We start from the raw sequence: 93,935 nt of genomic DNA on the forward strand, positions 1-93,935 counted from the left end.
CGCAAACATGTCAGAAACGGGATGCTGTCACCCGTCGACTTCGAAAACACACAGCGCAACGTGAACCAGGAAGGCGTCTAGGAAACTAGGGGCTATTCAGGCCGATGTGCGACAAGCTCATCTCCGCCAGCTCGCGCGGCGCGTTTGCGACCTCGCTGGCCCAGTCGCGGAAAGTGAAGCGGAAGCCGTGGACGGTAACGCCGTCCACTCCCACCCGGCGTAGAAGCATCGACATGGACATGTTGGAGAGGGGCGTATGGCGCTTCTGCCCTTCGAACACGACCTCCGACTGGAGCGCCTGCAACGGCTCGAGGATCTCCAGCATCGCGTCTGTCAGCGGAACACGATTATCGTCGCCCGTCTTCATCCGTGCCGCCGGGCAGGTCTACGTCCGGGTCTCGAAGCTCAGTTCTTCCCAGCGCATCCCCAAGACTTCGCCTGTTCGTGCCCCCGACAAACAGGTAAACATCAGTGCCTTGGCCGCCTTGGCATTGCGATCCTGAAGATTCGCAAAAAACGCGGGTACATCCTGCCAGTGCATCGCATTGTGGTGCTTCGCCTTCGCTTTCACCTTCGGCAAGAAATGATCGTCGCGGATCGCAGTCACCGGGTTCTCTCCGTCGCGGAAGCCTTTCGAACGCGCAACATCCAGAGCGGTCTTGATCCGTTGGGACAACCGCCGCGCGGTTTCATGCTTTTCCGTCCAGATCGGTGACAGGCACATCAGCACCTCGGGCTGACCGATGCTGTCGACCTGCATTCGCCCGACCTTGGGAAACGCGTAGTCTCGCAGTGTATTTATCCATTGCTGGCCGTGCTTGGCGTTCTTCCAGGTCTGCATTCTGTCAATGTGGACCTGCTGGGCGATTTCTTGAAAAGTTGGGACCTCGCGCGCGGAGTTGAAGCGCGGGTTCTGTCCTTGCTTGGCCATGCGGCGATATTCCAGTGCCCGGTCTCGGGCTTGCGGCAACGGTACGATGTCGGCACCGCCCAATCCAAAGTCGGTCCGAAGCGGCGCGCCCTTCGCGTTGATCTGACCCTTGACTGTCACGCGGACGATCCAGCGCCGCGCCCCGGACGGGTCAACGACCAGATAGAACCAGTTGCCGTCCCCATGCTGACCCGGACCGAGATTTTCGACCAGCTTCCGCGTTAGCTTGCCGCCTAACGTCGTCGTATTTCGTACCCCATTTCATACCGCACAGTGAACAGATACGAGGCATATCGAAACAAATCCAGATCGACTAAAAAATCCGGTATGAGCCATGTAAAAAGGAAAAAGGGCGGACTAGGAGATCCGGCACCACTGACGAAAAAGATAGGCTGGCGGAGAGACAGTCCGAAAGTCATTGCGAGTAAGCAGCTTAGATATATGAAATTAATAGATTTAGCCGGTTTTAGTGCTGCGTTTTGTGCAGCAAAATGTGCAGCAAACTGCATGTTCAACACCTCGACCTTACGGCTCTGATTTGGCTAAGAACTGTGGTCTCTTGTGGCGTCGAATACGGTCAGCAACGCCTCGAGATATGCAATTGAATCGTTGGTCGCGTCTTCGAGTTCCTCCGCTGCCGCTGGGGATACCGCAAGGCGTCCGTCTGCGTCCCGTGTAACCCAACCCTTGGTCTGCAACACGCTGACCTTTCGGCGGACGGTCTCCCGTGGGATCCCTGAATATTCGGAAACCGACTGGATGTTTATCGGATACTGACGATGTTCGTCACTGCCACCCTGCGTCATTTGTCGATAGGTCAGAAGCTCGGGTGTCCAGTTTTCGGGCCTGGTTCGGTCCCCGATCACGGCCAGCACGAGCAAGAGGTCGAGATCGCCATCGAACCGATCGCGTAGCTTTACGAGCAGTCGGGTGAAGCCGGCGAGATGAGTGGGCCAGATGGACTGAAAGTTGGCCCTGATGAATTCGCCCGGTTCTGTGTTCTTAGTCGGCATGTATGCCGCCTTCCCAATAAACCTCGCCCATTTTGGGTATGTATCCTATTGATCAACACCAAGCGCGAGTTAAGATAAATAAATTAGTGAATTTGGGGGTCGTCGCGCAACATGAACATTGACTGTGGCAAGCGGCATTTCGGTCCGCGACGAACCTCTGGCCGCAACCGCCACCTCATCAACACATGGAGCCAGGCATATAAGGCCTTCGCAGGCGCGTTGGTTGTCGCGTCCGCCGGCGCAGTCGCAGCGGAGGCGCAGGACAGCGACCCCATGCTGTTCTACGACCAGAATGGCTTGACCGTGCGCGGGCACTTGCAGTTCGGATTGAACGCCGTTGCCGAGCGCAATCTGTTTTGGGACCTAGCTGCGACGACCGCTCCTGGCAGCGGGTTCGACCCCGATACCAACTGGCTGGAAGGGTACATCAAGCCCGGCGTCAGTTTTGAGTATCAACTCGACACCGGCGCGGTTTTCTACGGCAAACTTTCCGCGGTGTCCTCCTACACCTGGGGTACGGACGCGTTCGACACGGGCGACACCGGAGCCACCACGCTCGAAGAGGCCTATCTCGCGATCCGGGGCGATCTGGGGACAGGCCTGTCGTATGACCTGTCGCTGGGGCCGCGTGAACTAACGCTCGGCACAGGCATGCTGATTGCGAACGGCGCTACCAGCGGGTTCGAGCGGGGTGCATTGAAGTTCGGCCCCCGCAAGGCATGGGAGATGGCTGTAATCGGGCGTCTTTCCTTCGGCAACGTGACCGGGACCGCATTCTATCTCGACCCGAACGAACTGCCCTCCACGGACGGGAACAACGAACTCGCCGGGTTCGATCTGCGGTTCGATGACCCCGCGGGCGGCTTTTTGGGCGCGACATTCGTGAACGTGCTGAATTCGGACTCGCCATATCCGCAAGCCGCCCCGGGCGGGGTCGGAGCTCCGAGCGTGACGCCCGGCGCGCGCGAGGACACGAAAACGCTCGGTCTTTACGCCAAGACCAGCCCGTTCAGCGGTGCTTTGGAGAACTGGACCTTTACCGGCGATTTCGCCTACCAGTGGAACGACAGGATCGACCTCGAAGCCTGGGCGGGTCGCGTGACGGCCGGATACACTTTCGCCAGCCTGCCCTGGTCGCCAAACCTGACCCTGGGATATCAGACCTTTTCCGGCGACGATCCGGACACGGCAAAGCTCGAGCGTTTCGATCCCCTCTACTATCAAGGCAGCCCAAGCGCCTGGGCCACCGGATCGAAATCCGCCTCGACCTTCATCAATTCCAACGTGAACGCCTTGACGCTCGCGCTTCGGGTTCAGCCGACGCGGCAAGACACGTGGACCCTGCGCTACGCGCATATCAGGGCAAACGAGTTGAACAGCCCTGTCCAATTCGGCCAGGCAACGCGGGTCGATGTGAATGGGAACGTGGTTTCGGGTGTCACGGACGCACACCTGGCCGACGATCTGTTCTTCGAATACAGCCGCATCATCAATCGCAATACGTTCCTGACGGCAGGTGTCTCGGTGTCCTTTCCCGGGGCCGGGCTCGACAACGTCGTCGGCGGGAGCGCAGACCCATGGACAGGAGGCTTCGTGAATGTCGTCGTCAACTTCTAAACTCATCGCAACGGTCGCGGGGGTTGTCATGTCACTCGGCGCAGCAACCGGCGCTGAGGCGCAATCGGTGCCTTTGTCGGCCGAAGAGTCCGACCCAAATGTCATGGGCTGGATGCAGGGGTTCCCGCCCCCCGAGGACAAGCTGATCACCCAGCCAGACAGCAATTATTTCAGCTTCCCCAAGTTGCGCTGGTCGGTCTGCCACTTGCGGGAATTTCTGCCCACCGAGGAGATCAGCAGCGGCCTCGGGGCGCCGACGCCGCTCAGCTACCCGTCACCTGCGGAGTTCGCCGACCTGCGGTCGGAAATAGATGCGCTGACGTTCATGCCGATGAACGGCACCGAGCCGATGACGTGGGAGCGGTCGCTCTACGAGAACTACACCGACGGCATGCTGATCCTGCACCGCGGTGAGGTCGTCTACGAACGCTATTTCGGCTGCCTCGAAGAAGACGGCAAGCACGCCATCATGTCGATGACCAAGTCGATCACCGGGCTGCTGGGCGAGATCCTCGTGGCCGAGGGCGTTTTGGACGACACCCTTCTCGTGCGCGACGTGATCCCCGAGATCGGCGACAGTGCCTTTGCCACCGCAACGGTGCGTGAGGTCATGGATATGACTACGGGTGTCCAGTATTCCGAGGATTACTCGAATCCGAACGCCGACATCTGGCTATATTCCGCCGCCGCAAGCCCACTGCCGAAGCCCGAGGGCTACGACGGGCCAAACGGCTACTGGGAGTACCTCCAACAGGTGCCGCCCGATGGCGAGCATGGGGCGGAGTTCCATTACAAGACCATCAACTCAGACATGCTTGGCTGGATGATTTCGCGTGTCACCGGAAAGGCCGTGACCGATCTGGCCTCCGAGCGGCTCTGGAGCCGGATGGGTGCCGAGCAGGATGCCTACCAGACGGTCGACGGCAAGGGCGTGCCTTTCGCGGGTGGCGGCGTCACCGCGGGTTTGCGCGATCTTGGGCGGCTGGGGCAGCTCTTGCTGGATGGCGGTGTCGCGGCCGATGGCACGCGCCTGTTTCCTGCGGAGGTCGTCGAGACGATCGCGGCCGGTGGCGACCAGAGTAAGTTCGGTGGGTTCCCCACCATCCCGAACGGCAGCTACACCAGCCAGTTTTGGGTCTTCCACAACGACAACAGTGCCTATGCGGCGCGGGGTGTGCACGGCCAGACGATCTATGTAGACCCCACGGCAGAGATGGTGCTGGTCCGGCTGGCATCGTTCCCGCGGGCTCAGAACGGCTTCATCGACCCCACCTCGTTGCCCGCTTACCAGGCTGTCGCAGACTACCTGATGACACGCGACTGATGACAGGCACTGCAAGCGAAACACCACATAAGTCTGCTGCCTGGTATACGTCTGCTGCCTGGTGTTTCGTCATGGTCTTGTTCGTCCTATGTGGTTTCTCCGGCCCGGCGCTTTCCCAGGACGCCGGAGGCGGAGACACGGACGCCGCCATCCCGGTCGAGCTAGTTGCGCCCGGCATCTCGACCGACGAACTCGCCTACCGTCTTATCCCGCTGACCAAGAGCGAACTGGACCCGTTGTCGACCGCTTGGCTGGGAATCGTCCGCGACAAGACGGCAGAGATTTCCGAAAGCCAAGTTGCTCTGCTGAATGATCCGTCGCAAGCGACCGACGCATCCTATCAGGCACTTGCACGAATGGTCGAAGAACGTGCGGCGCTATTCGAGCGGTTCTCCATGGTCGTGGACGCGTTCGAAAGCAAAGGCGGAGACGAAGCGCTGGTTGCCGATCTGCGCGCTTATCGGGACTCCGTTATCTTCAACGAGACCATTCTTGCGAGTCCCAGAGCCATTGCGCTGGCCTTTCTGTCCTGGCTCACGAGGTCCGACGGCGGCGTGGCGATCGCAATGGACATTGGCGTGGTAATCCTGGCCTTTGTCGCCCTTCTGATCGTCTCGCGATCCGCGCGCGGGCTGGCGCGGCGCTGGATCGGACGTGTACCCAACATCTCCAAGCTACTTGAGGCATTTCTCGTGGCAGCCGTCTTCTGGCTGGTGATCGCCGTAGGTCTGCTGTTCGTCCTGGCGGCGCTGGGCGTCAACGTTACGCCTCTATTCGCGATGATCGGTGGTGCGTCCTTCATCCTTGCATTTGCCTTTCAGGATACGCTGGGCAACCTCGCAAGCGGGCTGATGATCATGATCAACCGGCCGTTTGATGAGGGAGACTACGTCCTCGTTGGGGGCGTAGGTGGTTCGGTTAAATCCGTTAGCATCGTCGCAACGACGGTCATCACGCCAGACAACCAGGTCATTGTCATCCCGAACAAGAACGTGTGGGGCAATGTCATCACCAATGTTACCGCCAGCGATACCCGGCGTGTCGATCTGGTCTTTGGCATCTCGTATGATGATTCGATCCCCGATGCGCTCCGCGTCATAGAGGAAACCGTCCGGTCACACCCTTTGGTTCTGCGCGATCCCGAACCGACCATTCGGGTCCATGAGTTGGCGGAGAGTTCTGTTAACTTCATCTGCCGTCCATGGACGAAAACCTCGGACTACTGGACAGTCTATTGGGATTTAACGCACCGCATGAAAGAGGCGCTGACAGAAGCGGGTCTCTCCATCCCATATCCACAGCGGGACGTACATATCAGGACCGGAGAGGTATGACCGATAGCGCTCGCAGAGGCAGTATCCCAAGCTTTAAAGACCATGCGAAACGTGCTCCGAAAGAGGATGGGCGAGTGGAGCGCGGAACATGAGCGACGGCACGGCTGACGGCTGGCAGAGCTTGGACAAGGCTGCTTTCGGCATCATCTACGGCTCGATCATGGTGCTGAGTATCTTGCTTGCACAGGGCGGCCACCCGGCACCGCCGCTGGAGACGGCCGTGGTCTTGTTCGGTTCGGTGCTGGCGATCACGCTCGCGAAGGCCTTTGCCGAGTTTCTGGGTCATGCGCTGGAGGCGCGGAAACGCATGACCCGGTACAGCTGGCGGGCGGCGTGGCACCACAGCACACCGACGCTGGCGGTTGCCAATGTGCCCACGGCGCTTTTTCTGGTGGCTTGGATGGGCTGGTTCGCGCCGCAGACCGCGCTTATTGTGTCGCAGGTGTTATGCGTGGCTCTGTTGGCCTTGCTCGGTGCGCGGGCGGGCTGGGTGCTGGATCACCGCGCCATCCCGGCAATCCTTGGTGCGCTTTTCGTCGGCGGCGTCGGTTTGCTTCTGTCGATTGTGAAATACGTCATCCACTGATCTAGACGTTCTCAATCGCTCTCTGGTGATCGGAGGTGCCACAGATTCGAGCCTTGCGCCACAAGGCCGGAACGCATCGAAGTCCGCCTGCCCTCGTTCAGAAGCTGGCGCAGGTCGTAGCCGACCGTGGGGCTGTAGATATGGTAAAGGTGCCCGGTAGGACCTTCACTCGGCAGGTCGCTCAGGTCGATCACCTCGACACTGGTGAATCCGGACACGTCGTTGCCGGCCTCGCGAAGCCTCGGATAGCCATGGAGTTGCGCAGAGAGCGCCAGCGGCCTGTCCCCGGTCGTCACGTAGACGGTCATGCTTTCCGCGACGGGCACAATACGGGGCAGGAAGCGCTCGAAGATCCCGAAATCCATGTCCGGCACCAGCAGAACGACATGGCCCAGCCGGATCTATGGATGCCGGTTCGCCACTTCGGCCAAGGCCAGCACGACACCGCGCGCGCCCAGGCTGTGCCCGATGACATCGACGGTCCCGGGCCCGAAGCGCCGTTCCAATTCAATGATGGTGTCTGCGATGTCGGGCAGGCTCCAGTAGAGATCGGCCTCGTCATGGGTGTAGTAGGCCGCAGCACCATCAGTTGGCCAACTAAACCACAAGAACCGTCCGATTAGGTTTGCATTCTGCTGCACAAGTGCCGCCCGGCGACACCCTTTTCGAAGCCGATGTAGCAGCCATGCACGTAGAGTGCCGAACCCCGCGCGCCGGCTGTTTCTTCGAGCCCATCCAGAAGCGCGGTCGGATTGATCTCCCGCACGCTTTCCACTCGGAGAAGCTCCTCGCGCAAGAAATTCGGCGCGACATCCGCCAGCGGCGCGAGAACGCCAAGATCAACTTCTCCGACATTGCAGACTCCTGCCTTCAGTTCGCTCCGCTCGCCGCCATAGAACTCTGCTGGTGCCTCGGAACCTGTCCTGTTGCGCAGCTTGAAATACGAAAACTCCAAGGTTTCAATCTCCGTCTGGGCCGCCGACCGCACGGGCGTCATGCAAACCGGAACGCTCGCCAAAAGGACCATGCCCGTGACCCGGGCAAACTGGAAAACGACGGATTTCATCATGAATTCATAGACGTAGCATGGCTGGCAGGTTGAGGATAATGTTATAATACTTAAGCGCTTTCGGGCCAGATGGCACGAGGACCAAAAAAATCTGTACGATCATTGTATCAATATGCCCGCGCCGCAGCGAGAAGACTAAGGGCCCGCGGCGACGCTTCCCGTTTAGCCCCGTGGTGCCTAGAAAGGACTCGCAAAGAAGGTCGACAGCAGGGCCTTTTGCATGCGCGGAAAAGGGGGACCAATGAGTAATCGGCGTTTGGCCAGACTGATCGGACCTCTGTCCGTGCCCTGCCTTCTCCTGGGCCTTCTTTTTTTCGCGGCATCTCTGACGCCCTCGCTCATTCCACGCGGGCCTGCCGTACAGGGGATTCTCGGGGGTCTGGTCATGGCGGTCGGCTACCTGATCGGCCGGATCGTCGCTCTGTTATGGAGCGCCGCGGATCTGCCACGCCTCTCGGGCAATCGCGCGCTCATCCTGACCGCTCTCATAGCTCTCCCGCTGGTCGCGTTCTTCCTCTGGGTTCTGGACTCGAGCCTGACGTGGCAGAACGATATCCGGCAGAAGATGGGCATGGAGGAAGCCGAGGCACTTGGCCTCGCAACAATCCTGCTCTTGGGTCTCGTCACATTCGCTTTCGCCTATGCCGTCGGTCGGCTGACCGCGGGGTTCTTTCGTCTGGTCCGCGGATGGCTCTATCGCGTGATGCCACCCCGACGCGCGAACGTGCTGGGCTTCGTCACTGTGGTCCTGATCCTCTTTGTGGTGACTCGGGACGGCATCCTGGACCGGGTGGTGACCGGGCTCGACGAAAGCTACGAGGCCGCGCAGCAGTTGTTCCAGAACGCCGCGCCCCCGCCCGACGATCCCCGGATGACCGGCAGTGCCGCGTCCCTGATCGATTGGGCGGCTATGGGGATATACGGACGCGAATTCATAACCAGCGGCCCCGATGCAGAGGATATCGCCGCCTTCACCGGCCGACCCGCTCTGGACCCGATCCGGGTCTATGTCGGGCGCGCCAATGGCGAAACCCCCGAGGAGCGCGCCGAGCTTGCTCTGGCCGAACTGATCCGCCAGGGGGCGTTCGATCGCAAGGTGCTGATCATCACCAGCCCCACGGGAACAGGCTGGATGGACCCCGGATCGCATGATCCGGTCGAATACATGCATGGCGGCGATATCGCGACGGTCGCGGCGCAGTATTCCTACCTGCAATCCCCACTTGCGTTGATACTCGAGACCAACACCGGGCTGCAGCAGGCGACCGCACTGCAGGATGTCGTGCACGGCTATTGGAAGACCCTGCCAGCGGATGCCCGACCGCGCCTCTACGTTCACGGACTCAGCCTCGGGGCATGGTCGTCGATGCACGCGACCAATCTCTTCCGTTTGCTCGACGATCCAATCGATGGCGCGTTCTGGGCCGGGCCGCCGTTCCCGTCGACCTTCTGGAACTACGTGCAGAACCAGCGCGCTCCCGGCTCACCCTGGGTGCTGCCGACAATCGGCGACGGATCGCTTGTGCGCTATGCCTCACATACCGCCGATGCGTCCGAGGCCCCGGCCGAGTGGGGCGGAATGCGGATCGTGTTCCTCCAGTATTCTAGTGATCCCGTGGTCTTCTACGAACCGCGGTCGCTGTGGCGGGCACCGCCTTGGATGAGGGACCCACCGGCCGAGGACATGTCGGAGCATTTCGTTTTCATGCCCGTCGTCACCCAGTTCCAATTGGCGCTCGACATGGCTTTGTCGTTCGGCGCGCCGCCCGGGCATGGCCATGCCTACTACGCTCGGGACTATCTAGGCCCCTGGATACAGATGACAGCGCCCGATGGGTGGTCGGCCGAAGACACTGCGCGGCTGAAGGCCCATTGCGACACCGGCTTCCAGAAGGGTTGTCTTAACGGCATGCGCTAGGCTCTGAGCTTTAACAAGGTCGGGGTCGGACGGCTCCAATCACTCCGGCGTCTCAACGAAATGTAAGATCGCATTCCCTTGCGCATCTGTCATGACCAAACCGGCTCCGTAGCGCACATACCCTTTGACCAACTTCAACGCGGCGATAAAGCGCCGCTCGAGCACCTCGACCTCATCGGGGCAGGCCATCATGGTCCCGGCAAGGTTCTCGGGAAAGGCAAGCCCGCCGACCGGGTGTTGCAACTGACCCCGAAACCGATTGCATCCGCCAAAAAGCGAGACACCTCCGTCAGCTTCAATCGTCATGGTTGCAGGATCGTCGGTAGCCCAGGGCGCGCCGAAGGTCTCCGTCACGGTCCACATCACACCCGAAATCGCGCCCGGTGCCATTTTCACGTCGTTATCGGGCAGCATCGTCAGGGTTAGCTCCACCGGAGCCGCGGCTTGCTCGAAACGTACTTCGATAGGTGCAGTGCTACGAAACATCTCCTGCCCATGCTGCGTGAAGATAGATGCAACGACCCCGTAGTCCGACCCGGAAGTCAGAACGGCGGGATCGTAGGACAGGGCGACGGTCAATGGCACGGTGGACATGGCATATCGCTGAGAGGAAATGGTCCTCGTCGCAATGCCGGTGCTTGAGAGATCGACCAGACGGACGTCGAGTTCAGCACCCGGTGGTAGTGCAATGCGTTCCCGGTAGGTGACGCTAACTTCTATCGAACCTGTGTCAGCCCTCGCAGTAGCGACTGCAGCACTGAAAGAAATGATCAGTGAGAGGAAAAGAAAAATGCTTCTCAAGTAGTTTCTCCTGGTCTTTGCCAACCGGCGCAACCGGTTGCGATGGCCAATGGCTCGCGGCAAGGTCAATTGCAATATTTCGCCATCTCCATTCTATCCTCAAGAAGCAACACGACCCAAAAGCTCTGATCAATTGTGGAACAGGGGTGTGTCGCGGATCAATCACAATCCCAACCCCCGCTTCCGCCCGAACGTCCAATCCACACCCCCACCTGGCAAACCAACTCCCGCAATCTGCCGGCCCATACGTCGTTCCAGTGCGTCGTTCCAAGGGACGAGGCTGAAACCCAATCCGTTGTCGGTCATGGCGAAGCGGCCGCTCGGGAGTTGGGTGCAGCCGACCAGTTCGCCGCCGAAGTGGCTGCCAGGCTTGACGGGTGTTCAGTCTCGACCGCGGTCCGTTGCCATGGTGCGGCCGACGCGGTCGATCTCGCGGGCTTCCAGGCGTTGGAGTAGGTCGCGCGGGGCGCGGGCACGGCCTTCACCGAGGTCTTGCGCGTCGCCGCGTTGGACGAGGACCTGCTTGCGACTTCCCATGGCAAGCTTCATTTCCAAGCCGAAGCCTGCCTCTCGCAGGTTCGGCGCGCCCTGTTTCATCAGCTCTTTGTCGAGCCAGGTTGCGACATCGTGGGCGACTTGCTTGTCCAGCCCAATGGGTGACAGGAGTTCCATCCGCGCGCCGGAGCCGTGCGATTTCCGGTCATGGGCAAGACTGCGCTCAGGCAGATCCTGCGGCACTTTCCAGTGGTCTTCGATCCAGCGCTCCACGACCCCGGCGCGGCGAAGGGCCTCGAGGCGGCGGACATGGGCGGCGACGAAGCGGTCCGGATCGGGGATGATCTTCTCCTCCCTGGCGATCCCGATGTGCCGGGACGGGTGGTAGGTGCCGTCACTGCCCGTCGCGGCGAGGATGTTCCGGTCTGCGGCGCGAGGTTCGGTTCGCGGCGGCACGGCGGCCACGATCATGCCGCAGCTTATGCCATCGCAGCGCTCGGCGGGCAGCTCGATCTGGTGCGCGCGCCCATCCGCGCCGTCGATGACCAACTGCACCCGGTCACCATTTCCGTCGCCCGCGAGGTCGCGCGCCAGCACCCGACCGGTGATCCGCTCCCGCAGCTTGTCGCGGTGAACCGCCAGTTGGGCGATACCACGCGCGTCGTTGAGGTTGTTGCCTTCCAACGCCCGGTGCATCGACTTGATGATGTCTTCGCGCTCGCCCAATGCGCGCAAGGTGCCTTCGGCACGGTCGGAGATGTGCCATTCGCCGGGCCGCACTTCCGTCGCCATGCCCATCTTCTCGAGCCGCCTGGCGCGGGCGATCAGCAGCGCACGGTTGCGCATCATGGTCGCCAGTGTGTCGTGATCCGGCCGCAGATCGGCGAACTCGTTGGCCGCCTCTTGTTCCGCAATCAGCATCCGGTCAAGCCGCGTGAAGCGGTCGGCTTGCACCTCGCGGCGCAGCTGGTCCGTTACCTCCAGCTCGGTCTGGCGGCCCAATTCCAGCGTCACGATCTCGCTCGCGCGTTCGCGGATTCCGTGCGCGATGTGGTCGCCCGCGATGTTCAGGATCTTCCCCTGGTCGGTCACACCACGGACAAGGATGTGGCTGTGCGGATGTCCGGTGTTGTAGTGATCCACGGCGATCCAATCGAGGCGCGTCTGCAGGTCGGCCTCCATCTGGGCCATGAGATCGCGCGTGGTCTGGCGCAGGTCGGAGAGATCGACGCCGTCTTCGGCAGACACGATGAAACGGAACTGGTGACGGTCGTCGCGGCCGCGGTCGAGGAAGTCTCGACCGTCCGCCGCATCCTCGGTCGCGGAATAGACCTGACCACGCTCGCTGTCGCGCGTGACACCGTCGCGCTCGAGGTAGCGCAGATGAGCGTCGATTGCCTTGGCACTGACGAAGGACCGCCCGCGGGCCGCTCCCCGCTGCGGGTTCAGCTTCACGATCCGCGCCTTCACGGTCACCCGCCGGGCACGCGTCCGGCTGCCATCCGGGCCGCGGGACCACGGATTCCGGCCCTTCAACTCGGCCACCACTTTCGCACCACGGCCGCGCGCATTGAACCGTCCACTCGCCTTTTCCGTTCCGGCCAGCTTGTTCGGATCACCGCCCGCGCGTCGCACGGCCTGGTGCACTTCGGCGAGGAAGCCCTGCGGCTTGCGACGCACCCTCGGCAGCCGCGGCTGGTGGTCCCGGGGCTTGCCGGGGCGAATGTGGAACTCGATCTCGTCGCGGGTCATGGGCTGACGATTGGGGGTCGTATCGGGACGTATCAAGGGCCGTCCGAGGGCCATCGCAGCGTGGCGTGCAAAGACAGGCCATGGCGCAGATTGCCCTCCGGTTGCGGCGTGGCGTGGCAGGGAAGAGTCTGGAATTCATTGAGGAAAGTGTCGGAACGTGCCGCACACTATCCGCGCACCGACCACGACAGAGCCAAAAAACCAATGTGCAGACAACAGCTTAGGGCCAGGGGCCCGGCCGGCGAGGAACTCGCTTTATCTTGCCATCCCCTCTGTCGTCTCCTGTGGCCCTCCCAAGTGAACGATCAAGGCACTTCCAGAACTCATTCGGGCATCCGCATCGGCGCTTTTCCCGACGAGGCGCGCCTCCCACGCCTCGATCATCTGGCTCCACGCGCGATCCGCCTTGCTGCGGGCCACGGTCTCGGAATCGGTATGAAGGCTGATCCAGACAGTTTCGCGCAGCTCGATCCCCCGGTGCCGCGGTAATCCCCCCATTCTTAATGGGGTCCAGCCGTAGAATTCAGGCGGCTGTCTTCAGTTTCATGGCAGGTGTTATGCCGCCGATGACCATGTTGGGTCGCTCGTTGTTGTAAGTCCAGAGCCATACCGTGGCCTGATCCTGTGCCTCCTCAATCGTTTCAAAGATGTATTGGCTGAGCCATTCGCCACGAACTGTGCGATTGTTGCGTTCGATATAGGCGTTCTGTTGGGGCTTTCCGGGTTGGATGTATTCCAGCCTAACGCCTTGTTTTTCAGCCCACTCCATGAGCTTTCCACTGACATATTCGGGTCCATTATCGATACGAATAGCCTTGGGCTTTCCACGCCATTCGATGATCTGGTTTAGGCTCCGCACCACGCGCTCGGCAGGCAATGAGAAGTCGATCTCGATGCAAAGGCCCTCGCGATTGAAGTCATCCAGGACGTTCAATGTCCGGATCGACCGGCCGTCAGAGAGCTGATCGGCCATAAAATCCATCGACCACGTCTCTTTGGGCCTGTCAGGCACAGCCAGCGGTTCTGGCTTGTCACGCTTCAGCCGTTTCTTGGGTTTGATCCGTAGATTCAGCTCCAGTTCGCAGTAGATCCGGTAGACGCGTTTGTGGTTCCAGCCATAGCCTTGCACATTGCGCAGATACAGAAAGCAAAGGCCAAAGCCCCAGCTGCGCTTGTTCGCTGTCAAACGTTCCAGCCAATCAGCGTTTTCCTCGTTCTCGTCGCTCAGCGTTGGCCTATAACGATAGCAGGTCTCACTGATCTGGAACGTGCGGCACGCCAGCGCGACACTGACACCACGCACCGCAACCACCTTCATGGCCATCTCTCGTCGATGAGACGGCCTCAAGACTTTTTTCCGAGGGCTTCCTTGAGCAACTCATTCTGCATGCTCATCTCCGCATACATCTTCTTGAGGCGGCGGTTCTGCTCGGCCATGTCCTTCATCTCTGCGATGAGCGACGCGTCCATACCGCCAAATTTGGCCCGCCATTTGTAAAAGCTGGCACTGCTCATCCCGTGCTCCCGGCACAGCTGAGAGACCGGCACACCGCCCTCTGCCTGCTTCAACACAGCCATGATCTGCGCATCGCTAAATCGTCCGTTCTTCATCGTAAATCTCCTCAGATATCTTGCCGAGAAAATTCCACTTTTGAACACCACTAATTTTAGGGGGGATTACCCCGCCGCGGGACGCGGCGGCGGAGGTGGTAGAGACGGCCTCGTTGCGCGACGCTGCATAGCGGAGAAATCCCCCATGTGTGCAGCAAATCAAGCGGACCGATAACCGCCGAAAGCGCGAAAACGCCGAATGAAACCCTGCTATCAGATGGTTATGGGATACCCATCTTGAGGAAAATGGCGGAGAGACAGGGATTCGAACCCTGGGTAGACGTTAATCCACAACGGTTTTCGAAACCGTCCCGTTCGACCACTCCGGCACCTCTCCGCACCAAGTGGTGGCGCGTCTGTATGCAACCCGCGCCGGGGTCGCAAGTCCATGCCGGAGCTTTTTGGTGAGAATGTGCGGACGGCGCTCTGCATCGGCCGTTTTTGCCGTTTCGGGCGGGGTGGAACAGTGGGTTTCGGCGGGTAGGGGGTGCGCTTGACAGGGGGCGTCGCCCGTGGGATAGGCCGCCGGTGATCGCTCGGGGTTCCCGCGGTCCGCTGATTTTTACGTATGCCTCATACGGGGCACGCTGTCCGAGGTGGCTGGCTTTCCACGGAATGCCAATCGCGAACGCCCCGAAAGGGGGACCACAGGACGCGAGAAACATGAAGGAGAGAACGGATGTTTGCCGTTCTGAAAACCGGTGGGAAGCAGTACCGGGTCGCCGAAGGCGACGTGCTTCGCGTCGAGCGACTGGCTGCCGAAGCTGGCGAAACGATTCAATTCAACGACGTTCTGATGCTCGGCGGTGACAAGGTCACTGTCGGTGCTCCGCTGGTCAATGGTGCCGCGGTTCAGGCCGATGTGATCGATCAGATCAAGGGCGAGAAGCTGATTCACTTCGTAAAGCGCCGTCGTAAGCACTCGTCGCAGCGCACCAAGGGCCACCGTCAGAAACTGACTCTGCTGCGGATTACGTCGATCCTTGCATCGGGTGGCGAAAAGTCCGGTGTGAAGGCCGCACAAGGTGCCGGTTCCATGACCGTCGCCGAGCGCGCGGCTGCAACACCCGCGTCGAACAAGCCGAAGCGTGCGGAAGCGCCCAAGCAGGTCGCCAAGCCGCAGAAGACGGCTTCCAAGCCTGCCGCGAAGAAGTCTGCTCCGAAAAAGGCCGCCGACACTGAGGTTGCCGCTGCCGAAGTCATAGGTGCCAAGCCTGCGAACCTCCTCACGGAAGCGCGCGACGGCAAGGCCGACGACCTTAAGAAGATCTCGGGCGTTGGTCCCAAGCTGGAGGGTGTTCTGAACGAGAACGGTGTCTTCCACTTTGACCAGATCGCCGCTTGGGGATCGGACGAAATCGCCTACATGGACGACCTTCTGTCGTTCAAGGGCAGGATCGAGCGTGACGGCTGGATTGATCAGTCGAAGCAATTCGCTGCAGAACAGGAGTAAGGACAAATGGCACACAAAAAAGCCGGTGGTTCCTCCCGCAACGGACGCGACTCTGCGGGGCGGCGTCTTGGCGTTAAACTATTCGGTGGTCAGAAGGCCATCGCGGGCAACATTATCGTGCGCCAGCGCGGCACCAAGTGGTGGCCGGGTGAGGGCGTCGGCCTGGGCAAGGATCACACGATCTTCGCCACGGTTGATGGTGCTGTCACCTTCCGCAAGGGGTTCAAGGGGCGCACATTCATCAGCGTTCTTCCCGTCGCCGAGGCCGCTGAGTAAGCCGAACCTTAAGGTTTAGAAATTAAGGGGATCGGCACCGCCGGTCCCTTTTTTCGTTTTCCAAGTCTTCCGTCGCACCTGCTATAAAGCGAGGCTCCGATGCCCCATTCTTCCCCGATTCCGGTCGGAACAGAGCCCCTGACGATGGCCGGTCCGCGGGTTCACCTGCGTGCGCCGACCGATCGCGATGCGGCGGCGCGGATGGAACTTGGCTACGACCCTACGATACTGCGTGCCTACGGTGTGCAGATGGCCGAAAAAGCGGCCTACACGCCGGAACGGGCCCAATCCTGGCTCAAGGAGCAGCGGGAGGCCTGTGCATGGATGATCACCGTCGCGGGGGAGCTTATCGGGACCGTCAGGCTGCATAGTCATGTCGTGGCCGACCGCCGCGCCCAGATCGCCATTGGTCTTCTGGACAGTGAGCGCTTGGGGCAGGGGCTGGGAACCGAGGCGTTACGCCTTGTCATCGATCACGGCTTCGATGGCCTGGGGCTGCACCGTCTGTCGCTTCGGGTGCTGGCCGACAATAATCGTGCGATCCGCTGCTACACCAAGCTCGGCTTCGTGGAGGAGGGGCGGGAGCGTCAATCAGCACGGGTACCGGGCGGTTGGCAGGACGACCTGATCATGGGCCTTCTGGCCGATGACTGGACCGCAGCGGGACAGGAGGGATGAGCGTCGCGGCCCTCAGCTTTGCGATCTTCGCCGCAAGCCAGGTTGGAACGCCCGGACCTGCGAACATGGCGCTGATGACGACGGGCGCGGCCCACGGGCTGCGCGCGGCCTTGCCTTTCGTCGCGGGTGTCGCACTCGGCAAGCAGCTTATCATCTGGCCCGCCGGATTCGGCCTCATGGAGCTTGCTGTCCGTTATCCTTGGGCGTTCGAAGCATTGAAGTGGGTTTCGGCGGGATACATAATCTGGTTGGCTTGGCGCGTGGCGAACATGCGGCTGGCCCTAAAGGGGCGGGCAAAGGCCCCCGGGTTTCTGGCCGGGCTGATCGTGCATCCGCTGAACCCCAAGGCCTGGGCCATGATCACTGGCGGGTTCACCGCCTTCACCGCGCCCGGCACGCCAGCGTTGCAGGCGACGGTGACAATTGCCGCGATCCTGTTGGCGACGCAGATCGTCTTGCATCCGCTTTATACTTGGGGCGGCAGCCTCCTCGCACAACACGTTTCGGGCACAGCAGCCGAACGTTACCTGATGTGGACGCTGGCCGCTCTTACAGTGGCCAGCGTCCTGTTCGTGCTGTTCGGAGGAGGAACGACATGACGCCACAACGCGCGCCCCATCGGCAGGACCAGGTGACGACGCAGCATCAGGCCATCCTGCGGTCGAAGCGGCTGTTTCTGCGTCCCTTGCGCCGCAGCGACATGGGCCTGATAGAGCTTTACGCTTCGGACAAGCGAGTGGCGCTGAATACGCCATCAATCCCGCACCCGCTGCCGCCCGGCGCGACCGACGCATTCGTAACCCGTGTGATGGCCGGTCAGGGTGAAGATATGGTTTGGGCCATGGACGCAAGCGATGCAGGTATGGACGAACTGGTTGGTGTCGTCAGCCTCAAACGTATGGATCGTGCGCAGTCGGAGGTCGGCTATTGGGTCGCTCCCTTCGTGTGGAACACCGGCCTCGCCTCCGAGGCGGTGAGCACCTTGCTCGATGCGAACCCATTGGCCGCGCGTCAGATATTCGGCTCCATCTTTCAGGATAATCCAGCATCGGCCCGCGTTCTGACGAATGCCGGATTCGACTATATCGGCGATGCTGAAACGTTCTGCGTCTCTCGGAACGCGGTTGTTCCGACCTGGACCTACATCCGCCAGATGGACTGAGAGCCTCTGTCCGACATCTGCTTGCTTGAGGCTCGCGCGAAAGGCGGTTATCGCACGACCCTGCGCCCCAATCGGAAACCTGTGCCATGAAATTTCTGGATCTTGCTCGCGTGCATATACGCTCCGGCGGCGGTGGCTCGGGTGCCGTTTCGTTTCGGCGCGAGAAATATATCGAATACGGTGGCCCTGACGGCGGCAACGGCGGTCGCGGCGGCGACGTGATCGTGGAGACGGTCGAGGGCCTGAACACCCTGATCGACTTCCGTTACCAACAGCATTTCTTTGCCAAGTCCGGGCAGGGTGGCATGGGCAAACAGCGCACGGGCAAAGACGGCGACAGCATCACGCTTCGCGTGCCCGTCGGCACCGAAATTCTGGACGAAGACCAGGAGACTGTGATCGCCGACCTGACCGAACCGGGACAGCGCATCATCCTGGCAAAGGGTGGCAACGGCGGCTTTGGCAACATGCATTTCAAGTCGGCCACCAACCAGGCCCCGCGCCGCGCGAACCCCGGTCAACCGGGCGTGGAGCGCGAAATCTGGCTGCGCCTGAAGTTGATCGCTGACGTGGGCCTGCTTGGCCTGCCCAATGCGGGCAAGTCGACTTTCCTTGCGGCAACATCGAATGCACGGCCCAAGATCGCGGATTACCCCTTTACCACGTTAGTGCCCAATCTGGGCGTTGTCGGTGTGGACGGTGTCGAATTCGTAGTGGCCGACATTCCCGGCCTGATCGCAGGTGCCCACGAGGGGCGCGGGATCGGTGATCGGTTTCTGGGACACGTCGAACGGTCCGGCGCGCTGCTGCATCTGGTAGACGGAACCGCGGAGGATGTTGTCGAGGACTATCAGACTATCATCACGGAGCTTGAGATGTATGGTGAGGGACTTGTCGACAAGCCGCGCCTGACCGTCCTGAACAAGATCGATGCGCTGGCACCGGATGATCTGGAAATTCGCCGCAAGGCCTTGTCCCAAGTGGCAGGCTCCGACGTGTTGGCCATGTCAGGCGTTGCGGGCATCGGCACGACCGAGGTTCTGCGCGCTTTGCGGGACATGATTGGCCTCAAGTCCCCGGAAGAGCTTGCCGCTCAGGAAGAGGACGAAGGAGACAAACCTTGGTCGCCTGTCTGAACGACGCCAAACGCATCGTTATCAAGATCGGGTCGGCCTTGTTGGTTGATGCGGTGACCGGAGCACCCCGGGTGGACTGGCTGAAGGGCCTGACCGAAGACGTCGCCATGCTGCGCGCCGAGGGCAAGGAGGTGATCCTGGTCTCATCCGGCTCGATCGCGCTCGGGCGGCGCATGCTTGGCATCACCGGCCCGCTCAGCCTCGAACAGTCGCAGGCGGCCGCCGCAGTGGGCCAGATCCGGCTGTCTGCCGCCTACGAGGCTGCGCTGCAACCGCTGCCATGCGCCCAGGTCCTGCTGACCCTGCACGACAGCGAGAACCGCCGCCGTTACCTGAATTTACGAAATACGTTCAAAGCGTTGCTTGATCTGGGTGTCGTGCCGATTGTAAATGAAAACGACACCGTCGCCACAGACGAAATCCGCTATGGCGATAACGACCGCCTTGCCGCGCAGGTTGCAGCCATGGCCGGGGCAGACGTTTGCATCCTGCTTTCGGATGTCGACGGGCTCTATACCGCGAACCCGAACCTTGACCCTGAAGCCAGGCACCTGCCCGTGGTTCGAGAAATCACCGACGAGATTGCCGCCATGGCCGGCGAGGGAGTGTCGGGCGTGTCCAAGGGCGGCATGATCACCAAGATCCTTGCCGCGCGGACAGCGACGGCGGCGGGCTGCGCGCTCGTCATCGCGTTGGGGCATCAGTCGCCGATCAGGGCGCTTCGCTCGGGCGCGCGCTCAACATGGTTCATGCCCAAAGACGACCCGCACAGCGCGCGCAAACGCTGGATCAACGCGATGAAACCCCGCGGTGTCATCACGATTGACGATGGCGCGGCGCGCGCGCTTGGACGGGGCAGTTCCTTGCTGCCCGCCGGCGTGACGGCCATCAGCGGGGAGTTCGGGCGCGGGGAGCCGGTGCGGGTCGAGGATCAGCGCGGCAACCTTGTTACCTACGGCCTGACCAATTACGCAGCGACGGAAGCAACCTTGATCATGGGGCTCCAGTCCGACGAAGTGGCTGGCACCCTCGGCTATGCCGGTCGCACCGCCTTGGTGCACCGCGATGACATGGCCATGTAAGACATGGGAGACGACACGATGAAAGATCAGATCGAAGACATTCCCCGCATGATGCACACCATCGGCGAGGCCGCGCGCGCCGCGACCGCCGAACTGGCCAGTGCGTCTGCGGATCGCAAGCAGGCCGCCCTGACTGGTGCCGCCGATGCCCTTTGGGCCGCGCGCGCCGATGTGCTTGCAGCAAACGAAAAGGACATGGACTTTGGGCGAGACAAGGGCCTGTCGGATGCGATGATGGACAGGCTGAAGCTGGACGAGGGGCGCATTCAGGCGATCGTGGACAGCCTTCGCTCCATCGCAGGTCAGGCAGACCCGGTGGGACGTGTTCTGGCCGAGTGGGACCGCCCCAACGGCTTGCATATTCAGCGCGTCGCGACACCCTTGGGTGTCATCGGTGTGATCTACGAGAGCCGCCCGAACGTGACCGCTGACGCCGGGGCCCTGTGCCTCAAGGCGGGTAACGCAGTAATCCTGCGGGGCGGCTCCGAGAGCTTCCACTCCAGCCGCGCGATCCACGCCGCGATGATCGAGGGGTTGCGCGGTGCCGGACTGCCCGAAGCGGCGATCCAACTGGTGCCGACGCGCGACCGCGCCGCCGTGACCGAGATGCTGACCGCCACGGACCATATTGACGTGATCGTACCACGCGGCGGCAAGGGCCTTGTCGGTCTGGTACAGCGCGAAGCCCGCGTCCCGGTCTTTGCCCACCTTGAAGGCATCGTGCATGTCTATGTCGACAAATCCGCCGACCCTGAGATGGCGCGCAAGATCATCCTGAACGCCAAAACGCGGCGCACCGGCATTTGCGGGGCCGCTGAATGCCTGCTGATCCACCGCGATATTGCCAACACCCTGGGGGCCGAAATGGTGGCCGACCTGATGCGCGAGGGTGTAGAGGTTCATGCGGGTGAGGGGCTGACGGGCACAATCGTCGCGACCGAGGATGACTGGGGCACGGAATACCTGGACATGAAGATCGCCGCCAAGATCGTGGACGGCGTCGATGGGGCCATCGCGCATATCCGCAAGTACAGTTCCAGTCACACCGAATGCGTTATCGCCGAGGATCCTGACGTCGTGGCGCAGTTCTTCGGACGGATCGACTCTGCGATCCTGATGCACAACGCCTCGACCCAGTTCGCCGATGGTGGTGAATTCGGGATGGGGGCTGAAATCGGGATCGCCACGGGCAAGATGCACGCGCGCGGACCGGTCGGAGCGGAACAGTTGACGAGTTTCAAATATCTCGTCACTGGAAAGGGTGCGATCCGCTCATAATCAACAGCTTGGAAGGCGAAATTCATGTCAGATCCTGAATTCGGGGGCCACCCCAACCTTGTGCGCCGGACGGCGTTTCCCGCATCCGTCAGCCGGGCTGTCGTTACGCCATTGCAGCCTTCGGTCGTCTATTCCTCACCCGACCCGGATGCGCTTGACGATCAGTATGAAGGTCGGGCGGCTGGGTATACCTACGGCCGCGAGGGGCATCCGAACGCCGACGTCCTGGCGAAGATGATCGACAGTCTGGAGGGTGGCCCGACCGAGGCGGGGCAGGGTGGCATTATCACCGGGTCGGGGATGTCGGCCGTGACGGCGACACTGCTGGGTCTGCTGTCGTCGGGCGACCACATCGTCGGCGGCAATCAGCTTTACGGTCGCAGCCTGCGGATGATGACCCAAGATTTGCCGCGTTGGGGCATCACTTCGACATTGGCCGACCCCACCGACGTGGCCGCGATGGAGGCGGCGATCACGCCTGCGACCAAGCTGCTTCTGGTCGAGGTCGTGTCCAACCCGACCCTGCGCATCGCCGACATGGACGGGATCGAGAAACTGGCGCGCGACCGGGGCCTGATCCTCGTGGTCGACAACACCTTCACCACACCCTACGGCTTCCCCGCCTTCACGCGCGGGGCGGATGTTGTGATCCATTCGGTCACCAAATTACTGGCCGGGCATTCTGATGTGACGCTGGGCTATGTCCGCGCGCGCGATCCGGCGCAGCGCAATGCGATCTACGACACGAACGTCACGCTGGGCCTGACACCAAGCCCGTGGGATTGCTGGATGGCGGAACGGGGGCTTTACACCTTCGATATGCGGTTTCAGCGGGCGCAGGAGAATGCTGGCACCCTCGCGCAACTTTTCGCGGATCACCCGGCGGTGGACGCCGTACTCTATCCGGGGCGCTCTGACCATCCCGATCACAACCGGGCCGGCGCGCTTTTGGACGGCAACTGGGGCAACATGTTGAGCATTCGTCTTAAGGGCGGGCGGGCGCAAGCCAACGCCCTGACGCGCGCGGCACCGCAAGTGGCCTTCGCGCCGACGCTGGGCGACGTGGGCACGACGCTGTCGCATCCCGCGTCGAGCAGCCACCGCGCCCTGACGCCGGACGGACGTGCCGCGCTTGGGATCACCGAAGGGTTCTTCCGCGTATCCGTCGGCTGTGAACCGATTTCGCTTCTGGAGCAGGACTTTCGTTTTGCATTGGATGCCGCTGCCGCTGTGACCTAGGGCTTCGTCAGTCGGGCGCGGCCCCAACGAGGGTCGCGCCCAGTGTCATCAACCAGCAAATAGTTGACAGAGAACGGGCGACCGCGCAGGCGGCAAGGATCACGGAGGCAGGAATCGCAATGATTGAGTCCGTTCTCGACGCACTTCTGGAGCCCGCGATGCTCCTTGACGGCTCTGGCCGGGTCTCCGTTGCCAACCTTGCCGCGCAGGAACGCCTGGGTGTCTGGGTGATTGGACGATCCTACGTCAGCGTCCTGCGGCAGCCGGCGCTTCTGGGGCCAGTCGAAGACGCTTATTCCGAAGGCACCAGTGGCATCGCCCGGTTCGTGCACAGCTCCGGACAGGTTGAGACCCTGTTCGAAGTAAGTATTTCTGCGTTGACCGAAGCCGGGGAGGGGACGCGCCACGTCCTTCTGGTTTTCAGGGATGTATCGGATGCACATGCCGGCGAATCCATGCGACGGGATTTTGTCGCGAATGTCAGTCATGAATTGAAAACGCCGCTGACCGCCGTTTCTGGCTTTATAGAAACATTGCAGGGTCCGGCCCGCAATGACGCGCCCGCCCGCGATCGGTTTCTGGGAATGATGGCGCAGGAGACGGCGCGCATGAACCGTCTGGTGTCCGACCTTCTGTCGCTAAGCCGGTTGGAGGGGCAGTCGCGCAGACGACCGACCGAAGTCGTGGATCTTGTCGGTGTTATATCCGAAACGATGGGTACATTGCGCCCCGGGGCCGACACCAACGAGGTTCAAATCGTGACCGATCTGCCCGATAGCGCTGCGATGCCGGCCGACCGCGATCAGATCATTCAGGTCATCACCAATCTGGTGGAAAATGCCATCAAGTATGGACGTCAGCCCGGCGTGGTCACGCTCTCGCTGGCCCACGTCGCGCGGGAGCCGGTGATCAAGGGGCCGGCCTGGCAATTGTCGGTGCGTGATGCGGGGGCCGGAATCGCACCTGAGCATATCCACCGCCTGACCGAGCGGTTCTACCGTGTCGACACCGACCGTTCGCGGGCGAAGGGCGGCACGGGTTTGGGCCTCGCAATCGTCAAGCACATCGTGAACCGACACCGCGGCCGGTTGCGCATCGAAAGCGTCGTGGGGCAGGGGACCGAGGTTTTGGTGACCCTGCCGGCGGCCTGATCGCAAGGGTTTGAGAAGCTCCGGCTGTGGGGCCGTCCTTTAGGGCGGCGGCTACCACCGTCATCAAACTGTTACACGGGCGTCACAAAAGGCCAACATCGCGCCCCTAGCTGCTGCAATGAGCGGGTCCCGAGGCGGGAGCCGTCAGACGCTCAACGAAATTCAGGAGCATGCCATGTCCATCAATAAGGCCACCGTTTCGGCGCTTGCCATCGTCGCTGTCTCGGCCACCGCCGCCGCTGCCCGCGATCAGGTTCAGATTGCCGGGTCTTCGACCGTTCTGCCTTACGCATCAATCGTCGCCGAAGCCTTTGGCGAGAACTTTGACTTCCCGACCCCTGTCGTAGAGTCGGGCGGCTCATCGGCCGGTCTCAAGCGTTTTTGCGAAGGTGTGGGTGAGAATACGATCGATATCGCCAATGCATCGCGCAAGATCCGTGACGGCGAAATTGCCGCCTGCGCCGACGCCGGCGTGACCGATATCATCGAAGTCCGCATCGGCTATGACGGCATCGTCTTTGCCAGTCAGCAGTCAGGCCCTGCCTTCACCGAGTTTACACCTTCGCAGTGGTACCTCGCGCTCGCCGCCCAAATTCCGGGCGAGGATGGGAACTTGGTCGATAACGCCAACAGCAGTTGGTCAGACATTGACGAGGCGCTGCCTGACGTGGGCATCCTGGCGTTCATCCCGGGTACCAAGCACGGCACGCGCGAAGTGTTCGAAGAGAAGGTCATTCTTCAGGGATGTGAAGACACGGGCGCGATGGAACGTATGATGTCCGCCGGGATGGACGAGGACGCGACCGAAGAGGCCTGCATGTCGATCCGCGCCGACGGGGCATCGGTCGATATCGATGGCGACTACACCGAAACTCTGGCCCGCATCGAAAGCGACGGCAACGGCGTCGGCGTCTTCGGTCTGTCCTTCTATGAAAACAACACGGACAAGCTAAAAGTGGCCAAGATGGGCGGCGTTGTTCCGTCGACCGAGACGATTTCGACCGGCGAATACCCTGTGTCGCGGCCGCTGTACTTCTACATCAAGAAAGCACACCTGGCCGCGATCCCCGGTCTGAAGGAATACGCCGAGTTCTTCGTCAGCGATGACATTTCGGGCCCCGATGGTCCGTTGTCCGAGTACGGCCTCGTATCCGATCCCGAATTGGCCGAGACGCAGGCCACGGTTTCGGACGAAGCCACGATGAAGTAATGCACCCCGGACCGGGGGAGCGATTCCCCGGTCCGGCCCTTTGACGACCCCGGAGACCGCGCCATGCCCCTCAACTGGATCCTCCTGATCCTTGCCGTCATCGGCATCGCTGCCTTCATCGCCTCCCGGTTTCGCGCAATCGGCTCGGTCGGCGGGGATGCGCGCCGCCTTCACTCGCTTCCGATCTACTACGGGATGAACGGTGCCATGATGGCGCTGGTCCCAGCACTTTTGCTGCTGGCGGTCTGGCTGATCATGCAGCCCTTGCTGTTGGAGCGGTCTATCCTGGCCGGCTTGCCGGACAGTGCGATCCCCGTCGGCAGTACGCCCGGTCTTGTCATGTCCGACGTTCGTCGCGTTGCCGACGGGATCGAGACGGGCTTTGCGACGGGAGCCTTCACCCGTGGCGACCTGACCACGTTGACGACCGAGGCCGTCGGATCCGTCCTATCGGCGGGGGGCACCGCACTTGGCACCCCGCTGACCGCCGATGTCCTCTCGGCAGCCGCCGACTACTGGCAGGCGCGGGGCACACTGTCCTGGATTATGGCCACCGCAGCGATCGGCTTCGCGCTGATCGGCGCGGCTTGGGCCATTCGCCAGTCGGAGGGCGACTTCCGCGCCCGCAACGTGGTCGAGAGGGGTGTCTTGGTCCTCCTCATCGCCGCAGCTTCCATCGCGATCCTGACAACGGTGGGTATTGTACTGTCCATGGTGTTCGAGACGTCGAACTTCTTCCGCCAGTATGACTGGAAGGATTTCTTCTTCAGTACAACATGGTCGCCCAGCTTCTCGGGCCGCGGCGGCGGGTCGGATCTAGGCATTCTGCCGCTGCTCTGGGGTACGCTGTACATATCGGTGATCGCACTGATCGTGGCCGTGCCCGTGGGCCTTTTCGCCGCGATCTATCTTTCGGAATACGCCGGAAAGCGGTTCCGCAACATCGCCAAGCCACTGATTGAGATTCTGGCCGGCATTCCGACGATCGTCTACGGTCTTTTCGCACTGATCACCGTTGGCCCCCTGCTGCGTGACGCCTTCGCCTCGCCGCTGGGTCTGGGCAATTCGGCGTCGTCGGTGATGACGGCCGGTCTCGTGATGGGAATCATGTTGATCCCATTCGTCAGTTCCCTGTCGGATGACATCATCAATGCCGTTCCGCAGGCGATGCGGGACGGCTCGCTCGGCCTTGGGGCCACGCAGTCGGAAACGATCCGTCAGGTCATCGTGCCCGCCGCCCTTCCGGGTATCGTGGGGGCCGTTCTGCTGGCAGCGTCTCGCGCCATCGGCGAGACGATGATCGTCGTCCTCGGGGCAGGGGCTGCGGCCCGGCTTGATCTCAACCCGTTCGAGGCGATGACAACGGTAACTGTTAAGATCGTCTCGCAACTTACTGGTGATACTGACTTTGCATCGCCAGAGACACTGGTGGCGTTCGCCCTAGGTCTGACGCTTTTCGTGATCACGCTGGCCCTTAATGTTCTGGCCCTCTTCATCGTCCGCAAATACCGGGAGCAGTACGAATGACCGACGCGACCGCAACGATGGGCGATGGGGCCGGCAAGGGCAGCCTGTTAGCCAAGGACAGCCGTACCGCCAAGCGCAACGCCGCCGAAAAACGGTTCAGGCTGTATGGCCTCGTCGCTGTTTGTATCGGTATCGCGATGCTGGTGATGCTGCTGACGTCGATCCTGTCGAACGGCCTGTCGTCCTTCCAGCAGACGACAATCCAGATCCAGGTGAACCTGCCGGAGGCCAAGCTGGACAAGTCCGGTGTCCGTGATCCCGAAGTAATGGCCAAGGTCACGACGTTTGGCTACGCGCCGCTGCTACGCGACGGCTTGCAGGCGACCATCGCCGGGGCGGGTATCGAGACCGAGGTTTCGGCCAAGGATGCCGCGGACCTCATCTCCGACGAAAGCGTGGCGCAGTTGCGTAACCTCGTTCTGGCGAACCCTGATCTGATCGGCCAGACGATTCCGGTAGAAGTATTGGCCTCAGGGCGGATCGACGGCTTTTACAAAGGCCGCGTGACGATGGAGTCGGCGGAGCTCGACAGCAACATCAGCCCCGCGCAGTTGCAGCTTGCCGACGCGCTCAAGGAGGCGGGCCTGCTTAGCACCTCGTTCAACTGGCTGTTTTTCACCGCACCCGATGCCTCGGACACGCGGCCCGAAGCCGCGGGCCTTGGAGTGGCGATCTTGGGTTCGCTCTACATGATGCTGATCGTGTTGGTTCTGGCTCTGCCCATCGGTGTCGCAGCCTCTATCTACCTAGAGGAATTTGCGCCCCAGAACCGATGGACCGACCTGATCGAGGTGAACATCTCGAACCTCGCCGCCGTGCCATCCATCGTCTTCGGTATCCTGGGCCTCGCCATCTTCATCAACTTCGCGGGTCTTCCTCAATCGGCCCCGATCGTCGGGGGCCTGGTTCTGACGCTGATGACGCTGCCGACGATCATCATCGCCACCCGCGCGGCCCTCAGGGCCGTGCCGCCGTCGATCCGCGATGCGGCCCTCGGTCTCGGTGCCTCCAAGATGCAAAGCGTGTTTCACCACGTCCTGCCGCTTGCCATGCCCGGCATCCTGACCGGCACGATCATCGGGTTGGCGCAGGCTCTTGGTGAAACTGCGCCGCTTCTGCTTATCGGTATGGTCGCCTTCGTGCGCGAATATCCGGACAGTCCGCTGGACGGCGGTCTGTTCGATCCGGCAACTGCGCTGCCGGTGCAAATCTACAACTGGACCCAACGGTCCGATCCGGCCTTTGTGGAACGAGCCAGCGGTGCGATCATCGTGCTTCTGTTGTTTCTGCTGGTCATGAACCTGACGGCCATTTTCCTGCGCCGGAAGTTCGAGCGGCGCTGGTAAGGGCAGGGGGACGATATGAAAGACACACAAGCGACGGAGACCGCCGTGACCACCGAGACACCCAAGATCACGGCGCGCGGCGTTCAGGTCTACTACGGCGACACACACGCCATCAAAGACGTAGATGTTGACATCGCGGCCAACACCGTGACGGCCTTTATCGGTCCATCCGGTTGCGGTAAATCGACTTTCCTGCGTTGTATCAATAGGATGAACGACACCATTCCGATCGCGCGGGTCGAGGGCGATATCCGCATCGACGGCGAAGACATCTACGACAAGCGCGTGGACCCGGTGCAGCTGCGCGCCAAGGTCGGTATGGTCTTCCAGAAGCCGAACCCGTTTCCCAAGTCGATCTATGACAATGTGGCCTACGGGCCGCGCATCCATGGGTTGGCGACGGACAAGGCTGACCTGAACAATATCGTCGAGAATGCGCTGCGTCGGGCCGCGCTCTGGGATGAGGCGAAGGACCGGTTGGACGAACCTGGCACCGGGCTGTCCGGCGGGCAGCAGCAGCGCCTGTGCATCGCACGCGCCGTCGCCACCGCGCCCGAGATCCTGCTGATGGACGAACCCTGCTCGGCCCTCGATCCAATCGCGACCGCACAGATCGAGGAATTGATCGACGAACTGCGACAGAATTTTTCGGTCGTGATCGTGACTCACTCGATGCAGCAGGCCGCCCGTGTCAGCCAGAAGACCGCGTTCTTCCACCTTGGCCATCTGGTTGAATACGGAGAGACTGGCAAGATTTTCACCTCGCCCGAGGATTCTCGGACCGAGAGCTACATTTCCGGCCGTATCGGCTGAGGAGGTCCAAATGATCAATCAAACGCACATCGCCAGCGCCTTCGACCGCGACCTTGAGGCCATTCAGACCCAGATCATGAAGATGGGCGGAATGGTCGAAGCGGCCATCGACGACGCGACCCGCGCCCTTCTGGAGGGCGACACGGGGCTGGCCAATGCCACGCGCCGCGGCGACAAGGTGATCGACGCGCTAGAGGTAACCGTCAACGAAGAGGCCGCCCGCGTCATCGCCCTGCGCCAGCCAATCGCGACTGACCTGCGTACGGTTCTGAGTGTGTTCCGCATTTCCGCAGCCCTTGAACGGATCGGCGATTACGCGAAGAACATCGCGAAACGTACTGAAATACTTGCGGATTTGCATCCTGTCGACGGCGGAACAGCTTCCTTGAAGCGCATGTCGAAGGCGGTCCAGATTATGCTTAAAGACGCGCTCGACGCCTATATTCAACGTGATGCCGCGCTTGCTTATGACGTCCGTGCCCGAGATGAGGAAGTGGATCAGATGTATAACGGCCTGTTCCGTGAATACCTGACCCACATGATGGAAGATCCCCGCAACATTACGGCCTGTATGCACTTGCATTTCATGGCAAAAAACATCGAGCGGATGGGTGACCTTGTGACCGGAATCGCCGAACAGGTAATCTATCTTGTGGACGGTGAACTGCCCGACGAAGACCGCACCAAGGCCGACATTACCAGCACTGCCAAGGGGGGCATGGTCTGATGGCACAGCCCTCCGTCCTGGTGGTGGAAGACGAGGCGCCGCAGCGGGAGGTTCTTGTCTACAACCTGGAAGCAGAGGGTTTCATGGTGCTTCAGGCCACAACGGGTGACGCTGCTTTGGAAATGGCGCGGGAGGATGTACCTGACCTGATCCTGCTGGACTGGATGCTGCCCGAAGTATCGGGCATCGAGGTTTGCCGCCGTCTTAAATCGGCGGCCGATACGCGTGCCATCCCGGTTATCATGATCTCCGCGCGATCCGAGGAAGTCGACCGAGTGAGGGGGCTGGAAACAGGGGCAGACGACTACGTCGTGAAACCCTATTCCGTGGTCGAGCTTATGGCCCGCATTCGGACCCAACTGCGCCGTGTGCGACCGGCGTCCGTGGGCGAGCGGCTGGAATTCGGCGATGTCACGCTGGATACCGCCGAACATCGTGTCTTTCGCGCCGGCAACGAATTGCATCTGGGGCCGACAGAATTCCGGTTGCTGACAACTTTCATGGAGCGGCCCGGTCGTGTCTGGTCACGTGACCAATTGCTTGATCGTGTCTGGGGCCGCGACATCTATGTCGATAGCCGAACGGTCGATGTTCACGTGGGACGTTTGCGCAAGGCACTGCGCAACGCAACCGGGGCCGACGATCCGATCCGTACGGTGCGTGGTGCAGGATATGCGCTTGGATGACTACTTGTTATCAAGCCACTCGGAGCCGTGGTTGTGAGAAAGGGTAGTCGCCTGCTTCGCACTGCATTATCCAATAACCAAGATTATGTAATGTAAGCGTCTGCTGCATTACAGGGATACACTGGATCGGCTGCCGATCATCAGGAACTCGCGCCATCGTTGCGAAACGCGATCAGCGGTTGCCCTACCATTACGAAGGCCGTCTCAGCGCAATATCAGGCCCGCCAATCTTGCACGGTTTGATCAATGGTTCCGAAGAGGCTTTTCCCTTCGTGTTCCATCCATATCTCGACCCGATCTCCTGTGGTCAGAAACGGCGTGGTCGCGCTGCCGGTTTGGATCGTTTCAACCATGCGCTGCTCCGCGATGCAGGAGTACCCCGCGCCGCCGTCCACGATCCGGTCCCCCGGGCCCCCTTCCCGCTTGTTCGATACGGTGCCAGAGCCGATCACGGTCCCGGCCCGCAGGGGGCGCGTCTTGGCGGCATGGGCGATAAGTTCGGGAAAGCCGAAGGTCATGTCCTGACCCGCATTTGTTTGACCGAACGGCAGCCCGTTTAGATTCACGCACATGGTCGCATGCAGCCGGTCGCCGTCCCAACACGGCAGTTCATCGGGGCTGAGCGCCAGCGGCGCAAACGCCGAGGGCGGTTTGGATTGTACAAACCCGAAACCTTTCCCCAGTTCCGCTGGAACAAGCGCGCGCAGAGACACATCGTTCAGCAGCATTATGAAGCGGATGGCAGCCCGCGCGGTATCGACCGTCGCACCCATGTCGACGTCGGAAATCACGACGGCGACCTCTGCTTCGAAGTCGACACCCCACGCGGGGTCACCCGAAATGGGGTCGGTCGGACCGAGAAACGGATCGGAGCAACCCTGATACATCAGCGGATCGGTCCAGAAGCTCCGAGGCATTTCCGCCCCTCGCGCCCGGCGAACAAGTTCCACATGGTTCACATAGGCCGAGCCGTCCAGAAACTGCCACGCGCGTGGCATCGGGGCCGTGCATCGGGTGATGTCGAATGGCTCTGGCTCGCCCTCTGGCGGGGCAACTCCGTATTCGATCATCTCGGCAAAGGAGCGGCGCTGCATTCGGGTGGAGGTCTGACGGTCCGGTGCGACGATGCGAAGCTCCCCATCGCGCTGCTTCGGGTAGGAGGCAAGGATCATCCCTTCACTCCCGGTGTGCCATCAAACAGCTTGGGCATATCGCCCCAGCAGTCGATATAGTCGTCCTGCAAGGGGGCTTCGGTCGCGGCGAACGGTGTGAGGTGCTGCGGAAAGCGGGTCTCGAACATGAAGGACATCGTGTCTTTGAGCTTGTGCGGCTTCAGGTCGGCGTTGGACGCGCCCTCGAACGCCATCCGGTCCGGCCCATGGGGCAGCATCATGTTGTGCAGCGACATACCGCCTGGCACGAACCCCTTGGGCTTGGCATCGTACTGGCCGTGAATGTTCCCCATCAATTCCGACATGACGTTCTTGTGGTACCATGGCGGGCGGAACGTATCCTCGGCCACCATCCAGCGGTCGCGGAACAGCACAAAATCGATGTTGGCCGTCCCCGGCACGCCAGACGGTGCCGTCAGCACGGTAAAGATCGACGGGTCAGGGTGATCGAACAGGACCGATCCGACTGGGCAGTAGGTGTTCAGGTCGTATTTGACCGGTGCGTAATTGCCGTGCCAAGCGACGACATCCAGCGGCGATTGCCCGATCTGCGTGACGTGGAACTGTCCGCCCCATTTCACGGTAACGGTCGAGGAGACTTCGCGGTCCTCGAAGGCGGCGACCGGTGTCTTGAAGTCGCGGCGGTTCGCCATGCAGTTGGCCCCGATCGGCCCGCGCTCGGGCAGAACGAACTTCTGGCCGTAGTTCTCGCAGACGAAACCGCGGCACGGCCCCTCCAGAACCTCGACACGGTAGACCAAGCCACGCGGTAGGATGGCCACCTCCTGCGGGGCTAGGTCGATGATCCCAAGTTCAGTACAAAATCGCATCCGACCTTGCTGCGGAACGACCAACAGTTCGGAATCGGCGGAATAGAAATAGGCATCCACCATGCTGTCGGTCACGACATAGACATGGGCCGCCATCCCCACCTGGGTGTTCACATCACCCGCAGTCGTCATCGTGCGCATCCCCGTCAGCCAGGTCGTTCCCCCGGCCTGCAACACGGGGTCCCAGCGATACTGCCCCAGAGAGATGACGTCCGGATCGACCAGAGGTGCGGATTTCCAGTACGGAAGATCTACCCGCTTGAACCGGTGCGTGTGCTTGACCGACGGGCGGATGCGATAGCACCACGTCCGCTCGTTCTGATGTCCCGGTGCCGTGAATGCGGTTCCCGAAAGCTGTTCGCCGTAAAGGCCATAGTTACACTTCTGCGGCGAGTTCATACCTTGCGGCAGCGCGCCAGGCAGGGCTTCGGTCTCGAAATCATTGCCAAAGCCGGGCATGTAGCCCTCATGCGGGCCGGGGATCGAGGGGGCCTGAATGAACTGGCTTGTCTTGGCGCTTGCTTTCATCGGATCCTCCTCAACTACCCCCTTGGCATAGCCGTTACTTTTGTAACCAACAATCTGTGGCCCGCCCAAGACAACGCGAGCATTGGTCGTGCCCAGCTATAAGGATCGGAATCCCGCTGCCTTCCTGCCTCGGAAATCGACTTGCGGAGACGCCTGAGTGCATTCGCGCTTTTTGGGTCAGTACCATCAAGTCAGTCGCGACGTCAGCAGGCGCCCGGCCTGATGAAGCAGAGGATAGGCAACCATCGAAAAAGAGGTATTCACAAGTTTCAGACTGCGCAGGGTTTCCTGGTGAATTGCCGACGTTTCCAGGCTTTCGGGACGTCCGTCACGCAAACGGGCCAAATGGGAATGTTGCAGTTCGTTCTCCAGCCCGCGCATCGCGTCCTTCTTGGCCATGAGGCCGTGTGCCGTATCCGGGTCGCCGGTCATCAGCACGTCAAGGGCAAGCTGCGCGTTGACCAGAACGCGATTGTGAAAGTCAGACAGTTCCGCCTGCCCCGCGTCGGAGAAGCGAAGGCCTTCGGCGTGCAAGCGGTTTGCAATGACCCGCAGGTTTCCCGAAATCGCGTCGGACGCGGTTTCGAAGTCGACGGCGATGCGCGCAAGGTCCTGTGCCGCCTGCTCCACCGGCTCGTCCTTACAGCGGCGCGACAGGCTGGCGAGGAACAGTTTCACGTCGTGATGGCGCTCGGCCACGAAAGCCTCGTTCGCCTGCAGGTTCGCGGCGGCTGTCTCGTCCCAATTCTGGAATAGGTCACGCGCGGTGCGCAGCATCGCCTCGACGGTCTCTCCGATCCGCAATACCTCGCGGCGGGCAAGTGCGAGTGCCTGCTCGGGCCGATCCAGCGCTGCATTGTCGAGTGCCGTCCGGGGACCGGTTGCGCGCCCACCGGCCGGGGCCAACGGGTGCAGGAGCGTGGCAAGACGCTCTGCCGGGCCGATCAGGGGGAGGAAAAGCAGTGCCAACGCCACGTTGAAGCCGATATGCACACCGATAAGCTGCGCGGTAATCTGAGCGCCCGCGCCCGGCAGCGGACCTTCCAGCCGGGACAGCAGGAATGTGGCGAAGGCAGCCGCTGACGCACGCATCACCAGATTGGCGGTCGTGACGCGACGAACCTCGGGGGGCGCGGCAAGCGTCAGAACGACGGCGATCAGGGCTCCACCCGCGTTCGCGCCCAAGATCATCGCCATCGCCGCAGCTGGCGGCAGGACGCCCTGCGCCGCAAGTGTGACGTAGAAAAGGATGGCGGCCACGCTGGAATGCATCGCCCACGCCACCGCCGCGCCTAGGATGAATGCCAGCGGCAGGTCCGATGTCAGCGCCGTCAGGACCGCCGTCACGCCGGTGCTTTCGCCGAGCGGTGCCGTCGCGTCACGGATCAGGTCGAGCGATACAAACACCAACGCCAGTCCGATCAGGATGCGACCGATCTGACGAACGCGGGCCGTCGGGCCGCGCAGGAACAACACGACCCCGAACAACAATAGCGCAGGGACCAGAAGGTCCGCGCCCGACAGCAGCACCGAGGCCACGACCGCCGAACCCAGGTCGGCCCCCAGCATGATCGCGATGCCGGTCGCCGCGCCGACGCTGCCCGCGCCGACGAATCCGCTGATCAGGAGCGCGACCGCAGTCGAGCTTTGCAATGCGATGGCTGACATCGCGCCAGTTGCCGCCGCAAGGAAGCGCGACCGCGCCGATCCCCGCAGCCAGCCGCGCAATTGCCGGGCGAAGGCCCGCTCGACTCCCGTGCGGATCAGACGCACGGCCCAAAGCAGCAACGCCACTGCGCCCGCGACGTGTAGGATCAGAAAAAGACCGCTGGACTGGGCCATTGGGTCAGCGCCGCTGCATTCGGTACTGGTAAGCGCCTGACTGTGGCCTGTAATCGATAGGTGCCGGCAAACAGGCCGCGATCATGTCAAGCGATGCCCGTCAACTGCGTCGAAGATATGCAGGCTGCCGAGTTGGACGCTTAGACGCAGAACTTCGTTCGTCGTGACGCGGTGCACGCCCGCCAGACTAGCGGTAAAGGCTTGACCGCAGGCCAGACGCCCATGAAGCAGCGTGTTCGCGCCAAGTGGCTCCGCCATGCGGACAGTCAGCGTAAGTGGGCCATCGGGATCAACGTCAACATGTTCCGGCCTTATCCCAAGAGACACGGCACCATCGGCCCCCTGCCCGCCTGGAATCGATGTCTCACCGATATGCAGCACACCACCTTCGGCATGCGCGTCCAGAACATTCATGGACGGTGATCCGATGAACTGCGCTGCGAAAAGGGTCTGCGGCGTCTCGTAGACATCCAGTGGTGTGCCGATTTGTTCGGCACGGCCAGCGTTCATCACGATCATGCGGTCGGCCATCGTCATCGCCTCGACCTGGTCGTGGGTGACATAAAGCGATGTGATGCCCAATCGGTCCTGCAGATCGCGGATTTCCAGCCGCATCTGCACGCGCAGCTTGGCATCGAGGTTCGACAATGGCTCGTCGAACAGGAACACCTCGGGTTCGCGCACGATGGCACGGCCCATGGCGACGCGCTGTCGCTGACCGCCGGACAGGTCGCGCGGGCGACGATCAAGATAGGGGTCGAGTTGCAGCAGCTTGGCTGCCTCGCCCACCTTGCGGTCGATCTCGGGCTTGCTGTCGCCCGCGATCTTGAGGCCGTAGCCCATATTCTGGCGCACCGACATGTGCGGATAAAGGGCGTAGTTCTGGAACACCATGGCGATGTCGCGATCCATCGGTTCCACCTCGTTGACGCGCCGCCCGCCGATGCGCACCTCGCCTGCAGAGACGCTTTCAAGGCCCGCAACCATACGCAGCAACGTGGACTTGCCGCAGCCCGAAGGCCCGACGATGACGATGAACTCACCGTCTTCGATGGTGGTCGTTACGCCATGGATAACCTCGGTCTTGCCGAAGCGTTTCTTGACGTCGATCAGCTCTACGTTCGCCATTCCGGTCCTTACTTTTCGCTGTCCACGAGGCCGCGGATAAAGAGTTTCTGCATCGAGATGACGACGACGATCGGCGGGATCATCGCCAGGATCGAGGTGGCCATGATGACGGGCCAGTCAGCCACATCATCGCCGGACGGGAACATCTGTTTGATGCCCATGACGATGGTGTTCATCTCGGGGTCAGTGGTGATGAGCAGCGGCCAAAGGTATTGGTTCCAGCCATAGATGAAGAGGATGACGAAAAGCGCGGCGATGTTCGTCCGGCTCATCGGCATAAGGATGTCCCAGAAGAAGCGCATCGGGCGCGCGCCATCGACGCGGGCCGCCTCGGCCAGCTCGTCCGGAACGGTCATGAAGAACTGCCGAAACAGGAAGGTCGCCGTCGCGGACGCGATGAGCGGGAAGATAAGGCCGCCGTAGGAGTTGAGCATCCCAAACCCCGCGACGACTTCATAGGTGGGTACGATCCGCACCTCGACCGGCAGCATCAGCGTCAGGAAGATCATCCAGAAGAACACCGATTTTCCCGGGAACCGGAAATAGACAATCGCGAAGGCAGACAGCAGCGAGATGATGATCTTGCCAACCGTGATCCCGAGCGCCATCACAAGCGAATTGAACAGCATCGTCGCGACAGGCACGTTAACGCCCGAAAAGAGAGCCGCCTTGTAGTTCGTCAGGAATTGATCCCCCGGCCAGAGTGGCATCGGCGGGCGCACGATTTCGGGCTGCGTCACAGTCGAGGCGACGAAGGCGAGCCAGATCGGGAAGAACACGATCAGAACGCCCAGGATCATCAGAACATGTGTCAGCCAGAGCGATGCGCCGCGCCGCTCAACCATTCCGGGTGCCGGCTCGCGGCGCGGCTCGGGACCGGATGCAACTTTGGTGACGTCGGTCAATAGTGCACCCTCCGCTCAATGAACTTGAACTGGACAATTGTGAGCGCACCCACAAGGACCAGCAAGATTACGGATTGCGCCGCCGAAGAGCCGAGGTCCTGGCCCACGAAGCCGTCGGCGAATACCTTGTAGACCAAGATTGTCGTGGCTTGCTGCGGCCCGCCCGCGGTGATCGTGTGGATCACGCCGAAGGTCTCGAAGAAGGCGTAGACGATATTGACCACCAGCAGGAAGAATGTCGTCGGCGACAGCAGCGGCAGGACGATCGTCCAGAACCGTCGCCAGAACCGCGCGCCGTCAATCGCAGCCGCCTCGATCACCGATTTTGGCACGGCTTGCAGCGCGGCAAAGAAAAACAGGAAGTTATAGCTGATGCGGCCCCAGGCCGACGCGACAACGACAAGGCCCATCGCCTCCGCATCGTTGAGAACGTGATTCCAGTCATACCCCAACTGTCCCAGGTACCAGGCCACGACGCCAACGCGCGTGTTGAACATGAAGAGCCACAGCACACCCGCCACCGCCGGCGCCACCGCATAGGGCCAGATCAGCAGCGTGCGATAAGTGCCCGCCCCCTTGACCAACCGGTCGGCGATAACTGCAAGGAACAGCGCCGGTATCATCGAGACCACCGTCACCAGCGTCGAGAAGATGGCCGTCGTAACGAATGACGCGCGATAGTACGGGTCGGACAGCAGGTATTCGAAGTTTCCGAGGCCTACGTATTGCATCGACAAGCCGAACGGATCCGGGATGAACAGCGAATTCCAGATCGCCTGCCCCGCCGGATAGAAGAAGAACACCGCCGAGACGATGACCTGCGGCGCAATCAGCAGAAGCGGCAGAAGCCAGCCCTTGAAGGTGACACGCTTTTCCATTTCTTCCCCTTTGCCCCCTTCAAACCAGTGCGAGCACGAAGCCCAGAGCGCCAAGGCCCGTCAAACCCGCCGCAGGTCGCCACGGTGTGCGTACCCCGGTTTCGGTCTCGACGCCGCGCATTACTGCGACAGCAGTTCCGCCAGCACCGGCGATCATGATGAGCACGGCCAGTTTCGCCCAGAATGCATCACCCATGACCCCGCCCAAAGCCACGATCGCCACACCCCCCGCAAGCGCCAGAAGCGCCCCGGCCAACACCCGGTAGAGCGCCCCGATTACCCGTTTGGTCGCCGGGCCGACCGTGTCAGCGGCCATGATCCTTGCGTGGTATTCCACGGGCGGCGTCGCCCGCAGATACTTCAGCGCCAGCCCAGCCATCCCGAGGGCGGCCAGACAATCCAGAAAAATAGCAACGATCAACAATCCCCGTTCCCCCGGCGAACCATCACGTGTGGATCACGCGCCCCGCGAACGGGACGCGTGACTTTGGTCTCAGCGGCTGGCTTGCTCGAACCGGCGCAGAAGCTGGTCGCCCCGCTCCTTTGCGCTGTCGAGGGCTTCCTGTGCCGACTTGTCACCGGCCCAGACGCCCTCAAGCTCCTCGTCGATGATCGTACGGATCTGGTCGAACGACCCCAACCGCAGACCTTTGGAATTCGCCGTCGGCTCGTTTGTGGTCATCTGGATGACAGCCACGTCGGTTCCAGGATTCTCATCATAGAAACCCGCCTCGCGGGTTGCTTCGCCCGCCGCTGTTGTGATCGGCAGATAGCCGGTGTCCTGGTGCCACTGTGCCTGAACCGGGGTGGACGACAGGTAGGCCAGGAACTCGGCCACGCCCTCGTAATCCTCGGCCGGCTTCCCTTCCATCACCCACAGCGACGCGCCGCCGATGATCGTGTTCTGCGGCGCGTCCACGACGTCAGAATCATAGGGCAGCGGGCGCACGTCAAAGTCGAACTCCGCCTCGGCCTTGATGCCCGCGTATCCTGCGGACGACTCGGTGAAGAGTGCGCATTCCCCGGCGCGGAAGTTCGCGCCACCCTCGTTGCGGCGACCGGCGTAGATGAACTTGCCGTCTTGTGCCCATTCCCCCATCCGGGCGATGTGGCCAACCTGCGCCGGCGAATTCAGGGCCAGTTCGGTGTCGGTCCCGGCAAAGCCGTTATCCTGCGTCGCAAAGGGAACGTTGTGGTAGGCCGAGAAGTTCTCAAGGTGCACCCAGCTCTGCCATGCGGTGGTCAGCGGGCAGGTGCTTCCGGCGGCCTTCAGCTCGTCGAGGACGGGACCAATGTTCTGCCATGTCGACAGGTCGACGTCGGGGTCGATACCGGCCGCCTCCAAGGCATCGCGGTTCACCCAGAGTACTGGCGTGGAGGAGTTGAACGGCAACGAAAGCATCTCACCGTCTGTCGTGGTGTAGTAGCCTTTGACCGCGCCGATATAGGCGTCGGGGTCGAATTCGACGGACGAGGCCTCCATGACCTCGGCGACGGGCTTGATGGCCCCCGCAGCCCCCATCATCGTGGCGGTGCCCACTTCGAAAACCATCAGGATGTGCGGCTGCTCACCGGCGCGGAAAGCGGCGATGCCTGCGTTCAGCGTCTCGGAGTAGTTGCCCTTGTGGCTTGCCACGACGGCGTAGTCAGACTGGCTTGCGTTGAAATCCTCGACCTGCGCCGCGACCAACTCGCCCAGGCGACCGGTGAAGGCGTGCCAGAACTGGATCTCGGTCTGTGCAAGAGCCGCCAGAGGCGACAGAATGGTGGTGCCGGCGACAAGCGCGCCGATCGTAAAGCGTGTCATGATGTTCCTCCCAAGAACGGTACAAGAGCCCGTGAACGAGCCCCGTGTGCCGCGATGGTACGCCGACGGTATTGAATAATTCAAGGCTATTGCACGTATTTCTGTTATAACATCATACTATGTTTTGGTCATGTGGAGGATGTCCGTGAGCGGAAGTCTCAGGTTACGCCAGTTGGAGGCACTGAAAGCAGTGGCACAGCATGGCTCGATGACCCGCGCCGCCGGGGATCTTGGCGTTTCCCAGCCTGCCGTCAGCCGCCTGATCGCGGATCTGTCGACCGAACTTGGGTTCACCCTGCTCGACCGCCGGGATGGGCGCCTGGTTCCGACGCAGGAAGCACGCTACATCCTGCCCGATATTCGGCGGGTCGTAGACCTGATGGCGCATATTTCGGAAACCAGCCGCGGCCTGAATGAACGCAAGGCGGGACATCTGCGCGTGGCCTGCCTGCCCGGATTCGCGACAAGCCATCTGCCGGGTGTCGTGTCGAAATTCCTTCATGCCAGACCGGACGTGACCATCACCGTGGAACCGGACCGACCCGAGCGCATCCTCGAATGGATCATCGGGGAGCAATACGATTGCGGCATCACGGATTCCTTCGAGGGACACCCCGCCATCGAGAGCGAGACGATTGCGGTCCGCTCCGTCTGCGTGTTTCCAAAGGATCATAGATTCGCGGCATTGGATCGGGTGACCGCGCAGGATCTGCACGGCGAGCGGCTAATCCATGCACGGCGCGACTCTCCATTCTATCGTCGGCTGCTGGAAACCTTTACGCAGGCCGCTGCGGTGCCCCGCCCCGTGATCGAGGTGCGCCAGTTCACCGCCGCCTGCGAGTTTGTCGCCCTCGGCGAGGGCATTTCGGTCGTCAGTGAGTTGGACGCGCTGACCTACGCCGGGCGCGTCGCCTACCGCCCTTATGAACCCGCCGTACCGCATCGCCTGTCGCTGGTGCGACCGATCCACAAGACACCGTCGCTTATCACGCTGGAATTCATGGAAAGCCTGTTCGATAGCCTTCGCCCGCTTGCCGCCTGACGCGGCGGGGCTGTCCGCGCGTTAGTTTCGTTCGGCAGTGGTGATGGAGGTCTGGCCGATCTGCGCGAGGGTGATGCTCGTCTCGGTCTTCAACACGTTCCAGAGTTCGGATAACCCCTCTTCACCCCCTGCCGCGATGGCGAATTGCAGAATGCGCCCGAAGAATGTGAAATTCGCGCCTTGGTTGAACGCCTTCACGACATCCTCCCCACTACGCAGGCCCGTGTCATAGAATAGGGGGTAGTCTTCTCCCAGTGCCGCCCTGATCTGGGCAAGCGCCGAGATCGGCGGCGGCGCACTGTCCAGTTGCCGTGATCCGTGGCTGGACACCTGGATCGCATCGACGCCCGCCGCCCGGAGCGCCACCGCGTCGTCGACGTCGAGAACGCCCTTCACAACCAGCTTGCCCGGCCACATCTCCCGCAGACGGGCGAGCGTTTCCCAATCGGCCTTGGCCCGGCTTTCCGTGCGGTCGAAGTCGTATCCGGGCATGTCGAAGTTCGCCATGGTCGGCTTGCCCTTGAACAGCGCTTCAAGCGACCAGCGCGGGTGAAGCGCGAAATCGATGAACTGACTGGGACCGATGCGGAACGGCATGGTGAACCCATGACGCAGTTCACGCGGGCGCCTCCCCACTTCGGGCACGTCAACGGTCAGGACGATGGTTTCATACCCGGCGGCCTTGGCACGCTCGACCAACTTGAATGTGCCGACGCCGTCACCGCTGAAATAAAGCTGGAACCAGGCGTTTCCCTGAGCCGTCTCGATCAGCGGCTCCATAGCGGTCGAGGCGACGGTGGATACGCCGAGGGGCACATTCTCCCGCGCCGCCAGACGCGCCAGCATGAGATCGGCTCCGGGGGCAGACAGATTGCACATGCCCATCGGGCTGATCCCAAAGGGAACCTTGGCGGTCTGGCCGAAAAGCGGCACCGCCAGCGTTCTGTCACTGACGTCCCGAAGGATCCGGGGCGTCAGTTCAAGGTCGTCCAAGGCCGCACGATTGCGCGCGGCCCCGGTTTCCTGGCCCGCAGACCCGTCGATATAGTCGAACACCATCCACGGCAGGCGCCGCCGCGCCAGGCGTCGCGCGTCCGCTGCGGAATGAATGCCAACTGCCACCGATCAGCTCGCCACAGCTTCCATGAACCGATGACGGATCACGACGGGGTCCATGGTGATGACCGGCAGCTTGATGTTGCCGCTGTCGCATTTCACGACGATCACGGTCATCTTCTTGCTGTCGATGGCCGCTTGCAGCACCTTGCCTGTGTCCACGTCCTTACAGACGACGACATTCTCGCAACCGCAGGCCTCGGCCACCTTTTCCAGCTTGGTCTTCTTGCCGGCATAGGTGGGCTGATCGCCGGTGGAACCGTAGGAGCCGTTGTCGATGATCAGCAGGACAAAGTTGTCGGCCACGTTATTGGCGATCGTTGGCAGCGTGCCCAGGTTGGTCAGGACGGACCCGTCGCCGTCGATCGAGATCACGGTCTTCGACTGCGCCAGCGCAAGGCCGAGGCCGATAGACGATGATAGGCCCATCGTGCCCAGCATGTAGAAGTTGGTCGGCTGATCATCGATCATGTGCAGCTCTTGGCTGGGCAGACCGATATTGCAGACGACAAGTTGATCCCTCAGGATCGGGGCGATTTCTCTCAGGATTTCAGAACGGATCATTGGTCGCCGTAGCCTCCCCAGAAGTTGGCGTCGGTCAGGATTGCGACCGGCTTTTTGGACATGAAGGTGTATTTCAGGATGTTGTCGAACTCTTCGACATCCTTCTGCCAATGGAAATGGTAAGTCGGGATGTTGAGTTGTGCGAGCAGTGCCTTGGTATGCACTGCCATTTCAACCTGGCAGGAGACCGGCTCGCGCAATTCACCGCGATACGAAATCAGCATCGGCAGGGGCATGCGGTAGAACTGGGTCAGCGTCGCCAGCGTGTTGATCGTCACGCCGATGGCCGTGTTCTGCATGATGATCATCGGGCGTTTGCCGCCCATCCACGCGCCCGCGCACAGGCCCATGCCCTCGTCTTCCTTGTTGGCGGGGATGTGAAAAATTTCCGGCCGCGCTTCGACTTCTTCGATCACGCCGGCCAGTTGTTTACAGGGAACGGTGGTTACGAATGACACGTCATTCGCCACCAGATCGTCCACGATTCTCTTGTCAATGCTCAAGGTTCGCTCCTTCGCGAAGGGTTGGATGGATAGGGGTCAGGTCGGGTTTCGGACAACATGGACCGCACAGTTTGCATGCCGCACCACGCGCGCAGCGGTTGAACCGAGAAGGAAATCGACCAGCCCCGGTTTGTGGGAGCCGATCACGATGCAGTCGATCTTCTGCTGTTTGGCCACGTCGACGATGGTGCGCCCGCTGTGGCCCTTGACGATCATGCCGGTCACGCCCGGCATGTCCTTGACGCGTTCGGCCAGCTTGGCCTCGGCGCGGTCGAACGCTTCCTGTACGACACCCTCGTCCAGATATGCGCTGACCGAGCCTTGTGGTGCTTCGTGAACGTGCAGCGCGGTAATCTTGCCCCCGTCGGACACAAGCGCCTGCGCCACGTCCAGCGTGGCACTGGCAATCCCGTGGTCAAGGGCCATGGGAACTAGAATATTGTTATACATCAGAGGGCTCCAATATAATCTTGGGGGCCGCGACCGTGCCCGCGCGAATGTCAGAGAAGGCCTGCTGACCATTCGCAAGTGGCCGTTGTTCCGTCCAGTCGAGCGATCCAAGACGTCCGTCGAAGATCGCCGCTGCGGTGTCGCGGAAATCCTGCGCCGTATAGGTATAGGTTCCGACAAACGTAATTTCCTGAAGGGTCATCCGGCGGATATCGAGCCCGCCCGTCCCCTCGCCCAAACCGATATGCATGATGACGCCGCCGGGCCGGGCAATCGCGGTCGCATCCGCCCGCGTCGCTGCATACCCAACGCCGTCAATGATCAGGTCGGCCTGTGTGACCGTGCCGGGAGCCACGGTGTCGAAGCCGTCGATCCGGTCCAACGTTGCACGGCGCGTCGCGTTCGGTTCCGCCACGGTGATCTTCGTGGCACCAAAGGCTCGCAGGGCCAGAGCTGCGCCAACTCCGATCGCACCGCCACCTATGACGTGGCACTCGGCATCGGCCAGCGGGTATGACAGGGCCGCAGTGCCAAGACGCACGGCGTGCCAGCCGCAGGCCAACGGCTCGGACAGCGCGGCCTTACGCAGGGGCACGTCGGCGGGTACGACGACCAGATTTTCGTCGCGCATCACGACCCGCTCGGCAAAGGCCCCTTCGCGCGGCGGCATGGAAATGATCATCCGTTCGGGGCAGAGGTTGTCCCGGCCCGCCATGCAGGCGCGGCACGTTCCGCAGGTTACCAGCGGATTGATCGTGACCCGTGCCCCGTCGCGCGGCCCGCCGATGATCGTGCCTGCCGCCTCGTGCCCCAGGATCAGCGGCGCGGGCCGGCGCTCGTCATGCCCCAGGAAGGCATGCATGTCCGATCCGCATATGCCCGAAGCCTGAACTTGGATAAGGCTTTGGCCCGGCCCCGGTTCCGGCTCCGGCATATCGCGGTAGACGAGCGTTTCGACAGCTTCGTAAACAAGTGCTTTCATTTTGCGGTATACCCCCCGTCGACCATGAGGACCTGTCCCGTCACGTAGGCCGAAGCGTCCGAACAAAGGAAAAGCAACGGCCCGTCGATGTCCTCCAGTGCGCCGTTGCGTCCGATGCAGGTTTGTGCGGCATTGCGTGCGGCCCGCTCGGGGTCGGAAAAGACCGGGCCGGTCAGCTCCGTCGGAAAGAACCCCGGACCGATTGCATTTGCCGTGATCCCGTCCGTTGACCATGCCTCGGCCATGGCGCGGGTCAGTTGGCCGACGCCCGCCTTTGACGCGCCGTAAGCTATCCCGCCGGGAAAGGCGCGTGTCGTCTGCAGGGACGCGAAGTTAACGATCCGGCCCCAGCCGCGCGCTTTCATTGCCGGAACCAATGCCTGGCTCAGGAAGAATGGCGCGGCGAGATTGAGATTCATCGTGACGTCCCAACCGTCGGCGGTAACGTCGTCCGCGGCCTCTCGCGTGTTGATCCCGGCGGCATGGACCAAGATGTCGGGTGCCCCGAAGGGCTGCGAGACATCAGTCGCAATCTTCGCAATCGCATCGCGGTGCGACAGATCCGCCGCGACGGTCGCCGCACGCTCGCCGGTCTTGGCCGCCCAATCGGACAGTGCGTCGGCCCGACGGGCAACGCCCACGACCCGCGCGCCCGCCGCCGCCAGGGCGACGGCGGCGCGCTGCCCCAGACCGGAGCTTGCCCCCGTCACACAGGCGACGCGACCGGTCAGGTCGAACAGGGCGCGTGGGTCACTCATGCGACGTTAGGTCGAAGTTCTCGCCAGGGAAGTACTTGGCAAGGCGCACATCGGCGGCGCGGGCATGACCCTCCATGCCCTCCAGGCGGGAAATCCGCGCGGTCGCTTCCGCAACGCGCTTGGAGCCTTCGCGGGTGGCCTGCTGCCAGGTGACGATCTTCATGTACTTGTGCACCGAAAGCCCGCCGGTATAGGACGCGGCCCCCGATGTCGGCAGCACGTGGTTGGTGCCCGACGCCTTGTCTCCATAGGACACCGTCGTCTCCTCTCCGAGGAACAGCGAGCCATAGCAGGACAGGCGGTCGAGCCACCACGGCAGATCCTCCGCTTGAACGGTCAGGTGCTCAGGCGCATAATCGTCGGAGCAGGCGGCCATTTCCTCGCGGTCGGCACACAAGATCACCTCGGCATAGTCGCGCCAGGCGGCGGCGGCGTTGTCGCGGTTCACCTCGGGCAGGTCCGCAATGAGGTCCGGCACGCGCTTCATCACGTCCTCGGCGAGGTCGCGATCGTCGGTGACCAGCCACACGGGCGAATTGTAGCCATGCTCTGCCTGGCTCACCAAATCGGTCGCAACGATGTGCGGGTCGGCCGTCTTGTCGGCCAGGATCAGGCTGTCGGTCGGACCGGCGATCATGTCGATGCCGACACGCCCGAAAAGGATGCGCTTGGCCTCGGCCACGAACTGGTTACCGGGGCCGACCAGGATGTTGGCCTTGGGCAAGCCAAACAGGCCGAATGTCATCGCCGCGACGCCCTGCACACCGCCAAGGGCCATGATCGTGTCGGCACCGCAGATGTGGGCTGCATAGACGATTGCCGGGGCGACGCCCACGCCGGGACGCGGCGGGGATGTCGCCGCGATATGCGTGCACCCGGCAACCTTGGCCGTTGTTACGGTCATGATCGCGCTGGCGATGTGGCTGTAGCGCCCGCCGGGGATGTAGCAGCCCGCCGCGTCCACCGGGATGGCCTTCTGCCCCGCCCGCAGGCCAGGAACGATCTCGTACTCGAAATCGCTGACAGTGGCCTTTTGCGCTTCGGCAAAGCGGCGCACGTTGTCGTGGGCGAACTGAATATCTTCCTTCAGCTTTTGTGGAACAAGGTCGCAGGCCGTGGCAATCTCTTCCTCCGTGAGGATGATGTTGCCATCGTACTTGTCGAACTTGGCCGCATATTCGCGGGCCTTGTCGTCGCCGCCCGCCTCGATGTCGGACAGGATGCCCTGCACCAACTCGTGGACGTCCGATGCGCCCGATTGCGCCGTCAGTGTCGCTTTCTTTAGATAGTCTCGTGCCATGATTTGACCGCCCTATTTATAGATATCAGGAAGCATCGTCGTGGAGATCGCCGGGATATAGGCAATCATCAGTACCACGATCAGCATGAAGAAGACGAAAGGAACCGCGCGCCAAGCGATCCGGAGGATAGACTCGCCCGTGATGCCCGACACCACGAACAGGTTGAGGCCCAGCGGCGGCGTGATGAAGCCTACGCCCAGGGCCGTGATCATCATGATGCAGAACTGGATTTCGTTCATCCCGATGCTGTCGGCCAGCGGCTTGAGGATCGGGGCGAGGATCACGATGTTGGGCGTGGTCTCCATGACGCAACCCGCCGCGATCAGGATCCCGATCATCATCAGGATCAGTAGCGTCGGATTGTCGGTCAACGCTGTGATTGAATAGACGAAGCCCTGCGGTACGCCCATGATCGCCAACGCCTGCGCCAGCGGCAGCGAAAACGCAATGATCGGCAGGATGATCCCGTTCACCTTGGCCGAGGAGATGAGCATCGAGGGGAAGTCAGCCAGCTTCAGCGTGCCGAGGATGAACCCGATGATGATCGTCACGACAACGGCAGTCGCACCCGCCTCGGTCGGCGTCAGGCGGCCCGAAAAGATGCCGTAGAAGATGATGCCGGGCACGATGAACGCGTACCAGCCCGAGGCCAGCGCGCTACCGAGGTTGGAGAAGTATTCCCCCATCGACAGATTGCCGCCGCCTTCGTAGCCGTAGATCCGGTTCACCACGATGTTGGTTACCAGAATGGACGTCAGGATCAGGATGCCGGGGATCAAGGCCGCCAGGAACAGCGTAGACGCGGATATGCCAAGCACGAGACCGATGATGATATACGCGATGGATGGCGGGATCAGGATACCGGTACAGGCACCCGCCGCGACAAGCGCGCAGGCATAAGGCCGCGGGTAGCCGCTCTCGACCAGCCGGTCGATTGTCATGCGGCCCACCGCGGCGGCACCCGCCGCGTCGGAGCCGGAAATCGCCGCGAACATGCCGCAGACCAGAACCGTGGCCGAGCCGAAGCCGCCCTTGGCGAACTGGGTCAGCGCCTCGGCCACGTCAAGAAACTTGCGCGACAGCCCGGTGCGCACCAGCACGTCACCCGTCAGGATGAACAGCGGCACGGCCGTCAGCGCGAAGGCGTCGATGCCGTGGAACAGGCTCTCGCCCACCAACGCCAGCGGCAGGTCGCCCGACATTAACAGCATGGTAATCGCGGCGACCCCGATCGAGGCCCAGACCGGCACGGCCAGCGCGCAGAGCGCCACGAAGATGAGCACCGGCAGGTAAAAATCCCAGCCCAACTCGACCGCTTGATTAAGGGTATTCCAAAGCATCTTCTATCCCCTTAATCGAACAGCTTATCGCCTTCGTAGACGGGTGTACCGTCTCGAAGGCTGCGAAAATCACGAACAAGAGATTGCGTCAGACGCAGCAGCATCAGCGCAAACCCGATCGGCACCGCCAGCAGGAACCACACCAGCGAGATGCGCAGGCCATGGCTGACCGAACCGAATTTCCACGAGACGGCGACGGTCTCGAACGACCAGTAGAGTGCGATGATGGCGACGCCGACCATCACAAGGTCACCGAAGATATAGAGCAGCGCCTTCAGGCGCGGGCTGAGGTAATGCATGATCACGTCGATGCGGATATGCGCACGATCCTTGATCGCGGCCGCGGCACCGATCCAGGCGAGGTAGATGAATGAATAACGCACAACCTCTTCGCCCCAGATCGACGAATAGGAGAAAATTTCCCGACGCAGCACTTCGACTGCCATCGTCATCACAAGCATCACGTAAAACACCAGAAGCGCCCATCGCTCCGCGTCACGGTTAAGCCGTTGCAGTATCTTCATCACGGACCCCTCGTGTAGCCCCGCCACCGGTCGGGCACGGCCAGGATTTGCGGGAAGTTCGAAAACAGATTAGCGGGCGGGTGCAATCGCACCCGCCCGCGAGTCTTATGCGTCGTTTACGTAGTAACGGCCCATTGTGCCGGCAGCTTCTTCAAGCTTGGCGAAGGTATCCATGGATCCGGCCAGTTCGGTCTTGAAGCTGTCCCAATCGGTCAACTGGTAACCGCCAGTGGCCTTCCACTCGGCCAACTGATCGTCGGACAGCGTGTGGAATTCGACACCGGCCTTGCGCAACTCGGCCATGGCGTAGTTGCGCGCGGATGGCACCTTGGCCAGGTTTTGGTGGCGGGTGATCTCGGCGGCTTCCATGATGCCGTCCTGAACATCGGCGGGCATCGAGTTGAACCACTCCAGGTTGCACGAATAGACCTGAGAGTCCGGCACCGCCTGCGTGAAGGTCACGTGGGACAGGATGTCCTTGAAACCGAACACGTAGAGCGCGCCCACCGACGGGTCGAGCGCGTCGGCCACGCCCTGCTTGATCGCCGAGGGCGTCTCGCCCCAAGCCACCGGCGTCGGGTTGGCACCGACCATGCGGTAGTATTGCTGCAACATCGCCGATCCGGGGACGCGGAACTTCACGCCAGCCAGATCGCCCGGCGTCATCACGGGGCCCGAACCTCCGGCACGGACGGCGACGACGCGGGGGTCGATGTTGATGTAGAGGAGCGGTTTGAAACCGGCAGCTTCGACCTTGGGGTTCACTTCCTGCGCCCACACATCGGAATGCACGAGGTTGGTGAAACGCTGGTTCGAGCCGCACAGATACGGAAGGTTGATCAGGTCGGTGACGGGCGCGAAGGGCGCGAAGTTCGAGATCGAGTGCTGTGCGGCCTGGATCGTGCCACCCTGCACGGATTGTACCAGTGCGCCGCCCGCACCCAGCTGCCCGCCGGGGGCCAGCTTGACATAGATTTTGCCATTTGTGGCGTTCTGGATGTTTTCCTTCAGGTCCAGTTGCATGATCGGATAGCTACGCGTGGCACCCAGCACATAGGCGGTGGCGACCGTCATCACGTGCTCGGCTGCGGCTTCGCGGTCACGCTCTTCGTTGGCTGTCTGCGCGGCTGCCTCGGTCGACCAGAGCGACCCGGCTGCACCCGCAACGAGGGCAGCGGTGAAACTGCCGGTCCCGGCGAGCTTCAGGAAATTGCGACGCTCGGCCGAAATGAGTTCTTTGGTGTTTTTATCCAATGTGGTGTCCTCCCTGGACTGCTTTTCGCCGAGCTACTTTCGAGCGTCGGCCTCCCTTTTTAGAATGGCTATGACGAACAGAACCGCGACACCCGACAGGACCAACATCTCTCCGACATCATTCAGGAAGCCGGAATTGGACATGGAGCCAAGCCCCACGTTCACAGCAAAAACCACGAATAATATGATCGCCCCGATAAGCGGCATGACGCGTCTCCTCCCAGTCGCTAAGCCGATTCCTACAGCATGTAAGCCTTTACATTTTTAATAAGCAAGTCTTTACATTTGTATTTTTGCAATTTGCCCTAGATCTCACGGCTGTCTTTTCGGCTTTGGACGGGCTCCGCGCCAAGGAACGGCATGAATATCAAAAGGCTGACGCCAACCCTTCAGGACGTTGCGACCGCTGCGAATGTGTCGACAGCAACGGTATCGCGCTGCCTGAACTTTCCCGACAAAGTCGCGGAGCGGACGCGGACCAAGGTTTCGACCGCAATCCGGGACCTTGGCTATACCCCGAACTTCGGGGCAAGGGCGATGGCGGCCCGGCGGACGCATACGATCGGCGCGATCATACCCACCATGGACAATGCGATTTTCGCGCGCGGGCTGGAGGCGTTTCAGAACGAGTTGCGCCTGCACGGTTTCACGATGCTGGTGGCGAGCACATCCTATCGGCCTGAGATCGAGGAGGAGCAAATTCGTGCCCTGGTGTCGCGAGGGGCGGATGCCTTGCTGCTGATCGGGCATGCACGCCACCCGGAAATCTATCGCTTTCTTGAGGCGCAAGGCGTTCCCGCACTGGTGACATGGGCCTTCGATGCCGACCTTGCGCGCCCATCGATCGGCTTCGACAACCGCGCTGCAATGCGCGACATGGCAACCAGGGTCATTGAACTGGGCCACCGCCGACTGGCCCATATCTCGGCCGATACCAAACACAACGATCGTGCAGAGGCACGGCTGCTGGGCATTCAAGACGCGATGCTTTCTGCCGGGCTGAATTTGGATGATCTGCGTCTGGTCGAGACAACCTACGGGATCGAGGAGGGAGCCGTCGCACTGGAAGCGCTGGTGACGACCGGCCCCAGCCCGACCGCGATCTTCTGCGCGAACGACGTGTTGGCGGTCGGCGCGCTGCGGCGCGCGCGTGAGTTGGGGGTATCGGTGCCGGGTGAGGTGTCCATCGTCGGCTTCGACGACATCGAACTGGCGCAAATCGCCTATCCGGCGTTGACCACAGTACATGTGCCGCATCGAGAGATGGGCCGCCGCGCGGCGCGTGCCCTCGTCAATCTGGTCAAGACCGGAGCGCCGTTCGAGTCGGTCGAACTCGAAACCTGGCCGGTATTCCGCGACACGTTGGGTCGGGTCAGCGACGACTGAACAACCTCAGGGTTCTTCTCCGCGCGCGATTGCGCGCATGACTTCGTCCGTGTCCTCGGGCGTCAGCCCATAAACTTTTTGCGCCGTCTGCGCATCGATATAGCCGCGCGCCAGATCCCGTTTCACCGACGCCAGTCCGCGCTCTGACGGAAGGCCGTAGCCGCCGCCGCCGGGGAACGCCATCACCACCTTGCGGCCATGGGGCACGAACTGTTTGCCTTTCACGCGCATCGGAGTGCCGTCGTCTTGAGCGATTGTCGTTGGCGCGCCGTCGTCCCCGCCGCGCCGCCCGCGGGCGGGATGCTGACCCCGATCGAACATCGCTGAAAGGTCGAACTCGTGGCCAGGCATCGCGCCCACCTCCATGTGCTGACCAAGCCCACCACGCATCCGGCCGGCACCGCCCGATCCGGACCTCAATTCCTTGCGCCAGATGATGACGGGGCCCGCATGTTCCGTCGCCTCGATCGGCATGGTCATCACGCCCGACGGAAACGCCGTCGCGTTCAGGCCGTCGTGGTCGGGCCGCGCGCCGGATCCGCCCGAATTAAAGGTCAGCACCTCGGCGCGCCGCGCACTCGCAGGGGCCGGAATATCAGTCCGGGGCCGTAGCGATACTTGGAAGTTGCATAGACACCCTGCCCCTTCGGCTGGGACAAGTCCGGGCACAATCTTGTCAAAGGCATCGAACACGACATCCGGTACAAAATGCCCGACGATATGGCGTAGCGCCACCGGTGCAGGGTGCAGCGCGTTCACGATGGTATTCTGCGGGGCCGTCACCTCGAACGGGGCGAGTGACGCGGCGTTGTTCGGGATATCAGGGGCCACCGCGATCTTAAGCGCGTAGCAGGCATAGGCCTTGGTATAGACCATCGGGCAGTTGATACCCTTTGGGTCGAGCCCGGAGGTGCCGTCGAAGTCTGTCACAATCCGGTCTTCCTCCACCGTGACGCGCACTTTCAGGGTGATCGGTGTTGCGAAGCCGTCGACCGTCATCTCCCCGGTGGCTGATGCGCGGGGCAACGCGGCGATCCGCTCCAGCGTCGCGCGGCGGGAATTGTCGAGGATGAAATTCGCGATCCCATCCAAGTCGGTCAGCGCGAACTCCTCCATCATCTCGATCAGGCGTCGCTGTCCGATCTCGTTGCAGGTCACCAGCGCATAGATGTCGCCGATCAACTGATCGGGTTCGCGCACGTTGCCGCGGATGATCCGCGTCAGCGTCTGGTCGACCGTTCCCTGATCCACAAACTTCATGATCGGCAGGTACAGACCTTCCTCATAGACGCTGGCCCCATCGGCACCAAAGCCGCGACCACCGATGTCGACCACATGCGCGGTGCAGGCAAAAAACCCGACCAGCGCGCCGCGATGAAACGTAGGCGTGACCATAGTGATATCGTGCAGGTGTCCGGTACCTTCCCAAGGGTCGTTGGTGATATAGACATCGCCCGCATGTATGTTGTCGCGCCCGATCCGGCGGATGAAGTGCGGTACCGCGTCGGCCATGGCGTTCACGTGGCCCGGTGTCCCGGTCACGGCCTGCGCCAGCATTCGTCCCTGCGTGTCATAGACGCCCGCCGACAGATCCCCCGCTTCGCGGACAGACGTTGAAAACGCGGTGCGGACAAGAGCCTGCGCCTGTTCCTCCACCACTGAGATGAGGCGGTTCCACATTACCTGGTACGCAACCTGAGAGCGATCCTGCGTCATGGTCAGCCTTTCACGGTCACGTCGATGCAGCCGTCCGACTGGCACAGGGCCACGCGGCTGACGGGGAGGATGATGGTCGTTTCGGCTTCAGTCACGGCCGCCGGCCCGGCAACATGCTGCCCGGTTTTCAGGCTGTCTCTGTCGATCAACGCAGCGTCGAGGTAAGTGCCCGATGCCGCATCGAAAATGGGCCGTGTGCCATTGGCATGTACTGGCCCCGCGTCTTCCGCGGGGGTCAATCGCGCAACGGTCTCTGGGGGGGTGGTGGCGTTGACGGACCAGACGGTCACTTCGATAACCATGCCCGCAACTGCGCGCCCGAAAAGCTTGGTGTACTCGGCCTCGAACCGGGCCTTGAAGGTGGCAGCGTCAGGCGTCATGGCCTCGGCTTCGGTCAGGGTAATGGGGATTTCCCACCCCTGCCCCGCGTAACGCATGTAGGCTTTGAACTCCGACAAGACGGGGCTTTCCGCATCGCAGGTGCGCACGAACCCTGTCGCCTCGGCCTGCAATTCAGTCAAAAGGGACCGGATTACCTCCGGATCGAACGCGTCGAGCTTCATGTAGACCGATCGGTTGGCCTCAAAGCTGAACGGCGCGCGCAAGAACCCGATGGCGGAGCCGACGCCAGCCCCTGGCGGCACGATCAGGCGCTCCACCCCCAGCTTTTCGCAGAGCCGCGCGGCATGAAGCGGAGCGGCCCCGCCAAAGGCAATCATGGTGTATTCTGCTAGATCCTCGCCATTCTCGACCGCGTGGACACGGGCTGCGTTTGCCATGTTCTCGTCCACAACCTCGATCACGCCGAAGGCGGCTTCTACCGCGTCCATGTCCAGTGTGCCGCCCACATGCGCGTCCAGCGCAGCGCGCGACGCATCCGCATGCAGGGCGATTGATCCCCCTGCGAAATTGTCGGGATCAAGCTTGCCCAGAACAAGGTCGGCATCGGTCACCGCGGGTCGTTCTCCTCCGCGACCATAACAAGCGGGGCCCGGCTCGGACCCGGCACTATGCGGCCCGACACGGATCTGCCGCAGAGCATCGACATGTGCCAGACTTCCACCCCCTGCCCCGATCTCCACCATATCAATAACCGGGATCGAGATCGGCATGCCCGACCCCTTCTTGAATCGGTATGTCCGCGCCACCTCGAACACGCGCGAGGTGCGGGGCGTCTGGTTCTTTATCAGACAGATCTTGGCCGTGGTTCCCCCCATGTCAAACGACAGCACCTTGTCGAGGCCGTAGCGCGCCGCGATATGCGCCGCAAACACCGCGCCACCCGCCGGCCCGGATTCCACCAGCCGCACAGGAAATTCGGCAGCACTTTCGATCGAAATGATGCCACCGCCCGAGTGCATCAGGAATATCCGGCATGTGACCCCCTCATCGGCCAGTCGCGTCTCCAGCCGGCCCAGGTAGGATGCCATCAGCGGCTTGATGTAGGCATTGGCAACAACCGTGTTGAACCGCTCATACTCGCGCATCTGCGGACTGACATCAGACGACAGCGAAATCGCCGCACCCGGCATTCTTTCGGCCAGCACGTCGCGGATCAGGCGTTCGTGGTCGGGGTTCAGGTACGAATGGATCAGCCCGACCGCGACTGAAGTCGCGCCAGTTGCGGCAATACGGTCGACGACGGCCTCCACCTCTGAGCGGTTCAGGTCGATCATCACCTGACCCTTTGCGTTGATCCGTTCTGATACGGTAAACCGCATGTAGCGCGGGAGCAGAGGCTCCGGCAGGGTCAGGTTCAGATCGTATTGCTCAAAGCGGCTCTCGGTCCGCATTTCTATCACGTCGCGGAACCCATCCGTCGTGATCAGCGCAGTCTTTGCCCCGCGTCGCTCGATCAGCGCATTGGTCGCCAATGTCGTGCCGTGGATGATCTGCTCGACCTGTGCGGGCGTGATCCCTGCCTTGGCGCAAACCTGATGCATCCCTTCGATAATCGCGGTCTCGGGCGCGGCGTATGTGGTCAGGACCTTGGTGGAATAGGACCGACCAGCAGTCTCAAGCACGACATCCGTAAAGGTGCCTCCGATATCAACACCCAGCCGTGCCGCGTTATCCTTCATATGATCCTCGTCCTACTCATCTTGCCGACCTTGATCTGATCGCTGTCGACATACAAACAGTAAGTTAGGGACCGACGCTGCGCCAAAGCGCAGCGCTCTGATCACAGAGCAGTTGCGCCGCTAAACTCCTGGCGATTGACTGCAAAGAGATTGGAAAGTATAGTTAAAACAGTCCGGTACGGACGGAGGATACAGTGCGGAGGCGTTCTGTGGCGGGGTCGAGGTCGGCAACGCGGAAAAACTGTGTTTCCATTTAGCGCCGATTTACCCACTTCCGTATGGAAATCCGTAATGACAAGCTGTCGATGTCCGTAAACCAATGGCATTTAGGCCAGAGGGACTAAACAGTTGAAGGTCGACTGCTGTATTGAGCTGGGACCTGACGTTGACCGATGAGTTTCGGGACTGCTCGGACGTCGGGGAATTTACCCTGACGTCCGGGCTTCCAGCCCGGTCGTGTCTTTGACAAACCTTCGTAAAAAAGCGGTACCGAGTTCTCACTCAGCGCCGCTCTCTACATTGGTGATCGGGCTGGATCAGCCCTTGCCGACGGCAGCAACCTCGGCGGCGAAGTCTTCCTTAACCACTTCGATGCCTTCGCCCACTTCCAGACGAACGTAGCCCATGACGTCGACGCCGGCTTCCGCGGCAGCCTGCGCAACGGTCAGGTCGGGGTTCACGACAAACTGCTGATTTACCAGCGTCACCTCGGCCATGTATTTCTTCATGCGGCCTTCGATCATCTTCTCGATCACCTGCTCGGGCTTGCCGCTCTCGCGTGCGATATCGATCTGGACCTGACGCTCTTTGTCGATGACAGAGGAGTCGAGCTCAGCCTCGTTCAGAGCGGCCGGGCTGGTCGCTGCAACGTGCATCGCGATCTGCTTGCCAAAAGCATCATTTTCGCCCGACAACGCGACCAGGACGCCGATCTTGCCCATTCCGGGCGCGGCGGCGTTGTGGACGTAGGACACGACCGACGCACCGGAAAGCTTGGCCATGCGGCGCACCGACATGTTCTCGCCGATCGTGGCGATCTTGTCTGTCAGGATTTCGGAAACGGCTTTCCCGTTGATCTTGGATGCCTTCAAAGCCTCGACGTCGTCTGCCTTGAGCGCTGCGTCTGCGAAAGACGCGACCATCGATTGGAAGTCGGAGTTCTTGGCCACGAAGTCCGTCTCGGAGTTCACCTCGACCGCCACGGCGGTGCCACCTTCGACGGCGACGGCAACAAGGCCCTCCGCGGCGGTGCGACCCGACTTCTTGGCGGCCTTGGCCAGGCCCTTGGTACGCAGCCAATCAACGGCGGCCTCCATGTCGCCGTCGTTTTCGGTCAGCGCCTTCTTTGCGTCCATCATGCCTGCGCCAGTGGTGTCGCGCAGTTCCTTAACCATGCTCGCGGTAATCGCCATGATCATGTCTCCTTGGATCGAAATGGGGTCGGGCGCGATCATGATGACCGCGCCCGGGAACCTATCCATGTCAGAGGCTTACGCCTCGGCAGGGGCTTCCGTTGCAGCTTCTTCGGCGGCGGGCTCGACGGCCTCGCCGGGATCGACGGCCTCGGCCGCCTCTTCCAATTCACCGATGTCAACGCCAGCCGCACCCAGCTGCGCCGACATGCCGTCCAGCGCCGCACGGGCCACCAGGTCGCAATACAGCGCGATCGCACGGGCCGCGTCGTCGTTACCTGGAATGATGTGATCCACGCCATCGGGCGAGCAGTTGGTGTCAACCACGGCCACGACCGGAATGCCCAGCTTCTTGGCTTCGGCGATGGCAAGGTCTTCCTTGTTCACGTCGATGATGAAGATCAGGTCGGGCAGGCCGCCCATTTCGCGGATGCCGCCGAGCGATGCCTGCAGCTTGGCCTGGTCACGCTCCATGCCCAAACGCTCTTTCTTCGTCAGGCCGGCGAACCCGGTTTCCATGGCTTCGTCGATGGACTTCAGGCGGTTGATCGAGTTGGAAACGGTTTTCCAGTTCGTCAGCGTGCCGCCCAGCCAGCGGTGGTTCATATAGTACTGCGCGCACCGCTCGGCGGCATCGGCGACGGGCTTCTGGGCCTGACGCTTCGTTCCAACGAACAGGATGCGACCGCCACGGGCGACGGTGTCGCGAACGGCTTGCAGGGCGTTGTCCAGCAAGGGAACGGTCTGCGTAAGATCCATGATGTGGATCCCGTTCTTGGCACCGTAGATATACGGGCCCATGCGGGGATTCCAACGCTGGGTCTGGTGACCAAAGTGAACGCCGGCTTCCAGTAGCTGACGCAGGGAGAAATCAGGCAATGCCATGTCTCTTGTCCTTTCCGGTTTGTACCTGAGCGGGGGATCAGAGCATTCGCTCAACCGGTGGACCATTCGGGGATTTCTCCCCCGAGGGCCCGCCCCCGCCTGTGAAGTGGTTGCCGGTTAAGGCAAGCCGCAAGAAGGCGCAAGGCCCGAAATGATATCCGAGAGGCGTATCGACCGTGATTGCCATCCAGACGATGTGCATGTCACCCGGATAGCTGATCAAACAAGCCGTCTGATGCAATACAACGTCTTCGCCAACCGTACGCGCCCGCCAAGTGTCCGGACGCGCAACGTGCAGAACCTACGGGATGATACGGTTGTACTTGGCCCCTTCGAGCGAGGCACCGGCCAGCAGGCCCGCCTGCCCGAAGACCACCGCAATCACGGGAGTCAGCAATTCGGTCGTCCCCGTCGAGAGCGAGCGCGCGTTCGAAGACACGGCATATTCCAGATCTGCCCCGGCGGTCCAACCCTGGGACGTGCGGAAATTGTTCAGTGCCGGTTGGGTCATGAAGAACAGGGCGTGGCTGTATTGCTGCCCACCGATCTGAAGCCCGACCGAGGCCGACGTGGTCGAGTAGTAGTCGACCGTCACACCGTTCACGCGCAGCGCGCCGCGCCCATAGGCCCCGCCGAAGCCGAAGCCCGCTTCGGTTACCACCGGCATCATCAGGATGCCTGCCGCTTTGTCCGCCAGTACCCGCGTGTCGGGTAACGTGTTGTACATGAAGTTAAAGGCAGCATCGACGCGACCGTCGATCCGGTCGCCCCCGTTGCCACCGACACCATTGCCGCAAGCCGCAAGGGCCAACGGCGCGGAAGCCACCGCAAGGAAGCGACGACGCGAAAATGCGGTCATGAGATTATCCTGTCCAAAGTCTGCTCTGTTTGGTCAGGGTCTAACGCCCTGCTCCGTCAAAACTCTAGCAGCCCTGCGCGCATGTGTCACCCCTCAGGGCGACCATGGCTCATTGGGCGCGGACTGCTGCTCGTCTCCGTCCGGCTGCACGACCGCCGGTGCCACTTCGGGAAAGGCCGCGGCGAAGCGCGCGGCCTGCCGAGCGGTCCAACGGACGGTGAATTCCGTGCCTTGATCGGTCGCCGCCTCGGACAAGACGGCCCCCTCCTCGTGCAGCCATGCACGTGCCTTGCCCGCAGCGAACGGAAGGATCAGCGTTGTCTCGGTAAGGGTCGCGGTCATCTCGTTGGCGATACGCTCCAACAGGCGTGTCAGCCCCTGCCCCGTGAGCGCGGATCCCAAATAGACATCATCGCGCCGCGCGGCCAGGTTAGCCGCCGCCTGCATGTCGTCCATCGAAAGCGCATCGGACTTGTTCCACATTTCCAGCCGCGGGATATCATCGGACACGCCGAGTGCTTCCAGAATGGTTTCCACATCGCGGGCCTGAAGCTCGGTATCCGGATGACTTATATCGCGGACATGCACGATCAGGTCGGCGTCCAAAACCTCCTCGAGTGTGGCGCGGAAGGCCGCCACGAGTTGTGTCGGAAGATCGGAAATGAAGCCCACGGTATCGGACAGGATGACCTTGGTGTCATGTGGCAAATCGACGGCGCGCATCGTCGGATCGAGCGTGGCGAAGAGCATGTCCTTGGCCATCACGTCGGCACCGGTCAGGCGATTGAACAGCGTCGACTTGCCCGCGTTGGTATAGCCCACGAGAGCGACGACGGGATACGGAACCTTCGCACGCGCCGCGCGGTGCAGTTCGCGGGTCTTAACGACCTTGTCGAGCTGGCGGCGCAGCTTGGTCATCTGTTCGTCGATCGCGCGGCGGTCCGCCTCGATCTGCGTCTCGCCGGGGCCGCCGACAAAGCCGAGGCCACCGCGCTGCCGCTCCAGGTGGGTCCAGGCGCGGACAAGGCGCGTGCGCTGGTACGTCAGGGCCGCCAGTTCCACCTGCAACACGCCTTCGCGGGTGGCGGCCCGGTCGGCGAAGATCTCAAGAATAAGGCCGGTGCGGTCCAGAAGCTTTACCTTCCAGACCTTCTCCAGGTTGCGCTGCTGGACGGGCGTGACAGTTCCGTCGATCAGGATCAGCTCGATCTCGTCGGCCTCGATCCGCTGGCGGAGCTCTTCTACCTTGCCCTTGCCGAACAACATGCCGGGATGCGGCTTGGGTAGGCGCACGGTGTCGCCGCCCAGCACTTCCAGACCCGGAAGCGCGTGCGCAAGCGAGATACACTCTTCCAAAGCATGCTTGGGTTCGCGACCGGACCGATCGCCCGCACGGGTATCGGGATGCAGAACCAAGGCACGCGTCGGGCGCGCCTCGGTCGAGTGGGTCACATCAGGAGGATTCGCCAGCGGCTTCTTCCTCACCGTTGTAAAGGCTGATGGGCTGCGCGGGCATCACCGTGGAAATGGCGTGCTTGTACACCAACTGTGACTGCCCATCGCGGCGCAAAAGAACGCAGAAATTGTCGAACCAGGTGATAACACCTTGCAACTTAACGCCATTTATCAGGAAGATCGTGACCGGCACTTTTGCCTTGCGCACGTGGTTGAGAAAGGCGTCCTGAAGGTTCTGCTTGTCAGCCATGTCAATCTGGTTCCTGTTTCGCGCGCCCTTGCCATGGGCGTCTGTTCACCATAATCGCAGTTATGCGGGCATCAACGCCAAGTTTCCACCCCCCAAAGTTTGGAGGCGGCCGGTTTGCCGTCAAAGGGTTGCACGAAAGCTCAGTCGCGCCAAAAATCCGGGTTCAGAAGCGCGATAAGTGCCAGCGCCTCCAACCGCCCCAGAACCATTGTCAGTGCCGCGATGATCTTGGCCGCATCGGGCAACGCGTTGAGCGCACCCTTGCCGCCGAGCACCAGCTCGGCAACGGGACCCGTCGTGGTCAGGCAGGCGATGGCAACGGTCAGTGCGGCCTCAAAATCCATTCCGACCAGGGTCAGCAACAGAGATACGGCGGCAATCGACGTCGCGAACAACATGAAGAAGATCCAGGCCGCCTCGATCCCTCCGGGCGGGATGCGTCGGACGGCACCGGTTGAACTGGCCACCAAGCTGGGATGGACCAGCAGGTTCATCTCGTTACGCCCATGCGCATAAAGCGTATATATCCGCAGCAGCTTCACACCGCCTGCGGTGGTCGCCACGCCACCGCCGAAGATCGACAGGCCAAGCAACAGGACCGAGGGTGCGCCCAGTCCGGACCATTCCCGCGCGTCGTGCCAGTGGCTGGATTCGAATCCGGTCGTCGTCAGGAACGACAACGCCGTGAACGCCGCCCCCCAAAGCGCGCCAAGCGCCGCCCCGGTGTTGGACAGGCCGCCGACCTCTAGCGCGCCGATCCAATGCCGGATAAACAGCACCACTGTCACCGTGGCGACGACAAACAATGCGATCCGAAGCTCCCGATCGTCGGCAAGATGGCGAATGTGGTCGCGGTTCATGTCGGTCACGAAGGCCTGCCGAGTGACCGCGAAGATCAGGAAGGCGGCGACGGCCATTTCGCCCACCAGCCCCGCGCTGCTTCCGGCGACGGTCGTGCCATCGCTTATGCCGGACGTCGACATCGTGGACATCGCATGGATCAGAGCCGTGGTGCCGTTTTCGCCCGCAATGACCAGGATCGCCCAGAGCAGCAGCGTCAAACCGAAGTAGATCGGGCTCAGCGTCAGGATCGCGCGGCGCATGCGTGTGTTCGGCTCTGCCGAGCCGATCCCGTCGCGCGCAGCGTGTTGACCGTACATCCGCCCCTCGGCCACCTCGAATCCTCCGAGGTTGAGCGGTGCCAGGATCGAGATCGCGGCGACCCAGATGATCAGCCCCCCCTGCCAAGCAACCAGCGCACGCCACAGGTGTGCCGAATCCGAGAGCCGTTCGGGCGCGAACAGGCTGCCACCAGTCGTCGTCACCGCGGCGACCATTTCAACATAGAGGTTCAGCACCCGCGTGTCCGGCACCACCTCCAGCATCGGCAGGACCGCCATCGCGGGAAGTACGGTAAAGGCTCCGAACATCGCGATCAGGTGGCTGCGGGTAATATTGCTGGACTTGTCGCGCGACGTGGCCACCGCAATGCCGATAAGAAATACCAGCAGCAGCGTGCCCGAGTAGAAGAACGCCTGTGCTTCCCGGTGGGCGTCGCGGACTAGTGCATGCACCGCCGGTAGGTACATGCTGGCCGAGAAGACCAGCGCCAGAACGACCAGTAGCGGGACGCGGCGCACCGACAGACGCATCAGAAGAAGTCCACCTGCACCTGCAGCAACCGCTCCACTTCGGGCACATCGGCCGAGAGGGCGAAGATGACGACGACGTCGCCCTCCTCGATCCGGGTCTTGCCTTCGGGGCGCACATATTTGCCGTCTGGCTTCTGGATCGCGCCGATCAGCGCGCCTTCGGGGAAATTCAGTTCGCGGATCGTGCTTCCTGTCAACGGCGAGGTCGACATGACCTGCGCCTCGATCACCTCGGCCTCGGCATCGCCGACCGAATAGACGTTGCGCACCCGACCGTGTCGCACATGCCGCAGGATCGAAGACACCGTGCTTTGGCGCGGGTTCACGTAGGCATCGATGCCCAGCGGGACCAGCAGCGGGACCAGCGTAGGATCGTTGATCAACGCAATGGTCTTGTTGCATCCCGACGCCTTGGCCCGGACCGCGGCCAGCATGTTGGTCTTGTCGTCATCGGTGACGGTAAGGACGGCATCGGCGCGGTCGATGTTCGCTTCGCGCAGCAGATCGATATCGAGTCCGTCGCCGGACAGAACAATCGTACGCACCAGCGCTTCGGCCGCACGTTCGGCGCATTTTCGGTTACGTTCGATCATTTTGGCGCGGATGCGCTCGGGCGCGGCCTCCAGTGCCTGTGCCACCGCAAGGCCGACATTGCCTCCGCCGATGATGATGACCCGGTCCTGTTTCTTGACCTTCTTGCCAAAGATTTCCTGTGTGCGCGCCAAGTCGTCGGAGTGGCTGAGCACATAGATCTCGTCGCCTGCCTTGAGTTGATCACCCGGGTCCGGCGCGAAGAGCCGTCCTTTCTGACGTCTGACACCCACGACAACGGCGCGCAGGGTACTGAAGAGTTCGGACAATTGGCGCAGGGGCGTATCCAGTACCGGGCATTCCGTATCGAGACGCAGGCCGATGAATTGCGCCGTGCCGTCGATGAATTCTTCCACGTCGAAAGCCTCGGCCGCGCGCAGGCGGCGAAGCGCGGCCGAGGCGACCTCGCGCTCCGGGCTGATCACGACATCAATCGGAAGGTGGTCGCGGCGATACAGATCCGAGCGTACGGCGGCAAGGTAGGACTGCGCCCGCAGACGCGCGATTTTGCGCGGCACCCGGAAAATCGAATGCGCCACCTGACAGGTGACCATGTTCACCTCATCTGAATGGGTCGCGGCAATGATCATGTCCGCGTCCTCGGCCCCGGCCCGCTCTAACACGTCCGGATAACTGGCAAAGCCGGTGATGCCCTGTACGTCCAGCGTGTCGGTGGCCCGATTGACCAACTCCGGATTATTGTCGACCACGGTCACGTCGTTGCGTTCGCCGGCGAGGTGACGTGCAATTTGCCAACCAACCTGGCCGGCCCCGCAGATGATGATCTTCATGCAGATACCCTTCGCGGTCTTTGCAGACATGTTGGATACGCCTGTGGCCCGGTAAGGGTCAACGGGGCCACGCGGTGGGATTTTTAACTGTCTGACATTTTGAGCCGTGGACGGGGAAATGTCTGACAATTAGACGGGATGCATCAGAGATTGCCGTCGGCCCAACGGCTGCTAGAGTTGGGCGATGCTCCGATTGATCGCCATCATCGCCCTGCCCCTGCCCCTGCTCTTGGTCAGCTGCGCCCCGACGCCCGCGCCGGTCTGGTTGAAGCCCGGCACAGCCAGTCTGAGGGCCGAACAGGATTTCCTGGCTTGCGCCGCACAGGCCAGACGCGATTTTCCTGAGCGGCACCGCATTGCCACAGCGCCCCGCGTCACCATTGGCGGCGGCCTTTGCCGAAGTGGACTCTGTGTCGGCGTGAATGACACGCCGGATGTCTTCGACACCGACCACAACGAGCCGCTGCGGCAACGGGCGGTCGAGGTCTGCATGCAAGCGCAAGGCTATCGGCAGGAGAACCTGCCGGCATGTCCCGCCGGCCCAGTTGCGGCGCTGCAAAGCATGCCGTTCGACACCCGCGGGCTTTGCGTCGCGAACGGACGGATTGCCGCCCCCTGGGCGGGGCCCTTCTAGTCGTCAACCCGGGCGACGCGGGCCCCGCCCCGTGCCGCCGTCACCACACCCAGCGACTTCAGCTTGCGGTGCAGCGCGCTCCGCTCCATTCCCACGAAGCTCGCCGTCCGGCTGATGTTGCCGCCAAAACGGTTGATCTGTGTCATCAGATATTGCCGCTCGAACAGTTCCCGCGCTTCGCGCAAAGGCAGGCTGGCCAGGCTGCCGGACAGTGTCATTTCGCCTGAGTCGCCGCCACCGTCCGTCGGACTTGGCAATTCCTGCGGCTCAATAGGACCCGTGCCGTCGCCCAGGATCAGAACGCGTTCGATCACGTTGCGCAATTGTCTGACATTTCCCGGCCACCGCATCGTCTGTAGTAACGCCTTGGTTTCATCTGATAACTCGCGCAGCGGCAAACCCTGCGTCTTATTGAGCGCCGCAATGAAGTAATCGGCTAGAACCGGTATGTCGTCTCGGCGTTCCTCCAAGCTTGGAACCGGAATCGGCACCACGTTCAACCGATGAAACAGCTCCTCCCGGAAACGCCCCGCGCGGATTTCCTGTTGCAGGTCGCGGTTGGTCGAGGAGATGACACGAAGGTCGACCCGAACTTTTTCCGAGCCGCCAACGCGGGTGAAGGCCTGTTCCACCAGCACGCGAAGGATCTTGGACTGTGTCCCAAGTGGCATATCCGCAATTTCGTCGAAATAGATCACGCCCTCGTGGGCCTGTTCCAGCAGTCCAGGCTCTACCCCCTTATCGGCGCTTTCGCGACCGAACAGTACTGTCTCCATTCGGTCAGGTTCGATCGACGCAGACGAGACGGTCACGAAGGGGGCGGAAGCCCGGTTCGATTTTGCGTGGATGTATCTCGCGGCGACCTCTTTGCCCGATCCGGCAGGACCCGTCAGCATCACGCGGCCATTCGAATTCATTACTTTTTTCAGGTTGGACACAAGGGTTTTATACGCGACGGACTGCCCAATCATCTCGGCCGAGGAGGCGTCCTTGCGGCGCAGCTCTGAATTCTCGGAGCGCAGGCGCGACGTCTCCATCGCGCGCCCCACGACGACCATCAGCTGGTCGATGTTGAACGGTTTCTCGATATAGTCGTAGGCACCTTGCTTGATCGCAGCGACCGCGATCTCGACGTTTCCGTGGCCGGAAATGATAATAATCGGAATGTCGGGGTGACTGCGTCGGACGGATTTGAGGATGTCGATCCCGTCCATGTCACTGTCCTTGAGCCAGATGTCCAAAATCATCAGGCTCGGCGCATCCTCGGCTATTGCCTCCATGCAAGCGTCGGCCGTACCGGCCTTCCGACAGGAATATCCCTCATCCTCAAGGATGTCGGAAATCAGGCTTCGGATATCGTCTTCGTCGTCCGTGATCAGAATATCACCCATGGATCAAACCTCCTCTATTCGGGGGAGCCTTATGACAGCCTCCGCCCCATGATGGCCGGTGGCATCGGCTTGGGCGTCTACAAGCTCCAGCGTACCACCGTGTTCTTCAATGATCTTCTTGACGATCGGCAGGCCAAGGCCAGTGCCCTTGTCACGTGTCGTGACGTAGGGCTCGAACAGGCGAGCGCGATCTTGCGGCAAGCCTATCCCGGTATCCGCAATGCGGATTTCGAGGCACGCCGGGTCGCTGTCGTCCAGGGTCACCGCAACCGTCTTTTCAAAAGGGTCGTCAGTTTTTTCAGTCCTGGTTTCAATCGCTTCCCCAGCGTTCTTAATCAAGTTTGTGAACGCTTGGCCCATCATCGTCTGATCGAATTCAGCAATGATCTTGCCCGGAGGTATCCGATCGTCGATCTTGACCGGGTCAAGGGCAGCCCGCTGAAGCGTCACGGTTTCGCGCAAAAGCCCCGCAAGGTCGCCTCGGTGTCGCTCGGGTTCGGGCATCCGCGCAAATTGACTGAATTCATCAACAATACGCCGCAAGTCATTGGTTTGGCGGACAATCACATCCGTCAACTCACCCAGCTTTGTGGCGCTCTCTTCATCAAGCTCGCGCGAGAAACGACGTTTGACTCGCTCTGCCGACAATTGAATCGGGGTCAGAGGATTTTTGATTTCATGGGCAATCCGCCGCGCCACGTCGCCCCAAGCGGCCATTCGCTGGGCCGAGACCAACTCTGTCACGTCATCAAACGCGACCACGTATCCCTCGGACATCCCATCGGTGCCGGGTCGGGTTGCGATCCGTACCAAGAGGTTTTCCAATCTCCCGCCCCGCGCAACGCGTATCTCTTCCTGAACGGTTTCGGTTCGTCCTGAATTCAGCCGCTCAAACAGGTGGGAGAATTCGGGGACGATGCGGCCAAGTAACTGCCCGTAATGATCGTTTTCGACTCCCAGCAAACGCACCGCCGAGCGGTTCATGAAGTCGATCTTACCCTCCACGTCCAACCCGATGACACCCGCAGTCACCGAGCCGAGAACACTGTCGAACAGACGGCGCCGCCGCTCCGTCTGCATGTTTGTTTCAACCAAGGCGTCACGCTGGCCTTTCAACTGCCGGGTCATTTGGTTGAAAATACGGCCAAGCATGGCGATTTCGTCATCGCCGGACTCCTCTCGTACACGCACGTCAAGATCGCCCTGCCCGACACGTTGCGCCGCCCCGGTCAGCCGGCCGACGGGTCGCGACAATCGCTCTGCAAACCAAAGACCCGCCCAGGTCGCCGCCAGGATGAGGATCAGGGCAAATCCGAGATACAGCAGGCCAAACTCGAACAGCAGGCGCCCGCGGTCTTGCTCCAATTGGCTGTAAAGTTGCGAAGTTTCCCGTGTCTGATCCAACAGTTCGAGGATTTCCCCGTCAACGGTTCGTGTCACGTAGAGATAGCGGTCGTTAAATGCCGATAACTTAAGAAGTGCACGGAACTCATTGATTTCCCGGTCCTCTATCAGGATAACATCCCCGCTTTCGGCTTCGGCAAGCTGCGCCGGATCGATGGGAACGAAATCAAACAGGTACGACCGGTCGCCACGGGCCCGAATTTCACCGGTGCCGTCGATTACAAATGCCTCTTCCAGCCCTCGCTGCACCAAGTCCTGCCCTTGAGCCAGGAGCTGCCGCAGGTCGCCATCGGACATCAGGAACAGTGATCGCTTCGCAACATTGATATAGCCCGCCAGCGCACGGGCATCTTCGGTCAGGCCATCGCGGTGTTCCTGCGTATAGGCCTGCGCCGCTTCCAGCGAGTTGCCTAACGCGTTGCGAACCCGGTCCGAGAACCAGCCTTCCAGCCCGATATTTATGGTCACCGTTGCAAAGACCGCAGTCAGAACAGTCGGAATCAGGGCGATTCCGGTGAACACGCCCGTCAGTCGAAGGTGCAACTGCGATCCAGCGGACCTCTGTCGCCGCGCGGCGATCATTCGGGTCAATCGCCGAACGACCAGGGCGGCGACAGTAAGGATGTATACTAAGTCAGCCAGGAGCACGCCGCGCAGGCCGGTCATGTCACCCTCGGGCCCACGCAAACTCAGCGACAAGAAGGTCAGCACAACGAGAACTGGCCCCAACACGACGAGTGTCAGGGTCATGATTGTCTGGACCTGTCGCCGCCCACTCCAAAGGAATGACCAACTCAGGCCACCTTGTTGACCGGCAGAAGCCCGCAAGATCGCCTCATCTCAATGTCAAACCGCACGTCGAACTGTCGGGTTGTTCCCGATCTGCAACGACTGTGTCCCGTTTACATCAACTTACGTCGACGTGTCACTAGGATATCGAGGTCAGTGATCTTCTTGCGCAGCGTATTGCGGTTTATGCCCAGAAGGTCAGCACATTTGGCCTGATTTCCACCAGTCGCATCAAGCGCAATTTCTATCAGCGGGGCCTCAACTTCGCGCAATATGCGCTGGTAGAGGCCGGGGGCGGGAAGTTGCCCGCCCTGCAGGTCGAAATAACGACGCAGGTGCTTCTCTACACTCTCGCTGAGCTTTTCAGACGTGGCGATGACCCGCGGCCCGGCTGTGATCGCACCAAGGACGCCATCGACTTCCGCTTTAGAAATTTCCGCCGCAGGGGACGTCAGGACCAGCCGCCGTGTGATATTTTCCAATTGGCGGACGTTTCCGGGCCACGGGTGAGAGCGGATTTGCCCCATCGCCTCATCCGAAAAACGTCTGACCGGCCCGCCCTCACGCTCGGCACGGGCCAGGAAGTGCGCAGCCAGCAGCGGAATATCGTCGACCCTCTCTCTGAGCGCGGGAACATCCAGTTGTGCCCCGGCAAGGCGGTAATACAGGTCGGACCTGAATCCTTCGTCTAGACTGGGGGCCAGATCATGCTGTGCTGTCGCCAATATTCGCGGTCCTGTGCCGCCAAGACTATCGAGCATCCGGACCACGCGAGTTTGGGTTTCCAGGTCCAGATCGCCAACCTCGTCGAACAGGATCGAGCCGCCGCGCGCGCGCGCCAAGAGATCGCCCGGTCCGTCGTAGCTTGCCAGATCGGCACCCGTGGCGGTGACAAACGGCAAGGTCCGCCTGTCGCTGAAATCGTGGATTGCCCGCGCGATAAGCGACTTCCCGGTACCGGACTCGCCCGAAATCAGGACCGGGAGGTCGGTGTTCATTACGCGCGCGACGAGTCGATACAAGGACTGCATTTGTGGCGTCCGACCGACGAGGGGCAGATCATCGGTCTGCTCCGGTTCCTCCGTCGGACCTGCAGGAGCGCTCCGTTTCTGGTCAAGCGCGCGCGCCGCACGTTTCATCAAGTCGGGCAGATCGAAAGGTTTGGGTAAATAATCAAAGGCCTCGGCCTCGGCGGCCTGGATCGCCGTCATGATTGTGTTCTGGGCCGAGATGACGATGACCGGCAGCCCCGGCCTCTCCGCTGATATCTTCGGCAGCATCTCCAAGCCGTTGCCATCAGGCATGACAACGTCGGATATGACGAGGTCGCCCTTTCCCTCCTCGACCCAACGCAGCAGCGTCGTCAACGACGATGTCGCGTGAACTTTGCAGCCCGCACGCGTCAGTGCTTGTGTCAGGACCGTCCGGATCGTCCGGTCGTCGTCCGCGACAAGAATAGTCCCATCCATATTTATTCCTCAATCACTTGTGGTGCGTTCTTAAAGTCTTTCGGCACCATAGGCAGCGACAGCCGGAAGACTGTGCGGCCCGGCGCGCTTTCGACGGAGATCCAACCGTCGTGATCGCTCACGATCTTCGAGACGAGGGCGAGCCCCAGGCCTGTGCCATTCTCACGCCCCGACACGAACGGCTCGAAAAGGTTTGCGGTCAGTTCGGGCGGGATGCCGGGACCGTCGTCGATGATCTCAACCTGGAGTGGGACAGCGGCATCTGTGCCATCAGGATGCCGCACCCGAAGGGAAAGCTCATAGAAGGTACGAATGGTAATTGTTCCATCTGTCTGAGCGACTTGTGCGGCGTTCTTTAGAAGATTCAGAAAGACCTGCAGGAGTTGATCGGGGTCCGCCCATGTGGATGGCAGCGACGGATCGTACGCTTCCCTGATCGAGACATGAGACGCGAACCCGACCAGAGCCGACCGACGGGCCCTGTCCAGAACGTCGTGCAGATTGACGGGGCGATGTTCGGGTGGCCGAAGATTGCCGAACTGCTCCACCTGCTCCAAAAGCTTGACGATACGGCGGCTCTCCTCGACGATGAGATCAGTCATTTCAATGTCTTCGCCGGATAAGTTCATACTCAGAAGCTGCGCGGCACCGGTAATCCCGGCCAGTGGGTTCTTGATTTCATGGGCCAGCATTTCCGCCATCCCAATCGCTGAACGCGCCGCCGTTCGAGAGCTGCGTGCGCGGTCCAGGCGTCCGGCGATTTCCTGCGGCGAGATGAGGACGAGGACACCCTCGTCAAGGGGGGAAAAATGAACGTCACACCGGATCGCCGGGGCGGTACCCACGCGCAAGCCACTGTCATGGAGTGTAAGCGGAGCCATTGTGCGACGGACGCGGCCCGTGGCTGAGGAGACATCTCCTTCAAGTTGGATCAACTGTGCCAACTCCGTTCCGGTCACTGTCTTCACGGAGCGGTTTAGAAACCCTTCAGCGGGCCCATTGACGGTCTTGATCCGATCCTCAGAATCCAGCGCGATCGCCGGGATAGGTAACGCTTGCCAGAGGTTTGCGCTATTCATGCTGCCAACGCCCCGACGTTCGACAATGCCTGCCCAAGCAGGGTCGGAACATTAGCCACCGGTGCCGTCAGAACCGCGCGGCGCAGCGCGGCATCGGTGCCCACGCGATCCATGTACCAGCCAAGATGTTTGCGGGCGACACGCCCGCCCAACTCTGCGCCGTAGAATGCGATGATGTTTGCGTAATGCTCGGTCGCGAGATCAATGAGGGCCGCCCCCTGCGGGGCACCGACAGTCCCGCCACCCTGCAGGCCCATGGCAATATCGGCAAGGACCCAAGGCCGACCCTGCATTCCGCGACCGACCATGACGCCCGCGGCACCGGATCGGAACAAGGCCGCACACGCCGTGGCAAGGTCGCTGATGTCGCCATTTGCAAGCACCGGTATCTCGACCGCGTCTACGATTGGGGCAATGGCGTCCCAGTCGGCCCTGCCCTTGTAGAACTGGCAACGTGTCCGGCCGTGGATCGTCAACATCCGCACGCCAGCGTCAGCGGCACGACGCGCGAGAGCGGCCGTATCGCGACTGTCGTCGTCCCATCCCAGTCGGGTCTTAAGAGTTACGGGGAGGTCGGTCGATGCAACAACAGCTTCGATCAGGCGCAGCGCGCGATCATGATCGCGCAGCAAAGCAGAGCCCGAGTAGCCGCCCGTCACCTTCTTCGCAGGGCAACCCATGTTGATGTCGATAATCCTTGCACCCTGATCGGTCAGCAGGCGGGTGGCCTCGCCCATCCAGTAACTGTCGCGTCCGGCGATCTGCACGGACGTGCCTTCCACCTGCGCGCCAAGCTCTGCCCGGTCGCGGACGGAGGGCTTCGCCTGCACCATTTCGCGGCTCGCTACCATTTCGGACACCACGAGGCCCGCTCCGAACCGTTTCACGATCTGCCGCGTCGGCAGGTCGGTGATGCCGGCCATTGGAGCCAAAACGACCGGAGAAGTCAGGCCTAGAGCGGCCAGACGCGGATCGAGGGCAGATGCATTCTTTTCGGGCACGTGATTATTCTCTGAGCTATTATCGTATTTGCTAGGCTGATCAGCGGGCCAGCGGCAGGGGGCGGCTGCACCCACAGGTAGTCATGTGAGCAATTGCCCGATTATTGTGCATACCTATAGCTTGTTGCCCTCAGAAACGCCACGATCTTGCCCGAGGCCCCGTGCGACCGATAGGACAGTTGAAATCGCCTGAGGATGCCATGACTGCCGACATCGAAATCAACAACGCGACCATCCTTATCGTCGCCGCTGGACGCGGCCTGCGCGCGGGAGGGGGAATTCCAAAGCAGTTCCGCGACCTTTTGGGACAGCCGGTTCTTGTACGTACCGTTGCCGCATTCGACGGGTGTGGGTGTGAGGTCATTATCGTGGTCCACCCCGACGACCGGGACCGGGTTGCCAAGATGTTGCCAGGCGTAAGGCTCGTGGACGGTGGGGCGACACGCGGCGCTTCGGTCAAGGCAGGGCTGGCGGTGGTCAAGACGCCTCTTGTCTTGATCCACGATGCGGCGCGGCCCTGCGTTCCCAAATCAGTCATCGAAGCAGTTCTGTCGGCCTTGGTAACAGCCTACGGTGCGGCCCCCGCCCTTCCCGTCACGGATGCGCTGTGGCGTGGTGACACTCACGTGGAGGGCCTGCAGGACCGCGCGGGATTGATGCGGGCGCAGACCCCGCAGGGGTTTCATACGGAACTGTTGCGCGCCGCGCACGCCACGTTTGGGGGCGACGCCGCCGATGACGTGGAGGTCGCCTTGGCAGCAGGGCTGGACGTTGCCATCGTGCCGGGCCACGAGGACAACGTGAAGATCACCGCCCCAGAGGATTTCGCCCGGGCCGCCCGCATACTGGAGACGCACGACATGGATATCAGACTGGGAAACGGGTTCGATGTGCATCGGTTCGGACCGGGGGACCACGTCACTCTGTGCGGTGTGAGCGTGCCGCATGGACGCGGGTTGCAAGGGCATTCCGATGCTGACGTCGGACTGCATACGATCACCGACGCGATCTATGGGGCCTTGGCAGAAGGCGACATCGGCAGGCACTTCCCACCATCGGACGCGCAGTGGAGGGGTGCCGACAGCGCGGTGTTCCTTGAGCATGCGACTGCTCTTGCGCGTAGCCGGGGATTTGCCGTCGGGAACGTGGATGCCACGCTGATCTGCGAGGTGCCGAAGATCGGGCCCCACGCGACCGCCATGCGCATGCGCGTAGGGCAGATCATGGGGCTGGAAATCGACCGCGTTTCGGTCAAGGCGACCACGACGGAACGATTGGGTTTTGCCGGACGCGGTGAGGGCATCGCCTGTATGGCCACCGTCACGTTGGTGAAGTCATGAGCTTGGCAAGGGCCGTTGCGACGGTCGGGTATGTCGGGCTGATGCGCCCTGCCCCCGGCACATGGGGTTCTGTTGCGGCCCTGCCGTTGGCCTGGTTGGCGATGCAGGGCGGACCAATCCTGTTCACGGTGCTGACGGTGTTGATCCTGCCGCTGGGTTGGTGGGCGACGACGGAGGCGACTCGGGGCATGGCAGACCATGACCCGAGCGAGATCGTTATAGACGAGGTACTGGGCCAGTGGATTGCATTGCTTCCGCTGGCTTGGGGAGCTGCGCGGGCCGGGGTTCCTGTGCAGGCGCTCTGGCCCGGCTGGGTCGCCGCGCTTGTGCTGTTTCGGCTGTTCGACATCTGGAAGCCCGGCCCCGTGGGCTGGATGGATCGGCGCGTCGATGCTGCTGGAGTCATGCTGGACGATACGGTGGCGGGCCTCTTGGCAGCGCTTGGCGTGGTGCTGTTGGCCGGGATCGCACATGGGGTGATGCTTTGACCGTCGCGGCCCTGCTGGAGATCTGCACGAAGAAAGGTCTGACAATTGCGACCGCCGAAAGTTGCACAGGCGGGATGGTGGCGTCCATCCTGACCGATCTGGCGGGGTCTTCGGCGATGTTCCTTTGGGGTGCGGTCACCTATTCCAATGCGGCCAAGCGTTCGATGCTGGGCGTGTCGCAGGTGACTCTGGTGGCGCACGGTGCCGTATCGGAGGAGGTCGCGCGCGAAATGGCCTTGGGCGCAAGAAACAGATCGGGCGCGGACATCGCCGTGTCGATTACCGGCATCGCGGGCCCCGGCGGATCGGAGTACAAGCCCGAGGGTCGGGTCTGCTTCGGGCTGGCCACGACGAAGGGCATTGCGACGGAAACCGTCGACTTCGGTGCACTGGGTCGGGACAAGGTGCGGCTTGCCGCGCGGGATCACGCAGTGGCACTGCTGCTTGTGACCGCTCAGGCGTAGAGTTTGCGGGCCCGTGCCTCGAATGCTGCGACGACGCGCTGCATCGCTTGGTTGAACACGGTGCCCACAACGCGACCGATGATCATGTTCCGGAACTCGTAATCGATCCAGAAGTGGACCTTGCAACCCGACTCCGTCGGTGTGAACGTCCATTCGGATTTAAGGAATTTGAAAGGCCCGTCGAGGTATTCTGTCTCGATCCGATGTTCTTCGGGCCAGAGAGTGACCTTCGAGCCGAAATTTTCGCGAAAGACTTTGAAGCTGATGACAAGGTCGGCCAGCATCACCTCGGGGTTTTGCCCCTCGCGGGAACGGACCCGGGCGGCCGCAGTCCAAGGCAGGAAATCAGGGTAGCGACCGACATCGGCCACCAGATCGTACATCTGGTCCGGCGTGTAGGGCAGATCGCGTGTCTCGGAATGGCGGGGCATCGGACCTCTTGGTTCTGGCTTGTGTCGCGTGTTAACGCCTGTTTTGGCCGATAGGTCCGGGAGGGACAATATGACCGACAGCTATGTTATCGACCAGATGATCAGCGCCAAGGCGATTGCCGCCCGGATCGAGGCTCTAGCGCGCGAGATCGAGGCGCGGTTCGCGGGCACCGACAAACTGGTGGTGGTCGGCCTGCTGCGCGGGTCGTTCGTGTTCATCGCCGACCTCGTCCGAGAGCTTGATCTGCCTGTAGAGGTGGATTTCTTGGAGGCGTCCTCCTACGGAAACTCGATGGAGTCGAGCCGGGAGGTTCGCATCCTGAAGGACCTTCGTGGAGAGATTCACGGCCGCGATGTACTTGTCGTGGAAGACATCGTGGATACTGGCCACACGCTTCACCATGTCACACGTCTGCTTCAGTCACGGGAACCTGCGAACCTGGCCACGATCGCGCTTTTGGACAAGCCGACGCGGCGCGAAGTGGACATTCGCGCCACGTGGACGGGATTCGAAATCCCGGATGCCTTCGTCGTTGGATACGGGATCGACTACGCTCAGCGGAACCGCAATCTGCCATATATCGGCTCCGTCCGCATGACGGACGAAGCCTCACATGATTAGCCCTGCATCCGCGCCTTGCGCAGATCGTGGAGTTGGGCAGCCGTCAGTGTCACCTTCGCATCACCCTTGTAATCGACCGCCGGCAAGCCGTTAAGTTGGCGGAAGAATGAGATCAGAAGTGCCGAAGTGACGGCGATGCCGCAGATGGCCTTGAACAGGCGCGGCACCGTTTCGATCAGGGTCGGATGATAGATGTCGGGTGTGAACGTCACGATGGCGACGTCCATCGGCACGATCAGGACATAGGCCGCCCCGACCAGCAGGACTGCTTTTATCAGGCCATAGCCGACGTTCTTGGGCCGCGCGATCCGTCCGGGCAGCAGGAACGGAATACCGAGCAGCGCGCCGACGCCGCCATAGACATACACCGCCGTCAGCGGATCCTTTCCGTGTGCCAGCGCCTCCGCCTGGAAAGTTTGGCCATCGTCGATCATTGTCCAAAGCATGTAGGCCGTCGCCATCAGGCCAAGACCCAGAATGCGCAGGATGATCCAGTCGGCCGCGATGTAGAGCTTCATGGCCGCGCCGAGGGCTGGAAGCTTCTTTTCAGGCAACCGGACGGGCTTGCGCTCCTTCACCGGCATCGCGCGAGCGGGGTCTTTCGGGGCGGGGTGGTCGGTCGGCGACGTATTCTTCGCGACCAGAAAACCAATAAGGAGGGCTCCAAGCATCGCCCCACTGATCCAAGCGAGTTCGACCACAGGTGTAATGGGTATGCCGCTGCCAAACTTTTGTTCCAGCGTTCGCATTATATCGATCATAATCGAAGTGGCGAGCCAGCTTGATCCGGCGAGGACGACAATCCAGATCAGATGAAACGAACGCGATGGACGACGTAGACCCTGCGGCAACCACCACGGCACCAGTAGAAATACCCCAAGACCAAAGGCTAAAAATATAGCTTGATCAGGCAGACGCTGAACGAGATTTAACTCTGCATGTTCCGCGAAACCAGGCATGATGAGGCCACAGCCAGCAACTAGGATCAAACCAAGCGCCGCAAGCCGCAAAAAAGCTGCGTAAAGAAATTGAAGACCGGACATCGGAGGATCCTTGGGACGTTCTTTGTATCCCGAAGTTTATCCTTCAATCTGACCAAAATCGGGCGGCTCAACGGTAAAGCAGCGACACTCCGTTCAAGAACACGTGAACTTTTGCCGGATCGGCCGTCAAACGGCGAGTCTGGCCGCGGTGTTCAGGCTGGATGCCGGGAAGTTTGGCGATGACCTGGTCCTTTTCGGCCGAGCTGCGCTTGAAATAGATGAGCGTGACTTCGCCCAGACTCTCCTGGATCTCGACTTCGCCCTCGAAGGCGAAGCTGTCGCCTTCGGTCTCGATCGCGTCCTCGGGGCGAAAGCCGATGTTCACTTCTGCCCCCATGTCCTCGGGTTGGCTGGGCACGTTCGACGTGATCGTGCCGCCACCCGCGTGGACTTTGACCGTCGTGGTCTCGCCCGTACCGACGATTTCGCCCGCGACCAGGTTCATGGCGGGGCTGCCGATGAATTGTGCGACGAACTCGCTGTTAGGCGTTTCGTAGAGTTCGAGCGGGCTTCCGACCTGCGCGATACCCTTGTTGGCCAGCACCACGATCCGCGAGGCCAACGTCATCGCCTCCACCTGATCGTGGGTCACATAGATCATGGTGGAGTCAGGCATTTGCTCCTTGAGTTGGGCGATCTCGATCCGGGTGGCGACGCGCAGGGCCGCGTCGAGGTTCGAGAGCGGCTCATCAAATAGATACACCTTGGGCGAGCGAACGACAGCCCGACCGATTGCGACGCGCTGCCGCTGCCCCCCCGACAGGGCCTTGGGCAGACGGTCCAGGTATTCGGTCAGTTGCAGCTTCTTTGCCGCAGCATTCACAGCCTTGTCGATTTCGGTCTTGGGCATCTTGGCGATGTTCAGGGCGAAGGCCATGTTGTCGCGCACCGTCATGTGCGGATAGAGCGCATAGGACTGGAACACCATCGCGATGCCGCGCTGGCTGGGGGGGATGTCATTGACGACCTGACCGTCGATCTCGAGCACGCCGCCGGAAATCTTTTCCAACCCGGCGATCATACGCAGAAGCGTGGACTTGCCGCACCCCGAGGGTCCGACGAAGACGACCAACTCCCCTGTATTGATGTCCAGATCGATATTCCGGAGCACCTCGACCTTGCCGCCGTAGACTTTGGCCACGTCGGTCAGTTTTACGTTGGTCATCTTCGTCCCTCCCTCATGTCGTCGTTCGGACTGCCCGCAACAGCGCGTAATCCCAGCCATCAAGCACAAGACCCGCCAGCCCCGGCTCTGTCCCGCCGATGCCTTCCACCGGAACCCAATTGCCGAGCGGCAGCGCCACCTCGATCGGTGCCTCACCCATGTTGAAGGCGCAAAAGACGCGATCAGTGCCGTCGGTCCGAATGAAAGTCAGAAGATCGCCCGTCGCTGTCAGCTCCGTCTGATCCCCGCGTCGCAGAACGGGCATTTCGTTTCGCATCGAAACGACACGGCGATAGTGGTTAAGCAGAGACCCCTCTCGTCCGTCCTGCACCGCCACAGCATTGGCCAGATGTTCCGGCGCGACCGGCAACCACGGGCGAACGTCGGAGAAGCCCGCATTGACGTTCGACGCCTCCCAGACCATCGGGGTGCGGCAACCGTCGCGGCCCTTGAACTCCGGCCAGAATTCTATGCCGTAAGGGTCTTGCAGGTCTTCGAAGGCGATCTCGGCCTCCGACAGGCCCAACTCCTCACCCTGAAAGAGGCAGATCGAACCGCGCAGCGAACAAATCAGTGTGGCGTACATACGCGCGCCAAGGTCTGTCAGGCCCCACCGGGTCATGTGACGCGTAACGTCATGGTTGGAGAATGCCCAGCAGGCCCAACCATCCGGAGCCGCCTCCTTCATATGCGCAAAAACGCTGCTGACGCGTTCGGCCCTTAGACGTTCGGGGGCCAGGAAATCGAAGGCATAGCACATCTGAACGCCCTGCCCGTCCTTGGTGTACTGGCCCAGAAGCTCCATCCCGAGCTGCGCATCGCCGACCTCGCCGACAGCGGCGGACCCTGGGTATTCGTCCAGCAGATCGCGAAACCTTTTCAGAAAATCAAGGTTTTCGGGCTGGTTCTTGGAGTAGATGTGTTCCTGATAATTATACGGGTTCACGGCGGGCGCGATCGAGGCGTTGCGCCGTTCGGGGGCAAGGGCGGGATTGTCGCGCAGGTCCTTGTCGGCGAAATAGAAGTTGATCGTGTCAAGGCGGAAGCCGTCCACGCCCTTCTCCAACCAGAAGCGGGTTGTATCCAGAAGTTCGTCCTGAACGGCAGGCGCGTGCAGGTTCAGATCGGGCTGCGACGCGAGGAAGTTGTGCATGTAGTATTGCAACCGCTTGGCATCCCAGTGCCAGGCCGGCCCCCCGAAGATCGACAGCCAGTTGTTCGGCGGCGTGCCGTCGGGCTTGGCGTCGGCCCAGACGTACCAGTCGGCCCTGTCGTTTGTGCGGCTGCTGCGGCTTTCCTTGAACCATTCGTGCTCGTTCGACGTGTGCGACAACACCAGGTCGATCATCACACGCAGGCCCAGACGATGTGCTTCGGTCACGAGGTGATCGAAATCGTCCAGCGTGCCGAACATTGGATCAACATCGCGATAGTCGCTGACGTCGTAGCCGAAGTCCTTCATCGGGGACGTAAAGAACGGACTGATCCAGATCGCGTCCACACCGATCGACGCGACATACGGAAGGCGCGCGGCAATGCCTGCCAAATCGCCGATGCCGTCACCGGTGCTATCCTGAAAGGACCGGGGATATATCTGGTAGATGACGCCCCCGCGCCACCAGTCGAGGTCTGTCGCGGGCACCGCGTCGGGTCCTGCAGAGGTCGCAATCGCGCTCATAAAAATCCTTACTTCACGGAGCCGGCCAAAAGGCCGCGCACCAGGTACCGTTGCATCGCAAAGAACACCACCAAGGGCACCGCGATCGAAATGAAGGCCGAGGTGGCAAGGATTTCCCATTCTCCACCACGGGAACCCAGCAGGTTCACGAGGCGTCCCGTCAGCACCAGACTTTCGTCGTCCGCCCCCAGAAAAACCAGTGCGACCAGCAGGTCGTTCCACGTCCACAGAAACTGGAAGATGGCGAAGCTTGCAAGGGCCGGGAAGGAAAGCGGCAAGATGATCTTTAGGAAGATCTGGAAATCGCTGGCCCCGTCCACCTTGGCGTTTTCAATGATGTCGCGCGGCAGACCAACCATGTAATTTCGCAAAAGATAGATCGCGAGCGGCAAACCGAAGCCGGTATGGGCCATCCAGACCCCAAGGTAGCCCTTCCCGATTCCAATGGCGTTGTGAAACTGAAGCAACGGGATCAGCGCCAGTTGCAGCGGTACGACCAGCAAGCCCACGATGCCCGCCACCAGCAGGGCCCGACCAGGAAATTCCATCCAGGCAAGGGCGTATGCGGCGAACGCGGCCACGAGTATCGGGATAATTGTCGCCGGGATAGAAACAGTGAGCGTGTTGATGAACGACTGCAGGATACCCGCACCTGCCGTGCTGGACGTCAGAACCTCCCGGTAATTGTCGAGAGTGAATTCTGGCGGACTGGTCGCGGTCAGGAACACGCGAGGCAGGCGCGTGCCCTCGGTCGTCTCCGGAGAGGTCATCACATAGGTGGCGTCCGCATTGACGGTCAGGGTCTGCCCGTCGCCCAGGTCGGCTACGTCGCCCGGATCGTACGCCTGCGGCTCGCGCGAGGATGTGCCCCATGCGCTGACCGTGCTGTCCCCCTCGATCAGGGTGCCTTCGATGATGAAGGCGTCGCCCGTCGGTGTCTCATTCCCTTCGATACGGATGGCCGGCATTTGCGCCTCTTGCGTCGAGAGCGCCTGCCACCAGCCCGAACTGGAGATCTGGTCGCCCGTCCGAAAGGACGACACAAAGAGCCCCACCGTCGGAAACAGCCACAACGCGACGAGGACCACGACCGAGATGTGGACCGCCCAGGTGAGGGAAGATTTGGTACCCGCAATATTATCCATGATCTGCTCCCACGCGGTTTCGTGCCATGTCAGCGCAACTCCTTGCGGGCGTTGTAGACGTTCCAGATCAGGATCGGGCTGACCAGCAGCATGATTACCATCGCCGCAGCCGACCCGACGCCCCAGTCAAACGCGCGGAACAGTTTGTCGTACATGTAGTTGGCAAGAACCTGCGTTTCCCACTGACCGTTGGTCATGGCGAGAACGATGTCGAAAACCTTGAGCACGACCAGCGTGATCGTGGTCCAGACGACAACGATGGTCGGCATGATCTGTGGTACCTTGATCTTGAAGAATATCTGCCAAGGGCTGGCTCCATCCAGGATCGCGGCCTCGACGGTTTCTTCGGGGATGCCTCGCAAGGCCGCCCCAAGTATGACCATTGCAAAGCCGGTCTGAATCCAGATCAGCACGATCATCAGCAGAAAGCTGTTCCAAGGCTGAATCGTCAGCCACTGCTGCGGCTCACCTCCGAAATAGGTCACAACCGCGTTCAGCACGCCGATCTGTCCGGTACCTTCCGGACGTGCATCGTAGATCAGCTTCCAGATGACGGAGGCTCCCACGAATGAGATCGCCATCGGCATGAAAATGAGCGACTTGGCGAAGTTGCCCCACGAAATCCGGTCGGTCAGCTGCGCCGCCAGAAGCCCAAAGGCCGTCGAGGCGGCGGGCACAACAACCAGCCACAACATATTGTTCAGAATGGCTTCTCGGAACTTCGCCTCGCCGAACATTTGGCCGTAGTTCTCAAGCCCGACAAAGACGTTCCCGCCGGGGGCACGGTCATGCAGCGACAGCCAGAACGTCGCGACGACCGGATAAGCAAGGTAGAGTCCAAGCGCGATAAGTGCCGGGGCCATGAAGAGCCACGGCCGGATCGCGTTCGCACGATTGATGTTTCGCCCCGCGTTGGGGCCGCGAGGGGGGAAGAATACCGTGTCCAGAACGATATTTGACAACCAGAAATACCCGACGCAGCCCCCAACCCCGAGGATGATCGTTATCAGTCCGAGAACGGCAGGGTTCATCGCGCACCTCTGGCTTTGGCCACTGCAAGGGTTTGGGCCGCCCGGATGCGGGCGACCCCTTTTGTCCTATTGCCTTACTGGTCGGGCCAGCTGGCTTCGATCTCGGCGGCGACCTCCTCGGCGGATTTGCCGCCGGTGTAGTCGACCATTCCGGTCCAGAAACTGCCCTGACCCACGGCAGCAGTCATCAGGTCGGAGGCGTCGAAGCGGAAGGTCGTCGCTTCCAGAAGAATTTCCCCCTGCTTCTTGAGCGTGTTGTTGGCATAGGTGTCGAGGTTGACGCCGGTATGTGGTGTCAGAAAGCCCGACTGCGCCATCCAAACTTCATGCGCGATGGGGGTCTTCAGGAATTCCAGGAATGCCTTTGCCACCTCGTTTTCCGTCATCATGAACGCCAGCGTGCCGGCACCCAAGACAGGGTTGCCCAAATCCTTGCCCGCATAAGACGGCATGTAGAAGAAATCCGCATCCAGCCCCAGCTCGGTGCCCTCCGGGAAGAAGGTCGGGATGAAACTGGCCTGGTGGTGCATGTAGCACTGCGGCGGCGAAGCGAAGAGGCCTTTGGGGCTATCGCGGAAGTCGGTCGAGGCGACAGCACCGGCTCCACCGGCCACGTGAGCATCGGTGCGGGCGAAGAAGCCGAACTCTTCGATGGCGGCGATGATTGCAGGGTCGTTGAACGGTATTTCGTGATTGACCCAGGCGTCGTAGACGTCCGCGGGCTGTGTCCGCAGCAACATGTCCTCGACCCAATCGGTCGCCGGCCAACCTGTCGCACCGCCCGATCCCAAGCCAATGCACCAAGGTGTTTCGCCATCGGCTGCGATCTGCTCGGTCAGAGCCTTGAGGTCTTCCATCGACGTCGGGACGTCGTAGCCAGCGTCCTCGAAGTTCTCGGGTGAGTACCAGACCAGCGACTTCACGTCGATCTTGTAAGGAAAGGCATACAGGCGATCCTCGCCGTCCGGGCCGGCATAGGTTCCCAACGAAGTCCAACTCTCCCCGGCGGCGTAGTTTTCCTGCAACCAAGATTCGGTTTCGTCGCCCAGTGGCTGAATGAAGCCGCGGCTTGCCAGGTTCGCGATAAGGCCAGGCTGCGGCAGCACTCCGACATCTGGCGGACTGCCTGCCTCGGCGTCGATGACGATCTGCTGCTCGTAATTTTCCGATGACGAATAATCAACCGTCGCGCCGGTGGCCTGCTCGAAATAAGCAAGCAAGTTCTCTGCCAGAGTTTGGTCATCGCCGCGCCATGGACCAAACATCGTCATCGACTGGCCAGACAGGTCGTTGGCCTCGCCAAATTCGGTCAGGCTGTCCCAGTTGAAATTACCCTCGCCGGGCGCGAACGGTAGATGCGCGTCTGCCGATGCCACGCTGCCCGAAAGTAGGACAATTGCCGTCCCCGTCAATAAATTCTTCATAATTCCTCCCTCGCGGGTCGCCCCGCCTATCGTGCTGCATTGCGGCATTTTCCAAACCGCTTTGACAAACCGAGGGTCATCTATAAATTCGGCTGTGTCAACGGCGGCTGGGAGAGCTTACGTTGCTTGCAATGCAGTTCGCCCGACGATAATTATTGCCGATGGTCGGCCAGATTGACGACCTCAGACCGATATGGCATCTAAATCGAAATCGGTTTGAAAAGGCGTTTGTCTTGAACCTCAAACAATTCTCCCAGCTGCTGGGCCTCTCGCCCACGACTGTCAGCCGGGCGTTGGGTGGCTATCCAGAGGTGAAGGAAGAAACACGACTCCGAGTGCGCGAGGCGGCTATTCGGCATGGATACCGGCCCAACCGACGCGCGGCGTCGCTTGCGACGGGGCGTTCAATGGCGATCGGCCACGTGATTCCCACTACGCTCAACCATGAAATGGTGAATCCGATCTTCGCCGATTTCATCGCGGGTGCAGGAGAGATCTATGCGCGTGCAGGATATGACATGCTGCTGTCGGTCGTGCCCGATGGCGATGAGGAGCGAGCCTATCGCCAGATGGCCGACGCAGGCAGCGTGGATGGATTGATCGTGCACGGCCCCCGCGACGCGGACCCTCGTATCGGCCTGTTGCAGAAGACAGGGTTGCCGTTCGTAGTCCACGGGCGCGCCCGCGTCGACGAGACGGACTACAGCTATGTCGACATCGACAACTACCGCGCGTTCCAGCGAGCCACGGATCTTTTGCTTGATCTGGGACATCGCCGGATCGCCCTTCTCAACGGCGTGGATGGCATGGACTTCGCCCGCCGCCGCCGCATGGGGTTCGAGAAGGCATTGGCCGGACGCGGGCTCACCCCCCTTCCCGACTTGATGGCGTCCGCCGAAATGACGGAGCACATGGCCCATGCAAACGCCGCCCGGATGCTTGATCAATCCGTCAAGCCCACCGCCTTTCTGGTGTCGTCGCTCATCATGGCGATCGGCGTCCGACGCGCACTTGAGGATCGGGGTTTGCGCATGGGGCGGGATGTGTCCGTCGTCATCCACGACGACATGCTCAGTTACCTCATGAATGGCGAGGAAGTGCCCATCTTCACGGCAACACGATCCTCCGTACGCGCCGCCGGGCGACGCTGCGCGGAAGTCCTCTTGGCGCAAATCCGAAGCAAGCCCGACGCGCCGATCCAGGAGGTCTGGGAATGCGAATTGGTTCTGGGCGGCTCCACCGGCCCGGTAACGACCTGAAAGAGAAATGATGCAAGAATTCAGCTTCAGACGCAGTGATTTCCCAGACGACTTCCTGTTCGCAGCGGCCACCTCGGCCTACCAGATTGAGGGGCACCAATTCGGCGGCGCGGGGCGCACCCATTGGGACACCTTCGCCGAAGTTCCCGGAAAGGTGGCAAAACGCGAGAACGGCCAGATCGCCTGTGATCATTATCACCGCTGGAAAGAGGATCTGGATCTGCTCCGCGACGGCGGGTTCGATGCCTATCGGTTCTCCACATCATGGGCGCGGGTGATGCCAGACGGGATTAAGATCAACCCGGAAGGGATTGATTTTTATGACCGGCTTGTTGATGGAATGCTGGAACGCGGACTACGACCCATGGCGACACTCTACCATTGGGAACTTCCCGAGGCGCTTGCCAGGCGCGGTGGCTGGACCGTGCGGGAAATTCCCGAGCGGTTCGCCGATTTCGCCCATTTGATCGGGAACAGGCTGGGCGACCGGCTCTACTCCACGGCCCCGGTGAACGAGCCTTGGTGCGTCGCTTGGTTGAGCCATTACCTCGGCCACCATGCCCCCGGCTTGACCGACCTGGGGGCGGCCGCCAAGGCCATGCATCACGTGGCTTTGGGACATGGCCTGGCAATTGAAGCCCTTCGTGCAACACCCACGACCAACCTCGGTGCAGTCTGCAACATGGAGTACGCCATTCCGTCGACCGACCGCGCAGAAGACCGCCGCGCGGCGGAGCTTTACGATGGAATCTATAACCGCTGGTTTGCCGGTGCCTTCATGAAAGGCGAATACCCCGACGACATCCTCGAAGGGCTGGCTCCGCAAATGCCCGATGGTTGGAAGGCGGACATGAAAGTCATATCGCAACCAATTGATTGGCTTGGTATAAACTACTACACTTGCCAGAGGTTGAAGGCAGCCGGACAGGCTTGGCCTGGCATCGACACGGTGCCCGGCCCCCTGCCCAAGACCGACATGGGGTGGGAAATTTGCCCCGAGGGGTTTGACTGGCTGCTACGGCGCACCGTGCGAGATTACACTGGTGAAATGCCCTTGTTCGTGACCGAGAACGGGATGGCCAACCGCGATACGGCACATGACCGCGACGACGCGCGCATCGCGTATCTCGACGCACATATTTCGGCTTCCAAAACACTGATAGAGGATGGAATTCCTCTCAAGGGCTATACGGTATGGTCCCTGCTCGACAATTACGAGTGGGCGCTTGGATATGACAAGCGGTTCGGCCTCGTTCATGTCGACTTCGAAACGCAGACCCGTACGCCGAAGGCAAGCTACCATGCGCTTGCCCGGGCGTTGGAGGCTTGATACTGGGCAACATGAGCGAAAATCTTTTCCTTGTAGCCGACGTCGGTGGGACGAACACGCGCGTCGCAATGGCGCGGGGACAACACGTCGTTACCGATACGATCCGGCGCTATGCGAACAGGGATTTTGCCAACCTTGCGCCCGTCTTGCGACAGTTTCGCGCGGATGAGCCTGGGCCTGCGCCGCAGGGCGCTTGCGTTGCTGTAGCCGGCCCGGTTGCGGACGGTCGCGCGGAGCTGACCAACCTTGACTGGTCGATAGACTCGACCCGCCTGATCGAGGCGACGGGCGCGCAACATACTGCGATACTGAACGATCTTCAGGCACAGGGTCACGCGTTGGGCAATATTCCCGCGGAGAAATGTCAGACAATTGTCGACGTGCCCGCCCGACCGGGTGCCGCGCGTTTGGTCATAGGCGTCGGAACGGGATTCAACGCGGCTCCGGTCCATGAGACACCCTGCGGGCGCTACGTTCCCCCCTCCGAGTCGGGGCACGCAAATCTGCCCATACGCACAGAAGCAGAGATGAGGCTCTGCAACTTCGTCTCGACAGCGCACGGATTCCCGGCGGTCGAGGATGTCCTTTCGGGGCGCGGGCTTGAACAGGTCTATCGCTGGCTGAGCAGCGAGGGTGGCACGCCGGCTGATCTTCTTGCAGCTGAAATCATGGGCCAGATTGATACCGACCCACGTGCTCGCGCCGCCGTGCAGCAATTCATCCGGATCCTGGGTACCGTCGCAGGAAACCTTTCATTGATCCATCTGCCCTTTGGCGGCGTCTACCTTGTAGGCGGCGTCGCACGTGCGATGGGACCGCACCTCGATCCGATGGGGTTCGATCAGGCTTTCCGCGACAAAGGCCGGTTCGCTGGCTTCATGGGTAATTTTCCGGTGTATCTTGTGAACGACGATTTCGCAGCCTTGGCTGGCGGTGCTGCGCATCTGATGGAAATCGTGGCGCAACCAAGCGAAAGCTCGACATGAACCGCTCTGCGGTAACTCTTTCTTAGCGACCTCTGCTTTAGGCACTGCTCATCGAAATCGAAAGAGGCGATGCAGCATGTTACGGTGCGAGAAATGACGGCCCTGACCGAGTCCGATGGCGTGATCGTCCTTCCTGAAAGGGTGGACATATCCGCCGCGGACGCGCTGCGCGATCTGGTTCTTGCGGACACGCGCGATCTTACCTTCGACGCCGGTACCGTTGCCTTGGTTACGACGCCGGGCCTTCAGGTGATGATGGCCGCGCGGGATCATCAGAAGGCAAGGAATAAAACAATGCGCATCGTTGCACCGTCCACTGGCTTTTGCGCGTGCCTGCAAACCCTTGGCGTCCCCATTGAGCGACTTCAGACTGGGGAGGGAAGCGCATGAGAATCCTTGCGATTGATGACAGCCGAACGATCCGTGACATGGTACGCCTGACCTTGGAGCGGGAGGGTATCGAAACCAACCTCGCCGAGGACGGTGTTCACGGGCTTGAAGTCCTGGAAGGCCTTGATCACATTCCAGATGCGATCCTGACCGACGTCAATATGCCCCGGATGGATGGCTTCGGGTTTATCGATAACGTACGCAAACGGGACAAGTTCGCCGGTATTCCGATCCTCGTCCTCACAACGGAAAGTGCGCGTGACCTCAAACTCAAGGCCCGCGCCGCCGGAGCGACGGGCTGGATCGTGAAGCCGTTCGACCCCGCCCGTTTGGTCGGGGCACTGAGGACGGTGACGGGGCTGACCTGATGGATCCCTTCGACTCGATCAAGGCCACGTTCTTCGAGGAGTGCGGAGAACTGATGGAAAGCCTGGAATCCGGTTTGCTCGCCTTGCAGTCCGGTACGCAGGACGAAGATACCGTGGATGCAGTCTTTCGCGCGGTGCATTCCATCAAGGGCGGTGCGGGGGCATTCGGGCTCAATGTCCTCGTCAAGTTCGCCCACGAATTCGAGACGACGCTGGATGCCTTGCGTTCAGGTCGCCTTGATAAAGGTGCCCCGGTAATCGCTGTCTTGCTACGGTCTAGCGATCAGCTGGGCGACTTGGTGATGGCTTGCAGAACCGGGGAAGATATGACGTTGCCGGACACGTCAGATCTGAAGGCTCTCATCGACTCCTTGCCTGTCGCAGAAGGCAATGTCGCTGGGGGCGATGAATTCAATCCAGTCATGTTGGACTTCGGACTTGATCCAATATCAGGAGACCTGACACCGGAAAGCGTTGCCATGGTTATCCCGATTGAGATCGCCGACCACGACGCAAAGTCGACAAAACGAGAGGGGCCGGCGTTCGGCAGCAGGATTTGGGAAATCGTATTCGAACCCCTTCCAGATCTTCTTAATAGTGGGAATGAACCACTCTTCCTGTTCCGAGCTCTTGAGGTTTTGGGGAAACTCGTCACCAAAGCAATGGATGGAGACCTCCCTACACTTTCAGAGATGGACGTTCGGACACCCCGCCTCCGCTGGAGGATCGAACTGGCCCCGTCGGCACCAGACCTAACGGAAACCGAAATCGAAAGCGTATTTGAGTTCGCCGTGGACCTTTGTGCTTTGAAGATTTCCGTATTTAATCATAAAGATGCAGAATATAAAGACGACCAAGAAGGAATGATTACCTCGGTGGCGGGCCCAAGCTCGAGACCATCGGAAGGAACGATTGGAAAGCAATCATCAAGGCTTGAGGCTGGGGACGCGTCCATTCTTTCACGCCATTCGTTGCAGATTCCCACGGACGGTGCGGTCTCGACTTCTGCTGATGTGGTGCCCGCGGACCGCCCGAATACGGCTGCCACTCAGGTTTCGACCACAATACGCGTTGATTTGGCGCGGGTTGACAGGTTGGTCAACTTGGTCGGGGAGCTGGTGATCAGCCAGTCCATGCTCGCCCAAGGCATGATGCGCGCTGGCCTTGATCAGCATTCTGAGGCGGCATCCAACCTCGACGAATTGCACCAGCTAACCCGAGACATGCAAGATAGCGTAATGTCAATCCGGGCGCAGCCAGTGAAATCCCTGTTTCAGCGCATGACCCGCATCGTTCGCGAAGCTGCGCAAGCGACCGGAAAACAGGTTTCGCTGGTTACAGAGGGCGAAGGCACTGAGATAGACAAAACTGTCGTTGAACGCCTCGCGGACCCACTAACGCATATGATCCGCAATGCGATTGACCACGGCCTCGAAGCGGCCGAAGACCGGTTGGCAAGTGGGAAGGACGAGAGCGGCATTGTTCGATTGACTGCTCGACAGCAGTCCGACCGTGTAATTATCGAAGTATCCGATGATGGACGTGGCATAAACCGTACTCGCGTTCTGGAGCGCGCAATAGAGCGGGGACTTGTCTCCGAAGGAAAGGCGCTCGAAGCGGGGGAAATCGATCGGCTACTGTTCATGCCTGGGTTTTCGACAATTGAGAAGGTCTCCGCCCTGTCGGGCCGCGGTGTTGGCATGGACGTTGTGCAACGTGCGATCCGCGATCTCAATGGGACCATATCTATCGTCTCAGTTGATGGAGCCGGCTGCACGATATCAATTAGCTTGCCACTTACGCTTGCGATTTTGGACGGCATGATCGTGCGAAGCAATGAGCAACGTATGGTTATTCCACTTTCAGTGATTATCGAGACCCAGACGCTCAGCGCTGCTCGGATCGAGAAAGTTGGAGCAAACCACAAGGTAGTAAAACTTCATGACCGCTTTGTTCCGCTTATCGAACTGGCCGAAGGTATGGGGTTTGCAAATGTTAAAGACACCACGGCTAAAGAAGACGCCGCGCTATTGTTTGTCGAACCGGACGAAAGCGGACCTTTTGCACTGTGCGTCGATGCAATCGAGGCACAGCGACAGGTCGTAATAAAGGGCTTAAACGAGAATTTTGGTAGCGTGCCATGCGTTTCCGCCGCAACGATCCTGGGCGACGGCCAGGTCGCGCTAATCGTCGATCCAGCGGGAATCGCGGTTCTGTCTGGTTTGCAACACCGGCATCCAACATCCAAAAAGGAAGCAAAGGCATCATGACCAAGCAATCCATCGAGGGCGCAATCGGCGATTCGACGGCGACGCGCTCTGATACCGCGGGTACACCAGAACTTCTGACCTTCAAGTGCGGTGGACAAGGCTATGCCGTTGACATCATGTCGGTCCGTGAGATCCGCAGCTGGAGCGAACCAACACCTCTACCTCACGCGCCGCCCTTTATGCGTGGAATGGTAAATCTTCGTGGTTCAGTATTACCGGTGATGGACTTGGCTCAGCGTATGGGGCAGGCACGGACACCAGACGATCCACGCAGTGTCATAATTGTCATTCAGCAAAATAACCGGGTGCACGGCCTTCTTGTCGATGCGGTTTCGGACATCGTCCATCCAAGTCTGGATCAACTACAGGATGTCCCTCGCGTCACAGCGGGAGATCAGGAGTCGATGGCTGAGCAATTATTCGTGGTCGACGAGACGATGGTCCAAGTGTTGTCCACCGCTAGAATCCTGCCGAAAGTCGAAACCAACCTCGGAAGTCCCGCAGCATGATTCCGCTTGGTGCGGATGACTATGAAGCGCTTGCTGCCCTTGCCGAGCGTGATGCTGGGCTTCACTTGCCTGAGGCAAAGAAAATGTTTGTCGCATCCCGGCTTCAACGGCGCTTGCGGCAGACAGGCCTGCGTGATTTCGGCTCCTACCTCGAGTTGATCTGCGGGTCTGGCCCCGAGTGCCGGGCTGAACGAATGGAATTCGTTGCGGCTCTCACGACGAATGTAACGGGCGTATATAGGGAACCGCACCATTTCGCTCTACTTGCCGACCAACTTCGTTCGTCAAACTTAAACGGTCGAACTGATAGATTCCAGATCTGGTCTGCAGGCTGTTCAAGTGGTGAAGAGCCCTTATCGATGGCAGCGACCTGCATGGCGGTCCTGGGGACGAGTTGGGCGAAGAGTGTCGAAATTCTCGCCACGGACGTAGACCGTAGTGTACTGGCCAAGGCACATGCCCGAACTGAAGAACCAACCTTGATTAACGCACTCAAGCGTTTGCCGGATGGCGTACGGGAACCTGGAGGAGTGCACTATGTAAAGGGTGAGCGGCTCCTCGCAAACTTGCTTGAGGGTATTACCTGGCAGCAGCACAACCTTCTTCATCCGCTGGCCCGCCCAGATCAGTTCGATGTCATATTTTGTCGGAATGTCACAATCTACTTCAGCAGGGCGGCGCAGGAAGCGGTCCATTCTGCCCTTCGCGCACGCCTCGGACCGAATGGCCTGTTCGCGATTGGCCATTCTGAACAACTGCTTGGACAGGCCCCCCCGATGGTGGCGGCCGGTCGCACAGCTTTTCGTCGTCTGGCAGTGGCCAACGCGAACTATCATTCTGAGGAGACTAGAAGTTCATGGCGCTGAGAGAGATGTTGAAAGTCCTTGTCGTCGACGACATGTCTACGAGTAGAGGGATATTGCTGCAGGCGCTGGATGCGCTCGGGGTGGCCAATGTCTCCTATGCCGAGAACGGGAGGACCGGGATGGTCCAAGCAAAACAGTCCGCACCGCATCTTATCCTGTCTGATCTTTATATGCCTGAGTTGAACGGCCTGCAGCTTCTGCAGCACTTGCGAGCGGACCCGGCCACGCAAAAGATCGGTTTCATACTTGTTACCGGACGTGGTGACGAAGCCGTCATCCAGACAGGTAAGAAACTTGGAATGAATAATTTTCTGACCAAACCATTCACATCGTCTCAACTGAAGGATTGTATCGAAGCAGTCGTGGGGCGCCTCTGATGGGGATTACTGGTGATGAATTCGCGGCCCGCGTTGCCATGGAATGCGAGACCGCCGCAGCCACATTGTCCACGCTGCAAGATCATTTCAGCAAGCAAGTCGTTGTGTCGAACGAAGACGCTCTGTTCAGAGATGTTCAATCACTCGATACGGTGCAGCAGACACTGGCGGATCTTGCAGATATCTTTACCGAACTCTCGGTATTTGCAGCTGCAAATCCGTCTGTGATCCCCGAGAGCATATTTGAACGGGCCCAACAGGTTACGCTGCGCGCGCGGCTATCCGGGCACAAAGTCCAATTAACCAAGGAGACGATCGAACTTTTCTGACAACGTTCAAGGCCCATTGAATCAGGCGGCGCTTTCTTCATCCGACAATTGGCGGTTCCACATTGATGCGTAGCGGCCACCGCGGACAAGAAGTGCATCATGGGTTCCACTTTCTGTGATAAGCCCGTTTTCGAGAACCAAAATCCGATCCGCGTCCACGATCGTTGACAGGCGATGCGCGATTGTGATCACGGATCGTCCTTGGGACATGGCGCGTAATTCGGCCTGGATCGACCGCTCGGTCTCTGTATCCAAGGCCGACGTGGCTTCGTCGAGAAGCAGGATCGGTGGATCCTTCAAAAGTGTTCGCGCGATGCCGACACGTTGCTTCTCGCCACCCGACAGTTTCAGGCCCCGTTCGCCAACCGTCGTCTCGTATCCGTGAGGCAAGCCTTCGATGAAACCGTCAATGCGGGCGGCACGGGCCGCTTCGCGAACTTCGGAAAAACTCGCGTCCGGGCGTCCATAGGCAATATTGTAACGGATTGTATCGTTGAACAGAACCGTATCCTGCGGCACTACACCGATCTTGGAATGCAGGCTGTCCTGCGTGACATCGCGGAGGTCTTGCCCATCGATCTCTATCGCTCCGCCACCCACATCATAAAAGCGAAACAGCAGGCGCCCGATGGTCGATTTTCCGGAGCCGGATGGACCGACAACCGCGATGGTCTGCCCCGGTTCAACGGTGAGGGACACGCCTTTGAGGATGGGCCGCTCGACTTCATAGCCGAACTCAACGTCCCGAAAGACCACCCTGCCCTTCGACACGGTCAGCGCCTTGGCACCAACCTTGTCCTGCACTTCCGGTGGCTGCTCAAGGAGGCCGAACATCTCGCCCATATCGACCAACGCTTGCCGGATTTCGCGATAAACCGTACCAAGAAAATTCAGAGGCATCGTAATCTGTATCATGTAGGCGTTTACCATCACGAAATCACCTACGGTCAAATCGCCATTTTGGACGCCGATGGCGGCAAGCACCATTACACCAACCAGTCCGGCTGTGATCAGAACCGACTGCCCGAAATTCAGGAATGCCAAAGAGTAGGCTGTCTTCAATGCGGCCGCTTCGTAGTTCTTCATCGCACCATCATAGCGGACTGCTTCACGCTGCTCGGCACCGAAATACTTGACCGTCTCGAAGTTCAAAAGGCTATCGATGGCCTTCTGGTTTGCATCCGTATCCTCGTCATTCATGATTTTGCGGATCTTCACCCGCCACTCCGTAATCTTGAAGGTAAACGCGACATAGGCCGCGATCGTCACAAGCACGATGACAAGGTACCAGACGTCAAAAAGGAAGAAGAGAATGATCGAGATCAGCAGCAACTCCAGCACCAGCGGGCCAATGGAGAAAAGCAGGAACCTCAAAAGAAAATCGACGCCCTTGACCCCGCGCTCGATAATGCGCGACAGACCCCCGGTCTTGCGGGAGATATGGTAGCGCATAGAGAGTCGGTGCATGTGGCTGAAGGTTTCAGCGGCCAACCGGCGAAGGGCACGCTGGCCGACGCTGGCGAAGATGACGTCCCGGAGCTGTTGGAACCCGATGTTCATCGCGCGGGCCACGCCGTAGACCACGGTCAGGCCGACGGCACCGAACCCAAGCGTCCAGGCCGGGGTCATCACCTCGGGCGCAAGCGCATCGACCGCCGCCTTGTAAAACAATGGCGTGGTTACCGCGATGATCTTTGCCACAACCAACATGGACAACGCAGCAACGACGCGAACGCGAACCGCAGTGTCATTATCGGGCCAGAGGTATGGAATGACGCGCCTGATGATACCCAAGGCACCCGCCGGGGCCTCGGTCGTGGTCAATGTAGTGCGGCGCATCAGTCCATCCGGGCTGGGATTTTGGCAATCCTAGGCTGCCGTCGCAGGAATGAAAACCGCGGTCATTCGACTTGGGGAAGGTCGAAGACCTGGCCCGGGAAAATCAGGTCAGGATCGCGGATCTGTCGACGGTTCTCTTCAAATATCTGTACGTATTGGATGCCCTCTCCGAAATAACCTTCGGAAATCGCCCAGAGGGTATAGCCCGGTTGTACGGTAATAGCCGTCACGCCATCGCGGCGCGATGCAGCGGCGACCTCGGGAGCGGTTCGCTGAAACGGGGTTTCAATACGACTTTGTACCGTTCCGTCCGGAGCCAGGGCGTCGATGCGAAGTGTGTAGAGCCCGCTGTCGACATTTGGCAGAGGCGAAGACCACGTGCCGCCCTGCCCGACCCGCGCCAATTGGATCGGCTTATTGTCGAGGTAGATGCGCAGCTCGCTATCGCGGTTCCCGGTACCCGCCAAGGAGACCGCACCGGTTTCATCATAGGAAATTGCATCGATCCCAATATCTTGTGTCGTCTCAGGCGTCGGAGCGGCACGCGCGATAACCGAAACGCCATCGGGACCGGAACGGAACAGACGGGGGGGAGCAGCAGTCGTGGATGTCGCCCCCGAGTTGGCGACGACGGGCGCTGCTGTCGGTTCCGCCTCGGTTGAGGTCGGTGGTGCTTGGGCTGACTCTGGCGGGAGTCTTGCGGTGGCGGTCTCGTCCGCAGGCTCTTGCGACTGGCTGCCGTCTGACACCTCGGGCGCGCGCGCCACTGTCGGTGCAAGTGGGAAAGTCGGGGCTACTATTATGCTTTCGTCGGAACGTGAGATATTGCCATCGGCGTCCCGTGTTTCGACCGTAAGGATCCGCGGCGTATCGACGGTACCCAGATCGAACAGAGACACGAAGTTTCCGCTTTCATCTATTCGTGCGGTCGCCACTTCCTCTCCGTCCAGTCGCAGGATCACATAGGCGCCGCCACTACCGCGACCCGCAACCACCGCAGAGCCCACCTCGTCGATGCGTACCACATCGAGGTTGGGGCGACCCATGACCGGGGCCGTCGGCACTTCGACTGTCTGGGGTGGAGTGACGTCTGTAACTTGCGCTGCGGGATTGGTGACATCGCTGCCGATAGATGTAGTTTCGGTGGCTTCGGCGGTCTGCTCGCGCTCATCAGCCGGAACAACGACCGGTACCAGCCGGGCGTCCCGCTGTTGCAACAGCAAAAATCCGGCCAGGCCAAGCAAGGCCAGCCCACCCACTAAGGTGATCGTCCGACCAGCACCGCTCCCATTCAACATGACTGATTCCTTCACAGACCCATCCGCAGGGTTACTGCAAACGTATCAACCCCCTAGGGTGTGGTCAAAACCACAAGAAGGTGTGCTTGATGACGAAGTCGATCTGTGTCTATTGCGGGAGCCGCGATGGTGACAATCCTACATTCGCGACCGCAGCGGAAATGCTGGGTCAGGGCATCGCCGATCGCGGTTGGCGACTGGTCTATGGTGCCGGCGATGTCGGCCTGATGGGCCGTGTCGCGAGGAGCGTTCAGGCGGCCGGGGCCGACACCTTCGGCGTAATCCCGACGCACCTGATGTCGATGGAGGTCGGCAAACGGGACCTCACCTCTTTCGTGGTGACCGAGACGATGCACGAGCGCAAGAAGGTCATGTTCATGAATGCGGATGCAGTTGTCGTGTTGCCCGGTGGCGCGGGAACGTTGGACGAGTTCTTCGAGGTTTTGACCTGGCGACAACTTGGCTTGCATGACAAGCCCATAATTTTGATCAATGTTTTCGGATATTGGGATCCTTTGATTGACCTAATGGACGGACTTGTCGCGCATGGCTTTGCCGATGCCTCAATCTTGTCATTCATGCAAATTGCCGCTGATCCGACCGCCGCCTTGGAGCTGCTTGACTGACGGTCACACCACGTGCGCAATGTACCGAAGGTGTCATATCGTACAAATCGAATGCACGTCGGTCTTTCTGAAATTCACAGACTCCACTTCTGCGAAGGTGTGGCTGCCATGGATTGTGCTCTTGTGGGCGCGTCTGGTTCGGTCTCCAGCGTGTTCCCGGTCTCGCGGATCGTTGATATTTATCCAAGCGGGCAGACAAAGAGAGGCGTATCTGGCCCTTGGCAGACGTACCGCCCGCCCGAGGAAATTCCAGCTTAGAAAATGGACGTGTCCGCAGATCGGGTTGGCGCGTTTCGGGATCGGTAAACATGCCAATATTCCCTTCTCTGGTGAAGGGATGGCGACCCATGCGACATCAAAATTTCTCACAGCTTCTGGCACGTCTGGGAGATCTGAGCCTAGCCCAAGTCGAGGGGACCTAGGTCGAACTCAGGGCCCTGCGACGTAAGACGGCGGCGATCTCGGAGATTGAGGCCGCACGACGAACGATCAGGCGTGCCCCTTCTGCGGTGACGTCGATCGTCAAAGGTGCGGCCGGACGCGGACCAAGGTTCAGCGATATCGCTGCAAGGGCCGTGCTGTCCGTCGTCAGGGATTTTGGGCCAGTGGGCTGCCCGATCCAAGGGAGGGTCTGGCTCATTTTGTTGTTCGGATTATGCGACGGCTTTGCGGT

General features: G+C 61.0%; 88 protein-coding genes, 1 tRNA gene and 2 pseudogenes. 39 read left to right on the forward strand and 52 right to left on the reverse strand.

From position 1 onward, the window contains the following. Window positions 1–85 precede the first annotated feature (85 nt). The 3 genes from BLV27_RS19805 to BLV27_RS14280 all read right to left on the reverse strand — a co-directional run bounded on the left by BLV27_RS19805 (window position 86) and on the right by BLV27_RS14280 (window position 1,944). Window positions 86–367 (reverse strand): tyrosine-type recombinase/integrase, encoded by a 282-nt coding sequence (locus BLV27_RS19805; protein WP_244504679.1) that lies wholly within the window; start codon window positions 365–367, stop codon window positions 86–88. A gap of 18 nt (window positions 368–385) precedes the next feature. Further along, the gene (locus BLV27_RS14275; protein ID WP_244504686.1) at window positions 386–1,144 is read right to left on the reverse strand and encodes a tyrosine-type recombinase/integrase; all 759 of its coding nucleotides are present in this window, start codon (window positions 1,142–1,144) and stop codon (window positions 386–388) included. A gap of 329 nt (window positions 1,145–1,473) precedes the next feature. Further along, window positions 1,474–1,944: a helix-turn-helix domain-containing protein gene (locus BLV27_RS14280; RefSeq protein WP_092647170.1), complete on the reverse strand. Its 471-nt coding sequence runs from the start codon at window positions 1,942–1,944 to the stop codon at window positions 1,474–1,476. Between the two features lie 111 nt (window positions 1,945–2,055). On the opposite strand from BLV27_RS14280, the gene BLV27_RS14285 reads away from it, so the two are divergent. The 4 genes from BLV27_RS14285 to BLV27_RS14300 all read left to right on the forward strand — a co-directional run bounded on the left by BLV27_RS14285 (window position 2,056) and on the right by BLV27_RS14300 (window position 6,805). Next, window positions 2,056–3,561: an alginate export family protein gene (locus BLV27_RS14285; protein WP_244504680.1), complete on the forward strand. Its 1,506-nt coding sequence runs from the start codon at window positions 2,056–2,058 to the stop codon at window positions 3,559–3,561. Between the two features lie 28 nt (window positions 3,562–3,589). Continuing rightward, window positions 3,590–4,885 carry a serine hydrolase domain-containing protein gene (locus BLV27_RS14290; RefSeq protein WP_244504681.1) on the forward strand — a complete coding sequence of 432 codons (1,296 nt, stop codon included), beginning with the start codon at window positions 3,590–3,592 and terminating at the stop codon, window positions 4,883–4,885. Between the two features lie 71 nt (window positions 4,886–4,956). Further along, complete coding sequence (locus tag BLV27_RS14295; RefSeq protein ID WP_244504682.1) at window positions 4,957–6,219, forward strand: mechanosensitive ion channel family protein; 1,263 nt, start codon at window positions 4,957–4,959, stop codon at window positions 6,217–6,219. 88 nt (window positions 6,220–6,307) lie between these two features. Continuing rightward, entirely contained in the window at window positions 6,308–6,805 is a 498-nt protein-coding gene (locus BLV27_RS14300) for a hypothetical protein (RefSeq protein WP_092647176.1), read from the forward strand. 11 nt (window positions 6,806–6,816) lie between these two features. Here the strand turns inward: BLV27_RS14300 and BLV27_RS19810 are convergent. Both BLV27_RS19810 and BLV27_RS19815 read right to left on the reverse strand, forming a co-directional pair. After that, window positions 6,817–7,446 (reverse strand): annotated as a pseudogene (locus tag BLV27_RS19810) (alpha/beta hydrolase). After that, on the reverse strand, window positions 7,425–7,871 hold the full coding sequence (locus tag BLV27_RS19815) for a hypothetical protein (RefSeq protein WP_244504683.1): 447 nt from the start codon (window positions 7,869–7,871) through the stop codon (window positions 7,425–7,427). The pseudogene BLV27_RS19810 and the gene BLV27_RS19815 overlap by 22 nt, the downstream one beginning before the upstream one ends. Window positions 7,872–8,115: 244 nt before the next feature. On the opposite strand from BLV27_RS19815, the gene BLV27_RS14310 reads away from it, so the two are divergent. After that, the gene (locus BLV27_RS14310) at window positions 8,116–9,792 is read left to right on the forward strand and encodes an alpha/beta hydrolase (protein ID WP_092647178.1); all 1,677 of its coding nucleotides are present in this window, start codon (window positions 8,116–8,118) and stop codon (window positions 9,790–9,792) included. Between the two features lie 39 nt (window positions 9,793–9,831). Here the strand turns inward: BLV27_RS14310 and BLV27_RS14315 are convergent, their stop codons facing one another. The 4 genes and pseudogenes from BLV27_RS14315 to BLV27_RS14335 form a co-directional block, all read right to left on the reverse strand. Continuing rightward, window positions 9,832–10,668: an META domain-containing protein gene (locus BLV27_RS14315; RefSeq protein WP_092647180.1), complete on the reverse strand. Its 837-nt coding sequence runs from the start codon at window positions 10,666–10,668 to the stop codon at window positions 9,832–9,834. A gap of 87 nt (window positions 10,669–10,755) precedes the next feature. Then, window positions 10,756–12,894 (reverse strand): annotated as a pseudogene (locus BLV27_RS20135) (DUF3363 domain-containing protein). A gap of 469 nt (window positions 12,895–13,363) precedes the next feature. Continuing rightward, window positions 13,364–14,451, reverse strand: a protein-coding gene (locus tag BLV27_RS14330; protein ID WP_092647184.1) for an IS3 family transposase whose coding sequence is annotated in 2 segments (ribosomal slippage) — window positions 13,364–14,190 and window positions 14,190–14,451 — 1,089 coding nt in all. Because the reading frame shifts where the segments join, the coding sequence is not laid out codon by codon here. A 247-nt stretch (window positions 14,452–14,698) separates the two neighbouring features. Next, a tRNA-Ser gene (locus BLV27_RS14335) sits at window positions 14,699–14,788 on the reverse strand. 342 nt (window positions 14,789–15,130) lie between these two features. Here BLV27_RS14335 and BLV27_RS14340 point away from each other — a divergent pair. From BLV27_RS14340 to phoB, 16 genes are all read left to right on the forward strand, one after another. After that, entirely contained in the window at window positions 15,131–15,904 is a 774-nt protein-coding gene (locus BLV27_RS14340; RefSeq protein ID WP_092647186.1) for a 50S ribosomal protein L21, read from the forward strand. Between the two features lie 6 nt (window positions 15,905–15,910). Next, window positions 15,911–16,180: a 50S ribosomal protein L27 gene (rpmA, locus tag BLV27_RS14345; RefSeq protein ID WP_092647188.1), complete on the forward strand. Its 270-nt coding sequence runs from the start codon at window positions 15,911–15,913 to the stop codon at window positions 16,178–16,180. Between the two features lie 99 nt (window positions 16,181–16,279). Continuing rightward, entirely contained in the window at window positions 16,280–16,858 is a 579-nt protein-coding gene (locus BLV27_RS14350; RefSeq protein ID WP_244504684.1) for a GNAT family N-acetyltransferase, read from the forward strand. Further along, window positions 16,855–17,457: a LysE family translocator gene (locus tag BLV27_RS14355; protein WP_092647192.1), complete on the forward strand. Its 603-nt coding sequence runs from the start codon at window positions 16,855–16,857 to the stop codon at window positions 17,455–17,457. Before BLV27_RS14350 ends, BLV27_RS14355 begins: the two co-directional genes overlap by 4 nt. Beyond that, window positions 17,454–18,020: a GNAT family N-acetyltransferase gene (locus BLV27_RS14360; RefSeq protein WP_092647194.1), complete on the forward strand. Its 567-nt coding sequence runs from the start codon at window positions 17,454–17,456 to the stop codon at window positions 18,018–18,020. Before BLV27_RS14355 ends, BLV27_RS14360 begins: the two co-directional genes overlap by 4 nt. A gap of 86 nt (window positions 18,021–18,106) precedes the next feature. Beyond that, complete coding sequence (gene obgE, locus BLV27_RS14365) at window positions 18,107–19,156, forward strand: GTPase ObgE (RefSeq protein ID WP_092647195.1); 1,050 nt, start codon at window positions 18,107–18,109, stop codon at window positions 19,154–19,156. Next, entirely contained in the window at window positions 19,141–20,238 is a 1,098-nt protein-coding gene (gene proB / locus BLV27_RS14370) for a glutamate 5-kinase (protein ID WP_092647196.1), read from the forward strand. The genes obgE and proB overlap by 16 nt, the downstream gene beginning before the upstream one ends. 18 nt (window positions 20,239–20,256) lie before the next feature. Further along, complete coding sequence (locus tag BLV27_RS14375; protein WP_092647259.1) at window positions 20,257–21,516, forward strand: glutamate-5-semialdehyde dehydrogenase; 1,260 nt, start codon at window positions 20,257–20,259, stop codon at window positions 21,514–21,516. A gap of 24 nt (window positions 21,517–21,540) precedes the next feature. Further along, on the forward strand, window positions 21,541–22,755 hold the full coding sequence (locus tag BLV27_RS14380) for a trans-sulfuration enzyme family protein (RefSeq protein ID WP_092647197.1): 1,215 nt from the start codon (window positions 21,541–21,543) through the stop codon (window positions 22,753–22,755). Window positions 22,756–22,874: 119 nt separating this feature from the next. Next, window positions 22,875–23,906: an ATP-binding protein gene (locus BLV27_RS14385; RefSeq protein WP_092647198.1), complete on the forward strand. Its 1,032-nt coding sequence runs from the start codon at window positions 22,875–22,877 to the stop codon at window positions 23,904–23,906. 175 nt (window positions 23,907–24,081) lie between these two features. Then, window positions 24,082–25,116, forward strand: a complete 1,035-nt coding sequence (locus BLV27_RS14390; protein WP_092647199.1) for a substrate-binding domain-containing protein — start codon at window positions 24,082–24,084, stop codon at window positions 25,114–25,116. 63 nt (window positions 25,117–25,179) lie between these two features. Next, window positions 25,180–26,643, forward strand: coding sequence for a phosphate ABC transporter permease subunit PstC (gene pstC, locus BLV27_RS14395; protein ID WP_092647200.1), 1,464 nt, complete (start codon window positions 25,180–25,182; stop codon window positions 26,641–26,643). Further along, complete coding sequence (gene pstA / locus BLV27_RS14400; protein WP_092647201.1) at window positions 26,640–27,989, forward strand: phosphate ABC transporter permease PstA; 1,350 nt, start codon at window positions 26,640–26,642, stop codon at window positions 27,987–27,989. Before pstC ends, pstA begins: the two co-directional genes overlap by 4 nt. A 15-nt stretch (window positions 27,990–28,004) precedes the next feature. Next, complete coding sequence (pstB, locus tag BLV27_RS14405) at window positions 28,005–28,802, forward strand: phosphate ABC transporter ATP-binding protein PstB (protein ID WP_092647202.1); 798 nt, start codon at window positions 28,005–28,007, stop codon at window positions 28,800–28,802. A gap of 10 nt (window positions 28,803–28,812) precedes the next feature. Next, window positions 28,813–29,529 carry a phosphate signaling complex protein PhoU gene (gene phoU, locus BLV27_RS14410; protein WP_092647203.1) on the forward strand — a complete coding sequence of 239 codons (717 nt, stop codon included), beginning with the start codon at window positions 28,813–28,815 and terminating at the stop codon, window positions 29,527–29,529. Further along, window positions 29,529–30,215, forward strand: a complete 687-nt coding sequence (phoB, locus tag BLV27_RS14415) for a phosphate regulon transcriptional regulator PhoB (RefSeq protein ID WP_092647204.1) — start codon at window positions 29,529–29,531, stop codon at window positions 30,213–30,215. The genes phoU and phoB overlap by 1 nt, the downstream gene beginning before the upstream one ends. Window positions 30,216–30,430: 215 nt before the next feature. Here the strand turns inward: phoB and BLV27_RS14420 are convergent, their stop codons facing one another. The 8 genes from BLV27_RS14420 to ugpB all read right to left on the reverse strand — a co-directional run bounded on the left by BLV27_RS14420 (window position 30,431) and on the right by ugpB (window position 39,305). Further along, window positions 30,431–31,387, reverse strand: a complete 957-nt coding sequence (locus BLV27_RS14420; RefSeq protein WP_092647205.1) for a fumarylacetoacetate hydrolase family protein — start codon at window positions 31,385–31,387, stop codon at window positions 30,431–30,433. Then, window positions 31,384–32,745 (reverse strand): homogentisate 1,2-dioxygenase, encoded by a 1,362-nt coding sequence (gene hmgA / locus BLV27_RS14425; RefSeq protein WP_092647206.1) that lies wholly within the window; start codon window positions 32,743–32,745, stop codon window positions 31,384–31,386. Before hmgA ends, BLV27_RS14420 begins: the two co-directional genes overlap by 4 nt. A gap of 186 nt (window positions 32,746–32,931) precedes the next feature. Continuing rightward, window positions 32,932–34,587: a Na/Pi cotransporter family protein gene (locus BLV27_RS14430; protein ID WP_092647207.1), complete on the reverse strand. Its 1,656-nt coding sequence runs from the start codon at window positions 34,585–34,587 to the stop codon at window positions 32,932–32,934. 81 nt (window positions 34,588–34,668) lie between these two features. Beyond that, on the reverse strand, window positions 34,669–35,715 hold the full coding sequence (locus BLV27_RS14435; RefSeq protein ID WP_092647208.1) for an ABC transporter ATP-binding protein: 1,047 nt from the start codon (window positions 35,713–35,715) through the stop codon (window positions 34,669–34,671). Between the two features lie 8 nt (window positions 35,716–35,723). Continuing rightward, window positions 35,724–36,560, reverse strand: a complete 837-nt coding sequence (gene ugpE / locus BLV27_RS14440; RefSeq protein WP_092647260.1) for a sn-glycerol-3-phosphate ABC transporter permease UgpE — start codon at window positions 36,558–36,560, stop codon at window positions 35,724–35,726. Between the two features lie 56 nt (window positions 36,561–36,616). Further along, window positions 36,617–37,498, reverse strand: coding sequence for a sn-glycerol-3-phosphate ABC transporter permease UgpA (gene ugpA, locus BLV27_RS14445; protein ID WP_092647209.1), 882 nt, complete (start codon window positions 37,496–37,498; stop codon window positions 36,617–36,619). Between the two features lie 19 nt (window positions 37,499–37,517). Next, window positions 37,518–37,922, reverse strand: coding sequence for a hypothetical protein (locus tag BLV27_RS14450; RefSeq protein WP_092647210.1), 405 nt, complete (start codon window positions 37,920–37,922; stop codon window positions 37,518–37,520). A 69-nt stretch (window positions 37,923–37,991) separates the two neighbouring features. Further along, window positions 37,992–39,305 carry a sn-glycerol-3-phosphate ABC transporter substrate-binding protein UgpB gene (gene ugpB, locus BLV27_RS14455; protein WP_092647211.1) on the reverse strand — a complete coding sequence of 438 codons (1,314 nt, stop codon included), beginning with the start codon at window positions 39,303–39,305 and terminating at the stop codon, window positions 37,992–37,994. 139 nt (window positions 39,306–39,444) lie between these two features. Between ugpB and BLV27_RS14460 the strand changes: the two genes are divergently transcribed. Then, complete coding sequence (locus BLV27_RS14460) at window positions 39,445–40,347, forward strand: LysR substrate-binding domain-containing protein (RefSeq protein WP_092647212.1); 903 nt, start codon at window positions 39,445–39,447, stop codon at window positions 40,345–40,347. Window positions 40,348–40,368: 21 nt separating this feature from the next. On the opposite strand, the gene BLV27_RS14465 is transcribed toward BLV27_RS14460, so the two are convergent. The 11 genes from BLV27_RS14465 to BLV27_RS19415 all read right to left on the reverse strand — a co-directional run bounded on the left by BLV27_RS14465 (window position 40,369) and on the right by BLV27_RS19415 (window position 49,346). Continuing rightward, entirely contained in the window at window positions 40,369–41,469 is a 1,101-nt protein-coding gene (locus BLV27_RS14465; protein ID WP_092647213.1) for an alpha-hydroxy acid oxidase, read from the reverse strand. A gap of 3 nt (window positions 41,470–41,472) precedes the next feature. Further along, a complete protein-coding gene (comE, locus tag BLV27_RS14470; protein WP_092647214.1) occupies window positions 41,473–42,027 on the reverse strand; it encodes a sulfopyruvate decarboxylase subunit beta in 555 nt (184 codons plus the stop codon). Further along, window positions 42,024–42,530 (reverse strand): sulfopyruvate decarboxylase subunit alpha, encoded by a 507-nt coding sequence (gene comD / locus BLV27_RS14475; protein WP_092647215.1) that lies wholly within the window; start codon window positions 42,528–42,530, stop codon window positions 42,024–42,026. The genes comE and comD overlap by 4 nt, the downstream gene beginning before the upstream one ends. Window positions 42,531–42,566: 36 nt before the next feature. Further along, on the reverse strand, window positions 42,567–42,980 hold the full coding sequence (locus BLV27_RS14480; protein WP_092647216.1) for a universal stress protein: 414 nt from the start codon (window positions 42,978–42,980) through the stop codon (window positions 42,567–42,569). Beyond that, window positions 42,973–43,962 (reverse strand): zinc-dependent alcohol dehydrogenase, encoded by a 990-nt coding sequence (locus tag BLV27_RS14485; protein ID WP_092647217.1) that lies wholly within the window; start codon window positions 43,960–43,962, stop codon window positions 42,973–42,975. The genes BLV27_RS14480 and BLV27_RS14485 overlap by 8 nt, the downstream gene beginning before the upstream one ends. After that, window positions 43,959–44,720 carry an SDR family NAD(P)-dependent oxidoreductase gene (locus BLV27_RS14490; protein WP_092647218.1) on the reverse strand — a complete coding sequence of 254 codons (762 nt, stop codon included), beginning with the start codon at window positions 44,718–44,720 and terminating at the stop codon, window positions 43,959–43,961. The genes BLV27_RS14485 and BLV27_RS14490 overlap by 4 nt, the downstream gene beginning before the upstream one ends. Further along, window positions 44,713–46,020, reverse strand: a complete 1,308-nt coding sequence (gene hisD, locus BLV27_RS14495; protein ID WP_092647219.1) for a histidinol dehydrogenase — start codon at window positions 46,018–46,020, stop codon at window positions 44,713–44,715. The genes BLV27_RS14490 and hisD overlap by 8 nt, the downstream gene beginning before the upstream one ends. A gap of 12 nt (window positions 46,021–46,032) precedes the next feature. Continuing rightward, a complete protein-coding gene (locus tag BLV27_RS14500; protein WP_092647220.1) occupies window positions 46,033–47,361 on the reverse strand; it encodes a TRAP transporter large permease in 1,329 nt (442 codons plus the stop codon). An 11-nt stretch (window positions 47,362–47,372) separates the two neighbouring features. Beyond that, window positions 47,373–47,885, reverse strand: a complete 513-nt coding sequence (locus tag BLV27_RS14505; protein ID WP_092647221.1) for a TRAP transporter small permease — start codon at window positions 47,883–47,885, stop codon at window positions 47,373–47,375. Window positions 47,886–47,990: 105 nt separating this feature from the next. Then, window positions 47,991–49,139 carry a TRAP transporter substrate-binding protein gene (locus BLV27_RS14510; protein WP_092647222.1) on the reverse strand — a complete coding sequence of 383 codons (1,149 nt, stop codon included), beginning with the start codon at window positions 49,137–49,139 and terminating at the stop codon, window positions 47,991–47,993. A 33-nt stretch (window positions 49,140–49,172) separates the two neighbouring features. Further along, window positions 49,173–49,346 carry a hypothetical protein gene (locus BLV27_RS19415; protein WP_170831470.1) on the reverse strand — a complete coding sequence of 58 codons (174 nt, stop codon included), beginning with the start codon at window positions 49,344–49,346 and terminating at the stop codon, window positions 49,173–49,175. 153 nt (window positions 49,347–49,499) lie between these two features. Between BLV27_RS19415 and BLV27_RS14515 the strand changes: the two genes are divergently transcribed. Next, window positions 49,500–50,525: a LacI family DNA-binding transcriptional regulator gene (locus BLV27_RS14515; RefSeq protein ID WP_092647223.1), complete on the forward strand. Its 1,026-nt coding sequence runs from the start codon at window positions 49,500–49,502 to the stop codon at window positions 50,523–50,525. 6 nt (window positions 50,526–50,531) lie between these two features. Here the strand turns inward: BLV27_RS14515 and BLV27_RS14520 are convergent, their stop codons facing one another. The 9 genes from BLV27_RS14520 to trkA all read right to left on the reverse strand — a co-directional run bounded on the left by BLV27_RS14520 (window position 50,532) and on the right by trkA (window position 62,217). Continuing rightward, a complete protein-coding gene (locus tag BLV27_RS14520) occupies window positions 50,532–52,241 on the reverse strand; it encodes a hydantoinase B/oxoprolinase family protein (protein WP_092647224.1) in 1,710 nt (569 codons plus the stop codon). Between the two features lie 2 nt (window positions 52,242–52,243). After that, window positions 52,244–54,322, reverse strand: a complete 2,079-nt coding sequence (locus BLV27_RS14525) for a hydantoinase/oxoprolinase family protein (protein WP_092647225.1) — start codon at window positions 54,320–54,322, stop codon at window positions 52,244–52,246. Window positions 54,323–54,858: 536 nt separating this feature from the next. After that, window positions 54,859–55,734, reverse strand: coding sequence for a translation elongation factor Ts (tsf, locus tag BLV27_RS14530; RefSeq protein WP_092647261.1), 876 nt, complete (start codon window positions 55,732–55,734; stop codon window positions 54,859–54,861). Between the two features lie 78 nt (window positions 55,735–55,812). After that, window positions 55,813–56,619: a 30S ribosomal protein S2 gene (gene rpsB, locus BLV27_RS14535; RefSeq protein WP_092647226.1), complete on the reverse strand. Its 807-nt coding sequence runs from the start codon at window positions 56,617–56,619 to the stop codon at window positions 55,813–55,815. Between the two features lie 301 nt (window positions 56,620–56,920). Continuing rightward, window positions 56,921–57,478 carry a lipid-binding SYLF domain-containing protein gene (locus BLV27_RS14540; protein WP_092647227.1) on the reverse strand — a complete coding sequence of 186 codons (558 nt, stop codon included), beginning with the start codon at window positions 57,476–57,478 and terminating at the stop codon, window positions 56,921–56,923. A gap of 93 nt (window positions 57,479–57,571) precedes the next feature. Continuing rightward, window positions 57,572–58,930, reverse strand: coding sequence for a GTPase HflX (gene hflX / locus BLV27_RS14545; protein WP_092647228.1), 1,359 nt, complete (start codon window positions 58,928–58,930; stop codon window positions 57,572–57,574). Window position 58,931: 1 nt separating this feature from the next. Continuing rightward, window positions 58,932–59,183 carry an RNA chaperone Hfq gene (hfq, locus tag BLV27_RS14550; protein WP_092647229.1) on the reverse strand — a complete coding sequence of 84 codons (252 nt, stop codon included), beginning with the start codon at window positions 59,181–59,183 and terminating at the stop codon, window positions 58,932–58,934. Window positions 59,184–59,323: 140 nt separating this feature from the next. Then, window positions 59,324–60,835 (reverse strand): potassium transporter TrkG, encoded by a 1,512-nt coding sequence (locus BLV27_RS14555; RefSeq protein WP_092647230.1) that lies wholly within the window; start codon window positions 60,833–60,835, stop codon window positions 59,324–59,326. Beyond that, a complete protein-coding gene (gene trkA / locus BLV27_RS14560) occupies window positions 60,835–62,217 on the reverse strand; it encodes a Trk system potassium transporter TrkA (protein WP_092647262.1) in 1,383 nt (460 codons plus the stop codon). The genes BLV27_RS14555 and trkA overlap by 1 nt, the downstream gene beginning before the upstream one ends. 184 nt (window positions 62,218–62,401) lie before the next feature. Here trkA and BLV27_RS14565 point away from each other — a divergent pair, with 184 nt between their 5' ends. Continuing rightward, window positions 62,402–62,851, forward strand: a complete 450-nt coding sequence (locus tag BLV27_RS14565) for a hypothetical protein (protein ID WP_092647231.1) — start codon at window positions 62,402–62,404, stop codon at window positions 62,849–62,851. Here the strand turns inward: BLV27_RS14565 and ntrX are convergent. From ntrX to dusB, 5 genes are all read right to left on the reverse strand, one after another. Continuing rightward, window positions 62,848–64,242 (reverse strand): nitrogen assimilation response regulator NtrX, encoded by a 1,395-nt coding sequence (gene ntrX / locus BLV27_RS14570; protein WP_092647232.1) that lies wholly within the window; start codon window positions 64,240–64,242, stop codon window positions 62,848–62,850. The two genes, BLV27_RS14565 and ntrX, sit on opposite strands and share 4 nt — an antisense overlap. A gap of 3 nt (window positions 64,243–64,245) precedes the next feature. Then, window positions 64,246–66,396, reverse strand: coding sequence for a sensor histidine kinase NtrY-like (locus BLV27_RS14575; protein WP_092647233.1), 2,151 nt, complete (start codon window positions 66,394–66,396; stop codon window positions 64,246–64,248). Between the two features lie 152 nt (window positions 66,397–66,548). After that, complete coding sequence (locus BLV27_RS14580) at window positions 66,549–67,904, reverse strand: response regulator (protein WP_092647234.1); 1,356 nt, start codon at window positions 67,902–67,904, stop codon at window positions 66,549–66,551. A 2-nt stretch (window positions 67,905–67,906) separates the two neighbouring features. Further along, the gene (locus tag BLV27_RS14585) at window positions 67,907–68,983 is read right to left on the reverse strand and encodes a two-component system sensor histidine kinase NtrB (protein WP_092647235.1); all 1,077 of its coding nucleotides are present in this window, start codon (window positions 68,981–68,983) and stop codon (window positions 67,907–67,909) included. Then, the gene (dusB, locus tag BLV27_RS14590) at window positions 68,980–69,906 is read right to left on the reverse strand and encodes a tRNA dihydrouridine synthase DusB (protein WP_244504689.1); all 927 of its coding nucleotides are present in this window, start codon (window positions 69,904–69,906) and stop codon (window positions 68,980–68,982) included. The genes BLV27_RS14585 and dusB overlap by 4 nt, the downstream gene beginning before the upstream one ends. Window positions 69,907–70,184: 278 nt before the next feature. On the opposite strand from dusB, the gene BLV27_RS14595 reads away from it, so the two are divergent. From BLV27_RS14595 to BLV27_RS14605, 3 genes are read left to right on the forward strand one after another with little or no spacing between them, the layout of a single operon-like run. Further along, the gene (locus tag BLV27_RS14595; protein ID WP_092647236.1) at window positions 70,185–71,324 is read left to right on the forward strand and encodes a bifunctional 2-C-methyl-D-erythritol 4-phosphate cytidylyltransferase/2-C-methyl-D-erythritol 2,4-cyclodiphosphate synthase; all 1,140 of its coding nucleotides are present in this window, start codon (window positions 70,185–70,187) and stop codon (window positions 71,322–71,324) included. Next, window positions 71,321–71,812, forward strand: coding sequence for a phosphatidylglycerophosphatase A family protein (locus tag BLV27_RS14600; protein ID WP_092647237.1), 492 nt, complete (start codon window positions 71,321–71,323; stop codon window positions 71,810–71,812). Before BLV27_RS14595 ends, BLV27_RS14600 begins: the two co-directional genes overlap by 4 nt. Further along, on the forward strand, window positions 71,809–72,276 hold the full coding sequence (locus BLV27_RS14605; protein ID WP_092647238.1) for a CinA family protein: 468 nt from the start codon (window positions 71,809–71,811) through the stop codon (window positions 72,274–72,276). Before BLV27_RS14600 ends, BLV27_RS14605 begins: the two co-directional genes overlap by 4 nt. Here the strand turns inward: BLV27_RS14605 and BLV27_RS14610 are convergent. Beyond that, window positions 72,267–72,707, reverse strand: coding sequence for a type II toxin-antitoxin system RatA family toxin (locus BLV27_RS14610; RefSeq protein WP_092647239.1), 441 nt, complete (start codon window positions 72,705–72,707; stop codon window positions 72,267–72,269). The two genes, BLV27_RS14605 and BLV27_RS14610, sit on opposite strands and share 10 nt — an antisense overlap. A 70-nt stretch (window positions 72,708–72,777) precedes the next feature. On the opposite strand from BLV27_RS14610, the gene hpt reads away from it, so the two are divergent. After that, window positions 72,778–73,329, forward strand: coding sequence for a hypoxanthine phosphoribosyltransferase (gene hpt, locus BLV27_RS14615; protein WP_092647240.1), 552 nt, complete (start codon window positions 72,778–72,780; stop codon window positions 73,327–73,329). Here the strand turns inward: hpt and BLV27_RS19165 are convergent. From BLV27_RS19165 to BLV27_RS14645, 6 genes are all read right to left on the reverse strand, one after another. Next, window positions 73,326–74,000: a hypothetical protein gene (locus BLV27_RS19165; protein ID WP_139176671.1), complete on the reverse strand. Its 675-nt coding sequence runs from the start codon at window positions 73,998–74,000 to the stop codon at window positions 73,326–73,328. The genes hpt and BLV27_RS19165 overlap by 4 nt on opposite strands. Window positions 74,001–74,439: 439 nt before the next feature. Then, window positions 74,440–75,537: an ABC transporter ATP-binding protein gene (locus tag BLV27_RS14625; RefSeq protein ID WP_092647242.1), complete on the reverse strand. Its 1,098-nt coding sequence runs from the start codon at window positions 75,535–75,537 to the stop codon at window positions 74,440–74,442. A gap of 13 nt (window positions 75,538–75,550) precedes the next feature. Then, window positions 75,551–77,215: an alpha-glucosidase gene (locus BLV27_RS14630; protein ID WP_092647243.1), complete on the reverse strand. Its 1,665-nt coding sequence runs from the start codon at window positions 77,213–77,215 to the stop codon at window positions 75,551–75,553. 8 nt (window positions 77,216–77,223) lie between these two features. Continuing rightward, window positions 77,224–78,360, reverse strand: a complete 1,137-nt coding sequence (locus BLV27_RS14635; protein WP_092647244.1) for a carbohydrate ABC transporter permease — start codon at window positions 78,358–78,360, stop codon at window positions 77,224–77,226. 29 nt (window positions 78,361–78,389) lie between these two features. Then, window positions 78,390–79,391: a carbohydrate ABC transporter permease gene (locus BLV27_RS14640; protein ID WP_092647245.1), complete on the reverse strand. Its 1,002-nt coding sequence runs from the start codon at window positions 79,389–79,391 to the stop codon at window positions 78,390–78,392. 74 nt (window positions 79,392–79,465) lie between these two features. After that, a complete protein-coding gene (locus BLV27_RS14645; protein WP_211605518.1) occupies window positions 79,466–80,815 on the reverse strand; it encodes an ABC transporter substrate-binding protein in 1,350 nt (449 codons plus the stop codon). Window positions 80,816–81,048: 233 nt separating this feature from the next. On the opposite strand from BLV27_RS14645, the gene BLV27_RS14650 reads away from it, so the two are divergent. The 10 genes from BLV27_RS14650 to BLV27_RS14695 all read left to right on the forward strand — a co-directional run bounded on the left by BLV27_RS14650 (window position 81,049) and on the right by BLV27_RS14695 (window position 89,499). After that, window positions 81,049–82,074, forward strand: coding sequence for a LacI family DNA-binding transcriptional regulator (locus tag BLV27_RS14650; RefSeq protein ID WP_092647265.1), 1,026 nt, complete (start codon window positions 81,049–81,051; stop codon window positions 82,072–82,074). A 10-nt stretch (window positions 82,075–82,084) separates the two neighbouring features. Continuing rightward, a complete protein-coding gene (locus tag BLV27_RS14655; RefSeq protein ID WP_092647266.1) occupies window positions 82,085–83,404 on the forward strand; it encodes a GH1 family beta-glucosidase in 1,320 nt (439 codons plus the stop codon). Between the two features lie 11 nt (window positions 83,405–83,415). Further along, entirely contained in the window at window positions 83,416–84,390 is a 975-nt protein-coding gene (locus BLV27_RS14660; RefSeq protein ID WP_092647246.1) for a glucokinase, read from the forward strand. Between the two features lie 93 nt (window positions 84,391–84,483). Further along, window positions 84,484–84,780: an STAS domain-containing protein gene (locus tag BLV27_RS14665; protein ID WP_170831472.1), complete on the forward strand. Its 297-nt coding sequence runs from the start codon at window positions 84,484–84,486 to the stop codon at window positions 84,778–84,780. Continuing rightward, on the forward strand, window positions 84,777–85,148 hold the full coding sequence (locus BLV27_RS14670) for a response regulator (protein WP_092647248.1): 372 nt from the start codon (window positions 84,777–84,779) through the stop codon (window positions 85,146–85,148). Before BLV27_RS14665 ends, BLV27_RS14670 begins: the two co-directional genes overlap by 4 nt. Then, entirely contained in the window at window positions 85,148–87,418 is a 2,271-nt protein-coding gene (locus BLV27_RS14675) for a chemotaxis protein CheA (RefSeq protein WP_092647249.1), read from the forward strand. The genes BLV27_RS14670 and BLV27_RS14675 overlap by 1 nt, the downstream gene beginning before the upstream one ends. Further along, complete coding sequence (locus tag BLV27_RS14680) at window positions 87,415–87,927, forward strand: chemotaxis protein CheW (protein WP_092647250.1); 513 nt, start codon at window positions 87,415–87,417, stop codon at window positions 87,925–87,927. The genes BLV27_RS14675 and BLV27_RS14680 overlap by 4 nt, the downstream gene beginning before the upstream one ends. Then, window positions 87,924–88,793, forward strand: coding sequence for a CheR family methyltransferase (locus tag BLV27_RS14685; protein ID WP_092647251.1), 870 nt, complete (start codon window positions 87,924–87,926; stop codon window positions 88,791–88,793). The genes BLV27_RS14680 and BLV27_RS14685 overlap by 4 nt, the downstream gene beginning before the upstream one ends. After that, the gene (locus tag BLV27_RS14690; protein ID WP_092647252.1) at window positions 88,784–89,170 is read left to right on the forward strand and encodes a response regulator; all 387 of its coding nucleotides are present in this window, start codon (window positions 88,784–88,786) and stop codon (window positions 89,168–89,170) included. Before BLV27_RS14685 ends, BLV27_RS14690 begins: the two co-directional genes overlap by 10 nt. After that, a complete protein-coding gene (locus BLV27_RS14695; RefSeq protein WP_092647253.1) occupies window positions 89,170–89,499 on the forward strand; it encodes a hypothetical protein in 330 nt (109 codons plus the stop codon). The genes BLV27_RS14690 and BLV27_RS14695 overlap by 1 nt, the downstream gene beginning before the upstream one ends. Window positions 89,500–89,520: 21 nt before the next feature. Here the strand turns inward: BLV27_RS14695 and BLV27_RS14700 are convergent, their stop codons facing one another. Next, complete coding sequence (locus BLV27_RS14700; protein ID WP_092647254.1) at window positions 89,521–91,338, reverse strand: ABCB family ABC transporter ATP-binding protein/permease; 1,818 nt, start codon at window positions 91,336–91,338, stop codon at window positions 89,521–89,523. Between the two features lie 62 nt (window positions 91,339–91,400). Beyond that, entirely contained in the window at window positions 91,401–92,636 is a 1,236-nt protein-coding gene (locus BLV27_RS14705; protein ID WP_092647255.1) for a LysM peptidoglycan-binding domain-containing protein, read from the reverse strand. Window positions 92,637–92,725: 89 nt separating this feature from the next. Between BLV27_RS14705 and BLV27_RS14710 the strand changes: the two genes are divergently transcribed. Beyond that, entirely contained in the window at window positions 92,726–93,262 is a 537-nt protein-coding gene (locus tag BLV27_RS14710) for an LOG family protein (RefSeq protein WP_425283662.1), read from the forward strand. Window positions 93,263–93,680: 418 nt separating this feature from the next. Here BLV27_RS14710 and BLV27_RS14715 read toward each other — a convergent pair. After that, window positions 93,681–93,935, reverse strand: a 255-nt coding sequence (locus BLV27_RS14715; RefSeq protein WP_211605519.1) for a hypothetical protein, incomplete at its 5' end; no start/stop codon positions are given.

The sequence above is a fragment of the Jannaschia faecimaris genome (genome assembly GCF_900107415.1).
In the GTDB taxonomy this organism is placed as follows: domain Bacteria; phylum Pseudomonadota; class Alphaproteobacteria; order Rhodobacterales; family Rhodobacteraceae; genus Jannaschia; species Jannaschia faecimaris.

What these genes read in the sequence shown, in the direction of transcription:
- BLV27_RS14565 (WP_092647231.1), top strand. Translation starts at nt 62,402, where the DNA reads ATGCTCCGATTGATCGCCATCATCGCCCTGCCCCTGCCCCTGCTCTTG.
- phoU (WP_092647203.1), top strand. Translation starts at nt 28,813, where the DNA reads ATGATCAATCAAACGCACATCGCCAGCGCCTTCGACCGCGACCTTGAG.
- BLV27_RS14435 (WP_092647208.1), bottom strand. Translation starts at nt 35,715, where the DNA reads ATGGCGAACGTAGAGCTGATCGACGTCAAGAAACGCTTCGGCAAGACC.
- BLV27_RS14640 (WP_092647245.1), bottom strand. Translation starts at nt 79,391, where the DNA reads ATGAACCCTGCCGTTCTCGGACTGATAACGATCATCCTCGGGGTTGGG.
- BLV27_RS14460 (WP_092647212.1), top strand. Translation starts at nt 39,445, where the DNA reads ATGTCCGTGAGCGGAAGTCTCAGGTTACGCCAGTTGGAGGCACTGAAA.
- BLV27_RS14655 (WP_092647266.1), top strand. Translation starts at nt 82,085, where the DNA reads ATGCAAGAATTCAGCTTCAGACGCAGTGATTTCCCAGACGACTTCCTG.
- BLV27_RS14680 (WP_092647250.1), top strand. Translation starts at nt 87,415, where the DNA reads ATGACCAAGCAATCCATCGAGGGCGCAATCGGCGATTCGACGGCGACG.
- BLV27_RS14480 (WP_092647216.1), bottom strand. Translation starts at nt 42,980, where the DNA reads ATGTATAACAATATTCTAGTTCCCATGGCCCTTGACCACGGGATTGCC.
- BLV27_RS14645 (WP_211605518.1), bottom strand. Translation starts at nt 80,815, where the DNA reads ATGAAGAATTTATTGACGGGGACGGCAATTGTCCTACTTTCGGGCAGC.
- BLV27_RS14600 (WP_092647237.1), top strand. Translation starts at nt 71,321, where the DNA reads ATGAGCTTGGCAAGGGCCGTTGCGACGGTCGGGTATGTCGGGCTGATG.
- BLV27_RS14310 (WP_092647178.1), top strand. Translation starts at nt 8,116, where the DNA reads ATGAGTAATCGGCGTTTGGCCAGACTGATCGGACCTCTGTCCGTGCCC.
- BLV27_RS14485 (WP_092647217.1), bottom strand. Translation starts at nt 43,962, where the DNA reads ATGAAAGCACTTGTTTACGAAGCTGTCGAAACGCTCGTCTACCGCGAT.
- pstC (WP_092647200.1), top strand. Translation starts at nt 25,180, where the DNA reads ATGCCCCTCAACTGGATCCTCCTGATCCTTGCCGTCATCGGCATCGCT.
- BLV27_RS14375 (WP_092647259.1), top strand. Translation starts at nt 20,257, where the DNA reads ATGAAAGATCAGATCGAAGACATTCCCCGCATGATGCACACCATCGGC.
- BLV27_RS14630 (WP_092647243.1), bottom strand. Translation starts at nt 77,215, where the DNA reads ATGAGCGCGATTGCGACCTCTGCAGGACCCGACGCGGTGCCCGCGACA.
- BLV27_RS14295 (WP_244504682.1), top strand. Translation starts at nt 4,957, where the DNA reads ATGGTCTTGTTCGTCCTATGTGGTTTCTCCGGCCCGGCGCTTTCCCAG.
- BLV27_RS14300 (WP_092647176.1), top strand. Translation starts at nt 6,308, where the DNA reads ATGAGCGACGGCACGGCTGACGGCTGGCAGAGCTTGGACAAGGCTGCT.
- obgE (WP_092647195.1), top strand. Translation starts at nt 18,107, where the DNA reads ATGAAATTTCTGGATCTTGCTCGCGTGCATATACGCTCCGGCGGCGGT.
- BLV27_RS14285 (WP_244504680.1), top strand. Translation starts at nt 2,056, where the DNA reads ATGAACATTGACTGTGGCAAGCGGCATTTCGGTCCGCGACGAACCTCT.
- BLV27_RS14390 (WP_092647199.1), top strand. Translation starts at nt 24,082, where the DNA reads ATGTCCATCAATAAGGCCACCGTTTCGGCGCTTGCCATCGTCGCTGTC.
- BLV27_RS14585 (WP_092647235.1), bottom strand. Translation starts at nt 68,983, where the DNA reads ATGAATAGCGCAAACCTCTGGCAAGCGTTACCTATCCCGGCGATCGCG.
- BLV27_RS14355 (WP_092647192.1), top strand. Translation starts at nt 16,855, where the DNA reads ATGAGCGTCGCGGCCCTCAGCTTTGCGATCTTCGCCGCAAGCCAGGTT.
- BLV27_RS14540 (WP_092647227.1), bottom strand. Translation starts at nt 57,478, where the DNA reads ATGACCGCATTTTCGCGTCGTCGCTTCCTTGCGGTGGCTTCCGCGCCG.
- BLV27_RS14340 (WP_092647186.1), top strand. Translation starts at nt 15,131, where the DNA reads ATGTTTGCCGTTCTGAAAACCGGTGGGAAGCAGTACCGGGTCGCCGAA.
- trkA (WP_092647262.1), bottom strand. Translation starts at nt 62,217, where the DNA reads ATGAAGATCATCATCTGCGGGGCCGGCCAGGTTGGTTGGCAAATTGCA.
- BLV27_RS14610 (WP_092647239.1), bottom strand. Translation starts at nt 72,707, where the DNA reads ATGCCCCGCCATTCCGAGACACGCGATCTGCCCTACACGCCGGACCAG.
- BLV27_RS14515 (WP_092647223.1), top strand. Translation starts at nt 49,500, where the DNA reads ATGAATATCAAAAGGCTGACGCCAACCCTTCAGGACGTTGCGACCGCT.
- BLV27_RS14670 (WP_092647248.1), top strand. Translation starts at nt 84,777, where the DNA reads ATGAGAATCCTTGCGATTGATGACAGCCGAACGATCCGTGACATGGTA.
- BLV27_RS14705 (WP_092647255.1), bottom strand. Translation starts at nt 92,636, where the DNA reads ATGTTGAATGGGAGCGGTGCTGGTCGGACGATCACCTTAGTGGGTGGG.
- BLV27_RS14280 (WP_092647170.1), bottom strand. Translation starts at nt 1,944, where the DNA reads ATGCCGACTAAGAACACAGAACCGGGCGAATTCATCAGGGCCAACTTT.
- BLV27_RS14380 (WP_092647197.1), top strand. Translation starts at nt 21,541, where the DNA reads ATGTCAGATCCTGAATTCGGGGGCCACCCCAACCTTGTGCGCCGGACG.
- BLV27_RS14580 (WP_092647234.1), bottom strand. Translation starts at nt 67,904, where the DNA reads ATGGATGGGACTATTCTTGTCGCGGACGACGACCGGACGATCCGGACG.
- tsf (WP_092647261.1), bottom strand. Translation starts at nt 55,734, where the DNA reads ATGGCGATTACCGCGAGCATGGTTAAGGAACTGCGCGACACCACTGGC.
- rpsB (WP_092647226.1), bottom strand. Translation starts at nt 56,619, where the DNA reads ATGGCATTGCCTGATTTCTCCCTGCGTCAGCTACTGGAAGCCGGCGTT.
- BLV27_RS14685 (WP_092647251.1), top strand. Translation starts at nt 87,924, where the DNA reads ATGATTCCGCTTGGTGCGGATGACTATGAAGCGCTTGCTGCCCTTGCC.
- BLV27_RS14710 (WP_425283662.1), top strand. Translation starts at nt 92,726, where the DNA reads ATGACGAAGTCGATCTGTGTCTATTGCGGGAGCCGCGATGGTGACAAT.
- BLV27_RS14490 (WP_092647218.1), bottom strand. Translation starts at nt 44,720, where the DNA reads ATGAGTGACCCACGCGCCCTGTTCGACCTGACCGGTCGCGTCGCCTGT.
- BLV27_RS14385 (WP_092647198.1), top strand. Translation starts at nt 22,875, where the DNA reads ATGATTGAGTCCGTTCTCGACGCACTTCTGGAGCCCGCGATGCTCCTT.
- BLV27_RS14635 (WP_092647244.1), bottom strand. Translation starts at nt 78,360, where the DNA reads ATGGATAATATTGCGGGTACCAAATCTTCCCTCACCTGGGCGGTCCAC.
- comE (WP_092647214.1), bottom strand. Translation starts at nt 42,027, where the DNA reads ATGATCCGTTCTGAAATCCTGAGAGAAATCGCCCCGATCCTGAGGGAT.
- BLV27_RS14360 (WP_092647194.1), top strand. Translation starts at nt 17,454, where the DNA reads ATGACGCCACAACGCGCGCCCCATCGGCAGGACCAGGTGACGACGCAG.
- BLV27_RS14555 (WP_092647230.1), bottom strand. Translation starts at nt 60,835, where the DNA reads ATGCGTCTGTCGGTGCGCCGCGTCCCGCTACTGGTCGTTCTGGCGCTG.
- BLV27_RS14500 (WP_092647220.1), bottom strand. Translation starts at nt 47,361, where the DNA reads ATGCTTTGGAATACCCTTAATCAAGCGGTCGAGTTGGGCTGGGATTTT.
- BLV27_RS14595 (WP_092647236.1), top strand. Translation starts at nt 70,185, where the DNA reads ATGACTGCCGACATCGAAATCAACAACGCGACCATCCTTATCGTCGCC.
- BLV27_RS19815 (WP_244504683.1), bottom strand. Translation starts at nt 7,871, where the DNA reads ATGAAATCCGTCGTTTTCCAGTTTGCCCGGGTCACGGGCATGGTCCTT.
- hisD (WP_092647219.1), bottom strand. Translation starts at nt 46,020, where the DNA reads ATGGCACGAGACTATCTAAAGAAAGCGACACTGACGGCGCAATCGGGC.
- BLV27_RS19805 (WP_244504679.1), bottom strand. Translation starts at nt 367, where the DNA reads ATGAAGACGGGCGACGATAATCGTGTTCCGCTGACAGACGCGATGCTG.
- hpt (WP_092647240.1), top strand. Translation starts at nt 72,778, where the DNA reads ATGACCGACAGCTATGTTATCGACCAGATGATCAGCGCCAAGGCGATT.
- BLV27_RS14665 (WP_170831472.1), top strand. Translation starts at nt 84,484, where the DNA reads ATGACGGCCCTGACCGAGTCCGATGGCGTGATCGTCCTTCCTGAAAGG.
- BLV27_RS14350 (WP_244504684.1), top strand. Translation starts at nt 16,280, where the DNA reads ATGCCCCATTCTTCCCCGATTCCGGTCGGAACAGAGCCCCTGACGATG.
- BLV27_RS14505 (WP_092647221.1), bottom strand. Translation starts at nt 47,885, where the DNA reads ATGAAGATACTGCAACGGCTTAACCGTGACGCGGAGCGATGGGCGCTT.
- hmgA (WP_092647206.1), bottom strand. Translation starts at nt 32,745, where the DNA reads ATGAAAGCAAGCGCCAAGACAAGCCAGTTCATTCAGGCCCCCTCGATC.
- hfq (WP_092647229.1), bottom strand. Translation starts at nt 59,183, where the DNA reads ATGGCTGACAAGCAGAACCTTCAGGACGCCTTTCTCAACCACGTGCGC.
- BLV27_RS19415 (WP_170831470.1), bottom strand. Translation starts at nt 49,346, where the DNA reads ATGCCGCTTATCGGGGCGATCATATTATTCGTGGTTTTTGCTGTGAAC.
- rpmA (WP_092647188.1), top strand. Translation starts at nt 15,911, where the DNA reads ATGGCACACAAAAAAGCCGGTGGTTCCTCCCGCAACGGACGCGACTCT.
- BLV27_RS14625 (WP_092647242.1), bottom strand. Translation starts at nt 75,537, where the DNA reads ATGACCAACGTAAAACTGACCGACGTGGCCAAAGTCTACGGCGGCAAG.
- BLV27_RS14675 (WP_092647249.1), top strand. Translation starts at nt 85,148, where the DNA reads ATGGATCCCTTCGACTCGATCAAGGCCACGTTCTTCGAGGAGTGCGGA.
- BLV27_RS14525 (WP_092647225.1), bottom strand. Translation starts at nt 54,322, where the DNA reads ATGAAGGATAACGCGGCACGGCTGGGTGTTGATATCGGAGGCACCTTT.
- BLV27_RS14430 (WP_092647207.1), bottom strand. Translation starts at nt 34,587, where the DNA reads ATGGCCCAGTCCAGCGGTCTTTTTCTGATCCTACACGTCGCGGGCGCA.
- BLV27_RS14660 (WP_092647246.1), top strand. Translation starts at nt 83,416, where the DNA reads ATGAGCGAAAATCTTTTCCTTGTAGCCGACGTCGGTGGGACGAACACG.
- pstB (WP_092647202.1), top strand. Translation starts at nt 28,005, where the DNA reads ATGAAAGACACACAAGCGACGGAGACCGCCGTGACCACCGAGACACCC.
- BLV27_RS14420 (WP_092647205.1), bottom strand. Translation starts at nt 31,387, where the DNA reads ATGATCCTTGCCTCCTACCCGAAGCAGCGCGATGGGGAGCTTCGCATC.
- BLV27_RS14700 (WP_092647254.1), bottom strand. Translation starts at nt 91,338, where the DNA reads ATGCGCCGCACTACATTGACCACGACCGAGGCCCCGGCGGGTGCCTTG.
- BLV27_RS14520 (WP_092647224.1), bottom strand. Translation starts at nt 52,241, where the DNA reads ATGACGCAGGATCGCTCTCAGGTTGCGTACCAGGTAATGTGGAACCGC.
- BLV27_RS14290 (WP_244504681.1), top strand. Translation starts at nt 3,590, where the DNA reads ATGTCACTCGGCGCAGCAACCGGCGCTGAGGCGCAATCGGTGCCTTTG.
- ntrX (WP_092647232.1), bottom strand. Translation starts at nt 64,242, where the DNA reads ATGGGTGATATTCTGATCACGGACGACGAAGACGATATCCGAAGCCTG.
- BLV27_RS14575 (WP_092647233.1), bottom strand. Translation starts at nt 66,396, where the DNA reads ATGACCCTGACACTCGTCGTGTTGGGGCCAGTTCTCGTTGTGCTGACC.
- ugpB (WP_092647211.1), bottom strand. Translation starts at nt 39,305, where the DNA reads ATGACACGCTTTACGATCGGCGCGCTTGTCGCCGGCACCACCATTCTG.
- phoB (WP_092647204.1), top strand. Translation starts at nt 29,529, where the DNA reads ATGGCACAGCCCTCCGTCCTGGTGGTGGAAGACGAGGCGCCGCAGCGG.
- BLV27_RS14695 (WP_092647253.1), top strand. Translation starts at nt 89,170, where the DNA reads ATGGGGATTACTGGTGATGAATTCGCGGCCCGCGTTGCCATGGAATGC.
- pstA (WP_092647201.1), top strand. Translation starts at nt 26,640, where the DNA reads ATGACCGACGCGACCGCAACGATGGGCGATGGGGCCGGCAAGGGCAGC.
- ugpE (WP_092647260.1), bottom strand. Translation starts at nt 36,560, where the DNA reads ATGGTTGAGCGGCGCGGCGCATCGCTCTGGCTGACACATGTTCTGATG.
- BLV27_RS19165 (WP_139176671.1), bottom strand. Translation starts at nt 74,000, where the DNA reads ATGCTTGGAGCCCTCCTTATTGGTTTTCTGGTCGCGAAGAATACGTCG.
- dusB (WP_244504689.1), bottom strand. Translation starts at nt 69,906, where the DNA reads ATGGCCGGCATCACCGACCTGCCGACGCGGCAGATCGTGAAACGGTTC.
- BLV27_RS14690 (WP_092647252.1), top strand. Translation starts at nt 88,784, where the DNA reads ATGGCGCTGAGAGAGATGTTGAAAGTCCTTGTCGTCGACGACATGTCT.
- ugpA (WP_092647209.1), bottom strand. Translation starts at nt 37,498, where the DNA reads ATGGAAAAGCGTGTCACCTTCAAGGGCTGGCTTCTGCCGCTTCTGCTG.